The sequence below is a fragment of the Cobetia sp. Dlab-2-AX genome, assembly GCF_024124625.1.
Classification (GTDB): domain Bacteria; phylum Pseudomonadota; class Gammaproteobacteria; order Pseudomonadales; family Halomonadaceae; genus Cobetia.
In genome coordinates this window covers 57,672-173,014 of sequence record NZ_JAMXRV010000008.1, presented here as the reverse complement: position 1 = coordinate 173,014, position 115,343 = coordinate 57,672, and the positions used below count along the sequence as shown (strand labels likewise).

94 protein-coding genes and 3 pseudogenes (2 of these 97 cut by a window edge) are annotated in these 115,343 nt (G+C 59.8%); 43 read left to right on the top strand and 54 right to left on the bottom strand.

Going from position 1 to position 115,343, the window contains the following annotated elements; genetic code table 11:
• Positions 1-121: the 3' portion of a GAK system CofD-like protein gene (locus tag NH396_RS13875; protein ID WP_253064495.1), read on the top strand. It extends 1,085 nt beyond the left edge of the window; the window shows 121 of its 1,206 coding nt (coding positions 1,086-1,206); its start codon lies beyond the left edge, outside the window; the stop codon is at positions 119-121.
• A 149-nt stretch (positions 122-270) separates the two neighbouring features.
• On the opposite strand, the gene chrA is transcribed toward NH396_RS13875, so the two are convergent.
• The 4 genes from chrA to NH396_RS13855 form a co-directional block, all read right to left on the bottom strand.
• Positions 271-1,548 (bottom strand): chromate efflux transporter, encoded by a 1,278-nt coding sequence (gene chrA / locus NH396_RS13870; RefSeq protein WP_253064494.1) that lies wholly within the window; start codon positions 1,546-1,548, stop codon positions 271-273.
• A 274-nt stretch (positions 1,549-1,822) separates the two neighbouring features.
• Positions 1,823-3,142 (bottom strand): organoarsenical effux MFS transporter ArsJ, encoded by a 1,320-nt coding sequence (gene arsJ / locus NH396_RS13865; protein WP_253064493.1) that lies wholly within the window; start codon positions 3,140-3,142, stop codon positions 1,823-1,825.
• A gap of 1 nt (position 3,143) precedes the next feature.
• Complete coding sequence (locus tag NH396_RS13860; RefSeq protein ID WP_253064526.1) at positions 3,144-4,193, bottom strand: ArsJ-associated glyceraldehyde-3-phosphate dehydrogenase; 1,050 nt, start codon at positions 4,191-4,193, stop codon at positions 3,144-3,146.
• Positions 4,194-4,307: 114 nt separating this feature from the next.
• Positions 4,308-4,658, bottom strand: a complete 351-nt coding sequence (locus NH396_RS13855; RefSeq protein ID WP_290441796.1) for a metalloregulator ArsR/SmtB family transcription factor — start codon at positions 4,656-4,658, stop codon at positions 4,308-4,310.
• Positions 4,659-5,199: 541 nt separating this feature from the next.
• Between NH396_RS13855 and trxA the strand changes: the two genes are divergently transcribed.
• Positions 5,200-5,523, top strand: coding sequence for a thioredoxin (gene trxA / locus NH396_RS13850; protein WP_054557199.1), 324 nt, complete (start codon positions 5,200-5,202; stop codon positions 5,521-5,523).
• 106 nt (positions 5,524-5,629) lie between these two features.
• On the opposite strand, the gene NH396_RS13845 is transcribed toward trxA, so the two are convergent.
• From NH396_RS13845 to NH396_RS13835, 3 genes are all read right to left on the bottom strand, one after another.
• Entirely contained in the window at positions 5,630-6,220 is a 591-nt protein-coding gene (locus tag NH396_RS13845; protein ID WP_253064492.1) for a TetR/AcrR family transcriptional regulator, read from the bottom strand.
• A gap of 173 nt (positions 6,221-6,393) precedes the next feature.
• On the bottom strand, positions 6,394-7,341 hold the full coding sequence (trxB, locus tag NH396_RS13840; RefSeq protein WP_253064491.1) for a thioredoxin-disulfide reductase: 948 nt from the start codon (positions 7,339-7,341) through the stop codon (positions 6,394-6,396).
• A gap of 14 nt (positions 7,342-7,355) precedes the next feature.
• A complete protein-coding gene (locus NH396_RS13835; protein WP_253064482.1) occupies positions 7,356-7,682 on the bottom strand; it encodes a thioredoxin family protein in 327 nt (108 codons plus the stop codon).
• 533 nt (positions 7,683-8,215) lie between these two features.
• Between NH396_RS13835 and NH396_RS13830 the strand changes: the two genes are divergently transcribed.
• The gene (locus NH396_RS13830; RefSeq protein WP_253064480.1) at positions 8,216-9,346 is read left to right on the top strand and encodes a major royal jelly family protein; all 1,131 of its coding nucleotides are present in this window, start codon (positions 8,216-8,218) and stop codon (positions 9,344-9,346) included.
• 224 nt (positions 9,347-9,570) lie between these two features.
• A complete protein-coding gene (locus NH396_RS13825; RefSeq protein WP_253064478.1) occupies positions 9,571-10,554 on the top strand; it encodes an alpha/beta fold hydrolase in 984 nt (327 codons plus the stop codon).
• A gap of 122 nt (positions 10,555-10,676) precedes the next feature.
• On the opposite strand, the gene NH396_RS13820 is transcribed toward NH396_RS13825, so the two are convergent.
• From NH396_RS13820 to NH396_RS13805, 4 genes and pseudogenes are all read right to left on the bottom strand, one after another.
• A complete protein-coding gene (locus NH396_RS13820; RefSeq protein WP_253064476.1) occupies positions 10,677-12,083 on the bottom strand; it encodes an NERD domain-containing protein in 1,407 nt (468 codons plus the stop codon).
• A gap of 248 nt (positions 12,084-12,331) precedes the next feature.
• Positions 12,332-13,222 (bottom strand): LysR family transcriptional regulator, encoded by an 891-nt coding sequence (locus NH396_RS13815; RefSeq protein WP_253064474.1) that lies wholly within the window; start codon positions 13,220-13,222, stop codon positions 12,332-12,334.
• A 443-nt stretch (positions 13,223-13,665) separates the two neighbouring features.
• A pseudogene (locus NH396_RS13810) lies at positions 13,666-14,289 on the bottom strand (trimeric intracellular cation channel family protein); the annotation flags it as partial.
• A 205-nt stretch (positions 14,290-14,494) separates the two neighbouring features.
• Positions 14,495-15,610: a helix-turn-helix domain-containing protein gene (locus tag NH396_RS13805; protein WP_253064472.1), complete on the bottom strand. Its 1,116-nt coding sequence runs from the start codon at positions 15,608-15,610 to the stop codon at positions 14,495-14,497.
• Between the two features lie 261 nt (positions 15,611-15,871).
• On the opposite strand from NH396_RS13805, the gene NH396_RS13800 reads away from it, so the two are divergent.
• Positions 15,872-16,024 carry a hypothetical protein gene (locus NH396_RS13800; protein ID WP_253064470.1) on the top strand — a complete coding sequence of 51 codons (153 nt, stop codon included), beginning with the start codon at positions 15,872-15,874 and terminating at the stop codon, positions 16,022-16,024.
• On the top strand, positions 16,008-16,646 hold the full coding sequence (locus NH396_RS13795) for a LysR substrate-binding domain-containing protein (protein WP_253064468.1): 639 nt from the start codon (positions 16,008-16,010) through the stop codon (positions 16,644-16,646). The genes NH396_RS13800 and NH396_RS13795 overlap by 17 nt, the downstream gene beginning before the upstream one ends.
• Positions 16,647-16,716: 70 nt before the next feature.
• Here the strand turns inward: NH396_RS13795 and NH396_RS13790 are convergent, their stop codons facing one another.
• The 3 genes from NH396_RS13790 to NH396_RS13780 all read right to left on the bottom strand — a co-directional run bounded on the left by NH396_RS13790 (position 16,717) and on the right by NH396_RS13780 (position 19,948).
• Entirely contained in the window at positions 16,717-17,946 is a 1,230-nt protein-coding gene (locus tag NH396_RS13790) for a diguanylate cyclase (protein ID WP_253064466.1), read from the bottom strand.
• A 219-nt stretch (positions 17,947-18,165) separates the two neighbouring features.
• Positions 18,166-19,587, bottom strand: a complete 1,422-nt coding sequence (locus NH396_RS13785) for a sodium:solute symporter family protein (protein WP_253064524.1) — start codon at positions 19,585-19,587, stop codon at positions 18,166-18,168.
• A 70-nt stretch (positions 19,588-19,657) separates the two neighbouring features.
• Positions 19,658-19,948, bottom strand: a complete 291-nt coding sequence (locus NH396_RS13780; protein ID WP_253064464.1) for a hypothetical protein — start codon at positions 19,946-19,948, stop codon at positions 19,658-19,660.
• 438 nt (positions 19,949-20,386) lie between these two features.
• Here NH396_RS13780 and NH396_RS13775 point away from each other — a divergent pair, with 438 nt between their 5' ends.
• The 4 genes from NH396_RS13775 to dkgB all read left to right on the top strand — a co-directional run bounded on the left by NH396_RS13775 (position 20,387) and on the right by dkgB (position 24,646).
• Positions 20,387-21,568, top strand: coding sequence for an MFS transporter (locus NH396_RS13775; RefSeq protein ID WP_253064462.1), 1,182 nt, complete (start codon positions 20,387-20,389; stop codon positions 21,566-21,568).
• A gap of 118 nt (positions 21,569-21,686) precedes the next feature.
• Complete coding sequence (locus NH396_RS13770; protein WP_253064460.1) at positions 21,687-22,601, top strand: TIGR03571 family LLM class oxidoreductase; 915 nt, start codon at positions 21,687-21,689, stop codon at positions 22,599-22,601.
• Positions 22,602-22,675: 74 nt separating this feature from the next.
• A complete protein-coding gene (locus tag NH396_RS13765; protein WP_253064458.1) occupies positions 22,676-23,683 on the top strand; it encodes an alcohol dehydrogenase catalytic domain-containing protein in 1,008 nt (335 codons plus the stop codon).
• Positions 23,684-23,839: 156 nt separating this feature from the next.
• Positions 23,840-24,646, top strand: coding sequence for a 2,5-didehydrogluconate reductase DkgB (gene dkgB, locus NH396_RS13760; RefSeq protein ID WP_253064456.1), 807 nt, complete (start codon positions 23,840-23,842; stop codon positions 24,644-24,646).
• Positions 24,647-24,738: 92 nt separating this feature from the next.
• Here dkgB and cydC read toward each other — a convergent pair whose 3' ends face one another.
• The 6 genes from cydC to NH396_RS13730 form a co-directional block, all read right to left on the bottom strand.
• A complete protein-coding gene (cydC, locus tag NH396_RS13755; protein WP_253064455.1) occupies positions 24,739-26,454 on the bottom strand; it encodes a thiol reductant ABC exporter subunit CydC in 1,716 nt (571 codons plus the stop codon).
• Entirely contained in the window at positions 26,435-28,111 is a 1,677-nt protein-coding gene (gene cydD, locus NH396_RS13750; RefSeq protein WP_306424418.1) for a thiol reductant ABC exporter subunit CydD, read from the bottom strand. Before cydD ends, cydC begins: the two co-directional genes overlap by 20 nt.
• 97 nt (positions 28,112-28,208) lie before the next feature.
• Positions 28,209-29,207 (bottom strand): cytochrome d ubiquinol oxidase subunit II, encoded by a 999-nt coding sequence (gene cydB / locus NH396_RS13745; RefSeq protein WP_253064449.1) that lies wholly within the window; start codon positions 29,205-29,207, stop codon positions 28,209-28,211.
• Between the two features lie 4 nt (positions 29,208-29,211).
• On the bottom strand, positions 29,212-30,618 hold the full coding sequence (locus NH396_RS13740) for a cytochrome ubiquinol oxidase subunit I (protein ID WP_253064448.1): 1,407 nt from the start codon (positions 30,616-30,618) through the stop codon (positions 29,212-29,214).
• A 565-nt stretch (positions 30,619-31,183) separates the two neighbouring features.
• Entirely contained in the window at positions 31,184-32,428 is a 1,245-nt protein-coding gene (locus NH396_RS13735; RefSeq protein ID WP_253064447.1) for a GGDEF domain-containing protein, read from the bottom strand.
• Positions 32,425-33,936, bottom strand: a complete 1,512-nt coding sequence (locus tag NH396_RS13730; RefSeq protein WP_253064446.1) for a GGDEF domain-containing protein — start codon at positions 33,934-33,936, stop codon at positions 32,425-32,427. Before NH396_RS13730 ends, NH396_RS13735 begins: the two co-directional genes overlap by 4 nt.
• 543 nt (positions 33,937-34,479) lie before the next feature.
• Here NH396_RS13730 and NH396_RS13725 point away from each other — a divergent pair.
• The 4 genes from NH396_RS13725 (at position 34,480) to NH396_RS13710 (ending at position 37,999) form a co-directional block, all read left to right on the top strand.
• Entirely contained in the window at positions 34,480-35,415 is a 936-nt protein-coding gene (locus NH396_RS13725; RefSeq protein ID WP_253064445.1) for a 3-keto-5-aminohexanoate cleavage protein, read from the top strand.
• Positions 35,412-36,365 (top strand): L-carnitine dehydrogenase, encoded by a 954-nt coding sequence (locus tag NH396_RS13720; protein WP_253064444.1) that lies wholly within the window; start codon positions 35,412-35,414, stop codon positions 36,363-36,365. The genes NH396_RS13725 and NH396_RS13720 overlap by 4 nt, the downstream gene beginning before the upstream one ends.
• Positions 36,365-36,832 (top strand): thioesterase family protein, encoded by a 468-nt coding sequence (locus NH396_RS13715; protein WP_253064442.1) that lies wholly within the window; start codon positions 36,365-36,367, stop codon positions 36,830-36,832. The genes NH396_RS13720 and NH396_RS13715 overlap by 1 nt, the downstream gene beginning before the upstream one ends.
• Before the next feature lie 120 nt (positions 36,833-36,952).
• Positions 36,953-37,999 carry an alpha/beta hydrolase gene (locus tag NH396_RS13710; protein WP_253064439.1) on the top strand — a complete coding sequence of 349 codons (1,047 nt, stop codon included), beginning with the start codon at positions 36,953-36,955 and terminating at the stop codon, positions 37,997-37,999.
• Between the two features lie 142 nt (positions 38,000-38,141).
• On the opposite strand, the gene NH396_RS13705 is transcribed toward NH396_RS13710, so the two are convergent.
• Entirely contained in the window at positions 38,142-39,053 is a 912-nt protein-coding gene (locus tag NH396_RS13705; protein WP_253064437.1) for a hypothetical protein, read from the bottom strand.
• Between the two features lie 138 nt (positions 39,054-39,191).
• Positions 39,192-40,148: a GlxA family transcriptional regulator gene (locus NH396_RS13700; RefSeq protein ID WP_253064435.1), complete on the bottom strand. Its 957-nt coding sequence runs from the start codon at positions 40,146-40,148 to the stop codon at positions 39,192-39,194.
• Positions 40,149-40,686: 538 nt separating this feature from the next.
• Between NH396_RS13700 and NH396_RS13695 the strand changes: the two genes are divergently transcribed.
• The 6 genes from NH396_RS13695 to tdh all read left to right on the top strand — a co-directional run bounded on the left by NH396_RS13695 (position 40,687) and on the right by tdh (position 50,727).
• Positions 40,687-42,474, top strand: coding sequence for a BCCT family transporter (locus NH396_RS13695; protein ID WP_253064433.1), 1,788 nt, complete (start codon positions 40,687-40,689; stop codon positions 42,472-42,474).
• Positions 42,475-42,940: 466 nt separating this feature from the next.
• On the top strand, positions 42,941-44,638 hold the full coding sequence (locus NH396_RS13690) for a BCCT family transporter (RefSeq protein ID WP_253064431.1): 1,698 nt from the start codon (positions 42,941-42,943) through the stop codon (positions 44,636-44,638).
• 280 nt (positions 44,639-44,918) lie between these two features.
• Positions 44,919-46,397, top strand: coding sequence for a BCCT family transporter (locus tag NH396_RS13685; RefSeq protein ID WP_253064427.1), 1,479 nt, complete (start codon positions 44,919-44,921; stop codon positions 46,395-46,397).
• A gap of 433 nt (positions 46,398-46,830) precedes the next feature.
• Positions 46,831-48,342: a Na+/H+ antiporter NhaC family protein gene (locus NH396_RS13680; protein WP_253064425.1), complete on the top strand. Its 1,512-nt coding sequence runs from the start codon at positions 46,831-46,833 to the stop codon at positions 48,340-48,342.
• Positions 48,343-48,466: 124 nt separating this feature from the next.
• Positions 48,467-49,705: a glycine C-acetyltransferase gene (locus NH396_RS13675; RefSeq protein WP_253064423.1), complete on the top strand. Its 1,239-nt coding sequence runs from the start codon at positions 48,467-48,469 to the stop codon at positions 49,703-49,705.
• The gene (gene tdh, locus NH396_RS13670; protein WP_253064421.1) at positions 49,702-50,727 is read left to right on the top strand and encodes an L-threonine 3-dehydrogenase; all 1,026 of its coding nucleotides are present in this window, start codon (positions 49,702-49,704) and stop codon (positions 50,725-50,727) included. Before NH396_RS13675 ends, tdh begins: the two co-directional genes overlap by 4 nt.
• A 15-nt stretch (positions 50,728-50,742) precedes the next feature.
• Here the strand turns inward: tdh and NH396_RS13665 are convergent, their stop codons facing one another.
• Positions 50,743-51,684: a LysR family transcriptional regulator gene (locus NH396_RS13665; protein ID WP_253064418.1), complete on the bottom strand. Its 942-nt coding sequence runs from the start codon at positions 51,682-51,684 to the stop codon at positions 50,743-50,745.
• 131 nt (positions 51,685-51,815) lie between these two features.
• Between NH396_RS13665 and NH396_RS13660 the strand changes: the two genes are divergently transcribed.
• The 6 genes from NH396_RS13660 to NH396_RS13635 all read left to right on the top strand — a co-directional run bounded on the left by NH396_RS13660 (position 51,816) and on the right by NH396_RS13635 (position 57,713).
• A complete protein-coding gene (locus tag NH396_RS13660) occupies positions 51,816-52,268 on the top strand; it encodes a DoxX family protein (RefSeq protein ID WP_253064416.1) in 453 nt (150 codons plus the stop codon).
• A gap of 51 nt (positions 52,269-52,319) precedes the next feature.
• Entirely contained in the window at positions 52,320-53,045 is a 726-nt protein-coding gene (locus NH396_RS13655) for a pirin family protein (RefSeq protein ID WP_253064414.1), read from the top strand.
• A gap of 202 nt (positions 53,046-53,247) precedes the next feature.
• Positions 53,248-53,652 (top strand): YkvA family protein, encoded by a 405-nt coding sequence (locus NH396_RS13650; protein WP_253064411.1) that lies wholly within the window; start codon positions 53,248-53,250, stop codon positions 53,650-53,652.
• Between the two features lie 154 nt (positions 53,653-53,806).
• Positions 53,807-54,511 carry a hypothetical protein gene (locus NH396_RS13645; RefSeq protein ID WP_253064409.1) on the top strand — a complete coding sequence of 235 codons (705 nt, stop codon included), beginning with the start codon at positions 53,807-53,809 and terminating at the stop codon, positions 54,509-54,511.
• Between the two features lie 367 nt (positions 54,512-54,878).
• Positions 54,879-56,573, top strand: a complete 1,695-nt coding sequence (locus NH396_RS13640; RefSeq protein WP_253064407.1) for an L-lactate permease — start codon at positions 54,879-54,881, stop codon at positions 56,571-56,573.
• Positions 56,574-56,771: 198 nt separating this feature from the next.
• The gene (locus NH396_RS13635) at positions 56,772-57,713 is read left to right on the top strand and encodes a 2OG-Fe(II) oxygenase (protein ID WP_253064399.1); all 942 of its coding nucleotides are present in this window, start codon (positions 56,772-56,774) and stop codon (positions 57,711-57,713) included.
• 94 nt (positions 57,714-57,807) lie between these two features.
• Here the strand turns inward: NH396_RS13635 and NH396_RS13630 are convergent, their stop codons facing one another.
• The 4 genes from NH396_RS13630 to NH396_RS13615 form a co-directional block, all read right to left on the bottom strand.
• Complete coding sequence (locus NH396_RS13630; protein ID WP_253064398.1) at positions 57,808-58,446, bottom strand: cold shock and DUF1294 domain-containing protein; 639 nt, start codon at positions 58,444-58,446, stop codon at positions 57,808-57,810.
• A gap of 27 nt (positions 58,447-58,473) precedes the next feature.
• On the bottom strand, positions 58,474-59,013 hold the full coding sequence (locus tag NH396_RS13625) for a DUF2628 domain-containing protein (protein ID WP_253064397.1): 540 nt from the start codon (positions 59,011-59,013) through the stop codon (positions 58,474-58,476).
• Between the two features lie 223 nt (positions 59,014-59,236).
• Complete coding sequence (locus tag NH396_RS13620) at positions 59,237-61,396, bottom strand: pyridoxamine 5'-phosphate oxidase family protein (RefSeq protein WP_253064396.1); 2,160 nt, start codon at positions 61,394-61,396, stop codon at positions 59,237-59,239.
• 28 nt (positions 61,397-61,424) lie between these two features.
• Complete coding sequence (locus tag NH396_RS13615; protein WP_253064395.1) at positions 61,425-62,066, bottom strand: glutathione S-transferase; 642 nt, start codon at positions 62,064-62,066, stop codon at positions 61,425-61,427.
• Between the two features lie 175 nt (positions 62,067-62,241).
• Here NH396_RS13615 and NH396_RS13610 point away from each other — a divergent pair, with 175 nt between their 5' ends.
• Positions 62,242-63,165: a LysR family transcriptional regulator gene (locus NH396_RS13610; RefSeq protein ID WP_253064394.1), complete on the top strand. Its 924-nt coding sequence runs from the start codon at positions 62,242-62,244 to the stop codon at positions 63,163-63,165.
• A 6-nt stretch (positions 63,166-63,171) separates the two neighbouring features.
• Here the strand turns inward: NH396_RS13610 and NH396_RS13605 are convergent, their stop codons facing one another.
• Complete coding sequence (locus tag NH396_RS13605) at positions 63,172-64,092, bottom strand: LysR family transcriptional regulator (RefSeq protein WP_253064392.1); 921 nt, start codon at positions 64,090-64,092, stop codon at positions 63,172-63,174.
• Positions 64,093-64,220: 128 nt separating this feature from the next.
• Here NH396_RS13605 and NH396_RS13600 point away from each other — a divergent pair, with 128 nt between their 5' ends.
• The 4 genes from NH396_RS13600 (at position 64,221) to NH396_RS13585 (ending at position 69,243) form a co-directional block, all read left to right on the top strand.
• A complete protein-coding gene (locus NH396_RS13600) occupies positions 64,221-65,141 on the top strand; it encodes an NAD(P)-dependent oxidoreductase (RefSeq protein ID WP_253064390.1) in 921 nt (306 codons plus the stop codon).
• A 3-nt stretch (positions 65,142-65,144) separates the two neighbouring features.
• Positions 65,145-66,710, top strand: coding sequence for an aldehyde dehydrogenase family protein (locus tag NH396_RS13595; protein WP_253064389.1), 1,566 nt, complete (start codon positions 65,145-65,147; stop codon positions 66,708-66,710).
• A gap of 210 nt (positions 66,711-66,920) precedes the next feature.
• Complete coding sequence (locus NH396_RS13590) at positions 66,921-67,958, top strand: TRAP transporter large permease (protein WP_290441783.1); 1,038 nt, start codon at positions 66,921-66,923, stop codon at positions 67,956-67,958.
• Between the two features lie 415 nt (positions 67,959-68,373).
• The gene (locus tag NH396_RS13585) at positions 68,374-69,243 is read left to right on the top strand and encodes a DUF4437 domain-containing protein (RefSeq protein ID WP_253064385.1); all 870 of its coding nucleotides are present in this window, start codon (positions 68,374-68,376) and stop codon (positions 69,241-69,243) included.
• Between the two features lie 150 nt (positions 69,244-69,393).
• Here NH396_RS13585 and uxuA read toward each other — a convergent pair whose 3' ends face one another.
• Complete coding sequence (gene uxuA, locus NH396_RS13580; protein ID WP_366071733.1) at positions 69,394-70,389, bottom strand: mannonate dehydratase; 996 nt, start codon at positions 70,387-70,389, stop codon at positions 69,394-69,396.
• A 44-nt stretch (positions 70,390-70,433) separates the two neighbouring features.
• Here uxuA and NH396_RS13575 point away from each other — a divergent pair, with 44 nt between their 5' ends.
• Complete coding sequence (locus tag NH396_RS13575) at positions 70,434-70,970, top strand: hypothetical protein (RefSeq protein ID WP_253064384.1); 537 nt, start codon at positions 70,434-70,436, stop codon at positions 70,968-70,970.
• A 163-nt stretch (positions 70,971-71,133) separates the two neighbouring features.
• Here NH396_RS13575 and NH396_RS13570 read toward each other — a convergent pair whose 3' ends face one another.
• Together NH396_RS13570 and NH396_RS13565 are read right to left on the bottom strand one after the other, a co-directional pair.
• Positions 71,134-72,387, bottom strand: coding sequence for an FAD-dependent oxidoreductase (locus tag NH396_RS13570; protein ID WP_253064383.1), 1,254 nt, complete (start codon positions 72,385-72,387; stop codon positions 71,134-71,136).
• Between the two features lie 81 nt (positions 72,388-72,468).
• Positions 72,469-72,903: a MarR family transcriptional regulator gene (locus NH396_RS13565; RefSeq protein WP_253064382.1), complete on the bottom strand. Its 435-nt coding sequence runs from the start codon at positions 72,901-72,903 to the stop codon at positions 72,469-72,471.
• A 307-nt stretch (positions 72,904-73,210) separates the two neighbouring features.
• Between NH396_RS13565 and NH396_RS13560 the strand changes: the two genes are divergently transcribed.
• Positions 73,211-75,166 (top strand): TonB-dependent receptor, encoded by a 1,956-nt coding sequence (locus NH396_RS13560; protein WP_253064381.1) that lies wholly within the window; start codon positions 73,211-73,213, stop codon positions 75,164-75,166.
• A 110-nt stretch (positions 75,167-75,276) separates the two neighbouring features.
• Here the strand turns inward: NH396_RS13560 and NH396_RS13555 are convergent, their stop codons facing one another.
• Positions 75,277-76,551 carry an SLC13 family permease gene (locus NH396_RS13555; protein ID WP_253064380.1) on the bottom strand — a complete coding sequence of 425 codons (1,275 nt, stop codon included), beginning with the start codon at positions 76,549-76,551 and terminating at the stop codon, positions 75,277-75,279.
• 81 nt (positions 76,552-76,632) lie between these two features.
• Positions 76,633-77,715 (bottom strand): tartrate dehydrogenase, encoded by a 1,083-nt coding sequence (locus tag NH396_RS13550; protein WP_253064379.1) that lies wholly within the window; start codon positions 77,713-77,715, stop codon positions 76,633-76,635.
• Positions 77,716-77,833: 118 nt separating this feature from the next.
• Here NH396_RS13550 and NH396_RS13545 point away from each other — a divergent pair, with 118 nt between their 5' ends.
• Positions 77,834-78,733 carry a LysR substrate-binding domain-containing protein gene (locus tag NH396_RS13545; protein WP_192839320.1) on the top strand — a complete coding sequence of 300 codons (900 nt, stop codon included), beginning with the start codon at positions 77,834-77,836 and terminating at the stop codon, positions 78,731-78,733.
• A gap of 155 nt (positions 78,734-78,888) precedes the next feature.
• Here NH396_RS13545 and NH396_RS13540 read toward each other — a convergent pair whose 3' ends face one another.
• Both NH396_RS13540 and NH396_RS13535 read right to left on the bottom strand, forming a co-directional pair.
• Positions 78,889-79,635, bottom strand: coding sequence for a siderophore-interacting protein (locus NH396_RS13540; protein ID WP_253064378.1), 747 nt, complete (start codon positions 79,633-79,635; stop codon positions 78,889-78,891).
• Positions 79,628-80,074, bottom strand: coding sequence for a MarR family transcriptional regulator (locus NH396_RS13535; protein ID WP_253064377.1), 447 nt, complete (start codon positions 80,072-80,074; stop codon positions 79,628-79,630). The genes NH396_RS13540 and NH396_RS13535 overlap by 8 nt, the downstream gene beginning before the upstream one ends.
• A 276-nt stretch (positions 80,075-80,350) precedes the next feature.
• Between NH396_RS13535 and NH396_RS13530 the strand changes: the two genes are divergently transcribed.
• Together NH396_RS13530 and NH396_RS13525 are read left to right on the top strand one after the other, a co-directional pair.
• Positions 80,351-81,025 carry an HAD-IA family hydrolase gene (locus NH396_RS13530; protein WP_253064375.1) on the top strand — a complete coding sequence of 225 codons (675 nt, stop codon included), beginning with the start codon at positions 80,351-80,353 and terminating at the stop codon, positions 81,023-81,025.
• Between the two features lie 383 nt (positions 81,026-81,408).
• Positions 81,409-82,359 carry an SDR family oxidoreductase gene (locus NH396_RS13525; RefSeq protein ID WP_253064373.1) on the top strand — a complete coding sequence of 317 codons (951 nt, stop codon included), beginning with the start codon at positions 81,409-81,411 and terminating at the stop codon, positions 82,357-82,359.
• Positions 82,360-82,464: 105 nt separating this feature from the next.
• Here NH396_RS13525 and NH396_RS13520 read toward each other — a convergent pair.
• Positions 82,465-83,606: pseudogene (locus NH396_RS13520) on the bottom strand (IS3 family transposase).
• A gap of 118 nt (positions 83,607-83,724) precedes the next feature.
• Here NH396_RS13520 and NH396_RS13515 point away from each other — a divergent pair.
• Positions 83,725-84,387, top strand: coding sequence for a fibrobacter succinogenes major paralogous domain-containing protein (locus NH396_RS13515; RefSeq protein ID WP_253064371.1), 663 nt, complete (start codon positions 83,725-83,727; stop codon positions 84,385-84,387).
• A gap of 331 nt (positions 84,388-84,718) precedes the next feature.
• On the opposite strand, the gene NH396_RS13510 is transcribed toward NH396_RS13515, so the two are convergent.
• The 6 genes from NH396_RS13510 to NH396_RS13485 form a co-directional block, all read right to left on the bottom strand.
• Positions 84,719-85,063 (bottom strand): hypothetical protein, encoded by a 345-nt coding sequence (locus NH396_RS13510; protein ID WP_253064370.1) that lies wholly within the window; start codon positions 85,061-85,063, stop codon positions 84,719-84,721.
• A 193-nt stretch (positions 85,064-85,256) separates the two neighbouring features.
• The gene (locus tag NH396_RS13505; RefSeq protein WP_253064362.1) at positions 85,257-85,847 is read right to left on the bottom strand and encodes an ankyrin repeat domain-containing protein; all 591 of its coding nucleotides are present in this window, start codon (positions 85,845-85,847) and stop codon (positions 85,257-85,259) included.
• A gap of 160 nt (positions 85,848-86,007) precedes the next feature.
• Positions 86,008-87,546 (bottom strand): catalase, encoded by a 1,539-nt coding sequence (locus NH396_RS13500; RefSeq protein WP_290441782.1) that lies wholly within the window; start codon positions 87,544-87,546, stop codon positions 86,008-86,010.
• A gap of 652 nt (positions 87,547-88,198) precedes the next feature.
• Positions 88,199-89,806: a BCCT family transporter gene (locus tag NH396_RS13495; RefSeq protein WP_253064361.1), complete on the bottom strand. Its 1,608-nt coding sequence runs from the start codon at positions 89,804-89,806 to the stop codon at positions 88,199-88,201.
• A 593-nt stretch (positions 89,807-90,399) separates the two neighbouring features.
• Positions 90,400-92,211 (bottom strand): GMC family oxidoreductase N-terminal domain-containing protein, encoded by a 1,812-nt coding sequence (locus tag NH396_RS13490; protein ID WP_290441781.1) that lies wholly within the window; start codon positions 92,209-92,211, stop codon positions 90,400-90,402.
• An 88-nt stretch (positions 92,212-92,299) separates the two neighbouring features.
• The gene (locus NH396_RS13485; protein WP_253064360.1) at positions 92,300-93,817 is read right to left on the bottom strand and encodes a CoA-acylating methylmalonate-semialdehyde dehydrogenase; all 1,518 of its coding nucleotides are present in this window, start codon (positions 93,815-93,817) and stop codon (positions 92,300-92,302) included.
• Between the two features lie 472 nt (positions 93,818-94,289).
• Between NH396_RS13485 and NH396_RS13480 the strand changes: the two genes are divergently transcribed.
• The 6 genes and pseudogenes from NH396_RS13480 to NH396_RS13450 all read left to right on the top strand — a co-directional run bounded on the left by NH396_RS13480 (position 94,290) and on the right by NH396_RS13450 (position 97,790).
• Entirely contained in the window at positions 94,290-95,186 is an 897-nt protein-coding gene (locus NH396_RS13480) for a LysR family transcriptional regulator (RefSeq protein ID WP_175090413.1), read from the top strand.
• A gap of 273 nt (positions 95,187-95,459) precedes the next feature.
• Positions 95,460-95,828 (top strand): PH domain-containing protein, encoded by a 369-nt coding sequence (locus tag NH396_RS13475; protein ID WP_054557116.1) that lies wholly within the window; start codon positions 95,460-95,462, stop codon positions 95,826-95,828.
• A gap of 86 nt (positions 95,829-95,914) precedes the next feature.
• The gene (locus NH396_RS13470) at positions 95,915-96,202 is read left to right on the top strand and encodes a hypothetical protein (RefSeq protein ID WP_176677309.1); all 288 of its coding nucleotides are present in this window, start codon (positions 95,915-95,917) and stop codon (positions 96,200-96,202) included.
• A 120-nt stretch (positions 96,203-96,322) separates the two neighbouring features.
• On the top strand, positions 96,323-96,499 hold the full coding sequence (locus NH396_RS13465; protein ID WP_156941181.1) for a hypothetical protein: 177 nt from the start codon (positions 96,323-96,325) through the stop codon (positions 96,497-96,499).
• A gap of 237 nt (positions 96,500-96,736) precedes the next feature.
• Positions 96,737-97,182, top strand: a pseudogene (locus tag NH396_RS13460) (plasmid pRiA4b ORF-3 family protein).
• 230 nt (positions 97,183-97,412) lie between these two features.
• A complete protein-coding gene (locus tag NH396_RS13450) occupies positions 97,413-97,790 on the top strand; it encodes a hypothetical protein (RefSeq protein WP_253064358.1) in 378 nt (125 codons plus the stop codon).
• Positions 97,791-98,195: 405 nt separating this feature from the next.
• Here NH396_RS13450 and NH396_RS13445 read toward each other — a convergent pair whose 3' ends face one another.
• The 12 genes from NH396_RS13445 to NH396_RS13390 form a co-directional block, all read right to left on the bottom strand.
• A complete protein-coding gene (locus tag NH396_RS13445; RefSeq protein ID WP_253064357.1) occupies positions 98,196-98,453 on the bottom strand; it encodes a type B 50S ribosomal protein L31 in 258 nt (85 codons plus the stop codon).
• Between the two features lie 317 nt (positions 98,454-98,770).
• Complete coding sequence (locus NH396_RS13440) at positions 98,771-99,439, bottom strand: DUF938 domain-containing protein (protein ID WP_253064356.1); 669 nt, start codon at positions 99,437-99,439, stop codon at positions 98,771-98,773.
• 169 nt (positions 99,440-99,608) lie between these two features.
• Positions 99,609-100,661, bottom strand: a complete 1,053-nt coding sequence (locus tag NH396_RS13435; protein ID WP_253064355.1) for a glycosyltransferase — start codon at positions 100,659-100,661, stop codon at positions 99,609-99,611.
• A 722-nt stretch (positions 100,662-101,383) separates the two neighbouring features.
• On the bottom strand, positions 101,384-102,457 hold the full coding sequence (gene rfbB / locus NH396_RS13430; RefSeq protein ID WP_253064354.1) for a dTDP-glucose 4,6-dehydratase: 1,074 nt from the start codon (positions 102,455-102,457) through the stop codon (positions 101,384-101,386).
• A gap of 293 nt (positions 102,458-102,750) precedes the next feature.
• Positions 102,751-103,809 (bottom strand): glycosyltransferase, encoded by a 1,059-nt coding sequence (locus tag NH396_RS17200; RefSeq protein WP_253064353.1) that lies wholly within the window; start codon positions 103,807-103,809, stop codon positions 102,751-102,753.
• Entirely contained in the window at positions 103,806-104,858 is a 1,053-nt protein-coding gene (locus NH396_RS13420; RefSeq protein WP_253064351.1) for a phytanoyl-CoA dioxygenase family protein, read from the bottom strand. The genes NH396_RS17200 and NH396_RS13420 overlap by 4 nt, the downstream gene beginning before the upstream one ends.
• Before the next feature lie 61 nt (positions 104,859-104,919).
• Positions 104,920-107,106: a glycosyltransferase family 2 protein gene (locus tag NH396_RS13415; protein ID WP_253064348.1), complete on the bottom strand. Its 2,187-nt coding sequence runs from the start codon at positions 107,104-107,106 to the stop codon at positions 104,920-104,922.
• 289 nt (positions 107,107-107,395) lie between these two features.
• A complete protein-coding gene (gene rfbC / locus NH396_RS13410; protein ID WP_253064346.1) occupies positions 107,396-107,944 on the bottom strand; it encodes a dTDP-4-dehydrorhamnose 3,5-epimerase in 549 nt (182 codons plus the stop codon).
• Between the two features lie 97 nt (positions 107,945-108,041).
• Positions 108,042-108,938, bottom strand: a complete 897-nt coding sequence (rfbA, locus tag NH396_RS13405) for a glucose-1-phosphate thymidylyltransferase RfbA (protein WP_253064344.1) — start codon at positions 108,936-108,938, stop codon at positions 108,042-108,044.
• Positions 108,939-108,995: 57 nt separating this feature from the next.
• Complete coding sequence (gene rfbD / locus NH396_RS13400) at positions 108,996-109,931, bottom strand: dTDP-4-dehydrorhamnose reductase (RefSeq protein WP_253064342.1); 936 nt, start codon at positions 109,929-109,931, stop codon at positions 108,996-108,998.
• 111 nt (positions 109,932-110,042) lie between these two features.
• A complete protein-coding gene (locus NH396_RS17195; RefSeq protein ID WP_253064340.1) occupies positions 110,043-112,334 on the bottom strand; it encodes a glycosyltransferase family 2 protein in 2,292 nt (763 codons plus the stop codon).
• 105 nt (positions 112,335-112,439) lie between these two features.
• Positions 112,440-115,343, bottom strand: the 3' portion of a protein-coding gene (locus tag NH396_RS13390; RefSeq protein ID WP_253064337.1) for a glycosyltransferase. Its footprint extends 372 nt past the window's final position; only the last 2,904 of its 3,276 coding nucleotides appear in the window; its start codon lies off the right edge, out of view; its stop codon occupies positions 112,440-112,442.

Sequence of the window (115,343 nt, the reverse complement as noted above, 5' to 3'; positions counted from 1 at the left end):
CTGCATCGAGGCGCTCGAGCGCATGGGCATCACCGTGATCGACACCCGTCTGATCAGCGAGCAGAGCGCGCCCTACTACGACAACGAGCTGCTGGTCACCGCGCTGCTGTCGCTGGTGTGACGCCAACCACGAGCCGCTCGGCCTAAAGTTGCTCTGAGCGAAGTTGCTCGGCATGAGCTGCTCGGCCTGAAGCTTCTCTGTAGAACAAGAACGCCCCCGCCTGCCAACGGCAGACGGGGGCGTTCTGTTATCAGATACGACGTCGGGACTTAGATCACGCCACGCACCGCGCCGAGGATCACCATCCCCAGCACCAGCTTCCAGGGTGCCAGCGAGAAGCGTGTCAGAGCGATGAAGGCGGCCAGCGCGATTACCATGTCCGTGCGGCTCAGCACGCTGGTGGTCCATAGCGGGTCATAGAGCGCCATGCCCAGCACGCCCACGACGGCCGCGTTGGCGCCGGCGAGCGCAGCGCGCGCCCCGGCACGTGCGCGCAGACGCCCCCACAAAGGCGCCACACCGATCAGCAACAGAATCCCCGGCAGGAAGATGCTCAACAGCGCAATGACGGCACCGAGCAGTGCCGAACCGCCGCCCACCTGCGCCATGCCAGCCCCCAGCCAGGCGGCAAAGGTGAACAGCGGCCCCGGCACTGCCTGAGCGGCGCCATAGCCGGTGAGGAAGGTATCGGCCGCGATATGGCCCGTCTCGACGGTAGAGGCCTCCAGCAGCGGCAGCACCACATGCCCGCCCCCGAACACCAGCGCCCCGGCACGGTAGAAGATATCGGCCAGACTGCCCGAGGCCACCAGCGGCAGGCCGATCAACAACACGAAGAACGCGATCAGGCAGTAGCGCGCCAGGCGCGTCGAGACCGGCAGTGACAGCCCCGCGGCCTGGGGGTGCTGGCGCACGGATGCCGCCTTGTCATCACGACACAGCAGGCTACCGAGCACTGCGCCCATCGCGATCACCCCGACCTGCGCCCAGGCAACCTGCGTCCAGGCGCTCTGTGCCAGCGCCAGGCCCAGCATGGCCAACAGCGCCAGACAGGTACGCCGCAAATCCGGGCACAGCTTGCGTGCCATGCCCCAGATCGCCTGGGCGACGACGGCCACCGCTACCAGCTTCAAGCCGTGGATCACCCCAGTGGCCAGCGGCCCTTCGAGGCTGCCCGCCACCAGCGCCAATACCAGCAACGCCAACGCAGACGGCAAGGTGAAGCCGATCCATGCCAGCAGCCCACCCATCACGCCACCGCCACGCACCATGCCCAGCGCGAAACCGACCTGACTGCTGGCCGGCCCCGGCAGGAACTGACAGAGCGCGACCAGCTCGGCGTAGGCCTTGTCACTCAACCAGCCTCGCCTGCGTACCAATTCATCGTGAAAGTATCCGAGGTGAGCGATCGGGCCGCCGAAGCTGGTCAGTCCCAGCGTGAGGAAGGTGCGCAGCACTTCACTGCGCCGCGTCTTGTCGCTCGCAAGCGGGGCATCAGGCGTCGCAGGGTCGCGCTCACGCCTTGCAGTTTCATCCGGATGTGACATGACGTTTCTCTTGGAACGGAAAGAAAAGGATAACGACCGGAAATCCAGCTAGGAGCTTAGATCAGGGGCTTATGTGAGAGATATACAAAGATTCTTCACTTGCTGACGCTACGATGACATCAGGTGAATGCGCAATGTCCTGATTCTCGCCCCTTGCATCACCCACCACACTATCGCCGCCAGATGACAGGAAGCCCGCCCCATGGTTGGGACGGGCTTCCTGCAGGAGGGCTTCCTGCATAAGGGCTTAGGCGTCAGGTGCCCGGCGAAGGCTTCAGGTGGCCGACGTCTTCTGAGTGGATGCATGCTGCGTGTCCGAGGGCAGTGCGATGGCCATCACGGCGCTCGCCGCCACCAGTGCCGCCGACCACCACAGGCAGGCTTCCAGACCATAGGCCTGATAGAGCCAACCGGACAGCAAGGTGCCCAGCAGGCGCCCCATGGCGTTGGCCATGTAATAGAAGCCGACATCCATCGACACGCCTTCACTGCGCGCGAAGCGCACGATCAGGTAGCTGTGCCAGCTGGAATTGACGGCGAAGACGACGCCGAACACCAACAGGCCAATGATCAGCCACTCGAGAGGTGCCAGCCCCAGCAGGATGGCCGCAGTGCTGTCGACTCCCTGCTGCACATCCAGCGACATGCTCGCCATCAGCGCGGGCAACAAGGCCAGCACACCAGCCAGCAGCACGGTCATCCAGCGCACGCCTGCATCACCGTGCAAGCGACGCGCGACCGGCCCGGTAATGCGCGGGGCCTGGGTCTGCACCCCGCCGTAACCGATCACCCATGCGGCCATCAGGATACCGACCGTCCAGAAGTTCCAGCCATGTACCTCGGCCAGATAGACCGGCAAGGCGACCACGAACCAGACATCGCGTGCAGCGAACAGACACATGCGCGCCGCCGACAGCACATTGACCGCTCGCGAGGTCGAGAACATCTCACGAAACTCCGGCTTGCGGCTGGCCTTGCTCTGCCCCAGTGATGCCGAGAGCTTGCGCAGTGACAGCACCAGCACCACGGCCAGCATGAGCCACATGGTCAATACGGTGCCCTGGAAGCCGATGAGGCTGAGCGCCGCGCCACCGAGGAAGAAGCCCAGGCCCTTGAGGGCATTCTTGGAACCGGTCAACAGCGCGACCCAACGATATAGCGCGCTCTGCGACTGCGCCGCCTGCTGCCCCTTCGGTACCAGCACCTTGATGGCGCTCTTGGCGCTCATCTTGTTGAGGTCCTTGGCGATGCCCGACAGCGCCTGGGCGATCATCACCCACACTACCGTCAGCATGGGCTCCGGCACCAACAGCATGCCGAGCGCCACCAGCTGCATCGCAAGCCCGGCATTCATGGTGCGATTGAGGCCAAGCCTTGCCCCCAGCCAGCCGCCGACCAGATTGGTGACGACACCGAAGGCTTCGTAGAACAGGAACAGCAGCGCGATATCCAGCGCCGAATAGCCCAGCGAATGGAAATGCAGCACCACCAGCATGCGCAGTGCGCCATCCGTCAGCGTGAAGGCCCAGTAATTCCCCGTCACCAGCAGGTACTGGCGCACCTCATGGGGCAGCTCTCGCAGGCGGGCAAGCATTTCAGCGTTCCCGTGTGCTGGCGTCGGCCAGATCACCCAGGCCCACTTTCAGCGCCAGCTCTGCGGTGCGGTTGGCATAGCCCCACTCGTTGTCATACCAGGCGTACAGCTTGAGCTGGGTACCCGCGACGACCATGGTCGAGGGCGCATCGATGATGCTGGAGCGGGAATCGGTACGGAAATCGATCGACACCAGCGGACGTGTCTCGTAGCCCAGCACGCCGGCCAGTTCACCTTCCGCCGCGCTCTGCAGCGCCTGATTGACCTCTTCCACCGTCACTTCGCGATTGAGCTCGAACACCATGTCGGTCAGGGAGGCATTGGCCAGCGGCACGCGGATGGCGTGGCCGTTCAAGCGGCCTTCCAGCTCCGGGAAGATGGCGCTGATCGCCTTGGCGGAACCGGTGGTCGTCGGAATCAGGCTCATGCCGCAGGCCCGCGCGCGGCGCAGGTCCTTGTGCGGCGCATCCAGAATCGTCTGGGTATTGGTGATGTCGTGCACGGTGGTCATGGAGCCATGACGAATGCCGAACTGCTCCTGAATCACCTTGATCACCGGCGCCAGGCAGTTGGTGGTGCAGCTGGCCGCCGTCACGATGCGATGCTGTTCGGCGTTGTAGAGGTGATCGTTGACGCCCATGACGATGTTGAGCACGCCCTCTTCCTTGACCGGCGCGGAGACCACGACCCGCGCGACGCCCTGCTCGAGATAGGCGTTCAGCACCTCGGTGCTCTTCTTCTTGCCGGAGGCCTCGATGACCACATCGCAGCCCGACCAGTCGGTGTCACCGATCTCACGTTGGCTTGAGAATGCCGTGCGCTGACCATCGAGGGTGATGGAGTCCGCGTCACTGGTGATACCAGTGCCCGGCGCCCACTGGCCATGCACGGAATCGAATTCCAGCAGATGGGCGAAGGTCGCGGCATCGCCACCCGGGTCATTGATGCGCACCACGTCCAGCGCGATATCCTCGCGCAGCTTCCACAGCGCGCGCAGGGCGAGACGACCGATGCGCCCAAAGCCGTTGATGCCGACGCGCAGGGCCGGCATACCCTCCGGCACGCTGATGGACGAGGAATAGGACGGAGCGCTATGAGCAGGACACATGGGCATTTCCTTGAGAGTGTTCGAAAAGATTCGGCTAACGTTCTACAGCCTGTGCGCTCAGCAACAGCGCACAGGGCGGTTGGGCATCGTCTCCAGCCACGCCACCCAGCGCGACATCTCGCGGGCGTTGGCCTGACAGAGGGTCGTGAGTATCTGATGGCACCAGGCCGGCAGGTCAGGTGCCAGGCGGTAGTGCACCCACTGGCCACGCCGCTGACTGGTCAGCAGGCCAGCATCTCTCAGCTGGGCGAGATGCCGCGAGACCTTGGGTTGGGAGATGGGCATGGCGCGCTGTTCCAGCAGCCAGATGAGCTCACAGACACACAACTCTTCCATCTGAGCCAACAGCTGCACGACAGTCAGGCGAGTATCCTCGGCAAGGCACTTGAAGACCTGCAACGGTGTCAGGCAGGCCGCCATGTCTCCTACTCCATCAATAACGTCATTGGTTGACGGTTTCATGGCGATGTCCTCGCGTATGCCTGAGCCACCTTGCTCCCACTTTCGATTCCCCCACCCGATTCCCCCACCCGACTCCCTCTCCCGCCCCCTCTCACCGGCACCTGACACATGGCGGGGCAGATTGCCCGTAAGCCGGCTGAAGCGCGGAGACATACGAAATATCATATATGTGTTTTTCCATATATCAAGTGACACATGCATGACAGTTGGATGACAGCCCGTCGCCTGAATCGATGGCAGCGATGGAGATCGAGTGGAAGGGGAATGGAGGACAAATAAAGCACGTTCAGAGTGTCGCTTGGCTCGGTGTACCAGCGGGTAGCCGGTCACACCATCGCCACTGTTGCGCAAACGGCACGCATATGTTGCCTGGCCTCAAAAGCGAATGCGCTTGCGATCAAAAGTCGAGCGGCGTTAGTGTGTGCCCATCAAGCACACCAAGTGCCCTTTTGAATCACGCATCCCTCGTGATGCACAGGAGAGACAAATGGCGGATTTCGCACAAGTCGTCGATAGCAACTACACCCAGGAAGTCATCGAGAGCGAGCAGCCGGTACTGGTCAAGTTCTGGGCGCCGTGGTGCGGCCCGTGCAAGATGCTCGACCCGATCGTCGAATCCATCGCCGAAGAACAGGGTGATGCCCTCAAGGTCGTTGCCATCAATGTCGATGATGCACCGGACCTCGCCGCCCAGAATGGCGTCCGTGGCCTGCCGACCATCGCGCTGTTCAAGTCCGGCGAGAAGCTCGAAGCCCTGACCGGCGTCCAGCCGAAGGAAAACTTCGACGCCATGATCTCGCGTCACGCCTGATCGAATCGGCCGCTGGCCGCAAGGCATTGACGCTGCAATGAAGAACGCCCTCCATGAGGGCGTTTTTTCATTGCTACAACTGATCACGGAGTGGTGTGCAGACGAACTACCAGATTTCCATGAAGAGCTCACAGGCTTCCTTGAGCTTGTCACCAGGCACACCATCTCTCGCCTGGATGGCAATTCCATTGACGAAGGTATCCAGCATCAGAACAAATTGATCCAATGGTTTTTCATAACGCCACTCCCCCCTCTCCTGCCCTCGCGCGATGCACGTCATCAGGGAAGCACGAATATCATTACGCACCGAAAGTGCCATGTATTCGACGTCTTTATTGTCATCACCACAGTTCAATCCTGACAGCACGATCATGCATCCCGAAGGCTGGCTGGAGGACGTTTGCATGGTGACATATTTGATCAACATGTTCTTGATGGCATCTCTGGCAGATACCTTTTCATTCTCGAGCTCTACAAACACTTGTTCACAGGTCCGGGTATACATCTCCAGACATTCGCGATAAAGCGCCTGCTTCGATTCAAATGCCGAATAGAAACTCGCGGAAGACAAATTGCCCAGCTCCTTTCTCAGCTCGGCCAGCGAAGTGCCCTCAAAGCCATTTTTCCAGAATAGCTCCATGGCCTTTCTAACAGCATCTTCGCGATCAAACTGACGTGGACGACCTGTTCTAGCCATAGCATAATCTCGATAGCAACCTGCAAATTGAAAGCAAGTATTACATATGATAACACTCGCCATGACATACCACCGTCATCATACCTGAGAATAGTCATTCCGTCGTTGGATATGCAACATCCTCAGGCATGTTTCATTATCGGCGGCGGATACTATATCACGAGAATGTCAGACTAACCCTCGAGCTCTGCAAGATACTTCTCTGCATCCAGTGCTGCCATGCACCCCGTACCGGCAGACGTGATAGCCTGACGGTAGTGGTTATCGCTGACATCTCCTGCCGCGAAGACGCCTGATTTGCTGGTCAAGGTCTGGCCTCCTCCAATACCGGAATAGACATTGATATACCCGTCCGTCATGGCCAATGCGCCCTTGAAGATCGATGTGTTGGGATCATGACCAATGGCGATGAAAACTCCTGCCACAGGTACCTCCTCCACCTCCCCCGTCAGCGTGGAAGTCAGGGAGATAGCCGTGACACCGGTGTCATCGCCCAGGACTTCCTCTACCTGCCTGTTCCATCGAATCGTGACCTTGCCTTGTGCAACCTTGTCAAAGAGACGCTTCTGCAGCACTTTCTCTGCACTCAGCTGATCACGACGATGCACCAGGGTTACATGAGAAACGATATTGGACAGGAACAATGCTTCTTCCACGGCAGTATTGCCCCCTCCTACGACCGCAACCTCCTTGTTTCTATAAAAGAACCCATCACAGGTAGCGCAGGCTGATACCCCCTTCCCCATGTAGGCGTGCTCACTTTCGAGGCCAAGATATCTCGCGGAAGCACCGGTCGAAATGATCAGCGCATCTGCAGTATAGGTATCTTCTCCCTTCAGAATGAAAGGGCGACTTTCCAGGTCCACTTCGGTGATATGATCGTAAGCGATCTCGGTATCAAAACTTTCCGCATGTTCCTTGAGCTGCAACATCAACTCAGGACCCTGCACCCCCTTGGGATAACCAGGCCAGTTCTCGACGTCGGTCGTCGATGTCAGCTGACCACCCACTTCCATTCCCGTTATCAACATGGGGGAAAGATTCGCACGGGCCGCATAGATGGCTGCTGTGTAACCCGCCGGACCGGACCCGAGTATTATCAATTTTCGATGTGTACTCATGATGAGTCCTTGCCCTATGCGTAACGTGTAATCAGCTTCTGAAGCTCAGGAGTCGGTAGCATGCCAACAGAGCGATTGACCTCCTTGCCATCCTTGAAGATGACGACGGTCGGAATGCTACGCACCCCGAGTCTTTCCGCAATGGCCGGATGCTCATCGATGTTGAGCTCTGCCATTACCAGGTCATCATTCGCGATGGCCTCGGCTACCTGACGATATATCGGTGACATCATGCGACACGGTGCGCACCATTCAGCCCAGAGCCGCACGGCAAAGGTCACGCCTTTATCGCTGAGAGACTGAAATTCCTTTTCGTTGAGATTGACGACGTTGGTTGTCATGAGTCTGACTCCTGATAAATAGGTCTGTGGCGATCCATCAACCCATCATGTGGCCTGCCGCTCGCTCACTTGTCAGTGACCAACAACATGGGACGAACGTGCTCGATCATCTTGTCGACTACCAGCTACACACCAGAAACCGACAGACGCATGGCGATGAATGACATATATTGTGGATCAACTGATCCATAAGATATTGAGCCAACCGGTCGGTGTCAACAACTTTTAGATCAATCGATCCAAAATAAAGCCACACTGCAGCCCCCTACTGTCTAGCCCTTTCGTCAGGCCCAGCTAGCCGATGGCGAGATCATCCCTCCATCAACTCAGGATGCATTACGCAACCGATTGATTTACATTGTTTTATTGTATGAACTTGTGCAAAGTCGCTGGCATGCACAAGGTGGACCATCGCGGGGACATGACAACCTCGCCCCCCGCCCAGGCCTGGGACTCATTCGCTCCCAAGCCGGACATGCCTGGAGGTTTCGTGGCATGCCGCGCGCTATCTTCACAGCAACAAGGAAGCATCGATGTACACAGCAGTCATTGGCGTCAAACGCTCCCCTCGGTTTCTGGGTGCCATCGCCCTGGTCAGTAGTTTGCTCACGGGCTGCGCCAACGGCCATACGACCCTGCCGGCCACCACCTCAGCGCTCAAGGCCGGTCCTGCCTACGGTGAAATGCGCTCTGTCGCCGTCATGCAGATTCGCCCCGGCAATGTGGCGGTGACGCCCAATGGGCAGGTCTTCGCCACCATCCACCCGATGGATGGGGACCACGATGTTCAGCTGGTCGAGATCACCGGCCAGAACAGCTACCGCGCCTGGCCCTCCCCCGCCTTGCAGACGCATGCCGGCCGCTACAGCGATGCGACCATCGATTCCCCGCTGGGCATCTACCAGGATGGCCAGGGCGGGCTTTGGATCACCGACATGGGGCTGCATCTGGGCAAGACTCGCCTATGGGGCTTCGATATTGCCTCGGGCAAGCTGATCACCAAGCTGACCTTGCCTGAGAATATCGCCCCCGAGGGCAGCTTTGTGCAGGACCTGGCAGTGGACCGCAGCAGTGGCGTGGCCTATCTGGCAGACATCGCCAATCCGGGCTTGATCACCGTCGACCTGGAGAGTGGCGAGGCCACCCGCTTCGGCGAACATCCGGCGCTTGAGGCAGAACCAGATGCCACGCTCAAGATCGATGGCAAGAACGTCCAGTTCAATGGCAAGCCTGCCAAGGTCGGCGTCGACCCGATCACGCTGTCCGGTGATGGCGAGACAATCTTCTTCGGCGCCATGACCGGCCACAGCTGGTACAGCGTACCGGCCAGACTGCTGCGCGAAGGTGCCGATCACGCCACTGTTGCCGCTGCCATCACCCGCGTCGGCGACAAGCCCGTTTCCGATGGCGCGGACACCTCCGGCGGCACTCACTACTTCACCAACCTCAATCAGCATGGGCTGGATGTGCTGAGCGCCGATGGCAAACTGACACCGCTGGTGCGTGATGAGCGTCTCGACTGGCCGGATGGCGTTCGCATGGCGCCCGACGGCTGGCTCTATGTCACCGTCAATCAGCTGGACAGCACGCCGTCCTTCAATGACGGCAAGGACAGCGGCCAGGCGCCGTATCGTATCTTCAAGGTCTGGCCGGTCGATAATTGAATCGACAATTGAGTCGGTAATAGAGAGATCCATCGAGTCGACCCTCTGAACGACAACGCCCGCATTCCTTGATCAGGAATGCGGGCGTTGTCGTTTCTCATCCTGTTGAACCCCTCTGGACACTTTCAGGATGACTGAACAATACTGACGACAAACAAACGTTTGAATTTGCACCGACCAGCAGCGTGTCAAGTCAGCCCAAAATAAAAAGAGACCAGATCGCTATGACCGAACGCTTGCCGGATACCTGCCCCGCTACTGCCAGGGCGCTTTCAACAGCGCCACAGAATCACGACACAGCACAACACCCCGCCCGCTCAAGTGGTGAACACGAGTGCGAGATTGCGGCGGCAGATGGCTATCGCCTCGCGGCGAGCGTGCATGAGCCTGAGCTGCATCCCGCCAGCGTAAAGGGCGTCGTCCTTCTCCACCCCGCCACTGGCGTGCCGCAGTCCATCTATCGCGCCTTCGCGCAGGCGCTGGCCAGCCACGGCTTCCATGTGGTCCGCTACGACTATCGCGGCATCGGCCGCTCGGCGCCTCCCACACTGCGTGGCTTCGCCGCCAGCATGTCCACCTGGATCGATCAGGATGTCGAGGGCGTGACCCGCTGGGCCGCACAGCGCTGGCCAGAGTTGCCGCTTCTGGCAGTGGGCCACAGCATCGGTGGTCACGCCGTGGGCCTGAGTGACTCGAGCCGCCTGCTGAGTGCCGCGGCGCTGGTGGCCTCCCACGCAGGCTGCCTGCATTTCATCAAGCCGCTTGGCGAGCGCCTTCGGGTCACGGCCCTGCTCAAGGTGATCGGTCCACTGACGTCGCACACCCTGGGCTATGTGCCGGGGCGGCGGCTCGGCATCGGCGAGAATCTGCCCCGTGGCGTCGCCCTTGAGTGGAGCCGCTGGACCAGCCTGCCACGCTACTTCTTCGATGATCCCTCCATGCAGGCCGAGCGCCGTTTCGCCAGAGTCACCCAGCCGTTGCTGGTATTGGGCTTTGACGATGACCCTTGGGCGACGACCCCAGGCATTGATCTGCTGATCGGCTATTTCACGCAAGCCACATTGGAGCGCCATCAGATCGACCCACGCCAACACGCTACGGGGCCCATCGGGCATATGGGGTTCTTCCGCCGCCAACATCGAGACAGCCACTGGCCGCTGGTGATCGACTGGCTGGAACGCCAGGCAGCAGCCGCTCGGGGGAAATGAAGCCGCCAATGCGAGTTTCATGACCGCAATACGCAAGACGGCAGCCCGAGGGCTGCCGCTTCATGCTGTCGTCGACATTCTGCCGTTGTCGTACTGTCGCTGTCTGTCTGCAAGGCACCACATCAATCGGGCTGTCGGAATATCACGAACTCGTGCTCACATTGCGGGCAATGCCCCGAGTAGACCGCCCCGGACTTGCTCAGGCGTACGCTGTGATGCTCGCAGGCCGGACAGCCCTGCTTGAGTGATGTATTGGCATTGCAGACCTGACATTTGACGTAATAGCCGTAGGGGCCGTAGCGCCCCAGCAGTGCATCCTTTTCCTGACATTTCTGGCACTGGACACGCAATTCCGGTGACGCTTGCGTGGCAGCGGAAGCCTTCAGGCGTGCGGTGATTCTGTCGAGATGCTCGCTCAACTGTGGCGAGCCCAGGCACGCTTCAGACACTGGCGACCCGACAAGTGCCTCGGCTGGCGGGGCTGGTGTTTTGGCTCTGGTTTCAGCTTTTGGCTTAGCGACGCTCTCGACGCTTGCCTTCGCCTCATTGATTGCCGTGGCTCCGAGGGCGGCAACTGGCACTGCACTTGAATCGCCTCCCTGACTGGCCATGGCGCGCGGCTTCTTATTACAGCGCTCCTGGCCGTCAAGCTCATGACTGCCAGGCGCATTGTCGCCATGAGCACTGTAGCCCGCGCCATTGTTACCGAGATCTTTGTTACCGAGGGTCTTGCTGGCGAGGGCTTTGCTGTCAGATTCGCGGAGACTACCCTCATTGACCGCCCATCGACTCGCGGTACTGTCAGCGGCGTCTGTCGTCTTCGCTGCCGGCTGCGGGCGACGACTCACCTCGCGGCGGACGGTCTCGACGGCATGCGCGCGACGCGAACGAGCGTCCTGCTTGAGCAGGAACTCGCTGACACGCTCAAGCTCATCCTTGGTGAACTCCGGACGCGTATCGAACAGCAAGGCACGCTTGACCATCGAACGCGCCCCAATCAGACCACTGACCTGCTCGTGGAGAAACTCCGGCTTCACCACTTGAGCCGAGACCCCCTTGGCCATATCGTCACGGTGCACGATAGCATTGCTCGAGACAGCGCACAGTACTTTCCATTGTCGACCGGCAAAGCCGCCTTGCAACCCCAGGGTCTTGTTCATCAAACGAGCGCGATGCTCGATCAACAGGCGCTTGAGAATATCCTGCTGCAATTCCGCCTGACGCAGTGGTGACCTGAGCCCAGACCAATTTCCCCGATAGCTGCGCTGCCATTCACCTGCCGCATTGACCCTGACTTCACCAGTGATGCTTTTCGACTCGATGATGATGAAGCCGAAGGGATGCATGACCAGATGATCGATCTGGGCATTCTCCTCACCGTATTTCAGCCGCAGATCATTGAAGATCACGACCTCGGGGTCGTCCCCGAAGGCACGCCGTAGATGGAAGGCCACATCCTCTTCCTGGCGGTGACCGTACCTGGCGCGCTCATCGTCGCCACTGTAGGCCTCTTTTTCCTTGGCTATCATCTGCTCGTCCCTGAAGCGCTGATTACATCCTTGTCAGCCCAATATATCGCTATTGCCCGTGAAATACGCCATGCAACATGCGTCAATAAACAGATTTCATCAAGAGATTATAAACTTTATTTAAATCAGCCCAACTCCACTGCCATGCTTCAGGTGCGGGATAATCGTTAAAACTCTGTGCCAGGACAAATCAGCGCCCCTTTATCCGCTATTGTCAGGGCAAGTCTGGGGCGCCAGACATCAGCCACTCACAGCGTCAGGCGGGGGGCGAGAAACTCGACGAAGGCGCTGATACGCGGCGACAGCGTACTGTTGCGGTAATAGACCGCCTGGATCTGCTCGCGGGGATTGGGACTCTGGATCTGGCCGGGCAACACTTCCACCAGAGCGCCGGTCTTGAGGTCATTGCCGAGCATGAAGCGCGAGATCAGCGCGATACCATGCCCCGCCAGGCACAGCTGACGCATGACTTCGCCACTGGTGGTCGGCAGATGAGGTGTCGTGTCGAAACCCTGTGCGTAACCCTTGAGCGGCCAGCGATTGAGACGACTGGGCGGCAGGAAACCCAGCAGCTGATGGGTCTGCAGCGCCGCGACACTGGACGGCACGCCATGCTCTTCCAGATAGGCGGGGCTTGCGACCAGATGCAACGTGGAGCGGCCCAGCACCTTGGCGTGCAGTGTGGAGTCATCAAGCTCGCCGATACGGATGGCCACATCGGTACGCTGTTCCAGCAGATTGATGATGTCATCAGCCGCTGACAGCTCCAGTGCGATGCCGGGATAGCAACGGGAGAACTCCGCGACCAATGGCACCAGCTGATGCAGCACGAAGGGACTCGCGGCATCGACGCGCAGCCGCCCACTGGGCTGATCGCGCTGCTGCAACAGAGCCTCTTCGGCACTGCCGAGCAGTAGCAGCCCCTCGCGCACGCGCTCGACGAAGCCGCGTCCTTCATCCGTCAGTGCCACGCTGCGTGTGGTGCGATTCAACAGCGGCGTTTCCAGCTCACCTTCCAGGCGCTGGATGGCCCGCGATACCTTGGCCACCGGAATGTTCAACCGATTGGCGGCGGCGCTGAAGCCCCCGCTATCCACCACGGCCAGTAGCAACTCGAGGTCATCCGAACGGCTGCGCATGCTGTGATCTCCTTGAAAGTGCAAGATGCATGGTCCCATGCATCTTTGCAGAAATCACAATAATCATCCGCATCAGGATCGCTTTTGCAATATTGCTTGCCGATAAAATCACCCAGCAAAAGGATCGCCTAGAACCCGCCACGCCGACGCTCTCCGGGGCGCAGCATCCTGACGCGTGCCTTGGGCGTGCGCCGCGGCAATGAAGGTGGCGCAGGAGGCGTCTCCAACTGATCCGAAGGGGAAACATCGCTGGTGCCGATCGAGCCGCCCAGCGTCGTCGCGAATTCCGAGCGCCGAGAAGGCTTGTCCTCGATTGGTGCGTGCGAATTCCCACCTTTCTCAGCCGCCGTACCATCGACCCTATCCTCAGATGCCGTGCCATTGCCCTCTCCTCCCGATAAGGATGGACCATGCCCATGTCCTGCGGGCTGCGAAGCCAGCGGAGGAGGCGAAATGATCACCCAGGCAAAGGTCGGCAAGGTCAGATGCCAATAGATCGCCGGCAGGCGAATCGCCAGTATCAGCAAGATGGCAGCGCCAGTGGCCCACGCCAGGCCAACGCCCGCCTCGAGAAGCGCGATATAGAGAATGCCACCCGCCAGCGACGCGGAGGCGTAGATTTCCTGACGCAGCACCATCGGCACACGGCGCGCGAGCACATCGCGGATCATGCCACCCGCCACGCCGCTCATGGTGCCCATCAAGACAGCCACTATGCCATCCACACCCAGCATGCGCGCCTTGTGTGCGCCCAACACCGTAAACAGCGCCAACCCGAAGGCATCGGTGACCGGCAGGAAAACCCGCGTCAGGCGATGGATATAATGAAAGCCGAGCGTCGCCACCAGCACCGTCAACAGGATGACCCACAGATAGATCGGCTGCTCGACCCAGAACACCGGGCCGATCCCCAGCACGAGATCACGCAGCGTACCACCGCCGATACCGGTCACGGCGCCCAGCACCAGCATGCCGATCGGGTCCATGCGTGAACGGCACGCCACGACGACACCGGTCAGGGCAAAGATCATCACACCGGCCAGATCGAGCCAGGTTATCCAGTTCATTCTCGTGAAACCTCCTGCAGTGCGCTGGCGTGCGCATGAAACAATGGCGTATATGCTTGTCGCGAATCGTGATGGCACCCTCTGCCAAGTCGTCTACTGCGATGGCGTTTCGGCGCAGCGGCGCGATCATACTCCCTTTTGCGGCTCTTTTTGCGCTCTCAACATCATCCGTGCCGCCTTGAGGGGCGCAGGATGATGACCCGCCTCAGGACGTGGCCTGACCACGGCGGGCAGTCGCGCTGGGCGGCTCACCGAATCGTTGGCGATAGGCACGCGAGAAGTGCGCCAGATGCGTGAACCCGACGCCGAGAGCCGCCTGGGAAACGCTGCGACTGCTGTCGGCCAATACGCACCGTGCATTATCCAGGCGCATGCCGAGATAGCGCTGCTTGGGCGTTTCCTCAAAATGCGTCATGAACAGACGCGTCAACTGGCGCTGGGATTGACCGACCAGACGGCAGATGTCGGGGATCGTCAGCACCTGGGCAAGGTTGGCCTCCATCACGGCCAGCGCCTTGACCACACTGCGTGGCAGCGAATCGTCTCGAGTACTGACAGCTGCAGGCGTGGCCAGATGCCCGCGCTGATGCACCAGCTGCCGCCCGACGGCGTCCGCCAGCGACGGCCCGTACAGAAACTCGATCCACGCCAGCATCATGTCGATACTGGCCGCGCCGCCAGACCCCGTCAGCCGCTCGCCCTGCCATTCATAGTCGGCCTGACTGATCTCGAGTTGAGGGAATTCCTCGCGAAAGGCCGGCACGCTCTCCCAGTGCAGGGCAACCCGATGACCGGCGAGCACCCCGGCGCGCGCCAGAATGAAGGGGGCGGTATCCAACCCTCCCAACCAGGCGCCGTGGGCTGCCAGATGACGAATCACGCCACGCGCCTGGCTGCCGACGCTGACTTCCGGCCCGTAGGATGACACCACCATCAAGCGCCTCTGCGCCCCACTCTGGCCACCCGACGGCATCTCATTGACCAGAGACGACAAGGCACCATCGACGTCGATGCGCACGCCATTGCTGGCCACGACAGCCTCGCCATCACTGGACAGCAGACGCCAGGCGAACAGCGGCCGTCCGAAGCGATTGGCTACCCGTAGCGGTTCCAGCAGACAAAACAACGTCAACATCGAGAAGCGCGGCACCAACCAGACATTCAGCGTGTGCTCGGCGGCCCCCGGCGCCAGCAGCGGCGGTGAATCCGGGCGCGGATACGGTGCAGAGAGAGGCTCCGACGCTAGAGGAGGCTTGCGGTATGGCGCGGGCTGTTCTGAAAGCCCAGAGGATTCAGAGGGGTCGGGCTGCGGTTCAGACATGAGGCAAATTTCATCAACCTGTGGCCATTTGCCTCAACCTTACCCGTGTCAGGCACTTGAGGTAAGTGGCACAGGGGTGAGACAGGCCACACCGGCTGAAACACGATGCTGCACCCCGCTCACAGGCAGGGTGCAGCATCAGGCGTTGGATCATTCCCCATCACTATCGCGAGATGCAGTTGTGAGATGCAGTTGCGATGCTCAGTCGTGCTTCTCTGCTGCGGCCTCAGTCGTGATCCCGGGTGTTGATCATCGCGCCGAGTGATTCGAGCTCTCGAGGCCGACTACCAGCCCGGTCAAAGCAACGCCATCGTTGCTCAGCGCCAGGATACCCTCAAGATCGATGACATCGAGCAGCAGCAGAGTGGCAATCCCCAACTGATAAAGGCCGTGAGCGATGCCAGCCAGCCATGACCCCGCTGACACCACCCTGTCATTGAGCGTACCGCCCTCCTTTGCCGCCAAGTGGCTGATGCCCCGTCTGGCAAGCTTTCGCCACGCACACCCCGAATGGCAACTGCGGGTACACGCAAGCGAGGGGCTTTCGAATCTGCATCAGGACGGGGTCGATCTCGCCATCCGCCAGGGCCATGGCCATGGCCAGCATAACGCCGGACTCAAGGCGATATGGTTGACGGGGCTTGAGCGTATCGCCGTCTGCAGTCCCGGCTATCGGGAACAGCTGGGCGAGCGACTGGATAGGCTCGATATGCGCGGGTGCGTATTGATCGAGGACAGTCATCAGGGGTGGCATACCTTTGCGGCACACTTCTCGGGCCTGGAAAAGGCCGATCGCCTCTGGGTCAATCACACCAGTCTCGCGATCGATGCCGCTCTGGCGGATCAAGGTATCGCGCTGACACCGCGACTGATGGCGGCGGAAGGCATCGCGAAGGGGCAACTGGTCACCCTATGTGGCCTGCCGGATCAGGGCCAGGGATTCCATCTGGTCTACCCCGGAGCACGGGCGCATCAGGCAGAGCAGATCATGCTGCCGTGGCTTCGCCAGCAGCTGGGGCTGTCACACAAGACGTGAGCGCACACCCCCTTGGGCGCTCGACCCAGACTCCACAACGACACCACGACATCACGACATCACCACGACGCTAGCCGGCGAAGGCTCGGCCCAGCGCTTGCTGATTCTGCTGAGCAAACAGCTCGCAGCGATCTCGCCCCGAGGCCTTGGCACGATAAAGCGCCTCATCCGCCTGCTTCAGGAGGGTCTCGAAGCTGCAGTTCTGGCCGGTGCCTGTGGCAGAAACCCCGATACTGACGGTGGCAATATCGTGGCGTGAATTCCCCGCGTGCGAAAGCTCCAGGTCGCGAACATGGCGGCAAATCTCTTCTGCGCGAGCCAGTGCCTGCTGCGATGTACAAAATGGAAGTAGCACCACGAACTCCTCACCCCCGAAACGCGCCACGATATCGACATCGGGGTGCACACTTTCAGAGATGGCCGTCGCGATACGCTTGAGGCACTGGTCCCCTTTCACGTGGCCGTAGTGGTCGTTGTAGGCCTTGAAATGGTCGACATCGATCATGGCCACAGCGCACTGGAGTCGACTGCCGGCCTGCTTACCGAGCAGGGAGTTCACGAGACTGTCGAAGTGACGCCGGTTATAGACTTCGGTCAAGGGGTCGATCGATGCCAGACGCCGAAACTCTTCACTCTTTTCAGTGAACTCCTCGACCCTGAGCTGCTCGCGCAGCAGCAACAGGTAGGCAAGACGCTCGGCCTTTTCGCTGCGTAGATTGGTAATGATCGACAACAGAGTAATGGAAAAGAACACCATGAAGGCCATCAAGCCCGCCGAATCGGAAGGCGTGGGATGCGTGGTAACCAGATACAGCATCACGCTGGAATGAAAGATCGAGGAGCAAAGGGCATACCAGAAGCGCAGCTGAAACAGGACATTGCCCACCAGCACGATAAGACCGAGTGCGAACAGGTCGAGGAAGGAATGCGCAGAGGCTGACACCTGAAGCAACAAGGCAGTCAAAATCATCGCGAGGCAGATGAACCCAGTCATCAACATCTCACGCATAATCGGTGAAACGCCACGCTTGAGCACGTAGAGGCCGACCAAGGTGATGGGTGTCATGACCCCGACGCGAATGACGATGGCTTCCCGCATGTGGTCCGGCCGCAAATACCAGTCATTGAACAGAAACAACACATAGATAACTATCGCCACCAACCCCATCAAGGCGAGCTTATGACTACGAGCCTGATGAATATCCTGCTCGAAGCGGGCCTCAATCTCGACCGGGAAACGCACTCCTAGACCGCCCTTATGCTGTATCTGTCGTTCCACCTGCACCATCAGGTCATTCATTAACATCCCCTCCAAGAGGAGTGACAATCAATGAGCTCATTCTAGGTGTGGCGATTCAGATCGTTAAGCAATCAGATACAAACGTGACAATCGTTCACAACCTCGCCATACGCAAAGTCTGTCAACATATTTCAGACAACTGTTCTTGAGCCAAACGCTCGGTTATCAGCGGAGTGATGCCCCCCGACATCACTCCGCCATGACCTACCAGGCTGCTTATCAGCGCTTGAGACTCCAAGGGGCGGCGATGCGGAAGAAGCGCAACGTCACCGCCTCATCCACCGGCCGGGTCAGCAATGACACCAGCACTAAGACCGGCAGGTTGAGCATCAGCCCCCAGAAACCGGCATGCAGGCCCAGCGGATGCGGCCATACGACGGTAAACAGCACCGTGACCACGAAGCCGGCACTGATGCCGCTGATGACACCTGACGCCGAAGCACGCGGCCAGAAGAACATGCCTAGAAATGCCGGCAATACCTGAGAGGCAAAGCCCAGCCCGATCAAGAGGATCATCACCAGATTGCCCGGCTCCCAGATCGCCAAGGGTGCCACGATAAGGAACATCACCGGGAAGATCAGCCAGCGCGCCAGCTTGCCAGCGCGTTGGTCATCAAGCTTCAGACCCGGCTGCAGCACATCGCGACTCAAGCTCAGGGCCACCGAGTGGATGAAGGGTTCGCTGGAGGACATCGAGGCCGCCAGCGTGCCCGCACCCAGCAGACCCACCAGCCAGACCGGCATGTTGGCCATCGCGTATTCGAGCACCACGGTGTCGGCGCGCGCAAGTTCCGGCAGGCTGTAGATACCGATGAAGCCGACCACCACCAGCGGCAGGATCACCACATAGTAGGTCGGCAGCCAGCTGGCACTGCGGCGGATGGTGCCGGCGGAGGCGGCGCTCATCCATTGGGTCCATACCGGCGGCATGAAGGACAGCATCGAGACGATGATCGAGGTGGTCCAGAAGCTGAAGCTCATGTCACCGCCGGCGCCGGGCAGACGCAGATACTCCGGATCGCTGGCCTCAAGACGCGTGAACACGCCACTGAAGCCCCATTCGCCGGTAGAGAGATAGGCCGCCCAAAGGCCGATTGCCCAGGCAACGACCAGCATCAACACGCCCTGGAACGCATTGGTGCGCCCGATGGCACGCTGGCCGCTGACGAACAGATAGACGGCGATCGCGCTGAGCACCAGCAACACGCCAGCCCAGAGCGGAATGCGCCCGCCGCTCATCACCAGAAGGATGTAGGCCGAGCCGATGGTCTGCAGGACCGCATAGGCGATAGAGGCAATCGACATCACCAGCGCCGACAGCGCCCCCAGCAGAGGGCTCTGATAACGGTCCGCGATCGCGCTTGCCTGGGTGACATGCCCGAACTGCTCACCGAACTTCCACACCTTGGGGCCGAAGTACCAGGCCACCAGCGCCAGATAGGCCAGATAGATGGCGACATAGAACACCGGCACGCCCTTGCTGTAGGCCCAGCCCGGCGCGCCCATGAAGGTGTAGGCACTGACGCTGCCGGCGGCGATCAACAGATAGAGCGTCACGGGCCCCATCGAGCGCCCGGCAACTCCCCACTGCTCCAGCGTGTCCATGCGCCGGCCGCCCCGCCCCCCGAGACCGATGGCCATGGCGAGGACGACATACCCCAGGGTGACCAGCAAGGGCACGCTGTCATGCACGGGCGAAAAGGCATGCGGATCAATCACGCGGCGCCTCCGTCTCATTCGCCAGCGGGTCCTTGGTCATCAGGCCTTTGGCCCACGGGCCTTTCGTCAGCGCGTCGTCACCGTGGCGACGGCGCAACAGGCAGTTGCCCAGCAGCATCGCGCCGCTGCAGGCGAAGATGATCAGGTAACTCCAGATGACCAATGACGGCATGCCCCACAACAGGGTCTGCTGATTGATCCAGCCGATCACCGGCCAGATACCCATCACGACCAGCAGCAGGAAGATCACCAGCAGGCTCCAGCCCCGCCAGGTCGAGGGCATGACGAGGCGCGGCAAGGAACAGGGAGTCTCTGCAGTCCGGGCATCAGACTGAGAGGAAGACGGGGTGTCAGGCGCGGCCAAGACGATCTCCGATGTGAACAGGGAGTGAATGAAATTCTCGGCACGCAGTGTAGCCGCTGTGCCCTGCCCTGTGGAGTCACCCTGGTGAATCCCGCTGTTGACTCGCCCTGTTGAATCCCGCTGTTGACTCGCCCTGTTGAATCAGCCAGTGGCGCCACGTGACACGAAATCGCGCTCGATATGGGGACACAAGCTGACAGGGACAGCCGCTGCAAGGATGGGAGGAAAAGAAGCCCTCAAGAGTCGTCTTTACGAAAACTGCAAAAGTCTTTCATTATTTCGCGCGTTTATCACAAAGGTATCTCACGGCAGACTGCACAGCATCCAAGACCCACCCATTGCTGATGGAGAACTGCCATGCCCCTTGCCCTGCTGGCGCTGACATTGAGCGCCTTTGCCATCGGGACCACCGAGTTCGTGATCGTCGGACTGGTACCCACCATCGCTCAGGATCTGAGCGTCTCTCTGCCTTCCGCTGGCCTGCTGGTCAGCCTGTATGCCGTCGGTGTCGCCATCGGCGCCCCCGTGCTGACCGCCATGACCGGCCGCTTCAATCGAAAGCTGGTACTGCTGGGGCTGATGGCACTGTTCATCGCCGGCAACCTGCTGGCCTGGCAGGCACCCAGCTATAGCTCGCTGATCACGGCGCGCATCCTGACTGGCCTGGCCCACGGGGTCTTCTTCTCCATCGGCTCCACCATCGCGACAAGCCTGGTGAGCAAGGACAAGGAAGCCAGTGCGATCGCCATCATGTTCACCGGCCTGACCGTGGCGCTGGTCACTGGCGTGCCGCTGGGCACCTGGATCGGTCAGCACTTCGGCTGGCGCGCCACCTTCCTCGTGGTCTCGCTCCTAGGCTTGCTGGCATTGATCGGCAGCGCCATCCTGGTGCCCAACAATCTCAAGAAGAACGTACCGGCCACCTTCGCCCAACAGCTCAAGGTGCTGACCCATCCGCGCCTGCTGCTGGTCTACCTGATCACCATTCTCGGCTACGGCGGCACCTTCACGGCCTTCACCTATCTGGCCCCGCTGCTGCAGGACGTCAGTGGCTTCAATGAAGGCGCCATCAGTCTGATCATGCTGGTCTACGGTGTCTCGGTCGCCATCGGCAACATCCAGGGCGGCAAGCTGGCCGACCGCATGGGCCCGATCCGCGCCCTGACCCTGATCTTTGGTGGCCTGATCGTCATCCTCGGCGTGCTGACCTTCACTGCCGCCAACCCGATCACCGCCGTGATCACCATCCTGATCTGGGGTGCCTTCGCCTTCGGCAACGTGCCGGGCCTGCAGGTCTACGTCGTGCAGCAGGCCGAACGCTTCGTGCCGCAGGCCGTTGATGTGGCCTCCGGCCTCAACATCGCCGCCTTCAACATCGGCATCGCGCTGGGCTCCATCGTCGGTGGCCAGGTGGTCTCCTCGATGGCACTGACCGACACCGCCTGGATCGGCGCGCTGATCGTCACCGCTGCCCTGCTGCTGACCCTGCTGGCCGGTCGCCTCGACAAGCGTCACGCGTCTTCCATCGCGACCGCCTGACTCGTCACCTGCCCGCCCGCAGCCTAATGCCATCACGACGTGCCCCCGATTCCGACAGCTCAGCCTGCTGGCTCGGGGGCACCGTCGTCTACATACCCACTTGCTGAAGGAGTCCATCATGATCTCCCCGACCCGCCCGCTGGATCGCCTCACCCAAGGCCCCCTGACCCTGGGCGTCGAACTGCCTCTCGACAATGACTGGGTCCGCACTGACAGAGCCCCCTTCACGCCCTTCGGCGTGCCTGACATGCGCGCCCATGCCGAGCTGATCAAACAGGTCGACAGGCTCGGCTTCCGCGCCGCCTGGCTGCGTGACGTGCCGCTGTTCGACCCCGCCTTCGGCGATGCCGGTCAGGTCTTCGAGCTGTTCACCTACCTGGGCTATCTGGCCAGTCACACCGACAACCTGCTACTGGGCACTGCCGCCGCGGTACTGCCGCTGCGCCAGCCGTGGCTGGTGAGAAAGGCCGCCGCCAGCGTGCAGGCCCTGAGCGAAGACCGCCTGCTGCTGGGCGTCGCCAGTGGCGACCGACCGGCGGAATATCCACTGTTCGGCGAGGAGTTCGCGACCCGTGGCGCCGCCTTCCGTCACGCGGTGGATGTCATCAAGGGCCAGGCGGATGATGCCCTGCGTGAAGGTCAGGCCATCCTGCCTGCCGCAACGCGCCCGCCGCTGTTGAGTGCCGGGCTCTCGCAGCAGACGCCGGAGTGGATCGGCCGCGAGATGGACGGCTGGCTGGCCTACCCGGGCACGCCGGAGGACCACATCCGCCGCGTGGCGCTCTGGCGTCAGGTCGCCGGTGACAAACCCTACGTCAGTTTCATCCACCTCAATCTGGAAGAAGATCCGCACGCCCCGGTGCGTCGTCATCGCTTCGGGTTGTCGAGTGGCCGTCTTGCCCTCATGGAAGAACTGTCGGCCATGCAGGACGCTGGGGTGAATCACATCGGCTTCCACCTGCGTCGCAATCGCCGCCCGCTCACGGAAACCCTCGAGGAACTGGGGCGTGAGGTGCTGCCGCACTTTTCATGAGGGCTGATGGTTCACACAGATCTGCCCCCGCCATGGCGGAAAGGATTCACCGTTCACGCTTGCAAGGAGATCCCATGTCAGATTCCACACAGACCACCCCGCAAAACATCAGTCACAGCGCCACCCGGGTGCCCGCCTGGATATGGCAAGGCCCGGGAAAGCCTGAGTCGCTCGAGCAGTCAGAAGTGGACATCGGCGCCCCGGGTGACGACGAGGTACTAATCGCCACGCGTGCCATCGGCCTCAATCCCGTCGACTGGAAGTTCATGGCGATGGACAGCGAGCTGTGGCAAGCCGGCCAGATACCCGGCGTCGATGCCTCCGGCGAGGTGATTGCCTGCGGTGCCAATGTCCGCCACGTATCGCCGGGCGATCGCATCGCGGTCCACACCACCCTGGCGGGGCCGGGCACCTTCAGCAAACGCCTGCGTGTCCCGGCGCGCGCCGTGATGCGCCTGCCCATCTCCCTGGGCTTCAATGACGCCGCCGCCTTCCCGTGCCCGGCGCTGACCGCCTGGCTTGCCATCGAGAAGCTGCCCATCAAGGCCGGCCGACGCCTGCTGATCACCGGCGCCTCCGGCAGTGTAGGCCGCTGGTTGATCCAGCTGGCCAGACAGCGCAACTTCCACGTCATTGGCGTTGCCTCCGAGAAGCGCCACGCGGACCTCAAGGCGCTGGGCGCCGACGAGACGCTTGCGGACGCCGAGCAATTGGACGCGCCGGTCTTCGCCGTGATCGACACTGTCAATGGCGATCACGCCCAGAAGATGACCCGCCATCTGGGGGCCAATGGCCACATCGTCTGCATCCAGGACCGTCTAGAGCAGGCGGCCGCACCGGCCTTCGATCGCGCCATCTCGCAGCACGAAGTCGCGCTGGGTGCGCTGCACTGGGCGGGTGACGATGAGGACTGGGCACGCCTGGTCGAGGCGGGGGAAGGTCTGCTCGAAGCGATCGCCGATGGCTCCATGAATCAGCCGGCGCCCTGCATCGAGCCGTTCACCGCGCTGCCGGCCTGCCTCGCCGAACTGAAGAGTGGTGAGCGTCGCGCCCTGAAATTCGTGATCACGGCCAACGAATGACGCGCATGGCGGGCGGCGCGGGATTGTTGCGCAACCGGCACATGACTGATGCGTAGGCACGCCATTGTCGCGCCAGTTTCACAGCCCCAGTAAACACGACACAACACATGGAAACGTCCCCGCCGCACTCGGCGGAACGTCAACAGGAGTTACCGCATGTCGACTACCCTACCGAATCCCGGCTTTGGCACCTTCCGTCTGGAAGGCGACACCCTGCGTGAAAGCATGAAGGCGGCGCTGGACGCCGGTTATCGTCATTTCGATACCGCCCAGTTCTACGGTAACGAAGCCGAAGTGGGGCAGGTGCTCGCCGACAGCGGCATCCCCCGCAGCGAGCTGTTCGTCACCACCAAGATCTGGTACGACCGCCTCCAGCCCGGTGATCTTGAGAAGAGCGTCGAGGAAAGCCTTGAAAAGCTCAAGATGGACTACGTCGATCTGCTGCTGATCCACTGGCCGTCGCCAAATGACGAAGTCGCGATGGAGGATTACCTGCCGGCACTCGCCAAGCTCAAGGCTCAAGGCAAGACCCGTCACATCGGCGTCTCCAACTTTACCTGTGCCCAACTGGAACGCGCCGTGGGCATTCTGGGGCGTGACGAGCTGATGACCAATCAGGTCGAGGTGCATCCCTTCCTGCAGAACCGCAAGGTACTCGACAAGTGCCACGAGCTGGGTATTCAGGTCACCGCCTTCATGCCACTGGCTGTCGGCAAGGTGATGGATGACGACACCCTCAAGGCCATCGCCGAACGCCACGATGTAAGCCCCGCGCAGATCGCGCTGGCATGGATCAATATGCAGGACATCGTCACCTTCCCGTCCTCTACCAAGGCGAAGAACATCAAGAGCAACTTCGAGGCCTTCTCGCTGACACTGACCGGCGAGGACATGGCCAAGATTGCCGAGCTGGACCGCGGCGAACGTATCGCCAACCCGGACTTCGCGCCCGACTGGGACTGATGACTGCAGGCCAGTACTTGATACCATGCCTGAGCAAAGAAAAGGCCTCCCTTTGGGAGGCCTTTTACCTTACATGGCGTCTTCCGCCGCCCTCAATACTCCAGGTGCCAGACCCGAGTGATATGCTGAGTACCGGGGCGCGGTGAAGCCAAGTCATGCTCGTGCAGCAGATAGATCACCGTCCGCGCCTTGAACCAGCTCTCCAGACGCTGCGCCATGCGTTGTGTGGTGCGCGCATCAAGGCCGGAAAAGGGTTCATCCAGAATCAGCAATCCCGGGTCCGTCAGTACGAGACGCGCCAACCCCAGGCGCCGCGCCTGCCCCCCCGAGACCTGCCGGCCGCCCTCACCCACTCGGGTGGCGAGCCCCTGCGGCAACTGGCGTGCCCACTCGGCAAGGTCCACCGCTTCCAGAGCCTGCCAGACCTGCGCGTCGCTGGCCTGACGCGCGCCCAGTCGCAAGTTGTCGGCAAGGCTGGCATCCAGCAGCTCCACCTGCTGGGTCAGACAGCCCACCGCACGGGAAAGCGCCTCGGGCGAACAGGCCTCGATGGGCTGATCATTGAGCAGGATGCTGCCGCTTTGCAGGCGAGTCTGGCCGGTCAGCAAGGCCGCCAGCGTCGACTTGCCAGCACCGGAAGCCCCACAGATGGCCATCTGGACACCGGGTGCGATATCGAGGCTGACCTCGTGCAGCGCCTCGAACCAGGCACCGGGATAACGCCACGACACCTGCTGTATCTGCACCCGGATGGCACCGCTGGCCAGAGCCTGCTGCCCCTCCAACGCGCGAGTGGCGAAGGACAGCTCATTGAGACGTTCGGCAGCCCCCAGACTGGCGCCAGCCTGGGTGAAGGCAGCAGGCAAACCCGCCAGTCCTTCACTTAAGGCCATGGCCGCGAGCGGCAGCATGACCATCACCGCCGGTGCCAGTCGCGCATCTGCCATCCCCTTCATGGCGGCCGCCAGCAACAGCAGCCACGCAAGGCCGATCACCAGACTGGCCAGCCCGTTGCCGATGGTCGTGATCACCGCCAAACGCCACTGATCCTTCAACAGCCGCGATTCGATCTCGTCCAGCCGCTGGCGGGCACTGCCCAGCGCCGCATAAGCTTCAAGCTCCGCCTGACCGCGTAGCGTTTCCATCAGTGCCGAGCGCAACGCCTCCAGGGTCGTGACGCGTCGTCGACTGGCAACCAGCCCCCAACGCGCCTGGCCCAGCGTCAACCAGGCCCAGCCCAGCACGAGGAGTCCCGCCAGCCACGCCGCCGTTACCGGCAGCCAGACAGCAACCAGCCCCACCAAGACCGCGATCAGCCCCAGCGCCATCAGTGGCGGAGCCGCCAGACGCAGGTAGAGCGCATCCAGAGTGTCGATATCCGCGGTGAGGCGATTGAGCCAATCACTGGAACGCCGCGCCGCCACCCGCGCGGGGTCCATTGTCACCAATGCGGCAAACGCCGTGCCGCGTAGACTGGCCAGCAGACGCAGGATGGTGTCGTGGTTGTAGAGCCGCTCCAGATAGCGCGACACGGTGCGCGCGACGGCGAACAGTCGAATGCCGCTGCCCGGGGTGTAGACATCGAGTGTCATGGCCGCGCCAGCGGCCAACGCCGCCCCCGTCAGGGCGGACGCGGTAATGAACCAGCCAGACACCGCCAACAGGCCGATTGCCGAAGAGGCAGTCAGCAACATAAGCACCACGCCGAGAATCAAACGACGGCGATAGCGATCATGCAGACGCCACCAGGGAGCCAGGCGCGTAAGCGCCTCGCGCAAGGTCACACTGTCAGTCTGGGGATGTGTCACGCTCGTCCTCCTGTTGGCTCGTCGCTCCGGCTGTCACTGGCAGGATTCGCCCCTCCTCCAGCACCAGATGTCGCGTCGCCATGGCGATCAGCGCCGGATGGTGGGTCGCGATCACCAGAGTTCGCCCTTGCGCGCTCAATCCCTCGAAGCCCGCGATCAGATGACGTTCCGTCTCGGCATCAAGACTGGCGGTGGGCTCGTCAAGCAACACCAGCAGCGCATCGCTCAAGAAGACCCGCGCCAACGCCAGACGCTGGGCCTGGCCGCCGGACAGCCCACGTCCGCCCTCGCCAAGCGGCGTGTCGATGCCCTGCGGCAAGGCGGCCAGCTCAGCCTTCAGCCCAGCACGCTCAAGCGCGAGGGTAATCTCGGCGTCACTGGCCTCGGGGGCTGTGATCCGCAGATTGTCGGCCAGACTGCCCTGCATCAGCAGCGGGCGTTGATCCATCCAGGCAAGCCGCGTGGAGGGGGCTATCTGACGCTGACCGCTGTCCGGAGCCACGAACCCGGCGATCACCTGAAGCAGCGTCGACTTGCCTGCCCCGGACATCCCGCTGATGACCAGCACCTCGCCCTTCATCAGTGCCAGATCCAGCGGCCCGAGCACCTGACCGCGCTCGGGGTGGCTCAGACAGACCTCCGCCAGGCGCAACAGCTCATCTGTCGCTGAGTCGGGCGTGTCACCAGCCGCAGGCTTCGCCACAGGGTCGGCATGGCGCCGCGGCGCGGCATCGGCCGCCGCGAGAATCTCCATCAGCGTCTCGGAGGCCGCCAGCGCCGCAGCGCGATCATGATAGAACTGCGACAGGGTGCGTAACGGCTGGAAGAACTCGGGCGCCAGCAGCAGGATCACCAGCGCACTGAAAAGCGTCAGCTCATCGGCGGGCCCGATGGGGATGTCGCCGAGCAGGCCGAAGCCGATGTAGATAGCAACCACGGCGATGGACACCGAGGCAAAGAACTCCAACACCGCCGATGACAGGAAGGCCAACCGCAGGGTGCGCAGGCTGCGTTTGCGGTAATCATCGGCCACCAGCGTCACCTCACGAGTCGCCAGATCCCCTAGCCCGAACAGCCGCAGGGTGGTGATGGCACGCACCCGATCGACGAAGTGACGCGACAGCCGAGAGACCGCCTGAAACTGGTCACGATTGAGCGACTCGGCCCCCATGCCGACCAATGCCATGAACAGCGGAATCAGCGGTGCGGTCAGCGCCAGCAGGATGGCCGCCAGCCAGTCCTGACTGAGCACGATGGCCAATATCAGCAACGGCGTGATCACTACCAGACGCATCTGCACATGAAAGCGCGCGAAGTAGCCTTCCAGCGCTTCGACCTGCTCCACCCAGCGCTGGGCGAGCTCGGCGCTGTGATAACGGGCAGCGCGGACCGGCCCCAATATCTCGAGTGCCGTCAACACCTCACCACGAATGGCCTGACGCAGTCGCTGGCTTGCGCGCTGGGCCAACAACTCCTGTCCACCCGTTGCCAGTACCCGCGCGCCCAGGAGCGCCAGCAGACCGACGAAGGGCCATATGAGCTCTCCCAGCGCGGCGGGAGACGCGATGGCTTCGCTGATCACCCAGGCGGCAAGCACCAGCTGGGCGACCGTAAGGCCGCCGGCCAGGATGCCAAAGCACGCCGCAAACCCAAGCAGGCGACGCTCTCGCGTCGCCTGCTGTCTCAGCCATCTGCCGGCCTGGCTGCATTTTCGGGTGCCCCGATCAGCGTTACCGACCGGGGACTTGACTGATTCAGTGATAGCCACCTTCCTTGACCTTGCCGCGGAAGACCCAATAGCTCCAGGCGGTATAGCCCAGCACCATCGGAATGACGAACAGCACGCCCAACAGCAGGAACAACTGCGATTCCGGCGCGGAGGCAGCGTCCCACAAGGTGATGTCCGGCGGCACCAGGTACGGCCACTTGCTGAAGATCAGCCCCAGGTAGGTGAACAGGAACAGGCCCAGGGTCGCGACGAAGGGCTGTCCTTCCAGGCGCTTGCTGGTGGCCCGCCAGATCAATGCCGCGCAGCACAGCGCCAGTACCGGGAAGACCCAGAACACGCCCAGATGATCGAACCAGCGCTCCCGCACGTACTCATCCACGAACGGGGTGTAGAGACTGATGACCCCGAAGCCGACCAGCACGGCGATCAGCAGTTTCGGCGTGATGCGATAGGCCCACTCCTGCACCTCGCCCTCACTTTTCATGATGGTCCAGGTGGCCCCCAACAGAGCATAACCTGCCACCAGCGCAAGCCCGGTGATCACGGTGAACGGGGACAACCAGTCAAAGGCGCCGCCGACGTAGACATGCCCTTCGGTGGCGAAGCCCTGAATATAGGCACCGACCACCACGCCCTGACAGAAGGTCGCCAGGAAGGAGCCACCGCTGAAGGCGATGTTCCACCAGTGGCGATTGCGCGAGGACTTGAAGCGGAACTCGAAGGCGATGCCACGGAAGATCAGCCCCGCCAGCATCAGAAACACCCCCAGATACAGCGCCGGCAGCAGGATGGTGTAGACCGCCGGGAAGGCGGCCAGCAACCCGGCCCCGCCCAGCACCAGCCAGGTCTCGTTGCCGTCCCAGATGGGCGCGACCGAGTTCATCATCACGTCGCGGGCGTGCTCGTCAGGAGCGAAGGGATACAAGATGCCCACCCCGAGATCGAAGCCATCCATCAGGATGTACATCATGACGCCGAAACCGATGATCAGCGCCCAGATCATTGTCAGATTGATCATTTCCATCAGCTCAACTCCTCACCGTACGGCTGGCATCGTCATCCAGGCTCTCATGGGCGGCAGACAGCGGACGCATCGCGGTCTCGACTTCGTCATGCGGCAGTTCCGGTTGCATGCCACCGCGGATGACGCGGGTCAGGTAGTAGCTGCCAGTCACGAAGACCACCAGATAGACCAGGAAGTAGCCGATCAGGGTGGTCAGCACCATTCCGCCGGTGAGTGACGGCGTAACGGCCTCCTGCTGAGTCATCATCTCGTAGACCAGCCATGGCGAACGTCCGGCCTCGGTCACGAACCATCCCGCCAGTACCGCGAAGAACGGCGCGATGGACATCAGGCGCAGCGTCTGCAGGAAAGGACGTGAGTGATAGAGCCTGCCCCCGCGGCGCAGATAGAAACCGATGAAAGCCACGGCGATCATCAAGAGCCCCATCGCCACCATCACGCGGAACGACCAGAACACGAACCACACCGGCGGCTGCTTGTCAGGCGCGACCTCCTTGAGCCCCGGCACCACACCGTCAGGATCATGAGTCAGAATCAGACTGGCAAGCTTGGGAATCGCGATCTCGAAATGGTTGATCTGGGCTTCCTTGTCCGGCCAGGCGAACAGCAGCAGCGGCGCTCCCGACTGAGTCTCCCAGTTGCCTTCCATCGCGGCGACCTTAGTCGGCTGATGTTCCAGGGTATTGATACCGTGCATGTCACCCACCACCGCCTGGGCCGGAGCCAGTACCAGCAGCAACCACATGCACATGGACAAGGCCCGCTTGTTGGCTTCCACATCGCGTTTGATCAGCAGATACCAGGCACTTACCCCCGCCACGACAAAGCCACCAGTCAGAAAGGAGGCGATCGCCATATGGGCGAAGCGATACGGCAGGGAGGCATTGAAGATGGCAGCGGCCCAGTCCTTGACGAAGAAGTGGCCATCTACCAGCTCCACGCCTGCCGGGGTCTGCATCCAGCTATTGGTGGAGAGAATCCAGAACGAAGAGATGAAGGTCCCCAGTGCCACCATCAGTGCTGAGAACAGATGAACCCCTTCCGGCACCTTGCCTCGCCCAAACAACAGCACGCCGAGGAAGCCCGCCTCGAGGAAGAAGGCCGTGACAACTTCATAACTGAGCATCGGGCCGATGAAGTTGGAGGTGGCATAACTGAAGTTGCTCCAGTTGGTGCCAAACTGGAAGGCCATCACGATTCCCGAGACCACTCCCATGGCGAATACCACGGCAAATACCTTCACCCAGAAGGCGGCAAGCCGGTCCCAGGCAGCATTGCCCGTCTTGTAATAAAGCCCGTGCAACAAGGCGACATAGGATGCCAGACCGATGGTGAATACCGGAAAGACGGCGTGGAATGACACGACAAATCCGAACTGTATTCGCGACAGCATCACGGGATCCAGTTCCATGGGCGACTCCTCACGACTTCAAGCTTCAGGATTGCACAGCGCGCGCCTCATCCAGAGACAGAGCGCACTGTGACAGCGATATCACGGTCAGGCCGTGATCACACGATAGACAGGCTCAATGCTTTTTACTGACATACAGAGCATAGAAAACAACGTTCTAACATGCACGATGACGTATTGCCGCAGGCCTGGCCGTATCCATCATCATCAAATGCTGCGTGACAGGGCCCGCCATATTGCATGGCAGCATCTCCGTATTTTTCACTCAGATCACTTCCACTTGCCACCTTTCTTTCTCTGCATAACCGTATTTATTGACGCATATCAAGATACCCAAATACCGAGCTTCAGGTACGGCCAATGATAATCAAAATCAGTGACGAGCCAGCTTGGCTGCCATCGGCCGCTCCCCACTGATTCGAGCACTTACATTAAATAGTCTTATGTAAAGACGTACCCTTTCGAAAATACATGTTATTTGCTTACATGCCTCGATTGCTTTTTTGCCAAACCTCTTACTTGGCCCTCTTCTTCTTGTTCTGTTCTACCACTCTGGGGCAGTCACTCACCCCACGACACACCGATCACGGCCCTGATGCTTGGCATCATACAATGCTGCATCGGCGGCACGTACAAGGTCGGTGAAGTTGGTGTGCTGCTCAGCCTTGTAGCACACCGCCCCGACACTGACGGTCAGTACTTTCGCCACGGAGCTTTCGGGGTGGATCAGCTTGAGCGCACGCACCTTGCGACGGATGCGTTCGGCGCAGGCCCGCAATTGCCGCTCGGTCACTGACTCCAGCAGAACCAGGAATTCCTCGCCGCCATAGCGCACCACCATGCCCGGCTGCGGGCCGATGGCGGCCTGGAGGGCCTCGGCGACCTGCCGCAGGCAGTGATCCCCTTCCACATGGCCATGATGGTCGTTGTAAGTCTTGAAGTAATCGACATCCACCATCAGGATCGCCAGCCCATTCTCACGGGTCAGGTCCGCCCAGCGCTGGGCCAGATCCCGTTCCAGGTGACGCCGGTTGTAGACGCCCGTCAGTGCATCACAGTTGGCTTCTCGGGTAAGGCGCTGACCGGCAGCGCGCTTCTCCTCCAGCAACAGTCGTTCACGCTGGCGCAGCAACCACACCTGCCGCTGATTGTGCTCGAGCTGGTAATTGGCCAATAGCGAAAGTCCCGTGGTGCTGACGAATATCACCATCGCCAGCAGTTCCAGCCCCTCCTGACCGGCAGGTTCCAACACGATCACCCCGGCCATGATGAGCGTGCAGGTCAGCGACGCCGTCAGTGCCTGAGGGAAGCGCAGCCGAAAGAGAATGTTGCCGACCATCGGAAAGAAGCCGAACAACAGCGTATCGACATGCGAAAGCTCGGTGCGCGAGAGCTGCAACAGGATGGCGCTGACCAGCATGGTGTTGATCACCAGCGCAGTCATCAGCCATTCCTTGAGCCGCATGGAAGACGCGCGCTGCACCAGCGGCAGCACCAGCATGGCCACCACGCAGACACAGCCCAGCCGCAGCATGGCGGCCAGTGCCAGGTCCTCACTGCGATGAATGGTGTCACTGATCAGGAAGGTGGCATACATCACGAAGGCGAAGATGCCGGAATACAGCAAGCCACGCGTGCGCGAGACGCGTGTCTCTTCCACATACCGGGTCTCGAGGGCGTCAGGGAACATGAGCCGCCAGCGTGACGCGCCGCGACCGTCGATCAGCCCCTCGACGACCCCGCGCTCGGCGGCCACCGCCGCGGGCATCATCGCATCACGGCCGCCGGGGAGTCGCTTTTGACTTCTCATGACAGACCCGCCCCACCCATCGGCGGCCTGTAATCAGGCAACTCAGCCTTCTGTTCATTGTGCTGCGCATTCTGCCGCTCACCCTGCGGCGCAGCCTGGCGCTCGAAATGAAGGCCATTGCGAAGACCATCACGCAGGTCATCACTGGCTTGAGCGCGCTCCTTGCCATGGCCGTTGCCACGTTGCACACAGGTACGGTTGCGGCCATGGCGCTTGGCACGATAGAGCCCCTTGTCGGCTTGATCGACCCAGCAGCTGAGCAGCGTCTCAACCGCCATATCGCGCGTGCTTTCATCCTCCATTCCCTCGCCCTCGAGCAGGTGCGACAAGGGGATGACGCAAAGCCCCACACTCAGGGTGACGACGCCGAGCTCCGACTCGCGGTGGGGCAGCTTAAGCGACTTGACGGCATAGCGCATTGCCTCGGCCAGACTGCGCGCATGCTCGAGATCCCGCACGGCCACCAGGGCGGTAAATTCCTCGCCACCGAAGCGGACGACGCTGGCCAACGCAGGCTCTTTCCCCTCGAGAGCACCGGCGTTGCCAGCGCCTCTTTCTCTTTCCAGTGTTTCCTGCAAGGCCTGGGCGATCTGATACAGGCAGTTGTCGCCCGCAACATGTCCGTAGTGATCATTGAAGGCCTTGAAGTGGTCGACATCCATCATCATCAGCGCCAGACATGGTAACGGTGGTACCGGATGGGACGCTGACACGCCGTTCTTTGCCTGCTGAGCATCGCCATGGTGCTGCTTGAGCACCTCAGTCAGATGACGGCGATTGTAGAGCTGGGTCAAGGGATCGAGGCTGGCCATTTCCTGCAGCTCGGCATTGCGCGACTCGACATCCTGCAGACGCAGTTGATCGATGGAGGTCATCAGGTAGGCATGACGGGCCGAGAACTCGATGCGAAAGCTGGCAACCAGCGAAAACAGGCAGAACGCCATGAAGACGAAGGTAATCGCGAAGTCCATATGGGCATAGGGCATCGTTACGCCTAGCGCCACGCTGATCACGATGACCATCCCCCCTGCCGACAGCACCAGAGCCGAGACAAAACGCAGCTGCATCAAGACGATACCGACCAGTGGCACCACGCCCAGCGCATAGAGTTCGAGGAAGCAGCGCAGGTGGTTCTCGCGCACCGCCAGCCACGCCGCCAGGCCGATCACGCCCCACAGGGTCGCGACCAGCAGCGCCTCGCGCCCGACGGGACGACAGACCTCGCTCTTGAGGACCAGCACGAGGATCGCGAGTGCGATGCAGACATACAGGCGCAGCATCACGGCGAGATTCTCTGTCACCGGCATCGCGATCGGCGCATAGACGGTGTCATAGAGCACGAACATCAGCTGAAAGATGATCAGGCTCCAGCAACCCATTACGGCACGGCTTACCCGCCGACGATGCTCGAACTGCTCAAAGTCTCTCTCGAGTTCAGGGGCAAAGCTCAGCTTCGCAGGGGGCGTGGCACTCAGGTGTTGCTCCAATATTGCCATTCGTGAAGGCATGTCTGATTTCCCTTCAATCGTCCTGCTTTCTTTATCACATGCGCAGATGTTGAAAGCACGCTGACGGAAATGACAAACGCCTCAGGTCCGTGTTGATACCCCGCTGATGGACGAAAATCCAACGAAAACACCGGGCCTCGATGAGGCCCGGTGTTCTAGATACAGCTGACTGCGCTAACTGGCTCAACCGATGATGGCGTTGAGCAGCAACAGGGTAATGATGGAAATGGCCCAGGCGAGTGTCGTCGGCTTAGATGAGCCCCCTAGCTGTGCCTCCTCAAGGAGCAGCCCGATAGGCTCAGGCGCGAGGCGTCTAACCGATGCATTCGTGTCCATCAGGGCGGGTTGGCGCCCGGCCTGAGCAAAGTTGACGTAAAACGCAAAGTATCTGGCGTCTTCTGATCATCTCGCAGCTCTCAACTTCACGACACTGTGTTCAACAAAGGTGCAGAGGCGATGCGACCGGGACGTGCAGGTCGACGTCTGGTGACATGGCCGCTGCGACTTACCGCAGACAAGTGTTCTGACACGTGAGGCCCAACGATGAATCGCAAGACTATCCTGACATGCGCCATCACTGGCGCGGGTGATACCGCCAGCAAGAACCCGAATGTCCCGGTGACGCCGAAGCAGATCGCCGATGACTGCATCGCGGCCGCCAAGGCCGGTGCCAGCGTGGCTCACATTCACGTGCGTGATCCGGAGACCGGCGGCATCAGCCACTCCACCGAGCACTTCCGTGAAGTCATGGACCGTGTGCGTTCCGCCGACACCGACATCGTCATGAACATCACTGCAGGTGGTGGCGGCGACTGGATTCCGGACGTCAACGACCCGACTCGTGGTGGCCCGGGCACCGACATCCAGACCCCGGCCGAGCGTCACGCGCCGATCCAGGAACTGCTGCCGGAACTGTGCACCCTGGACTGCGGCAGCCTGAACTTCGGCGACATGGTCTACATCAACACCGCTGACTGGCTGCGCGAGCACGCTCGTCTGGTGCAGGCCGCTGGCGTCAAGCCGGAGCTCGAGTGCTTCGATCTGGGCCACGTCTGGTTCGCCCGTCAGCTGCAGCAGGAAGGTCTGCTCGACGACGACCTGCTGTTCCAGCTGTGCCTGGGCATTCCGTGGGGCGCCGAAGCCGACACCGAGACCATGGTGGCGATGAAGAACAAGCTGCCGACAAACTCCAACTGGGCTGCCTTCGGTATCGGCCGCATGCAGATGCCGATGGTCGCACAGGCCGTGCTGCTGGGCGGTCACGCTCGCGTCGGTCTCGAAGACAACCTCTATCTGTCCAAGGGTGTGATGGCGACCAACGCGCAGCTGGTCGAGAAGTCCTCCGGCATCATCGAGAACCTGGGTTCCAGCGTGATGACCCCGGCCGAGACGCGTGAATTCCTCAAGCTGCGTGATCCGTCCACCGGCAAGACCGCTGGCGATATCGCCGCACTCGAAACCGCTGGAGGTGTCGCATGAGCCAGTTGTCTGTCGTAGGAACCGGTGTCATCGGTAATGGCTGGATCTCTCGTGCGCTGGCCAATGGCTGGGATGTGGTCGCCTTTGACCCGGCGCCGGACGCCGAAGCCCGTACTCGCGCCTTCGTCGCGAATGCCTGGCATGCACTGGAAAAGGATGGCCTGGCAGAGGGTGCCTCCGTCGAGCGTCTGCGCTTCGCCGCGACCCTCGAGGAAGCCGTGGTCGGTGCTGACCTGATCCAGGAGAACGTGCCGGAGCGTCTGCCGCTCAAGCAGGAAATCCTCAGCGCTATTGATGCCGCTGCCGAAGAGCACGTCGTGATCGGCTCTTCCACCTCCGGCTTCAAGCCGACCGATCTGCAGCAGGACTGCAAGAAGGCACCGGGCCGCGTCATCGTCGCTCACCCCTTCAACCCGGTCTATCTGCTGCCGCTGGTCGAGCTGGTCGGTGGCGAGCACACCTCACCGGCACTGCTGGAAGGCGCTCGCGATGACTACCAGCAGCTGGCGATGCGTCCGCTGATCGTGCGTCGCGAGATCGAAGGTCACATCGCTGACCGCCTGATGGAAGCGCTGTGGCGGGAAGCCCTGCACCTGGTCAACGACGGCGTCGCCACCACCGAAGAGATCGACGCGGCTGTCGTCTATGGCTGTGGTCTGCGCTGGTCGCTGATGGGCACCTTCCTGACCTTCCACCTGGCAGGCGGCGAGCCGGGCATGCGTCACATGCTCGAGCAGTTCGGCCCGGCCCTGAAACTGCCGTGGACCAAACTCGAAGCGCCGGAGTTGACCGACGAGCTGATCGACAAGGTCGTGGAAGGCTGCGAATACCAGGCAGCAGGCCGCCCGGTCGCCGAGCTGGACCGTCGTCGCGATGACTTCCTGGTCGAGCTCTTGAGCCTGACGCGCAAGTACTGGCCGGAAGCCGAAGGCCTCGAGGGGCGTATCTGATGGACCTGCTCGAGATCACGGTACCGCATGAGTGGGTCGACTATAACGGCCACATGAACGATGCCGAGTACGCGCGCGCCTTCTCGATGGCGGTCGAGGCGCTGATGGAGCACGTGGGCCTGGGGGAGGAAGGTCGCAAGGAGCACGATCTGACCATCTACACCCTGGAGACGCATCTGTGCTATCTGGCGGAAGCGCACGAGGGCCAGACGCTCAAGGTCAAGGTACTGCTGCTGGACCATGACGCCAAGCGCCAGCACGTGCTATTCACCCTGACGGATGCCGACGGCGGCGAGATCGCCACCAGCGAGCAGATGTTGATGGCGATGAGCATCAGTGGCGGTCGTCCCACCCCCTGCCCGGAAGCGGTCGCGGAGCGCATTGCCGCCCTGCCCCAGCCGGCAGGCAACGATGACTGGCCCAAGGCGGCCGGTCGTCGTATCGCCATCCGCCACAAGACAGCCTGAGACGTGTGACAATCGGTGTCCGATTCGGATAACAAGTCGCTGATTCAGCGTCGAAACCCGCACCCTGCCAGTCTTCTGGCGGGGTGTTATTGTCTTGGGACACCCGCAGAGAGCCGATTCATGACCATGACGCCTTCCCCCATCACCTGTCGTACCTTCATCGATGACTTCGCACGTGGCATGGATGAAATGGTAGAGATGCCACTGGCAGACGCCCGCAAGCGCTATGAACAACTGTGCCAGCAACTTGGTGCGCCACTCGCGGAGGGCGTCACGACCCACGAGAATCACGTCGAGGTCGCCGGCCGCGCGACGCCGCTGCGCCTGCGCCACTTCATCCCGGAGGTGGCACGCAAGGCGGATGGCAACCTGCCGGCACCGGTGGTGTTTCTGCACGGCGGGGCCTGGCAGATAGGCTCGCCGGAGAGCCATCAGGGCATCGCCTCCAGTCTGGCCGCCCAGCTGAGTCGTGAGGTGGTCAGTGTCGATTATCGCCTGCTGCCAGAAGCCAGCTATCGTGACGCACTGGCGGATTGTCTGGCGACCATCGAGCACCTCTCCGCCACTGTCGAACCGGTGGCCATCGTCGGTGACAGCGCCGGCGCTCGACTGGCGATGGATGTGGCGCGCCGACTCGATACCGAGATGCCCAACATCGGCCTGCAGGGCACGCGCATGCAAAGCCTCGGCACCCACGGCGCGGAAATGGAGACGGCCCACCATCAGGAACACCCGGCCCCCGAGCAGCCCACACGCTATGTGCTGGGGCTGATCTACCCGCCGATGGACCCGGTCTTCGTACTGGCAAAGGAGAACGAGTTCGCGCTGGGTTCGGATGCGCCGCTGCTTGGCCGCGATGAAGTGGTCAGCATGTGGCTGACCGTCGCCGAGGGCGACCGCTCTGCCAGCTACTCGCCCTCGCCGGCCCATTCCCAGCAGCCGCCGGCACGCCAGATCGAAGTACTGGCCGCCGAGCATGATCCGCTGACCCAACCGCTGGAGGCAGCGGTGGATGTCTGGCGCTGGCGCGGTGCCGATGTCGGTTATCGCAGTGCACGCGGCATGGTGCATGCGGCGCTGCATGCGCATCATGCGCTCCCCGAGATGCAGCAAGCCTGGCAGGCCTTCTGTGAAGCCCTCGATCGGCGCTTGTGCGCCCTGGACTAGCGAAAGCCCCTCACGCACACAAACGCCCAGCCACGAGAGTCGTGACTGGGCGTTTGTGTATCTGGTGACCGACATAACTGACGGCAGATATAGCTGATTACTGAAAGGCTCGGTGACCACCGCTCGAGCGCCTAGCCGTCGGTCAAGTCTTCAGGATGGCCGGTGACATGAAGCGCAGCTCGATGGCGACCGGGCACTGACGGATGCGTTGATGCCACTCTTGCTCCAGCCGCTCCCGCGTCATGCCCTGAGACGAATCGTCCGTCAGCACGACCACGACGATCAGTCTGAAATTGGCCTCCAGGGTGCGGTCCGCCAGCAGCGCTTCGTAGAGCAGACTTTGCAGCACCGTCTGCGCTCTGACGTAGTGCTTGAGCACCTTCACTTCGATGAACGTGAAGGGGGCGCTTTCCCCCTCGAGCAGCGCATCAAAGCAGGCATCGGTCTCGCCGACACGCACATGCCGCGTCATCGCGCCGCTCGCACTACCGCCACCACCCGCCGTGGAGGACTCCTGCATCTGACGCAGCATCGCATCCTTCAGCCGGGTCACCTGCTGGCGATGATGATCCAGATGCTCGGCACGCGATAACGGCACCTTCTCGTCGGTGCCGCCCTGAGGGCTCAACAGCTGCGCAACATCGGCATCGTCGACGGCCTGCCCGCTATCCTCATCTGCGGCTGATACCTGAGCCTCGGCGTCTACTCCGCCCTGCTGCCAATCACTCTCCCCCAGCGACGCCTGCACCTCGCGAGTCAGACGCTGCTCCTGCTCGGCTGGCGATAGCGTGCGCATGAAGGAGCGGTCCTTGTCGTAATCCCCCGGCGCATACAACTTGCCGTGATGATGGGTCACAAGTCGATAGAACACCGCCAGCACCAGCAACGGAAACACCACGATGAAACCGATCAGCGACCAACGCTCCGCCACCGTCAGTGTCTCGGCCGCCGAATTCAGCAACAGACTCGCGAAGCCATAGATCGACGAGATGAACAACGCGATGATCCCCAACGGGTTCCGCGCCAACTGCCAGGCATATTTCACGAACTGCATACGCGCCCCATTCCTTGGGGCTTACTAAGGGCATCTTCATGTAATGGAGGCGAACAGCCTGATAATGCAAGAGGCCCGCCTCACCACTGCATCACGATTAACGTCAGCGTCATCACGCCGATGGCGACCAACCAGGCCTCAGCGCGTCTGGCGAGGAGAGTGCCCGAAGTGGTTGCGGTAGGCTCGCGAGAAGCTGGAGCTGGAGGTAAAGCCGCTCGACAGTCCGACCGAGAGAATATCGAGGTCGGTTTCCTTGAGCAGATGCCGCGCCCGCTCCAGGCGCAGCCGCAGGTACCAGGCCCGCGGCGAGGTCGACAGCTCCTGCTCGAACAGGCGCTGCAACTGGCGCAGCGAGACGCGACAGCGTCTCGCCAGTTCCTCCAGCGACAAGGGGGTGTCCAGGTTCTGCTCCATCAGGGCGACCGCATCCACCAGCTGGCGCTTGTGGGTGCCAAGGCGGCGCGCCAGCGTCATGCGCTGCTGGTCAGTCCGCGTGCGCATGCGGTCATGTACCAGCTGCTCAGAGACATCCACTGCCAGCGCGGTGCCGTGGCGACGGGCAATCACATCCAGCACCATATCCATCGCGGCTGCCCCACCGGCACAGGAGAAGCGGCGCGCGCCCAGCTCGAACAGCTCATCCGAGGTGCTGATGGTCGGGAAGCGCTCACGAAACGCCGGCAGGCTTTCCCAGTGCAGCGTGACCCGCTCACCATCGAGCAGTCCGGCCGCCGCCAGCAGAAAACAGCCGGTATCCAGGCCACCCAGCACACAGCCTCCACCATCGAGACGATGCAGCCAACCCGTCAAGGCGCGATTGAGGTGTGCCTCGGGCTCGAAACCACTGCATACCGCCAGCGAAGGCAGGGAGCGAATATCGAGAATGCTGTGGTCGGCGACCAGCGTCATGCCACTGGAAGACGTGACCGGCTGGCCATCCTCACTGATGAGCAACCAGCGAAACAGCGGCTTGCCACTGATGCGATTGGCGATGCGCAGAGGCTCCACAGCCGCGAAGAACGCCATCATCGAGAAGCGTGGCAGCAAGAGAAACCCGATGGTTTCCGGTAGCGGGCCGATGTAATCGAGTCGCATCGTGCAGTGCTCCAGAGAATGAAAAGATAAAACCGCCCTGCCAGTCGGCTGCGCGCAAGCAGAGTCAATGGCGTCGTAAGGGCAAGCGTCCGAGGTGCAGGTGGCGCTTACGACCCTGCACCGCCCGAATGGTATCCCGAAAGCGCCCATCAGGCGATCAAAGCTGTCGCCTTCAGGCAAGCAAAGGTCGTATCACGTCAAGAATATCATTACCTGATTCATGCCTCTCATGCAACCGCGACGCCCCTGCGCGATCGCCCTTGCCAATGAGTCTGCGTGACCGAATGGGACCGATGGCGAACGCGATCTTGCGACACAGCCAATTTTCCAGAAGCTGTAGCCATCAAAATCAATTCCATACATAATATATTGTAATGCTTTGAGGGAGTTAGCGTCTTCCCGCACGTCTCGACAAGCATTCACGTCTTCATCTCGTTGCCTTATCGACAACAATTTTTCGCGACAGATGAACGGTCATTCCGCCGTGACCGCGACAGGGAACGCTGGCCCTACGACCAGCTCGAACAGGAGATATTGCGTGACCCCACCTCAGCCTGACCCCGCCTCACCTGACAATGCCAGTACTCATAACACCAGCACGGAAAACACCACCTCTGATTACAGCGCCACGGCAGTCGTCGGTTCTCAGCGCTACCATTCGCCGGACCTGAGCCTACGCGTCGAGACTTCCGGCCCGCTCAAGGGCATGCACAAGGGCATGACCCTGACCTCCGCCGGCCTGCTGCTGCTTTTCGTTCTCGCCACCGGCCTGGCTCCCGAACTGTCCTCCAGCCTGTTCGGCGCCGCGCGCGCCTGGATCGAATCCACCTTCGGCACCTATTACCTGGTGACCATCGTCGGTCTGATCGGCCTGTGCATTGCCCTCGTCTTCTCCCCCTGGGGCAAGCTGCGCCTGGGCGCGCCGGATAGCCGCCCCGAATTCTCGCGCTTCACCTGGGTCTCGATGCTGCTCTCGGCAGGCGTCGGGATCGGCATCCTGTTCTTCGGCGTCGCCGAACCGATGTTCTACTTCGACAACTCCGGCGGCTTCGGCTATCCCAACAATCCGCACGCTGACCTCGCCGGCCATATGGCGATGGATCACGCCCGCGCCGTCGATGCTCTCAAGCAAGCCTTCTTCCACTGGGGTCTGCACGGCTGGGCAGTCTATGTCATCGTCGGCATGACGCTGGCCTACTTCGCCTATCGCCGCAATCTGCCGCTGGCACTGCGCTCCGCGCTCTATCCGCTGATCGGTGACCGCATCTACGGACCCATCGGCCATGCCGTCGACATCATGGGCGTGCTGGGCTGCGTGTTCGGTATCGCCACCTCGCTGGGGCTGGGCGTCAGTCAGATCGCCGTCGGCCTCAACCGCCTGACCGGTATCGACTCGGGTATCGGCACCCAGGTCGTATTGATCGCGATCATCAGCGTCATCTCCATCGTCTCGGCGGTCTCCGGTGTCAAGCGGGGTATCCGCATCATTTCCGAGCTGAATGTCGGCGTGTCCGTCATCGTGGTCGGCAGCTTCCTGATCGGTGGCCCGACCCTGTGGCTGATCAGCATGTTCGGCGAGACGGTCGTCTCCTACGTGCGTGACGTCATCCCCATGGGCCTGTGGGTCGCGAGCACACCGGTCGAGCGCGACTGGCAGGATGCCTGGACCATCTTCTACTGGGCCTGGTGGCTGGCATGGGCACCGTTCATCGGTCTGTTCATCGCGCGTATCTCCAAGGGCCGCACCCTGCGTGAATTCATCCTCGGCGTGCTGATTGCCCCGCCGCTGATCATCTTCATCTGGCAGACCCTGTTCGGCGGCACCGCCCTGCATCAGGAACTGAACGCGGCCATGGGCCCTGGCACCGGCCAGCTGATGGGCATGATTCGCGACTGGAATCTGCCAGAGGCACTGTTCGCCACCGCCGATGCGCTGGTGAGCAATGACATCCTCAGCACCGTGCTGACGTCACTGCTGATCTTCCTGCTGATCAGCTGGTTCGTGACCAGCTCCGACTCCAGCACCCTGGTCATCACCACCATCCTGTCGATGGGCGATGAAGACCCGCTGCCGCGTCACCGCATCTTCTGGGGTGTCTGCATCGGCTCCGTCGCGGCGGTGCTGCTGATGGCAGGCGGGCTCAAGGCGCTTCAGACGGTCCTGATGGCTGCCGCCCTGCCGGTCAGTTTCGTGATCCTCGCCATGACGCTTGGCCTGCTGGTCGCGCTGGTGGATGAATCGCGCAGCGTGATCAAATCGCGTCATCAGCCGAAGACCGGCCCGCAAGCCACGCCGCGAACGGCCAGCCAGACCAACGCGGGCTAAGGACTGCAGAAGAGTCACACTCTTTGGTAGTGATTTGTCATCATCAAGTCACCAATGCCCGCTCAGGCCAACACCTGAGCGGGCATTGTCATTTCTGGCATCTTTTGCATGCCCTTGACGTCGTGTTGTGGCAAGTAGGCGTCGCTTTTCTTCAACGCCCACACACCGCACCTGACTAGTCTGGAAGTCGCAACCCTCGGCCTAACAGCCGGTTGCGTTGCTGACAGGACACCGACGGCAAAGGTGCCCAACCAGGCACGCATGACACTCTTGGCACTCTCGAAATTGGCCACCCCCGGCATTGGCCTGATCGTGAACACCATCCCCCAACTTCAGCCACTGGCCTTATCCGTATCGCTCCCGCTCTCAAGGCCTCAAGGCATTCGGGCCGCAGCAGGAGCGACAGCTCAAACAGCAATTGGAACGACAGCTCACACAACAACTACAACAATTCAGGAGTCTTCTCATGGCAGCGACAGACCATGATCCGCTCGGTGATCACGCACCACCCCCTTCGCAGAACAATGCCCTCACGGCACATCTCCAAGTGGAAACCAGCGGCCCGTTCAAAGGCATGCACAAGGGCATGACCCTGACCTCGGCCGGCCTGTTGCTGGCATTCGTCGTCGGGGCCGGCCTCTCTCCCGATGGGGCGGCCGCCATCTTCGGTGCCGCACGCAGCTGGATCGAACATACCTTCGGTACCTACTACCTGGTGCTGGTGGTCGCGATGATCGCCCTGTCGTTGGCACTGGTATGCTCGCCCTGGGGCAACCTGCGCCTCGGCCCCAAGGATAGTGCCCCGGAATTCTCGCGCTTCACCTGGATCTCGATGTTGCTGTCGGCAGGAGTCGGCATCGGCGTGCTGTTCTTCGGTGTCGCGGAGCCGATGTTCTATTTCGACAACTCCGGTGGCTTCGGCTACCCCAACAACCCACATGCGGATCTGGCCGGTGCCACCGCCATGGATCACGCCCGCGCCGTCGAGGCACTCAAGGCGGCTTTCTTCCACTGGGGGCTGCATGGCTGGGCGGTCTACGGCATCGTCGGTATGACGCTGGCCTACTTCGCCTATCGCAAGCAGCTGCCGCTGGCACTGCGCTCCGCCCTCTATCCGCTGATCGGCGAGCGCATCTACGGCCCCATCGGACACGCCGTCGATATCATGGGCGTACTGGGCTGCGTGTTCGGCATCGCCACCTCGCTGGGCCTGGGCGTCAGCCAGATCGCGGTGGGCCTCAATCGCCTCACCGGCCTGGATGCCGGCATCGGCACGCAGCTGGCGTTGATCGTCGCCATCAGCGCGATCTCCATCGCCTCGGCAGTGTCCGGGGTCAAGCGCGGCATCCGCTATATCTCGGAACTCAATATCGGCGTGTCGATCATCGTGGTCGGCAGCTTCCTGGTCGGCGGCCCGACACTTTGGCTGATCTTGCTGTTCGGCGAGACGTTGCTGGCCTATCTGCGCGATGTGGTGCCGATGGGATTGTGGGTCGCCGAGACCCCGGGCGAGAGCAGCTGGCAGGAAGGCTGGACCATCTTCTACTGGGCCTGGTGGCTGGCGTGGGCGCCATTCATCGGACTGTTCATCGCCCGCATCTCCAAGGGCCGTACCCTGCGGGAATTCATCCTGGGCGTGCTCATTGCCCCGCCGCTGATCATCTTCATCTGGCAGGCGCTGTTCGGCGGTACCGGCCTGTATCAGGAGCTTACGGCCAGCATGGGTGCCGGCAGCGGCGAGCTGATGACGCTGGTGCGCAACTGGAACCTGCCCGAAGCACTGTTCGCCACCGCCGATGCCCTGGCGGGCAACAGCGTGCTGAGCGTCATCCTGTCGTCTCTGCTGATCTTCCTGTTGATCAGCTGGTTCGTGACCAGCTCGGATTCCAGCACTCTGGTGGTCACGACCATCCTGTCGCTGGGCGATGAAGAACCGCTGGCGCACCACCGTATCTTCTGGGGCATCTGCATCGGGCTGGTGGCCGGTACACTGCTGATGGCAGGCGGACTCAAGGCGCTGCAGACCATCCTGATGGCTGCCGCCCTGCCGATGAGCTTCGTGATCGTGGCAATGACGCTGGGCCTTGTGGTGGCGCTCTATCAGGAATCCGGCAACGCACTGAAAAGGTTCAGGAAACCTGCCAGGAATCACACAGGCCCCTGAGCCCACTCAAAGCCCCTCACTCGACCCGAGCCCGTCGTGCCAGCAGGCAACGGCGGGTCTTGAGGCATGTCTTTCACGTCAGGCATTGCACGAAACACATAATGTCGCGTTATGGAAAATACTGGTCGTCAATAAACAAAAATTCACCAGAGGGCAGGATAGGCTTATGAGGTCCTTGCCACCCACAGGAGTCAGCCATCGTTATCTGCCCTCGCTTGACGACTTATTGCGGCCGCCAGCTTGCCAGTTCGATAACAACAACTTCAGGAATCGCGCTCTCATGACGACCGACACTTCCTCCTCCCGCCAGCCCGAGGCCACCACGGATTCCGTCTGCGGCCTGGGGGACACAGACTCCGCCAAGGGCAAGTACCTGACCTCGATCGCCACCGTCGCGGTCATCACGCTGCTGATCGGCGCCGCCGCCCTCTTCCCGACGGGATTTCTCGCAGCCCTGGACGCCGTCAAGACCTCGGTGATCGGCAACTTCGGCTTCATCTTCACCTGGCCGGCCTTTGCCGTGTCGCTGCTGCTGGTCGCGGTCTGCTTTACCCCATTGGGCAAACTGCGCTTCGGCGAAGGCGATCCTGAATTCCATATCCTGAGCTGGATGGGCATGCTGTTCGCCACCGGCATGGGTATCGGCCTGCTCACCTGGGGCGTGCTGGAGCCCAAGTACCATACCGATGCCGGACAGAGCACCGACATGGCGCTGCTCAATGCCTTCAATCACTGGGGCCTGCTCGCCTGGGCGGGTTACCTGGCCATCGGCGCGCTCTTCGCCCACGCCATGTACAACATGAAGATGGCCAAGCCCGCCGAAGAACTGCTGGGCAACGGTCTGTGGAGCAAGCTCAACCTTGTCAGCCTCGTCGTTTCCACCGTCATCGGCCTGTCGCTGTCCTTCACCTACGCGACCACCCCGATCCAGCAGGGGCTGGTCAAGCTGGTCGGCATCGAGTTCAGCCCGACCCTGATCATCTGTGTGCTGGCCATGTGTGCCATCATCTCCTCCGCCTCGGGCCTCAAGCGCGGCATCAAGTGGCTGAGCAACTACAACACCCTGTTCGCGATCATCCTGATGCTCGGCGCACTGGTGCTGACCGTCCCCGGCGACATCCTCTCCACCTTCGTGCGTCTGGTGCCGGAATACTTGCTCAAGTACCCCGCAATGGCCACCGATATCGGCCTGGGCGATCCGGAGCGCAAGACATGGCTGGCTGACTGGCTGTATGCCTTCGAGGCGGCCTGGTATGGCTGGTTCATCTTCACCGGCGTCTTCATCGCCCGCATTTCCAAGGGCCGCACCCTGCGTGGCATGGTACTGGGCGTGATGCTGGTGCCGACCCTGTTCTCATGCCTGTGGTTCGTGGTGTTCGGTCTCGGCAGTCTGAGCCTGGGCGTCGATGACGTGTTCAAGCTGATCGATACCATCGATACCACCGGCATCTTCTCGGTGATACTGACGCTCAACATCCTGCTGTTCTTCATCACCAGCGCCGACTCCGCGGGCCTGGTGTGCGAGATGCTGACCGTCAAACGCTCACGCGCCTTTTGGATCATCGCCATGGCCGCCCTGGCCGTCGTGGTCAGCTGGCTGGGCGGCGATGTCTACAAGACCCTCCTGAGCCTGATCTCGGTCGCCGCCATCCCCGTCGCCTTCGGCATCTTCGCCCTGGTGATCGCCTTCGTGATCCGTGTACGCCGTGATCGCGCCTCCCAGGCAATCCCGGCATCTGCGACACTCGCTCAGCGCTGAGCCGCCATGGCGTGAGGTGATCCGCAGCGCACACTAGTGCGATGCAGTCTGCCAACACAACGGCCCTGCCCCCGAATGAGGTGCAGGGCCGTGTCACGTCTGATGGACACCTTTTTTCGCTACCCGCCACGAACGACACGTCTTGCGCCTTCGCCGCATTGACAGTCCATCAGCACACACTGATAGGCTGAAATGACTGGCAGAACGCTGGATTTTCAGCGCTTCATGCTGGAAAGACATCAAACATCCACAAGCCTTGCTGGCGTTTGTATTGCTGACAAGGCCATGCGGACATCGCCATTGCGCTCTGGCATATGCCGAGTGCAATCCGATGCAAGGTGAAGCAAGTGCCTTGCCATTCGGAAGATCGTCTTGCCCAGCGCCTGCCTCAAGTCGTCACCCAACAATCACAATGACGTAGACAGGTAATGACATGTCCCCGACTTCACAGCAGAGTCCTGGGCAGCAGAACGCTGCTCACCCGCCCAATGACGCATCACACGTAGCGCCTGACTCCCCTTCGCTGACATTCCGCTTCGGTGCCTGGGGCGCCGCCATCCCGTTGATCTTCTTTGTCGTCTGGGCAATCACGACCAGCGTGCTGGGGCTGTCCTCTGAAATCGGCCTAGTCATGGGGGCACTGTTCGGGCTGACCCTCGGTCTGTTCTTCTGCACCAGTCGCTGGGAGGATTATGCCAACGGCCTGTTCGATGGGCTGACGCAGCCCATCGGGGTGGTCGCCATCGTCGCCTGGTTCTATGCCGGGATGTTCGCTCAGGTTCTGCAAGTCGGGGGACTGGTCGAAGGGCTTGTCTGGCTGGGCGGCATCTCGGACATGACCGGCGGCTGGTTCGTCGGGCTCACCTTCCTGCTCGCAGCCGTGTTCTCGACCGCTGTTGGTACTGGTTACGGCACCACGGTCGCCTTCTGCACGCTGATGTATCCGGCCGGCATCGCGGTGGGCGGTGATCCCACCCTGCTGTTTGCCGCAATTCTGTCCGGTGCCATCTTCGGCGATAACCTGGCCCCGGTGTCGGACACCACCATCGTCTCCGCCACGACCCAAGGCGCGGATGTCCCCGGCGTGGTGAAAAGCCGTTTCAAGTACTCGATTGCAGCAGCCTTGCCGGCGCTGGCGTTGTTCGTGATCTTCGGCGGCAGCGAGCAAGGCGGAGTCACCGACCCCGCGGCGGTTCAATCGATGCAGGAGGCCGCCGATCCAGCGGGACTGATCATGCTGGCGCCCTTTGCACTGGTACTGATACTGGCACTGCGTGGACAGCACCTGCTGACCTCTCTGACCTGGGGCATCCTGCTCGCCATTCCTGTCATGCTGATCGCCGGCACCGGCAGCCTGCCACAGATCATCGCCTTCGATTCCGAGGCCGATGGCGTCATGACTGGCGCATTGGTTCGCGGCGTCGAAGGTTACGTCAACATGGGCATCCTGATCCTGCTGATCGTCGGTGCGGCCCACCTGATGACCCTCGGCGGCACCATGGAGCATGTCACGCGCCTGCTGATGCGCTGGATCAAGCAATCCATGCGCCGCGCCGAGCTGGCCATCTGGGGGATCGTGGCGCTGCTCAACAGCGCCATCACCATCAATACCGCCGCCGAAATCGCGGCCGCGCCCTTCGTGCGTGCGCTGGGCACCCGGTACCGCATCCATCGCTATCGCCGCGCCAACATGCTGGACGCCGTGACCTCCGCACTGGGCTACATCTTCCCTTGGGGGGCACCGGTGCTGTTGGGCTGGTCGACAATCCAGTCCATGCAGGGCACCTACGATTGGCTGCCCACCGTCTCGCCGACCGCCGTCTTCCCGTTTGTCTTCCAGGGCTGGTTCCTCGTGGCCATCATGCTGCTGGCTGCCATTACCAGCTGGGGGCTGACCTTTGAGGACGAGGATGGCAACGAACTCAAGAAGCACCCGGCCAGGTGAGCGCCCGATCCGCACCACGCCGCTGACAGACCCCGACTACGCTGAAAGCCTGTGCCATCACGTTTCCCGCAGGCGTTCAGCGTCCATCGGAAACGAACAGGACAACGACAGACAGGAGTGACGCATGCCAGTCAGTTTCCACGACCACCTCAGCCGTCAGATCAATGAACTGCAAGAAGAAGGTCTCTACAAGCAGGAGCGCGAGATCACCTCGCCCCAGGGTGCCAGCCTACGGGTCGCGGGCGGTGATGAGCGCGAGGGGCAAGGCTCGGAGGTCATCAACTTCTGCGCGAACAACTATCTGGGCCTGGCCGATAGCCCCGAGCTGATCGCGGCCGCGCAACAGGCGCTGGAGCGTGATGGCTTCGGCATGGCCTCCGTGCGTTTCATCTGCGGTACTCACCATCAACATCGCGTGCTGGAAAAGCGCCTCGCAGCCTTTCTCGGCATGGACGATGCCATCCTCTATTCCTCATGTTTCGACGCCAATGGCGGCCTGTTCGAGACACTCTTCGGCCCTGAAGACGCCATCATTTCCGATGCGCTCAATCACGCCTCCATCATCGATGGCGTGCGTCTGTGCAAGGCAAGCCGCTATCGCTATGCCAACAATGACATGCGCGAACTCGAGGCCCGCCTCCAGGAAGCCGACGCCGCCGGTGCACGCTTCAAGCTGATCGCCACCGACGGTGTCTTCTCGATGGATGGCGTGATCGCCAATCTCAAGGGCATCTGCGAGCTCGCCAGACGCTACGACGCGTTGGTGATGGTGGATGACTCCCACGCCACCGGCTTCGTGGGGGCCAATGGGCGTGGCAGCCACGAATACCATGACGTGATGGATCAGATCGACATCATCACCACTACCTTCGGCAAGGCGCTGGGTGGCGCCTCGGGCGGCGTGACGGCCGCACGCGGGCCCATCGTCGAGTGGCTGCGCCAGCGCTCGCGCCCTTATCTATTCTCAAACTCGCTGGCGCCGCCCATCGTGGCGGCGACCCTCAAGGCGCTGGACAAGGTCGAGGACAGCGCCGAGGCACGCCGGAAGCTGTGGGAGAACGTCGAACGCTTCCGGCGCGGCATGCAGGAGGCCGGCTTCACCCTGACGGGTGCCGGTCACGCCATCATTCCGGTGATGATCGGCGATGCACGGCTGGCGGGCGACTTCGCCAGTCGTCTGCTGGAGGCCGGCATCTACGTGATCGGGTTTTCCTATCCGGTGGTGCCCAAGGGACAGGCGCGCATTCGCACCCAGATCTCGGCGGCGCATACCCCGGAGCAGATCGAGACGGCCATTGGCGCCTTCACGCGCATCGGCCGCGAGATGGGCGTGATCGACTCCACGACGGGAGGTGATGCATGAAGGCGCTGGCCAAGCTCAAGGCCGAACCCGGCATTTGGATGACCGAGACGGCCGTGCCGGAAATCGGCCACAACGATGTGCTGATCAAGATTCGCAAGACCGCGATCTGCGGCACGGACATGCACATCCATCAGTGGGATGAGTGGTCGCAGGCGACCGTGCCGGTGCCGATGGTCACCGGTCATGAGTATGCGGGGGAGATCGTCGCACTGGGCAGCGAGGTGCGTGGCTATGAGATCGGCGACCGTGTCTCGGGCGAAGGGCACATCACCTGCGGCCATTGCCGCAACTGCCGCGCGGGGCGTCGCCATCTGTGTCGCAATACCGAGGGCGTGGGTGTCAACCGCCCAGGCGCCTTCGCCGAATACCTCGCCCTGCCCGCCTACAACCTCTTCAAGCTGCCGGATGAGATCAGCGATGACCTGGCAGCCATCTTCGATCCCTTCGGCAATGCCGTGCATACTGCACTGGCCTTCGATGTGGTCGGCGAGGACGTCTTGATCACCGGTGCCGGGCCCATCGGCATCATGGCGGCGGCGGTCATCCGCCATATCGGGGCTCGCCACGTGGTGATCACCGACGTGAATGACTATCGACTGGCACTCGCCGAGCGGATGGGCGCAACCCGCACCGTCAATGTCAGCCGCGAATCCCTGAAGGAGGTGATGGCGGAGCTCGACATGCATGAGGGCTTCGATGTGGTGCTGGAAATGTCCGGCGTGCCTTCCGCCGTCGAGCAGATGCTCGATGTCATCAATCATGGTGGCAAGATCGCCATGCTGGGCATTCCGCCCGGCGAGATGGCCATCGACTGGACCAAGGTCATCTTCAAGGGGCTGACCATCAAGGGCATCTATGGCCGCGAGATGTTCGAGACCTGGTACAAGATGGCCAGCCTGATCCAGTCAGGGCTGGATCTTTCGCCCATCATCACCCATCGCCTGAGCGTCGCAGACTTCCAGCAGGGCTTCGAGATCATGGGCTCCGGTCAGTCGGGCAAGGTAGTGCTCGACTGGGACTGAGGGCGTCTGTTCGTTTCAGTCTCCACGCAAGTCAGTCGTCGCCTCGCGCGGCAACAGTCCGAAGGTCTCGCCCATGCCGGGGGCGGCAAGGCGCTCAAGGAACCATTTGAGCGCCTTGCCCTGACGACCACTGCGCCAGGCGAGCGAGAGATCGACCGGCGCGCGCTGAGTCTCCAGCGAAAGTATGACCAGACTGCCCTCCTCCAACTGGCGATGGATTCGATGCCGCGGCAGATAGCCGACCCCCAGCCCCTTGCGCTGAACCTCGATCTTCTGCGCCGTGGTCTTGACAATGATCTGACTGCGGCCATCCAGCAAACCGGAAGAATGGCCGGGCAGGCTGCGCGAACTGTCCGCCACGATGACGGTGGGAAAGTCACGCAAGGCGTCGGCGGACAGCGGCTGTGGCAGATGCGTCAGCGGATGGCCGGCCGCCACGGCGAAGACCGGCTCGATCGCCCCGAACACTCGGCTCGACAACCCCGATACCGGTGCCTCGCCGGGCGCTCCGATCACCAGATCACAGCGGTTGTCATGCAACGCTTCCCAAGTGCCCCCCATCACCTCCTCACCCAGTACCACACGGGTACGCGGCTGAATGGCCTGAAATTCCTCCAACAGCGGATAGAGCGCGTCCGGATCGAGAATGGTGTCGACGCAGATACTCAGCTCAACCTCCCATCCCGCCCCCGCCTGACGCGCCAGCGCCGTCATCTCATCGGTGGCCAGCAGAATGCGTCGCCCATGCTCCAGCACCAGGCGTCCGGCATCGGTCAGTTCGGCCTTGCGACGCGAGCGATCGAACAGCGGCACGCCCAGCTCTTCCTCCAGCTTCTGCACCGAATAGGAAATCGCCGAGGGCACGCGATGCAGTGTCTCGGCGGCCGAGGCGAAACTGCCGCGTCGTTCGATGGCATCCAGCACGCGCAGGGCGTCGAGTGTGATGGGTGAGACCATGATTCAAAAATTCTGATCATTGAGACCAGAATCCTCCGTTATTTTTTTGATACGCCGCATTCTATAGTAGCTCCATCGATCAAACACACTGATCTTAAAATCCTCATATCCCCTGATCAATGGAGCCACACATGTTCAAGTCTGCCCTCTCTCGCCTGATGACCACCGATTCCAGCCTCGCAAGCCTGGTGCTGCGTGTCCCGACCGGCATCATCTTCATGGCCCACGGTTCACAGAAACTGTTCGGCGCCTTCGGCGGCTACGGTCTGGAAGGCACCGGTCAGTGGATGGCCTCCATGGGCATCGAGCCCGGCTATCTGATGGCGCTGCTGTCCGGCAGCGGCGAGTTCTTCGGCGGACTGGCGATCCTGATCGGCCTGCTGACACGTCCGGCGGCTGCCGTGCTGGCCTTCACCATGCTGGTCGCCATCCTGACCGTGCATATCGGCAATGGCCTGTTCATGAGCAACAACGGCTATGAATACGGGCTGGCACTGCTGACCATCGCGGCGAGCCTGGCGATCACCGGCGGCGGCAAGCTGTCACTCGACCGCCTACTGAGTCCGGCCAGGCACGTTGCATAAGCCCACTGATGCCTGCCCATTCACAAGTCTGCACAGTTTCAGGAGGTTGCCATGCTTACGTTACGCCCAAGCAATGAACGCGGCCATGCCAGGTTCGCCTGGCTGGAGAGCCGCCACAGTTTCTCCTTCGCCAACTACTACGACCCTGCTCACATGGGCGTCTCCGTATTGCGCGTAATCAACGATGACCACGTGGCGCCGGGCGCGGGCTTCGATCCGCACTCGCACAGTGACATGGAAATCATCAGCTATGTGCTGTCGGGCAACATCGAGCATCGCGACAGCATGGGCTCACGGCACACCTTGGGGGCGGGCGAAGTCCAGCTGATGAGTGCCGGGACGGGCATTGAACACAGTGAGTACAACGCCTCGTCCCTCGAGCCGCTGCGCTTTCTGCAGATCTGGATCACGCCACAGGCCAAGGGGCTGCCGCCGCGCTATCAACAGCAGCCCTTCGTCGCCCGCGACGGTCTCACCCTGCTGATCGCACCACCGGCGCAAGCCGCGCCTGGGGTGCTGACCATCAATCAGGATGCCCGGATGTATCGCATCGGCCTGCAAGGGGATGACGAGCAGCGCGCAGCACTGGAACTGCCGCTGGACAGCGAGCGCCGCTACTATCTGCACGTCATCGACGGGTCGGCGACACTGAAGGGCAAGGGTCAGCAGAGCCTGCCACTGTCCGCGGGGGATGCCGTCACGCTGGATCATGAACCCGAGGCCACTCTCGATGAGGCGCGAGGTCTACATGCGCTGCTGTTCGACCTGCCCGCTTGAGCTGGCCTCCGATGGCCTCTAGACCCACGACGCCTCCCCGCCCATATGACTGCCGGCGGGGAGGCGTCGTTATGGCACGTCCGCATGGGAGAACACCTGGCAGGGAACGTGGCTGGGCGACATCTGTCATAGGGAGTCATGATACGATCAAGCGCGAGGCTGGCCGTCATCGCCATCCTCGTGAGCTGACGGAGGAAACCCAATGAGCAAGGACACGACCATTACGTCCACTCCACCCGAGACACCCGGATTGCCGGCACCGGATGCACACCCCCTCACGGCCCACGTCTCCGAGTACAGCGAGGAAGGTTTCTGGCACAAGGTCTCGTCGGTCGCCCGCAAGGCCGGCCAGACAGCACTCAATCCCGCCCTGCGCATGTATTTCGCGGCGCAGGATTCCGATACCCCTGTCTGGGCCAGAACCACTATCTACGGCGCGCTGGGCTACTTCATTTCCCCCATCGATGCCCTGCCGGACTTCACACCCTTGCTGGGTTACACCGATGACATCACCTTGATGGCGGGCGCGGTAGCCATCGTGGCGGCCCATATCAAGCCGGAACATCGCGCACGCGCGGACAAGGTGCTCAAGCGCTGGTTCGACTGAGCTGACGCCTCTTACGAGCCTTCACATAGACAAATGCAACAATATTCAACAAATGTTAACAAAGGTTGAAAGGCGTTGTCTGGCCCGTGTTTAGCCTCATGACATGCGCATGTTACGGTTAGCGACAACTTCGCCACGCCCGAGAATTCGTCATATGTCCGTCACTCGAATGCCCAAGCCATTGATGAAACTCGCTGTCGCGGGCACCGCCCTCATGATGCTGGCCGGCTGCGCATCGCGCGCGCAGATCGATGTCCCGAAGGTCGCGCCAGTGGAAGCGCAGGCCTACCAGCACAAGGTGTTCTATTCCGACGTCTATTACAGCCAACCACAGGCCAACCTGTTTTCTGGCGCAGCCCAGCAGGCCATGCAACCACTGGGTAACATCAAGCTGTCGCGCATCTGTTCACCGGCGATGACCCACTTCGATCAATTGCTGCGTGAGCAATTGCCCGCGTCTTCGCGCATCACCCATGATGCGCGTGCCAGCGACTACCGCCTGCGGGTGGAAATCCAGGCCCATGAGAATCGTGGCCCTGTCTATCTTGATTACCTGATCGCCCAGAACCTGACCAAGAATCTGCTGACCTTCGGTGTCGCCAACGAGGATTTCGATATCATTGCCGATTTCGATGTCCAGTATCGTCTCTACGACAAGAACGAGCAGTTGCTTTACAGCAAGGATTACGCCGTTCAGGACTCCGTGCCTCACCAGGCAGGCAACTTCGACTTCGGCGATCGCATCTTCCTGCCGGCCCAGAACATGATGAAGAAGTACCTGCTGTTGACGATGAATGACTTCTTCGTCAACGCCAGCCGCCCGAGCCCAGAACTTGCCGCCGTGCTCAGCGATAGCTGACATCGATAGCTGATAGCGAGCCAGATCAAGCACGCACTGGCAACACTCGACTTCCTATATGTCACATCACGACAACGCCTCGCCAGCCATGCTGACGAGGCGTTGTCGTAAGTGCCTATTAGTCTAACTTCGATAGCTTTTCTACATAGGTCTTCACTGATAAAACCAAAAACTCATCAACATATTCAATGATTTGATGACCAGGAAATTTTGTTGAGCCACTGGTAATACCAGATGACCTCAAGTAGCAGAAACAAATGGACTCTCTTACCTTGAGCTAGCGTCAGGTGCGACATGACAACGCACCTATCCAACAACAAAGACTTCCAAACGATGTTCGCCACGCAACATAGGGAGAGTGCTGCACATGAATCAGTCGCTATTGGCACTATTGGCCTTTGTGCCATTGCTGCTAGCCGGGGTGCTGTTGATCGGCTTTCGCATGGCCGCCCGCCTCGCCATGCCCATCGTCTTCTTGGTCACAGCAGTGATCGCACTGCTGGCCTGGGACATGACCTTCACTCGTGTGCTGGCCTCGTCCCTGCAGGGGCTGATACTGACGGTCGCGATCCTGTGGATCATCTTCGGCGCCCTGCTGCTGCTCAATACCCTCAAGCATTCCGGCGGTATCGCCGCGATACGCAACGGCTTCTCCGGCATCAGCCCGGACCGCCGCGTACAGGCCATCATCGTGGCCTGGCTGTTCGGTTGCTTCATCGAGGGGGCCTCCGGCTTCGGTACACCCGCTGCCGTCGCCGCTCCCTTGATGGTGGCGTTGGGCTTCCCGGCACTGGCAGCGGTCGTGGTGGGCATGATGGTGCAATCGACGCCAGTCTCCTTCGGTGCGGTCGGCACGCCCATTGTGGTCGGGGTCTCCGGTGGCCTCAACAAGGCCGGTGTCAGCGAGACACTGGCCGCGAATGACTCGAGTTGGGACGCCTACTTCCAACTGGTGACGTCTGAAGTCGCCATCACCCACGGCATCATCGGGATCTGCATGCCGTTGATCATGGTTGCGGTGATGGTGCGGTTCTTCGGTGCCAATCGCTCCTGGCGTGAAGGATTGGAAGTCGCCCCCTTCGCGCTGTTTGCCGGCGTCTGCTTCGTGGTGCCTTATGTATTGGCAGGCCTGTTACTGGGGCCGGAGTTCCCGTCGATGATCGGCGCCATGGTGGGGCTCGCCATCGTGGTACCGGCGGCGCGCAAGGGCTTCCTGCTGCCCAGCCGGACCTGGGACTTCCCGCAAGCTGACAGCTGGCCCGCGGAGTGGATCGGCAAGCTGGACATGACACTTGAGCCCGTCGAGGGTCGCAAGCCGCTTTCGGTCGGCATGGGGTGGCTGCCGTATGTACTGCTCGCGGTGCTGCTGGTGATGTCGCGCGTCATCGCACCGATAAAGGAAGCACTGACCTCGTGGAGCTTCGGCTGGAGCGGCATTCTCGGGGAGGGTGACATCTCCGGCAGTCTGCAGCCCCTGTACCTGCCCGGCGGTATTCTAGTGGTCGTGGTACTACTGACCATCGTGCTGCACCGCATGCGCATGCGCGATGTCAGTGCTGCCGTCAGCGAATCCAGCCGTACGATTCTAGGTGCCGGATTCGTGCTGCTGTTCACGATTCCGATGGTGCGCATCCTGATCAATTCCGGCGTCAACGAGGCGGATCTGGTGTCGATGCCGGTGGCGATGGCGCAGTTCATCGCCGATGGCGTGGGCGATATCTACCCGCTGTTCGCACCGAGTGTCGGTGCCCTCGGGGCCTTCATCGCCGGTTCCAACACCGTCTCCAACCTGATGCTGGCCGATTTCCAGTTCAACGTCGCCCAGGCCCTGGGCATCTCCAGCGCCATGATGGTCGCCCTCCAGGCGGTCGGCGCGGCGGCCGGCAACATGATCGCCATCCACAACGTGGTCGCCGCCTCGGCAACCGTCGGCCTCCTGGGTCGCGAAGGCGTCACGCTGCGCAAGACGATCCTGCCGACGCTCTACTACGTGATCTTCGCTGGCCTCATCGGCATGATTGCCTTCCACGGCCTGGGGGTGATCGACGGCTTGATGGGCTGACAGCACACCTCGTATCACTCTGGCAGACGACAGCAGGCCCGCATTGTGTGCGGGCCTGCTGTTACATGGAGATAATCAACGGAATATTGAATGTGTTTACTCCAGAGGGATGTTTATCAACAGGGTTCGGCGTAATAAATTGCCCAACATCACCGAAACGCCAGCCCTCATGCCGCAAGTTTCTGGAGCAGACACCCCATGACCCACTCTGTATTGCACCCTACCCGACTACAGCAAACCCGGTTGCAACAGGCCCGCGAGCTCGAACTGCCCTCACGCGAAGCCATGCTGCGGCGCGCGCCCTCCGTGCAGCAATTCTGGGACAATCACCGTCAGCTGCTGAGTGACGCCTGGCGTGAATGGGAAGCCGTCGAGCAAGACGACCTCGCCATCCTCGACAGTACCTTGATCGACGAGGCGCTGCGCACTGCCGTCAAGCAGGCGTGGGAGAATCCCGAGCGCGAGACGGACGTCAAGGCGCTGATGACCGAAGTCGCCACTGACGTCTATCAGTTCCAGCTCTTCGATCGCGAACGCATCGCTGACCTGCGCAACCTGCTGGAGCAGGCATGGGACGCCGGCATTCCACTACGCCCGCCGTATGGCATCGTGCTCAATCGTCGCGGCGCGATGCTCGACCAACGCTCACAGGGCTACCTGGCGGCACCGAATTTCCAGGCGTTCTACCAGCAGCTGCTCGACACCTACATGCGCCCGATCTCCCGCATGCTATTCCCGGAGATCATGGGCTACGATGGCCAGACCTTCGGCTTCTCGATCCACTATCAGCCCACCACGGATGCCTCGATTCGACCGCATACCGATGCCTCATCCGTGACGCTCAACATCAACATGAACCTGCCGGACGAGCCCTTCGAGGGCTCTGAACTGGACGTTCTCGATGCCGCCAGCGGTGATGCGGTGCGCTTCTCGTTCACGCCCGGCTCGGCCATGCTGCATCGCGGTAACGTGCCGCATGCCGCGCAGCCGATCACCAGCGGACAGCGCTCCAACCTCGTGTTGTGGCTGTATGGTGAACGAGGCCAGATACCGCCGCAGGGCGCCCAGCGTCGGGCGATACCTGCCGAGGATCGCTGGGTCGCCTCCAGTGCTGAACAGGATGATTACGCTCCGTTCTGATGCCTATCGCTATCGAGCAAAAACGACAAAGGGGGCCTTTGATAGGCCCCCTTTGTCGTTGTCATATGATCGAAAACGCCACTCAATCACCCGCTCACGACCATCGGATCATGGCCTCGCCTGGCATAACGGGAAAGCCGAGCAGGTCCCGGACTCCCGCCGCATCCGGCGAGAGCACCAGCCAGCTCACGGCCGCGATATTGAGCGATACCACACACCAGAACACGAACTGGTAGCTTGTCTTGCGCGTCTTGTGGCGCAGACTCTGCTGGGCGATCAACGCGCCCGGCCATCCACACGCAAGCTCCATGAAGTGCAAGGTATCCTCGCGGACTCTCTGTTCACTCTCAGCAGCGGCCAATTTATCTACCCGATACGCCATGTACGCCACCAGGCTCATGCCCAGATACGCTGCAGGCAATATCCATGGCAGACGCTCCTGCCACCATCCTGCACCGAGCACCACCGCAACGGCCAACGCCACCAACCATGCAAGCCCCACCCCGGTTGAAGTGCTGGAAGCTCCGGCCCCATGGGTGCGAAAGCAAATGGCACGTGGACGATTGTTGTCATCCATGCCCAACTGATAATGCACCTGCGCGCTGGCCTTGGGTCGCCCACGCCCCTTATATGCACTGATGTGGGCAAAGACATCCTTGCCACCCGACGCCGGGGTAATGAAGCCAAAGCCCTTGGCATCGTTCCAGCGCGTCAATCGTCCTTGAAGGTTCATCGTCTCTTCTCTTCCTGGTCTGGCCCCTTAGCCGATGAAGGTACCGGAGGTGTTGCCGCCGCCCTTGCCACCGGAGCCACCATCGCCGTTGTCGTCGTCATCTCTTTCATCTCTGTCACCCCTGCCATCCTTGCGCTCACGCTGATCGCCCCAGGGATCCTGATCCTGTGAGTGAGCGCCGCCTTGCTCATGGTGGCGGATATCGTCAGCAGAGGCCTTATGCGAATTGGCATGCACCGCCAGCGCATCATCGGGATTGCGCGCCGAGACCTGTGCCTGCTCTCGATAGCCCTGCGTTTCCAGCAGGCTCGCGTACCACTGGTTGCCCTTAAGGCTGATGGTCAGATTCAGGCCCAGAAACAGCACATTGGAGATGAGCTGCCCTTCCATGGTCGCCGGAATGAAGACCGAGCTGAGCACGATGAAGCCGAACAGGCTGCCCGCCAGCAACCACATGCGCTTGTAGAGCGCCCAGAACATGCCGAAGAAGAACGCCGGCCAGGACCAGCCGATCTTGACGGCGAGCGTGCCGTGCTGGGGATGCGTCAGAATGCGAAATGAAGCCATCGAGGAGATCCTAGTCTATGGCGCCGGGCCAGCCGTGAGCCGCCAGGGGCGCGGAACAAATGACATACATCGTCCACTATACCGCTGCCCACTTGTCAGGACCATGAACCTCGCTGGCGCTATCTCACTGATTCTCCTCAATCTTGTCAGCCGCGCGAGTCATCGAACCCAGTCATTCAAGCTCAGTCATTCACAGCGGGCCATTCGCGCCTGACGACACAGCTCACAGCGTCTGGATGACCAGAGGCGCCTCTCCCGCCGGGTAGGCACAGCACATCAGCACCTGCCCCGAAGCCACGGCGGCCTGGGGCGGCTCGGGATACTGCACCTGCCCCTCGACGAGTCGCAAAGCGCAGCTACCACAGCGCCCGGAACGACAACTGGACATGGCATTCACGCCTGACTGCTCGGCCAGCTCCAGCAGGCTGCCCTGTTCGGGCGTCCACTGGCGTATGATGTCCGCATCGCTGGCCGGCGGCTGGCCGGGTGCCCCGCGCGGCGTGAAGGTGACTTGGGCATGTTCCGGCAAGCTCGCCTGAAAGTCTGCCGATAGTGCAACCGCAGTTGCCTCGCCCTCCTCCAGTGAGCCGAGGCCGAAGAATTCGTGATGCAATTGCTCTCGCGGCAATCCCAGTGTCATCAGGGCGGCGTATTGCGCACGCATGAAGCCTTCCGAGCCACACAGGTAGACATGGCTCACGGCAAGCTCTGGCAGGCTTGCCGCCAGACTCGCCAGCTCCAGCCTGCCGACCGTTTGATGGTGTCCGGCCGCGAGGTCCGCCTCGGTCGGGCGTGACAGGGCGATATGTAACCGCAACCACGCATGCACACGCGACCAGCGCTTGAGCGTGTCGAGAAATGCCAGCTCTTGCCCATCCCGCGCAGCATGCAGGAAGAGCACCTCGCCGAGCGGAGGGTCGCCCGCCTCTGCCTTGTGTATCAGCTCTTCCAGCATGGCGATCATCGGCGTGATGCCGACACCGGATGACAACAGCACGATAGGCGCGGTCGCGTCCTGCAGGATGAAATCCCCTGTTGGAGATAGCGTTTCCAGTTCATCTCCCACCGCGATTTCATCATGCAGCAGTCGTGAGGCGAGCCCCTTGGGATCGCGGCGTACCGAGATGCGGTAGGCACTCTGCCCCACCTGCCAGGCCCGGGAGAGACTGTAACTGCGCATCACCGCTATCTCGCCGATGGACAAGGGCTTGCGTGGCGTGGAGGCCAGACGCAGCGTCAGAAACTGGCCGGCCTGATAGGCCGGGGTCGGTGTCGGTGTCGCGGCGGACTCCTGCCCCGCCTGCGACAACGGTGCCAGATAGAAGGAGGTGATCGACTCGCTTTCGCGCACCTTTTCGATGACGCGCAGTCGGCGCAGGCGGGCGGGTGCCTCGTCAGCGGCCGGCCAGTCACCGGTCTGCTCAAGCGACGGTGAGAGTTCGATCAGACGTCCCTGGGCGGGCAAGACATGCTCGACGTGCAATATCTGCTCCGGCACCACATCCACGATGCGCTCGGCCCCTTCGACCAGTGCTGCTCGCTGGGGATTCCAGTCGACCCGGGCATGTCCCTTGAGCAACAACACCTCGCCCGTGATGAAGTCAGGAATCAACAGGCTGACCCGCGCATCCAGCTCGATATTGCCCAAGGTGTTGAAGAAGCGATTGCCAGCAAAGTCCGGAAACGACAGGCTGCCATCGGCATTCAAATGCACAAAGCCGGGTCTGCCGCCACGATGCGAGACATCCACGCCGTTGGGCGCAGAATCGTCAAGCTCACCTGCGCGAGTGGCGATGAAGAAGGTGTCCGCCCGGGCCAGCAAGGCCCGCGCCGCTGCATCGTGGCATGTCGTCTCATCATTGAGTGACACCTCGCGACTGGCCAGCGATTTCGTCTGTCCACCCGCCCAGTCGATCTCACGTTGCTGGATATATTGCGGACAGTTGCCAAAACTCTGGTCGACCCCGATCCGCAGCCCATCCGGCACCCTGCCCGCCACCGCTTGCGGGGCAAGCAGGGTGCCATTCATTCGATTGCGTCGACGACTGGCAAGGTCCAGCCCGAGTACGCCGATTCTGGTGCCGGGGGTGAAGTCCAGTCCCAGCAAGTTCTCCAATGCGGGACGCACCTTTACCTGCAGCTCAGCGGACGTGGCGTCACACAGCTGCCCGGGCGGCGCGTAGCTCACCACGGCCCATGGCCAGCCATCGCCGTCAGGCACCCCCATGAACAGCACCGGCAGGCTTTCGAAGAAGGCGACGTGCTGCTCGGGCATCCGCTCGCGGACGTAGGGCGCGACCTGCTCGAGATAGCGCTCTGGTACCCCTGCACGTGCCTGCACACGCTGCTCACCTGCATGAAAGACCTGCCGATGCTCACTCATGGTCAATCCCTCGCGAAGATGTGGAGACTCAGGCCAGTACAGGACTCGTGGCCATGCCGACGAAACCCGGCTCGGCTTCGATACGCGCAAGCCAGCCACGGATATTGGGATAACCTCCCAGGCCGACACCTCCCTCAGGGGCATGGGCTATATAGCTGTAACCCGCGATATCGGCCAGGCTGAGGCGCTCTCCCACCAGGTAATGACGCTGATCCAGATGGGACTCCATCACGGCGAACAGGGCATGTGCACGATCGATGGCCTGTTCATGGTCGAAGGGAGCACCGAACACGGTCACCAGACGTGCGGTGCAGGGGCCGGCGGCGATCTCACCCGCCGCCACCGAGAGCCAGCGTTGCACTTCAGCCACGGCCAGTGCCTCAGTGGGCATGAAGCGCTGCTCGCCGTCATAGCGCCGGGTCAGATAGACGAGGATGGCATTCGAATCGCTGAGGAAGACCCCATTGTCCTCGATGGCCGGCACCTGCCCGAACGGGCTGATCTTGAGAAACTCGGGGGCCTTGTGCGCGCCGTTGGCCATGTCGAGATCCACCGTCTCATAGGGAATCTCCAGCAGTGCCAGCAGCAGCTCGACGCGGTGGCAGTGGCCGGACTTGGGATTGCGGAACAGGCGAATGGGAGATGCTTCAGCGGGAAATAGCGAGTTCATGGGTCACCTTCGTGGGGAGTGGAAAGACACGGTCTGAATCGTCTCATGCAGTCGAAACACCACGACCTATCAGACCTCCCCACGGTAATCCAATCACTACAAGGCTAGAATCCTCGGGTAATACAATTCATCATTCCATCAAATGATAGTAATCGATGCCAACGAGGCGCGAAGAATGGATAGATTGCAGACACTGGAGGTCTTCGTGGCCGTGGCCGATGCGGGAGGCTTCGCGGCCGGCAGCCGCGCACTGGGGATGAGTGCCCCCTCGGTGACCCGCGGCATCAATGCCTTGGAAGCTCGTCTGGGGACGCGACTGTTCACGCGTAGCACGCGACGCGTGCGTCTGACCGAGATCGGGCAGCGCTATCTGGAGGATGCACGCAGAATCCTGGCGGAACTCCAGGCGGCCGAGGACAGCGTCAGCGGCGCCGCGACTCGCCCGACTGGCGTATTGCGTATCACCTGTCCCACCGAATTCGGTCGCCTGCACGTGATGCCGTTGCTGATGGAGTATCTCGAGCGCTATCCCGAGATGCGCGCCGAGGTGGTGATGGTGGACCGCGTGGTCAACATGATCGAGGAGGGTTTCGATATCGCCGTGCGGATCGGCTCACTGCCCTCCTCGGGACTTTCAGCGCTGAGAGTCGGCAGCGTACGGCGCGTGGTGTGTGGCTCACCGGCCTATTTCGCCCGCGAAGGCACGCCTGTCTCACTGGAAGCGCTGGCCACACAGCGCGTCATCGCTTCAAGCACGCTTAACAACGGCAAGGAGTGGCGTTTCGGTCGTGAGGGAGAGCATGCGATACGCATCAGCCCGAGGCTGACGATGAGCAGTATGGCCGCCTGCATCGAGGCGGCCCGTAGTGGCTGGGGCATTACCCGCGTGCTGTCCTATCAGGTCGGCGAGGATCTCGTCGCCGGTCGTCTGCAGGCGGTACTGGAGGAACTCGAACCGCCTGCCCTGCCGATTCATCTGCTGCATAGCGAGGGACGCGGCGCAGTGGCCAAGGTACGTACCTTTCTGGATTTCGCCGCCGAGCGTCTGCGCGCCAATCCCGTACTGAATCCCTCACCGTCAGCGCGATTGACCGACTGATCCTGCCTATGGCGGGTTGAAGGCCGCCATGTCCTGTTGCAGCAGGCCCAACAGGCGGTTGGCGCCCCCGCTCAATTGTCTTCCCAGTCGGCTGATCAACTGCACATGGGGTGTGACGAACTGGGCTTCCTGCAACGGAATGCGGCACAGCCGTCCAGCATCGACCTCCTCAGCCACCACGAAATCCGGCAGCAGGGTCACGCCGCCCTGCAGCGCGAACTGCTTGAGCATCGCCAGCGCGTTGCAGGTGAGCGTCGGGCTCAGCATCACCCCGGCCTGATGCTCCGCCTGGGCGACAATCTGACGGATGCCGAACGATACCTCCGGCAGCGCCAGGGCATGACCTTCGAGCGCCGCCAGCGTCAGTGGCTCGCGTGGATCCTGGGTCTGACGTGCCAGAGGGTGATCGGGATTGACCACCGCACACACCGGCTGCGGCCGCGAGACATGCGTGCGGATCTTGGGATCGCGAGTCGGGTGAAACACAAGCCCGAGATGCGCCTCGTCCTCGACGACCTGACGGATCACTTCATTGGTTCCGCACAGATTCACCTTGAGTTCGATGCCCGGATGGCGCGCGGAAAAACGACTCAATGGCCCCGCCAGCCCCTCGATGAAGCCCTCACCGATCGCCAACACCAGCGAGCCGCTCTGCAGTCCCTTCAATGACTGCAATGACTCCAGCAATACCTCCTGCTGCGCCAGGCGCTGTCGATAGTATTCGAGCACCCGCTCCCCAGCCTCCGTCGGCTTCACTCCACGCCGGTGACGCTCCAGCAGCGGCATGCCCAGCTCATGTTCCAGCTGGGTGATCTGTCGGCTGACCGCAGACGGCGCCACATTCAGAAAATCCGCCGCCGCACGCACGCTACCCAGTCTGGCCGCCTCGTGGAAATGACGGATACGTCGTTCCTGCACCAGGCTCATCACGCCCCCAGCATTGCTTTGAAAGCAACATTAAAGTGAATTCGGGATTATTGCTGGAACACAGAAGCGCTGTCCATACTCGGGTCATTGGGTGCTACTCCCCCTTTCACCACGACAGGAATCACACAATGACAACAACCGTCGGTGTCCTCGGCCTGGGCAACATGGGCGGCGGCATGGCCGCCACACTTGCTCGCCATGACTTCCCCGTCATCGGGTTCGATCTCTCTCGGGCTGCGCGTGACAAGGCCGCTGCGGCAGGCGTCACGCCGGTCGATTCCCTCACCGAGCTGCTCGCGAAGGTTGAGGTGTTGATTCTCTCGCTGCCCAAGGCAGAGCAGGTAGAGCAGCTATGTATTGGCAAGAAAGGCGCACAGGAAACCGAACAGGAAGCCATCAGTCTGCTGGCCCTGGGCAAGCCCGGTCTGATCGTGATCGACACCACTACCTCGACTCCCGAGACCAGCCGCAAGGTGGCAGCGGCGCTGGCGAGTCGCGACATCGACTTCATCGATGCCCCGGTGTCCGGCGGCCCCAAGGGCGCAGCGAGCGGCAGCATGTCGATGGTGATCGGTGCCGAGGAGGAAGTGCTGGCCCGCGCCATGCCGGTACTGGAAGCCATGAGCGGCAGCCGCGTACACGTTGGCAGCTGTGGTGCGGGCAACGTCGCCAAGATCGCCAACAACATGCTCGCGGCCTGTCATCTGATCAGCACGGCGGAGGCCGTCTCCATGGCCGCCAAGGCAGGCGTATCGCCGGAGAAATTGCTGGAAGGCGTGAATGCGGGTTCCGGGCGCAGCGGCGCCAGTCAGGTGATGTTCCCTAGCTGGGTGATCAACAAGGCCTACGATTCCGGTTTCACCATGGGCCTGATGCGCAAGGATGTCGGGCTGGCCAGTGATCTGGCAGCAGAGCTAGGCCTGGAACTCCCCCTTGCCAATACCGTGGCGCAGCTCTGGGATGACAGCCGCGCGACGCTGGATGACAGCGAAGACTTCTGCGCCATTGTGCAACGCACTGACCCGACCCTCTTTGGCCACGGAGAATAAGCCATGCTGACCCAGAACATGACCCCGACCTCCCCGATCGCTAAGCGCATCGCCGAGCTGATGCAGAATTTTCAGAACGGCAGCCAACCTCATGACGACAACTTTGTCATCAGCAGCCTGATCGGCGGCGAGTTCATCACCGGCACGGGTGAGCCCATCGAGGTACGCAACGCGCATGATGACAGCCTGATGCTGTCCTTCCCGGATGCCGATGCGTCTCAGGTCACGCTCGCCAACGCCGCCACGCGCCAGGCACAACCGCAGTGGGCCGCCATGACCGCCCAGGCACGTGGGCGCGTCATCTATCAGGTGGGGGCCTTGATTCGCGAACAGGCCGAGGCGCTGGCCGAACTCGAGGCGCTGAGCGCCAACAAGCCGATTCGCGATGCGCGTGTCGAGGTGGCCAAGGTCGCCGAGATGTTCGAGTACTACGCGGGCTGGGCAGACAAGCTGCACGGCGAGGTAATTCCGGTCCCGACCTCACACCTCAACTACGTGACCTATGAGCCGCTGGGTACCGTGCTGCAGATCACGCCGTGGAATGCGCCCATCTTCACCGCGGGCTGGCAGATTGCCCCGGCCATCACCGCCGGCAATGCGGTGATCCTCAAGCCTTCGGAGTTGACGGCGCTGTCCTCGCTAGCCCTCGGTGTGTTGATCGAGCGCGCCGGCGTGCCACGCGGACTGGTCAACATCATCGCAGGCTACGGCCATACCATTGGCCAGGCCTTCATCGCCGAGGGCGACATCCGCAAGGTGGTGTTCGTCGGCTCGCCCGCGACCGGCCGCCACATCGCCACCGCCGCGGCACAGCGCTGCATCCCCAGCGTGCTGGAGCTGGGCGGCAAGTCGGCCAACATCGTCTTCGAGGATGCCGATCTCGAGGTGGCCCTGCGTGGCGCCCAGGCGGCCATCTTCTCCGGCGCTGGTCAAAGCTGCGTGTCGGGTTCGCGCCTGCTGGTACAGGCCTCTATCTACGAGAAGTTCACCACTGCACTGGCCGAGGCCGCCACGCAATTCACCCTCGGTGACCCGCAGGACCCGGCGACCCAGATCGGCCCGATCAACAACGCCAAGCAATACCAACATGTGACGTCGATGCTTGCCGGGGCCATCGAAGACGGCGCGCGCCTGGCGGATGGCTCAGCAGACCCCATCCCGGACACCGGCGGCTATCATGTCGCGCCGACGGTACTGCTGGGCGACAACGCCATGGCCTGCGCACAGGAAGAGATCTTCGGCCCGGTCGTGGTCGCCATACCGTTCGAGGAGGAAGCCGACGCCATCCGCATCGCCAACGACAGTCGCTTCGGGCTGGCCGGCGCCGTCTGGACGCGCGACGTCGGCCGCGCCCATCGCGTGGCACGCCAAGTGCGTGCCGGCACCTTCTGGGTCAATGGCTACAAGACCATTCACGTCAGCTCGCCCTTCGGCGGCTACGGCGAGAGTGGCTATGGCCGCTCTTCAGGACTGGATGCGCTGCGCGAATACAGCGAAGTGAAGAGCGTGTGGGTCGAGACGGCCGCCGAGCCCGCCGCCAGCTTCGGCTATGGGGCCAGCTTGGAATGAAGATTGGGCAGTAAGCAGTCGTTACCTCACAGTCCTGATTTGCTACCACCGAGCGCTGCCATCGACATGGGGTAGCGCTCGAAGGGTGATTTCGGCCATATAACGTCACGCCCACTGCCTGACCGAGGTTTCTTTCCCCTTCCGCAACTGGAAGGTACTTGGCGTTTGATAGCTTCATCCCACCATGACTGATCTTTTTGCCCTGACTGTATGCGCTTGGTAGGTCACGTCAAAGGAGCACTGGCACACGTCAACGTTTTGGTCAGCATGCTGTTTGCCGGGGTGTCCGGCTCCTCCACCGCCGACAGTGCCGGCGTAGGCACGGTGCTGATTCCGGCCATGAAACGCGAAGTCTATCCAGTCAGCTTCGCCGTCGCGGTCACCGCGGCCTCCTCCGTGATGGGCACCATCATCCCGCCGTCGATCAACATGATCGTATGGGGCGCGCTGACCAATACCTCGATCGCCGGCCTGTTTCTGGGCGGTATCCTGCCCAGCGTGATGATCGGCGTGGCCCAGCTGCTGCTCAATACCCGTTACGTGCGCCGCTATCACGTGCCGGTGCGCAAGCGCGCCACCCTCAAGGAGCTGGCCAGCTCCGGCAAGGATGGCCTGTTGGCCGCCGGGATTCCGATCGTCATCATCGGTGGCATCACCCTGGGCATCGTGACCCCCACCGAGGCCGCGGTGATCGCGGTGGTCTATGCGCTGGCGCTGGGCTTCGTGGTCTATCGCGAGCTGGATCTCACCAAGTTGCTCAATGCTTCCACCGACACCGTCAGGCTGTGCTCGCTGTCGCTGTTCAGCCTGGTGGGCGCGGCCATCTTCGGCTATCTGATCAGCTTCTATCAGATTCCGCCCAAGCTGATGGCGGGCGTCAGCATCACCGACCCGACGGTGCTGTTGATCGTGATGACCATCGTGCTGCTGGTGATCGCCACCTTCATGGATGCCCTGCCCGCGATGGCGATCATGGCGCCCATCTTCTATCCGTTGGCGATGTCGGCAGGCGTGCACCCCGTGCAGTTCGGTGTCATCGGCGTGATGGCGCTGGGGCTGGGCCTGATCACGCCGCCCTACGGCCTGTGCCTGATGATTTCCGCCAAGATAGGCGGCATTCCTCTGCTCAAGGCCATGGCGACCACCATGCTGTATCTGGACGTGATGCTGGCCGTGATCCTGATGATGATCCTGTTCCCGGAGTTCGTGCTGACCATTCCGCGCCTGATCGCCCCTGATTTCGTCTGATCCACTGCATTATCCGGACATTCTGAAAACTGTTTGAGGAATGTCCGGAGTTCCCCTTTTCTTGCCCATACGCAACGCCCGTCTTCTCCTCGCGGCTCATCCCTGCCCACTTCACCTCGCCGGCCTCAATGTAGTGCCTGCATGAAACCGCCCTGAAAGTACGCCAACGTCGTGGTCCGTCCGGAAAATTCCTCGCTTCATGGCAAGAGTTGCTACGTGTATCGTGACATCCCTTGGAAAATGTCGCCGGTAACATGCCAGAGATGAACTCTCGATTATCGTGCTTTTATTGAAAGTGTTTCTTCAATTGACCGATATATTTCAACGTCAGACATCTCCAAATTGGATTGGGCCGGTTGCCGATGCGTCGGCAATTTCCCCACGCTTTCCATGTTCTGACAGGCAGGTAGCCATCATGAAACGTCCCTTCTCCCTTGCTCTTCTCGGCCTATCGGCCGCCTTCGCCAGCATGACCGCCCACGCCGACGACCACTCCACGCTCACACCAACCAGTGAAGTCGTCCAGCAGTCCGACGTCGACTGGGGCTACCTGAACCCGCTGCGCGGTGACAAAAGTCCCGCCGCCGGCGATCTATGGGGTGACCGTACTCAGGATGGTGCCTCAGGATTTCTGGTGAAGTTCGATGAAGGCTTCTCTTCGCCACCCCACATCCACAACATCACCTACCGTGGTGTGGTCATCCAGGGCGAAGTGCATAATGATGACAAGAACGCCGATGAGCAGTGGCTGCCCCCGGGTTCGTTCTGGATCCAACCGGCCGGTGAATCCCACATCACTGCCGCCAGAGACAAGGTCAACATGGCCTACATCGAGATCGATGAAGGCCCCTACCTGGTTCAGCCGGAATCCGAGGCTTTCCACAATGACGAAGAGCCACTGAATGTTGCTGAAAACAACATGGTGTGGCTGGATGCCAGCGACATCCGCTGGATCAATCTGCCGGGCAGCGATGACGCCGTAAAAGGTCCAAAAACCGCCTTCCTTTGGGGCAACCCGGACATCGGCCAGCTGAGTGGCCGCCTGGTAAAACTGCCGGCCGACTTCTCCGGCGAGATCACAAGCCACGCCGACGAATTCCGCGCCGTGGTCATCAAGGGCGACCTGACCCACGAGACCGAAGGCAAGGACGATAGCCAGAGTCTGGCGACCGGCAGCTACTTCGGCTCTCAGGGCGAGATCACCCATGACATCACTACCGGCGCTGACGGCGAGACCCTGCTCTACGTACGCACTAATGGTGATTTCGACATCGTCGAAGACTGAAACCTGCGTTCGTCTGAGCTCTTGGCTCTGAGATCTAAGTTCTGAATCAGCAGGCATTCCGACCTGCAGCAAACACGAACGGCCACCCCGGTCTCAAGACCGCGGGTGGCCGTTCGTGTTTGCATTTGTATTTGGATTGCGCACTCGCCGTCAGACCAGTCTTTGGACCGCCATCTCGAGGCCACGGATTTCCGCCAGCCCCTTCATGCGCCCATACAGCGGGTACCCCGGGCGGGTCTCGCGCCGGGCATCATCCAGAATGTGGTGGCCGTGATCCGGTCGCATCGGCAAGGGCGCGCCGCCCGATACCAGGCGACGGCGCTCCTCCGCGACCAGCACGCTGATGATGTCTATCATGTCCAGGTCGCCCTCGAGATGCTCAGCCTCATGGAAGGAGCGCTTGTCTTCACTGTCACGCCCGGTGGCCCGCAGATGGGCAAAGTGGATGTGAGGGGCGAAGCGCCGCGCCATGATGCTCAGGTCGATCTCCGGACTGGCCCCGTAGGAGCCGGTGCAGAACGTCAGGCCATTGGCGGGACTAGGCACGACGCCCAGCAGCCAGTCAGCATCGACCATGCTCGAGACCACGCGCGGCAACCCGAACATCGGCCGCGGCGGATCATCAGGGTGAATGGCCAGACGAATGCCGACCTCTTCCGCCACCGGCACGATGGCCTTGAGGAAGGTGGCCAGATGCTGGCGCAGGCGCGCGGCATCGATACCGTCATAGGCCGCCAGCGCCGCTCGGAACTGGGCCAGCGTGTAGCCTTCTTCCGCCCCCGGCAGCCCCGCGATGATGGTGCGGATCAACGTCTCGCGCCCGGCATCATCGAGCGACGCCAGATGCCTGAGCGCGGCCTGCTGCTCTGCGCCGCTGTACTTGTGCTCGGCGCCGGGGCGCTCCAGAAGATAGAGATCAAAGGCCGCGAAGGCATCCTGATCAAAACGCAACGCCGTGCCGCCCTCCGGCAGCTGCCAGGCGAGGTCGGTGCGCGTCCAGTCCACCACTGGCATGAAGTTGTAGCACACGGTGCCGATCCCGCATTCCGCCAGGTGGCGCAGCGACTGCTGATAGTTGGCGATATGGCGATCACTGCCGGGCGCGGCCTGCTTGATGCTCTCATGCACCGGAATGCTCTCGACCACCGACTAGCCTCGCCGTCCTCTTCCTGCTCTCTGGTTGTGCAGCCTTGCAGTCCACACCTCCCAGTTATGACAAATCACAGCACGCTTTTCTTTCACCGGGTTACCCCATCGAGCGGGTCAATCAACCCGAGGGCTTCAAGCTGGTAGGACAGGACAGTTCTGATTCTCGTGAAGGGTTCGCCAGTGCATCAACGGAGGGTAATGCACATGTCAGAAGAGAAGCTGTCGCCTGGAATACCGATGATGACAATACTGCTCTGATGATGGTGATTGCAGGGTCACTCGGGCACTCAGCGCGTTATCTCGAATGGACAGACACGGATGGCTACCAGTTCGTGGGTAACCAGAGAGTGCAATACAAGTTTGCTCAGGGGCGATTCGAAGACATGGTAAGTGAGTCCAGTCTTATCCCACGACTGGCGCCAGATTGCGCACAACGCATCACGCTCTCTGCAAACAACCATAACAAGAAGGTGACGGGCGTCTATATTGAAGGCGTGACCTGCTACGACCTCCCGTTGATCAACGATTATCACCGCGAACAACTTCGCCAGAAAGCTTTCCGCCTATTCGGGCTGTAACAAACCCCACGATAATCGCTTACAAATCTTGAAATACGAAACGCCCCACCCACTACCGCATCAGTGGGCGGGGCGTTTCAGGTATCGCGGTATCAGCAGCCGATCACCATTACTGCCAACACATCACGCTCACACATCACACTCCCAGGCCTGCGCGCGACGATCAGGCGGGTGCAGAGCAGGCGTTGCGGGTAGCTGGGGCATTGCAGACAGGCGCCGGGCGAATGGAGGCGGGGTCAGCCAGCGCGGCCACCACAGATCTAACCTGCTGATAGCCGGTGCGCATCAGGAAGGTCGGCGCTCTGCCGTAACTCTTGATGCCGAGGATGAACAAGCCTGGCTCGGCATGCAGCAGCTCGGCCGCGCCGTGTTGCGGCACCGACCCACAGCTGTGCTGGTTGGGATCGATCAGCGGCGCAAGCTTGATAGGGCTCTGCGTCGCGGGGTCCAGCGAAACACGCAACTCAGACAACAGTCCCAGAGACGGGCGGAAGCCGGTGGCCGCGATGATGCGATCCACCGCTGGCAGCTGGTGTTCGCCACTCTTTACGACCCAGCGCCCTGCCTGGTGTTCGATCGCCTCGACGGCAAGCCCGGTCACTACTTCGATCCGGCCTTCCTCGAGCAGCGCCTTGATGCGCAGTTCGAGCGCCTTGCGCTCCTCCAGCTCATCATTGGGCGCTGGACGGATGACCTCCTCGATCTTGGCGCAGCGAACACCCCAGACGATTCGCATCCCCTCTTCATGGTCTTCCAGCGCGATCAGGTCCTGGAGCGCATTCAGCGCCGAGTGGCCGCTACCGATCACGAGTACCGATTTGCCGGCATACTCAGTCGCTTGTGTGCCGCGGATGTCCGGCACGCCATAGGCGATGACTTCGGCCGCCGCTTGCTCACCAATGGCGGGAATGCCGTGCGCGCCGATCCAGTTGGGGGTCTGGTAAGTGCCGGAAGCATCGATCACCGCACGGGCCAGTACGTCCCGCGGGCCGTCAGGGCCCTCGACGCGCAGCACGAAGGGCGCCTCATCGCGACCGCCATTGCGCAGTACATCATGCTGTTGACGACTGACATGGGTGACGCGGTTATCGACATGCAGCCGCGAGCTGATCGACGGGTGCGCGGCGAGCGGCGCAACATAGCGGTCGAGAAACTCGGCCCCGGTGGGATAGGCAGCGACGTCCGGTGCACGCCACCCCTGTTCCTGCAACAATTCAGCAGCTAAAGCGTCGATATTCCATGACCAGGGCGAGAACATGCGCACATGACTCCAGCTTGCCAGGTTGGCTCCTGCGTATGCGCCTGACTCGAAGAGAATCGGCTCCAACCCTGCCTCCAGCAGATTGACGGCAGCGCTCAGCCCTATCGGCCCGGCGCCGATGATGACCACCGGCAGGCTTGTGATATCACGACTCATGGCAGTCACTCGCAGCAATATGTTGTCAGTGACAACAAACCTAGTATCCCTCCACGCTAATGTCTACTGTCAGGTGCTCAATCAGTCACCCAAGCGCTGCCGCGCGGCAAGGGTCAGCTTATTGAGCAGTGTCACTGCGCCCTCCACGACCTCCGGCGACAGGCCTTCGATCATGGAGGCCTCTTCCGCGACCAGCTCGGCGTGAATCTGCTGGTACAGCGCCCTGCCCTCGGGGGTCAGCGAGAGCTCAACGGCACGCCGGTCGCTGGGGTCTTCGATCTTGCGCACATAATGCTTGCGGATCAGCGAGTCGGCGACCCGGCTGGTCGTGCTCTTGTCGAGGTACATCTCGTCCGCCAGCGCCTGCAGCCTCAGCGAACCACGCTTGACCAGCGTCTCCAGCGCATAGCATTGAGCGACGGAGACGTTGTGGGGACAGATGCTTTCCCTGTCACGAAACTGATGGACACGAATGAGCTGATTGACGGCTTCGTACAGCGCTTCTGCTTGATCCACTCTGATGCCTCACGTGACGGTGGTCCAAAAGGGAGGAAGATGCTGGCCAAGATAACCGAGCACGACCAAGAGTGCACCGAGTCCAACCACCCTTATCCTTCCCCCTTATCCAGCTTCCCTTGACCCACCACCCTATCGGCCTGCACGTGGCAGTGCTTTTCGCGAGCAACTCAATCGCGCCCCTTCCCCCAGAGACGGCTCCAGCAAACCTTTCAGGCAAAAACTGTGCAATAATCTTGCAATTCAATATTGAGAACGATTAGCATTGCCAGCCGCAATATATAACTATTCATGCAAGGGAATCCACGTGCATCTCCGCCTCCATCCGCTTACCGCAGCCGTCCTCTCCGCCAGCGCATTGACCCTGAGCCTCTCGGGCCACGCCTCGGCCGACGACATGTCCACCCTCGTCATCAGCGAAGACCGTCTCGAACAGGATGTCGTAATCAGCGCTGAAGAGATCGATCAGCGCCAGGCACGCGATCTGGAAGACCTGTTCCGCGCCGAACCGGGCGTCAGTGTCGGCGGCGGCATCGCCATTGGTCAGAAGGTCTATGTACGCGGTCTGGAAGACACCAACCTGAACGTCACCATCGATGGCGCGCGTCAGGGCGGCTACCTCTTCCACCATACCGGCCGATTGACCATCGACCCGGCGCTGCTCAAGCAGGCGGAAGTCGATAAAGGCCCCGCGACCGCCGATGACGGCCCCGGCGCGCTTGGCGGCAGCCTCCGCTTCGAGACCAAGGACGCGCAGGACCTTCTCAAGCCCGGCCAAGACCTTGGCGCACGCGTCTCCGTCGGCACCGAAAGTGCGGCGGATGCCACCTCCGGCACCACGGCGTTCTATGGTCGTCTGGGGGAGAATCTCGGCCTGATGGGATACGTCAGCGGCCGCAACAGCGATGACTATGAAGTTGGCGGTGGCGGTGAGCAGGAACAGACCGCAGGCCAGCAGCGTGGCTACCTGCTCAAGATGTCATTGCTGGACGTCAATGATCAGGACCTGCGCATCAGTGCCGAGCGCACCACCGATCACGGCACCTATTTCACGCGTCCGCACATGCCGAGCTTCAGCAGTCAGCAGCCGACCTATCAGGAAATGGAGCGTGAGACCTTCACCATCAATCATGCCTGGCACCCGGGCAATGATCTGATCGACACCAAGACCACCCTCTACCACACCACTCAGGAACTGGATCGTGTCGAGGCGGGCAGCACCAGCCGCTCCAGCGAATTCGGCGCGGATGTGCGTAACACCTTCCGTCTCAAGACGGGTGATGTGGCGCATGCTCTGACCACTGGTGTGGACTTCTACGATCAGGACACCCGTCGTTCCGATGATGCCGGCAGCTCCGGCCCCAACAACGAAGACACGTCACGCAACCTGGGGGTCTACGCCCAGAACCATATGACACTGGGTCCGTGGGCCCTGTCCGTCGGTGCACGCTTGGATGATTACGACAGTGATTACGGCGAGGCCGGCAGCGTCAGTGGCAGCGAGGTCTCTCCCAACGCGATTCTGAGTGTCGATGCGACTGACAACCTCACCCTGCATGCGGGCTACGGCGAGGCCATTCGTGGCGCCAAGGCGCGGGAAGTGATCCTGATCGGCGATGAAGTCGCCATCGCACAGGGGCTTGAGCCGGAGAAGGCGCGGCAGCGCGAAATCGGTCTGGATTGGCATCAGAAAGATGCCTTGATGGAGGGAGATCGTCTCGGCTTCGCGCTGACCGGCTTCCATACCGATATCGAGAACTATCAGGCCTATGATCGCCGCAGTGATCCGGCGCTGCTCTACAACCTGGATGGCGAAGTCGAGAGCCGTGGCTATGAAGCCAGCCTGAACTGGGGCGTGGGCGGCTACGACACTCGCCTGGGCTACGCCAAGGTCGTGATGAAGAACAATGAAGGCAACCCGCTGGGCGACGAGATGAACATCGGTGCTTCCACCGGCGACAAGTGGACCTGGGATCACCAGTATCGCCTGCCGAACCACAACGTCACCCTGGGCTATACCCTGAACGCGGTAGAACGTCTGGAGCGTGTGGCTGAAGGCGACGAGGAGAAACCGGGCTACGTGACGCACGACATCCGCGCCCAGTGGACACCCGCCTCCTATCAGGACCTGACGCTGACACTGGCGGTCAACAACGTATTCGACAAGCGCTACAGCGATCACAGCAGCTTCCTGCTCAGCAGCGGTGACAGCATGCTGGAGCCGGGCCGCGACATCCGCCTCGGTGCCAGCTACAGCTTCTGATCCAGTCACTGATGCTCGCACGGCGTTGACTGACGACTTGCCCCACAGGCCAGGCCTGTGGGGCATTTTTCATGGCATTGTATGGCAGGCAAGCCAGTGTTGCGCACAGGTCAAGCAGGATAGAAAGGCCAGATGATGGGCAGCAACACGACGCTGACCAGATACCCCACGATCACCAGGGGCAGACCCGCCTTGACGTAGTCATTGAAGCGATACCCCCCGATCCCCAACACCATGGTGTTGGCCGGCATACCCAGCGGCGTTGCAAAAGCGCAGGAGCCGCCGATGCAGATCGCCATCAATACCGCACTGGGGTCAGCGCCCAATCCGACCGAGATCGCACCGCCGATAGGGGCTAGCAGGGCTGTCGTGGCCGTATTGGACATGAACTGCGAGAGCCCCGCGGATATCACGAACAGCACACTGAGCAACACGCGCGGTGATGGGGCTTCGCCCAGATAGGCGACCACGTGCTCTGCCATCATCGTGCCCAACCCCGTCTTCTGCATGGCGATGGCCATGGGCAGCATGCCTGCGAAGAGGAAGATGACGCGGGAGTCGATGGCATCCAGCGCACGTCGCTCCTTCATGACCCCCGTCAAGACCAGCAGCAGCGCCCCCGTGACACCGATGACATGCATGGGGAAACCGATCACGTCATCAAAGACCATTGCCAGGATGGTGAGCACCAGCACACCCAACGCCAGGTACTGCTTCCAGAGCGGGGCCATGGTCGGTTGCTCGTCATACATCTCGACCCCATCGCCGCCGGGACGATCCGGCAGGAGCTTGTAGCCGATGGTCAGGAAGTACAGCAGGCCGAAGATCATCATCGGAATGCCGATCATCGCAAAGGAGAAGAAACCGAAGGACTGAGCACCATCGGTCATCTTGCTCAAGGTGCTGTCGACGATCAGGTTGCCCGGTGCCCCGATCAAGGACAGATTGCCGCCCATTGCGGAAGCGAAGGCGAGCGGCATCAGAAGCTTGGAGCGGCGAATCCCGGAGCGACTGGCGATGCCGACCACCGCAGGAATCAAGACGGCAGCCGTGCCGGTATTGGACAGAAAGCCGGACAGAATCGCTGTCACCAGCATGATGGCCAGCAGCAGCTGTCGCTCTGTCTTGGCGAAATGCGTCACGATGCCACCGATACGATTGGCCATGCCGGTTTCGAACAAGGCACCGCCGACGACGAACATCGCGCAGAAGAGAATCACGTTCTTGTTGATGAACCCGGAAAAGGCTTCCTCTGGCGTGAGGATGTCGCCCAGCACGAGACTGATCAGTACCAGCATGGCAGTCAGGGCAAGTGGAATCTTTTCCGAGACGAACAGTACGATCGCGACCATGAGAATGGCCAGCGTCAGAAGTTGCGCGTCCATTTTATTATCCTTGTGGTTGGAACCTTCACGCGCAGGGGGCAGGCATGGCGTTCCTGCCCCCTGGATGCTGCAAGGACTGCGTCAGGCGATGGCGGCGCTCTGACGAGTCGCGCGAACCCGTTCACAGACGGCATCGGTGATCTCGCGCGTGGTGGCGCTGCCGCCCAGATCTGGCGCATGCAGACCCGAAGCGACCACTTCTTCAATGGCGGTCATGAGGCGCTTGGCCAGAGCCGTCTCACCCAGATGCTCCAGCATCATGACGGCCGTCCAGAAGGCGCCCACCGGATTGGCGATGCCCTTTCCGGTGATATCGAAGGCAGAGCCGTGGATAGGCTCGAACATGGAGGGGAAGGTGCCTTCCGGATTGAGGTTGGCGGTCGGGGCAATCCCCAGGCTGCCGCTCAGAGCCGCAGCGAGATCGGAAATGATATCGGCATGCAGGTTGGTCGCGACGATGACGTCCAGCATGTGGGGCTTGAGAACCATGCGTGTCGTGATGGCGTCGACCAGTTCACGCGTGATCGTGACGTCCGGGTAGTCCTTGGCGACTTCGAAGAAGATCTCGTCCCACAACACCATACCGTGGCGCTGGGCATTGGACTTGGTCACCAGCGTGAGATGCTTGCGCGGACGGGACTGCGCCATTTCAAAGGCGAAGCGGTGAATGCGCTCGATGCCCTTGCGAGTGAAGATCGAGACTTCAGTCCCCACCTCCTCCGGAAGCCCCTGGTGGACACGGCCGCCATTCCCGGAGTATTCCCCTTCACTGTTTTCGCGAATGATGACCCAATCGATATCCTCCGCCTGCTGAAGACGGCTGGTGATCCCCGGGAAAACACGGGCGGGGCGCACATTGGCGTACTGATCGAACCCCTGACAGATCTTGAGGCGCAGGTCCCACAGCGAGATGTGATCCGGCACCTTTTCACTGCCTACGGCGCCGAAATAGATGGCATCAAAGGTCTTGAGCTCCTCGATGCCACCATCCGGAATGTACTGGCCAGTCGTGAGGTACCGCTCGGAGCTCCAGTCGAAGTCGACGAAGTCGAAGGTGACGTCGGTATTGTCTTCCGCCAGTACTTCCAGCACACGCTTGCCGGCTTCGATGACTTCAAGACCGATACCATCGCCCGGGATGACTGCAATACGGTGGCTATTCATGATGTAGGCTCTCTTGTCATTGGGGTGGGTGAATCAAGGCGTGATCACACACTAGCCAGCGAGCAACCGAGCCGACAATGCACTAGCATTCACAACACCTTCAACCAGGAAGTTGAAAATGCAATCGCTCACAGAACTCGATTTCTTCCTGACGCTCTGTCGGGAAGGCAGCATGTCCAACGCCGCCCGCGTGCTGGACATCAGTCCGGCAGCCGTCAGCAAGCGACTGGCAAACATTGAAAAAAGACTCAAGATTCAATTATTTAACCGCAGCACGCGCTCCATGAGCCTTACGCCCGAAGGCCAGATATATCAGCGCCATGCGGAGCAGACCTTGAGCCAGGTGCTGGAGATGGAAGAGCAGCTTTCCCGCCATGAGGGGCAGGTAAGAGGAAGACTAAAGGTGAACGCCCCGCTGGGCTTCGGGCGCAAGTACATGGCGCCCATCATCTCGGGCTTCGTTCAGGCGTATCCGCAGGTCGAGGTGACATTGCATCTTTCCGACATCCCGCACGCCATGGTCGATGGTGCCTTTGACGTCGCCATTCGATTCGGCGAGCTGCCCGATTCCAATCTGCATGCGCGCAAGATCGCCTCACATCGCCGCATCGTCTGTGCCTCTCCGCACTACCTTGCCCGCCACGGGTGCCCACAGCATCCCGATGAACTGGCCAACCACGAATGCATCACCCTGCATCAGAATCGGGACTCATGGAGCATCTGGAAATTTCAGGGCAGTGAGGAAACCTGTAGCGTCAAGGTGGGCGGCAGCCTGTCCACCAATGATGGGGAAAGCGCCCTTCGCTGGGCCCTGGATGGCCGCGGAATCGTGCTGCGAGCGGAATGGGATGTGGCGCCTTATGTCGAGGCGGGAGAACTCAAGATACTCTTCGAGGAGTATCAATTGCCCAATGCCGACATCCATCTGGTCTATCAACATCATGCCGTGCTGCCGCTTCGGATCCGCCATTTCATTGAGCACACTCAGGATTATCTGGCCCGCCACCCTTTCAAGTGACACGGCAATCCCTTTAAATGACGCACGGCTTTCTGCAGGGTCAGGGCTTCATTGCGACAACGAAATGCCCTGATGCAGACGTGCATCAGGGCACTGGGGAAAAGCAGCTCATGCACTTGCTCAGAGACCTGAAGGCGATGACAGAGGTGGCTTGATCACGCCCCTTCCGCCTCGGCATCCTGCTGTTTGGCCAGCTTGTGGCCATCTTCTGACTGCCCGATCTTCCAGTAGCTGGAGACATAGAAGTGGGACTTGGGAATCTCGTAGGCCTGCTTGAGGTGAGCACGCAGCGCTCGCATGCTGCCGAATTCACAGGCCGCCCAGACGGAGATCTGACCTTCCTGTCGGGGCAGTGCGGCAACTTTCTCCAGCAGCGGCCGCCCTTCCGGGTCAGGCTGCGGATTGACCAGCCAATGCAACTCGATCCCCGGCGGGTGCTCCAGCGCCTGGATATCGACCTCGCTAATCACCTCGATGACGGCGTGACCGCGTGCATCAGCCGGTAGCTCGGCCAGATTGACACTGATCGCCGGCAAGGCCGTCATGTCACCCGCCAGCAGGAATCCGTCGGCCTCCATGTTGATCAGCTTTTTCGGGCCGGGGCCGCCGATGGTGATGCGGTCCCCCGGCTGTGCATTGGCGGCCCAGGAAGATGCCGGACCGGCATGATCGTGCAGTGCGAAATCGACATCGATCTCGGTCGCACGCTGATGACGAATGGTATAGGTGCGCATCATCGGGCGCTCGCCTTCCCCACGCGGAAACACCAGTTTGATATAGGCGCTCTCCTGCCCCTCGGGGATTGAACCGATATTCTCACCGCCCAGGGTGACGCGCAGCATATGCTCCGTCACCGGGGTGGAACGAATCACTTCAAGCTCTCGCATTGCGGGCTTACCCATCTTGCGCACTCCTCAGGCAAACGCCTTCAAGTTGTTCGGCAGCGCGAGTTTCAGACTCACCTGCATTGTGAATCATGGCAGATACCGTCTTCACGAATTCGGCGACCTCCTCATCGCTGAGGTCTCCCGCCATCCGCTGAGCGGTCTCATCTTCCAGGGCTTCAATCTCTTTGAGCATGTCGTGGCCCGTCTCGGTAAGGGAGAGAAACAGGCTGCGACGGTCCTGCGGATTTTCCGTCTTGATGATCAATCCCGCCGTCATCAATTCATTGAGCACCCGCGTCACGCGCGCCTTGTCCTGCCCCAGATGCTGCACGATCTTGTGCGCCGTACACTCGGAGGTACGACCAATGCCCTTCAGCACCCGAATGTGCGTGACAGGCAGATCAAGCTGGTAGCGCTGGATGCCCAAGCGAAGCTGCCTGCGATAGACATGCATCAGCTGATGCAGCACATCATTGAGTGATGTCTGACTCATGTGTCACTCACCATATGGTTGGTATAGGTCAACTATATTGGCAAATGGTTGATACTGTCAACAAAAACGTGATCGAGAAGCATTCTCAATTTAATGTCGAAAATCTCATATGCCTATCACTGTTCCTTCCACTACCAGACGCCTATCAGCCAACTCTTGCCGCGTGTGATGGTGACAGCGAGCAAGAACCTGCTAAGGTCGAAGGCCCCACATTCCTGACGCCCACGAGAGGCATCGATGGCTGAACTCTGCCTGCTGTTTGATTCCGATGGCACCCTGGTCGATAGCGAAATCCTCCTCGCCGAGGCCATGTCCAGCACCCTGCCCCGCTATGGTCTGCCGTTTACCAGCGCCCACTACATGGATGAGTTTCGCGGCATGCGTTTCATGAGCATCGTGCGCACGCTGGAGGCAGTTCATGGCGTTCTGGAAGAAGAGCCTACACGACGCATGGAAGGCGAGATGCGAGCGCTGCTGGAAGAGTTGATGAAGGCGCGCCTGACAGCGATGCCCGGCATGTCAGCCGCCTTGATGGAACTTGAAGGCTATCCCTGTGGCGTGGTGTCCAATGGGCCCGAACGCAAGGTACGTCTGGCGTTGGACACTACGCGGCTGGCGCGTTTCTTCGACGGGCATATCTTCAGTGCCTATACCCTGGGCGTGTGGAAACCGGACCCGCGCATCTATCGGCTCGCCGCTGAGCAGATGGGCTTTGCGCCTTCACATTGCGTGGTGATCGATGATGCCATCGTCGGTGTACAGGCAGGATTGGATGCCGGCATGCAGGTCATCCACTTCGCCCACCACGACGACGGCCATGAAACGCCGCATGGTGCATTGCGCATGCACCATGCGCGCGAGCTGCCGAGGCTGGTGGCGCAGATTTCCCAGAGACTCGCTGCGCAGTACTAGACGTCGTCGATTCTTCTCTCTCAATTCCCGCTCGCTGAAATTCTGCACCGAGAAATCCTGCCCCTCGAGGCGGGGTTTTTCATGCCCGGCGTACAATACGGCTGCTCGTGGTGTGACTCGCTTTGCGTGTCGCGGCAACCAGTACTCCCATTCAAAAATACCGCATGCCGCCCCTCACCCTTTGATACAAATAGGCAATTTTTAGCGACTAAAGCGCCTATATATCCCCCTCCCTGATATCTATAGTGCTTCTACAGCAAACCCGCGCAAGACACGCAAGGCTCGCAGGACACGACCACACGGACAGCCAGATGCAGCTGTCTTGCGCGCCCTTGACGTGATCAGAGCGCAACCGCCGCACACCTGATATCAGGATCATGACCATGACTCGCAATACCCCCTTTGGCCCCAAGGGCTGGACCCCGGACAGAATCGGCTCGCTCGTCGGCAAGACCTATCTCATCACCGGCGCCAATAGCGGCGCGGGATTTCAGGCGACGCGCATATTGCTCAGCAAGGGGGCCGAGGTCGTGATGCTGAATCGCAACCCGACCAGATCAGAGGCCGCCATCGCGGCGCTGCAAGAGGAGTTTGGCCCCGCGGCGAATGTCAGGCATATACGCATGGATCTGGCGGAGCTGGCCTGCGTGCGCAGCACGGCCGCGGAAGTGCTGGAGAAGGTCCCGCAGATCGATGCCCTCATCTGCAATGGCGCCATCGCTCAGGTTTCCCGACAACAACTCACCGTCGACGGTTTCGAAAGTCAGTTGGGCGTGAATCACTACGGGCATTTCCTGCTGTGCGGGCTGCTGTTCGAGCGCATCGCTGCCTCCCACGGGCGGATCGTGGTGGTCTCCAGTGAAGGCCACAAGATGGGCCTCAAAACCATCCAGTTCGGCGACATGAACTGGGAACACAACTATCACCCGAACAAGGTCTATAGCCACAGCAAGCTGGCACAGATGATGTTCGCCTATGAATTGCAGGACAGGATTGAGGCGGCCGACCGCCAGGTAAACGTCCTTGTCTGCCATCCAGGCGCGTCCAACACCTCACTGATTCGTGACAACGCCAATCTGGCGACTCGACTCAGCTGGGCATTGATGGTGAAGACAGGGATGGCGCAGACGGCGGAGAAAGGCGCTTATCCCGAAGTCATGTGCGCCACCGAAAAGACCCTCAGGCAGCGAGCCTACTACGGCCCGACGGGGCTGATGAATTTTGGCGGTCCGGTGGGCGAGTGTGAATTGGGGGAATTCGTTCTCGAGAAGAGCGTCATGACCCGGCTATGGCAAGTCTCTGAGCAGGCAACGCGGTTTAGCTGGTCAATCTGATCTGGTGCCGACCACCTCCCTTCCCGCCCATCTTCAGGGACGCGTAGTCATAAGCTGTGTACCAATGGGAAGTGATGTTCTGGTCAAGTGAGAGCGGACACATTTTTAAGCCGCAGCAGCCAGTTCAATATCCCTCGGCGTTCGGTAGCCCAAGGTCGAGTGGAGTCGGCAGCTGTTGTACTCCATCTCGATATATTCGATCACATCTCGCCGTGCTGCTTGGCGGGTTCCATATCGCTGGTCAGCCAGCCACTCGCTTTTCAGTGAGCCGAAGAACCGCTCCATAACAGCATTGTCCCAGCAGTTTCCCTTGCGGCTCATGGAGGTCTGGAACCCGTGCCGATCCAGCGTGGATCGGTAGTCATGTGACGCGTACTGGCTGCCGCGGTCGCTGTGGTGGACCAATCCGCTCTTGGGTTGCCGGCGCCCTACGGCCATCTCCAAGGCGTCCAGAACCAACTGTGTGCGCATGTGGTCTGCCATCGCCCAACCCACAAGTTGCCGGTCGTGGAGATCGAGCACTGCCGCCAAGTAGAGCCACCCTTCCAACGTCCAGATCGCCGTGATATCGGCCACCCAGGCCCGGTTCGGTGCCGACACCAAAAATTGACGGTTGAGCAGGTTGGGCGCCACCGGAAGGCTGTGCTCACTGTCGGTCGTATGACGCCAGCGGCGCCGCTGCTTTGCTTCTACGCCGGCTTCCCGCATCAGACTCCGGGCCTGGTAACGGCCAACCTCGTAGCCACGACGTTGCAGCTCTTTGGCGATGCGGCGGCTGCCGTAGCTGCCTCGCTTCCGGCGGTGGATCTCTCTGACCTCACGGTGAAGGGCCTGGCGATGATCATCTGGGCCACGCCGTCGCCAGTCATAGAAACCACTCCGGCTGACCTGCATGACCCGACACAGCAAGGCCACTGGATAGGCGGCCTTCTCCGATTCGATGAACTGATATCTCAGCTCGATTCTTTGGCGAAGAAGGCCGCCGCCTTTTTTAAAATATCCTTTTCAATCTGAAGCTTACGAACCTCTTCGCGGAGCATCTTGATCTCGTTGTCGCGATCATCCGCATGTTGGCTTGAGGCGCCTGAAGTCTGTTGACGTTGCTTGCGGCACCAACGGTCCAACAAGCTACGGTCAACCCCCAGGCGCCGAGCTGCCTCGGATACGGTATATCCCTGATCGCTCACCAGGCTCACCGCATCTGCCTTGAATTCATCGGAATACCGACGTCGAGTCTTCTTGGTCATGAACACCTCCATCGCCTCTATTATGAGGCTTATCGGGGTGTCCGCTCCAATTGGACCACTTCATGACACCCTAGGAGTCGAAACGATGACCGCGGCAATATTCTTGGCAGGAGCCCTCATGTTGCACACGAACCTCTCGCTTGCCGACAGCCTTTACGAGCAAATACATGCCCCGGAGACATCCATTCAGGACAGTGAAGGCAATCTCTATCGTACCGTGAAGATCGGCGATCAGACCTGGCTTGCCGACAACCTCAGAACGACTCGCTACCAGGATGGCTCTGCCATCAGGACGGCCTTCATCCCCGAGGATGATCCCGACAATCTGCTGCCATATGGCCGTCTATATGACTGGCACGATGTCAGTGATGAACGCAATCTGTGCCCGGTGGGCTGGAGAGTCGCCTCGGATAAAGACTGGAAGACACTGGAACGCACCCTTGGCATTGCAGAAAAGGAGATCGACTCGACAGGCTGGCGTGGCGATGACGATATCGCCATCACGCTCAAGGCGGCTCAACCCGCTTCCCTGTTGACGTCCTTCGATCAGGCGCGCGTCAATCTCACCGGCTTTTCAGCCAGGCCGGCGGGCGTCAAGTGGAAGGGCTGGTATATCACCCAGGGGGCGTACACGGAATTCTGGACCCGCACGGAGGCCACACCGGCGAAAGCGTTTGCCAGAACATTGGCCTACTCTTGGTGGAATACCCACAAGGGCGAGATCCGCCGAGCGGCACTGGGCAAGGATGGCATGTTCTCGGTGAGATGCGTAAAGGAGTGATCGGGTCACAGCACTGGGGGGTAGGTGGAAGGACACAGTCGGTAGCGAGATAGGCGCAAGGAGCGCTTGAGCAAGGACTCTGGGCCGCTGAGTCACGCTGATTGAAGACTTTCGGGCATCAGCGATTGCAAGTGTGATTCAATAAAAGTCCTTGCTGAAGGGTTCCTGCAGGTTTCAGGAGCAAGATGACATCGTCGTGGTCAAGCGTCTTTCCGCAAATGGCGGGCTTCACGTTATTGTGTCGTGCTGATCATTGCTGGCTGGCAGCTAGCGCTCAGAAATACTCGACCATGATGTCACGCACGCTCCATCCCGGAGGTGATATCGGCTGTCAGGCGCTCTCGCTCAAGGCATGCTCGATGCGGGTGGCGGGGACACTCTTGCCGGCATCATTCACGAAATCCGTCGCGTGATTCTTGTCTTCACTGGCCCATTTGCGAGCATATCCGCGGCTGCCTTCTTCACTCAAGGCATGCTGCACTCTGCCTGCCGCCACGCTCATGCCGCTTTCCACATAGACTTGCGTGCTGCGCTCGGCCGGCTGCGCCTGCCCCATGATGCGGCTCTCGCTCAGTGCCTCACGGAGACGGGTGTCGCTTTCGCCATTGTCGGCAAATGCCGCATTGCTCACAGCACACAGCACAGCTGTCGCACACAGTACTTTCATGGCTTTCATGATGTCACTTCTCGTTTTTTGCGTTGGGTTGGTCAGATCTGCAAGATTAGCGATTTGCTGAACGTCAGATTGATGGAACGTAAAATGGAAAGAACGTCAGGTTGGTGGCGCCAAGGGCCTGTGAGCCAAGCGCGTTGTCAGCCGGTAGACTCCCCGAACAGGCTTCACTGGCCACCCTTGGTCACGCCGGACCTCACATATTGAACTTCACCAATGTCACGATACGTGACAGGCCCTGGGCCGACGCCAATGACTGCGCAGTATTGCCACGCACATCCTGGATCGAGGGATCCGCACCTGCCTGCAGTAACAGTTTGATGATGTCTTCATTGCCGAACAGAGACGCCATCATCAGCGCCGTCTGGCCACTGTAATTGCGATGATTCACATCACAGTCGGTATTGGCGATCAGCCATTTGGCTGTTTCGTCAAAGCCGCGAAACGCCACGCCCATGAAGGCATTGCTGCCCTTCTCATCGAGTGCACAGGCGTCAGCACCGGCAGACTTCAGTAGCGCCAGGGTGTCGGTATGCCCGTAGTAGGCCGCGAGAATGAAAGGGGTATAGCTGCGGGAATTGGTGACCGAGAGATCACCGCCCTGCTGAACATATTCACGGATCGCGGCATTGTCGCCATCGCGTGCGGCGTCAAAGATATCGATATCGCCAGCCGCGACAGCCTGCCCCGCCATCACCATCATCAGCAGACTGGCCAACACCGCCAGCCATCTTCTGCCCAGGCCGTGTGGCTGCCCGATGGGGACTGTGGCTCGTATCGTTTGCATCTTGCGCTTCTCTCTCGTCTTTCGCTCGTGTGCCGGCCGGCAGAGGAGCGCAAGCTCCCCTGCCGGGTGAAACAGGCCCGGGACTTCCGGGCAGCGGGTGATCGCGATCGCATCACGCTTTTCTTCATACGCTTTGCTTTCAGCCGCTGACTCAGATGTCTCAGTCCTCGATCAGCTCTTCCACGTCGTCCATGTCGACGTCTGCCACCTTGGCCAGACGCTCACCGTATTCGTGGTCGGCCTGGTAGAAGTGGCTGACCATGATCTCGCGGATCTCCTCGTTCTTGACCTTGCCCAGGTCAGTCCCCAGCGCCTGGATCAGAGCGTCCTGATCCTGCTCGGAGAAGGAGCGATACAGCTCACCGGCCTGAGCGAAGTTCTGCTGCTTGCCGATCGGCTGCTGCTGTGTGGTGCCGTTCAGGGTGTAGCGCTTGTACTCGTACTGGCTGTCATCCACCAGCGAGTCGGCGTTGCGGCTCGGCTGATAGTTGATGGAGCCGGAACGCGGCTTGGAGTAACCCGCGCCGTCCTGGTGGTTGTTGTGCACCTCATTCTTGGGCGCATTCACCGGCAGCTGCATGAAGTTGGCCCCCAGGCGATAACGCTGGGCATCGGCGTAGGCGAACAGACGCCCCTGCAGCATGCGGTCTTCGGACGGCTCGACACCCGGCACCAGGTTGGCCGGCGACATGGCCGCCTGCTCGGTTTCCTGGAAGAAGTTGTCCGGCGTACGATTCAGCGTCAGCTCACCGACCTTGCGCGCCGGGATCAGGCCTTCCGGCCACATCTTGGTGGTATCGAGCGGATTGAAATCGAAGCTGTTCAGCTTGCTCGGGTCGAGGGTCTGGATGTAGAGATCCCAGACAGGATCATCGCCGGCATCCAGATGGGTGTAGAGATCATCGGTCAGGTGGTTGAAGTCCGTGGACTGCACCTTGGAGGCTTCTTGCGGCGTCATGCCGTGGTTGCCCTGACGCGACTTCCAGGTGAACTTCACGTACTTCCAGTCGCCTTCGGCATTGACGAATTTGAAGGCATGCACGCCAGAACCATCCATCTCACGCAGGCTGGTCGGAATCCCCAGCGGCGAGTAGAGGTAGGTCAGCATGTTGGTGCTTTCGGGGATATGGCTGAAGAAATCGAAGTAGCGATTCGGGTCCTGCAGGTTGGTACGCGGGTCCGGCTTCAGCGCATGGATCATGTCCGGGAACTTCATCGCATCGCGGATGAAGAACACCGGGAAGTTGATGCCCACGATGTCCCAGTTGCCCTGCTCGGTGTAGAACTTGACGGCGAAGCCACGCGGGTCGCGCAGGGTTTCCGGCGAGCCCTTGCTGTTGATCACACTGGAGAAGCGCACGAAGACCGGCGTCACCTGGCCCTTGTCCTGGAAAGGTGCCGCGACGGTCAGATCGGTCAGGTCCGCGGTGGCACGGAACTCACCGTAGGCACCGGTACCACGAGCGTGGACGACACGCTCCGGAATGCGCTCGCGCTCGAAGTGTGCCAGCTTCTCCAGCAGGTGGTGGTCCTGCAGGAGTGTCGGGCCATTCGGGCCGGCGGTCAGGGAGTTCTGGTTGTTGCCAACTGGCGCACCATTGGAGCGAGTCATCACTTCCTGCTGCGCCAGACTGCTGGCAGAGAGGCCCAGCGCCATCACGGCCGTCAGGGTCTTCATGGGGAAACGTACGTTCAGCATCTCGCAAAATCCTCGTTAAATCAGGGAGTAACGGGGCGAGGAGTATTGGCGAGAAGCTCCCATAGCAAAAATAAATAATAACTAACCGTGAAATAGCCAAACCTAATGTGTTGCAATATAAGCACCAGTTGATTCATCCCGCCAGCGAGGAACCTGAGATGTCGTCCGGCACGGCTGCCGGGACTTGCTGCATGTTCATACATACAGGTGTCGCGCTGATGCGGTTTTCAGGTCAGATGCAATCTCCTCCCTCATCAACCGCCGAGCGGGAGACGCGTATCCAAGGCCTGAGGACCAGACGTTCAGGCCAGGATTGTTGCGTCCTGTCATCCAATCCGGGCGTCTCAAGATACTCGATGCTGCCTGTCGCCTACCACGAATACGAACGGATGGTGGCCCACCATTCGCCCACTCCCCCTCTTTCTGCCTTGTCGTCCTCTGCAGACCGTCTGCTTGAGAGCCTACTCTTGAGCGCCTCTCGCCAAGCGCTATAGGACTTGATCATCCCGGCCAGAAATGACCGAGCGAAAAGCCGAGCATGGGCAAACTGCGCCTTGTCAGGCGACTCCATATACCAGAAACGACAAGGGCCCCTCATCCGAGGGGCCCTTGTCGTTAGGACTTGCGCCGTCTCTTTCAGCACATGGCGCGGTTACGCCTGGCGATTCGTCTTCTTCGGCTTGCGCTGGAAGGCCGGCATGTCATCGATGACCAGTACCGGGTTCAGCTCTTCCTTGGGGAAGTCATTCTTGAGCCAGCGCAGCATGGACAGCCCCAGAATCAGCATCACCGGAATCATCGGCAGCGCCACCACGATGGTGGAGGTCTGGACGGTCTTCAATCCCCCCAGCTGGATCAGAGCCACCCCGACAGCGGCGATCAGGAAGGCCCAGATCAGGCGGAACGAGCGCTTGGGCTCCTGATACCCGGAGAGCTTGCGCGACGTGACCGAAGCCAGCACGTAGGCCGAGCTGTCCAGGGTGGTTGCCAGGAAGATGAAGCACAGCAGAATGAAGGCCACCGTGACCAGCTTGGCAAACGGCAGGGTCTGCAGGATACCTTCCACCGCCAGCGGGATACCGCCGCTGTCCAGCAGCGCCTTGATGTCAAGTGCGCCACTGATCTGCAGGTCCAGCGCGTAACCACCCCACACCGCGAAGAACACCCAGGTGCCCAGCGAGCCGAATACCAGCTCGGCGATGATCAGCTCACGGATGGTACGGCCGCGCGAGATGCGCGCCACGAACAGGCCAACCATCGGCGCGTAGGCGATCCACCAGGCCCAGTAGAAGACGGTCCAGTCCTTCCAGAAGGTGGAATCCCCCGCCGGGTCGGTCCACAGACTCATCGGGATGAAGTTGCCCAGGGTCTTGCCGAGGCTGTTGACGAAGCCTTCGACCATGAATTGCGAGTCACCGACGATGAAGGTGAAGGCCAGCAGGAAGATCGCCAGGATCACGTTGACGTCGGAGAGAATCTTGATGCCCTTGGCCAGGCCGAACCAGACACTGGCGGAGAACATCGCCGTCCAGATGCACAGCACCGCGACTTCCAGCCCGAAGTTGGCTTCCATGCCGAGGATGCCACTGACCAGCTGTGATACCAGCGGTACCGCCAGCCCCAGCGAGGTGCCGACGCCGCCGACGATCCCGAACACGACGATGGAATCCAGCAACACGCCCCAGGCACCATCCGCATGACGGCCCAGTACACCGCGCGAGGCGACGGACAGACGCACGCCATCACGCTTCTTGATGTACATGGAGTAGGCGATCGGCAGGCCCGGCAGGCAATAGAAGGCCCACGGCGTCAGCCCCCAGTGGAACTGACCGAAGGCCAGCGCCCACTCCGCGGCCTCACGGCTCTTGGCCGCCACGTGGTAGGCCGGGGAGGTGTAGTAGTAGATCGGCTCGACCCATGCCCAGTTGACGATCGCGATCCCCATCCCGCATGTGAAGATCATCGCCACCCAGCTGAAGTAGGAAAAGTCAGGTGTATCCTCAGCCCCGCCCAGGCGGACGTTGCCGTAGCGGCTGAACGCCAGCCAGATGAGGAACCCGACGACACTGAGACCGGCCACCAGGTACAGCCAGCCGAACTTGCCGGTGGCGAACGCGAACGCCGCATTGATCAGCGCGGTACTGGCCTCCGGGAACAGGATGACCGGAGCGATGAAGGCCACGATGACCAACACGGCAGGGATGAAGACACGCGGGTCCAGATGATCGCCATCACTGGCGGGGGGAACGGCTTCTTGCACGACTACCACCTTAGTGAGAAAGCCCGAGCAAGAGGGGCGAGACGTCGCTCTTGCTCGGGCAGTTCGCTGTATTCAATAATTTTTCGTAATGAAAAGAGCGCGGTATTATACATATTTTTATTCCACGCGCATTATACTTTCCCGGCAACCGCGGGGAGCATGAATCGCGACACGGTATTTTCTCATGAAAACATGAATTTCATTCATCAAACTTGCACTGCGCACTTCACATCCTCGCGCCCTCCTCATGCCTTCTTCGCGCCCTCCTCGACCCAAGGTTCCACCAGACGCGAACAGGCCGCCGACACGTCGATGTCGGCGGCCTGTGGGTCTCAAGCGCTCATGAGCGGCGACTGTCACGCAGAAGCCAGCACCTGACGCGGCAGTCTTTCCGCCCCTTGCTTCGCGAGGGTCACCCCAGCCGATGCGCCAACGTCACACGCAGAAGCCTCGACGTTCACCTCGTGCCACAAGACGCTCAGCGCTTGAGCACTTCTCATGCGCCGGAAGCTGACCCCTGCCAGCTCAGGGTCAGACGAGCCGGCCTTGAGCGATCAACACTGGCTGAAGTACTGAGGCAAGCAGGGTCTCTATCAGTTGCCGCCGACGGCTGACTGCAGAATCCATCTGGCCGCCTTCTCAGCGATCATCAGGGTCGGCGAGTTGGTATTGCCGCTGACGATGGTCGGCATGATGCCGGCATCGGCCACCCGCAATCCCTGGATACCACGCACACGCAGACGGCTGTCGACCACCGCCATCGGGTCATCCGCACGCCCCATGCGCGTGGTGCCCACCGGATGGAAGATGGTGGTGCCGATATCGCCGGCGAGCCTGGCGAGCTCTTCATCGGTCTGGTACTCGACCCCCGGCTTGATCTCCTCGGGCTTGTAGCGCGCAAAGGCAGGCTGGGAGGCGATACGCCGCGTGACCCGCAAGGAATCGGCCGCGACCTTGCGGTCTTCTTCCGTGCTCAGGTAGTTGGGCGCGATCGCCGGGGCCTGATGCGGATCGGCGCTCTGCAGACGCACCGTGCCACGGCTGGTGGGGTTGAGATTGCAGACACTCGCGGTGATCGCCGGGAACGGATGCAACGGCTGCCCGAAAGCCTCGAGGCTCAGCGGCTGGACGTGGTACTGGATATTGGGATGGGCGTAAGTCTCGCTGCTGCGCGTGAAGGCCCCCAGCTGCGACGGCGCCATGCTCATCGGCCCGGAACGCTTGAACAGGTACTGCATGCCGATGCCCATCTTGCCCAGCAAGGTGCTGGCCATGGCGTTCAGGGTCTTGGCATTGGTGACCTTGTAGACCGAGCGGATCTGCAGGTGGTCCTGCAGGTTCTCGCCGACGCCGGGCAGGTCCTTCACCACCTCGACCGCATGTTCCTCCAGCAATGCCCTAGGCCCGACACCCGAGACCTGCAGCAGATGTGGCGAACCGATGGCGCCGGCACACAGCACGACCTCACGCTTCGCCGAGAGGTTGATGACCTTGCCGTCACTCACGACCTGCAGCCCAGTGCAGCGCAGATCGGAGGCTTCCTTCGCCTCCTTCGCTAAGTCCGCCGCGCCTGTGCCAGCCCGTGTTTCAGCCCCCATGCCCTGCTCGCCGCCCGAGAACAGCAAACGATTGACCTGGGTGGAATGCCACAGGGTCAGGTTGCTGCGCTTGAGCGCCGGCCGCAGGAAGGCCTTGGCCGTGTTCCAGCGCCAACCCGCCCGCTGGTTGACCTCGAAATAGGCCACCCCTTCATTGCTGCCGCGGTTGAAGTCCTTGGTGCGCGGAATGCCGGCCTGCTCGGCCGCACTGGCGAAGTCATCCAGTACTTCCCAATTGAGTCGTTGACGCTCGACGCGCCATTCCCCGCCGTGACCGTGGAAATCACGCTGCTCAGGATCACTGCTGGCGCCGTCATCCAGCAGCGCGTGATCCTCGTGACGCATGAAGTCAGCCAGGCACTGCTCCCAACGCCACTCGTCGTCTCCGGACACCTCGGCCCAGTGATCGTAATCCCGCGCCTGGCCGCGCATGTAGATCATGCCGTTGATGCTGGAACAGCCGCCCAGCGTCTTGCCGCGCGGATAGATCAGCGAACGGCCGTTGAGGCCCTTGTCCGGCTCGGTGCGGAACATCCAGTCGGTGCGCGGATTGTTGATGCAGTACAGATAGCCCACCGGAATGTGAATCCAGTGGTAGTTGTCACGTCCGCCCGCCTCGACCAGCAGTACGCGGTTCTCAGGACTGGCGCTGAGGCGATTGGCCATCAGGCAGCCGGCGGAACCGGCGCCCACGATGATGTAATCGAATTCAGAGAGATGGTCGCCCCTACTGGCGGTAGAGGGGGCGGGGCGAGCCCCCTGCTCGCCCTCCGGGGATCGATGCGGGTTGTTCTTGTTGTCTGACATGGCGCGTCCCTCTCCAGACAGCTGGCGTATGCTGGTAGATAACCTGAATACAGATGGCGACAGTGCAGATAGCCCAGTCGCGAGCGACTCACTTGACCGTCGGCATGGCGAATTCGGCACCGGCATCGATGGAATCCGACCAGCGCTGCATGATGGACTTCTGCTTGGTGTAGAAACGCACACCCTCTTCTCCGTAGGCGTGGGTATCCCCGAACAGGGAGCTCTTCCAGCCACCGAAACCGTGCCAGGCCATCGGGACCGGAATCGGCACGTTGATGCCGACCATGCCGACCTGGATGCGGCGCCCGAATTCCCGCGCGACACTGCCGCTTTCGGTGAAGCAGCTCACGCCGTTGCCGAATTCGTGGTCGTTGATCAGCTGGATGGCGGTCGCGACGTCCGGCACACGGACACAGGCCAGAACCGGGCCGAAGATCTCTTCCTTGTAGATGGTCATGTCCGGCGTGACGTGATCGAACAGCGTGCCGCCCATCCAGAAGCCTTCAGTGCTGTCGCCGCCAATGTCGTTGCCGGTGAACTCACGCCCGTCGACGAACATCTCGGCGCCTTCCGCGACGCCCTTTTCGATGTAACCGCAGATACGCTCATGCGCCTGGCGGGTGACGATCGGGCCCATCTCGGCATCCAGGTTCATGCCGTCCTTGATCTTGAGCTCGCGGGCACGCTCGGCCAGACGCGGCACCAGGGTGTCCGCCACATCGCCCACCATCACCGCGACGCTGATGGCCATGCAGCGCTCGCCGGCGGAGCCGTAGGCCGCGCCGATCAGGGCATCCACCGCCTTGTCGAGATTGGCGTCCGGCATCACCACCATGTGGTTCTTGGCGCCACCCAGTGCCTGGATGCGCTTGCCGTGACGTGCGCCGCGCTCATAGATCAGGTTGGCGATCGGGGTCGAGCCCACAAAGGACAGGGCGCGCACCTTGGGGTGATCGATCAGCGCCTCGACGGAATCCTTGTCGCCCTGCACCACGTTGAAGACGCCATCCGGCAGGCCCGCCTGCTTGAGCAGGTCCGCCATCATCAGCGAGGCGCTTGGATCCAGCGGGCTCGGCTTGAGTACGAAGCTGTTGCCTGCCGCGATGGCGACCGGGAACATCCACATCGGCACCATCGCAGGGAAGTTGAACGGCGTGATACCGGCAACGACGCCCAGCGGCTGACGCATCGTCCAGTTGTCGATGCCGGTGCTGACCTGGTCGGTGAAGTCCCCCTTGAGTAGCTGCGGGATGCCGCAGGCGAATTCGACGATATCGATGCCGCGTGCCACTTCGCCCTGGGCGTCAGTGAACACCTTGCCGTGCTCGCGGGTGATCGCTTCCGCCAGTTCATCCTTGTGCTCGTTGAGCAGTGCGAGGAACTTGAACATTACTCGGGCACGGCGAATCGGCGGCGTATCGGCCCACGCCGGGAAAGCGGCGTCGGCAGCAGCCACGGCGGCATCGACATCACTGTTGCGTGCCAGCGCGACCTGGCCGGTCACCTTGCCGGTGGCCGGATTGAAGACATCCTGAGTGGCGCAGGAATCGCCTCGGGTCACCTGGCCGTTGATGAAATGCTGGATGGCGTTGGCTGCTGTCGTCATGGTGCTGATCTCCGCTGGCGGTGTTTTATCGGAATAAGCCTGTGTCATGCACATGTCTGGCGCTGAAGACTCTTCGCCTGCTCAATGACGTTCGCCTGGTCAATGACGAACGAGGACATGCCATCAGCAGGTGTTCATGAAATTACGCCGCCATGCGCAGGGTGCAATTGAGTAATTCTTGGGTGAGATATAACGATTACTGATATCCGATTTCGCTCAGAAACGCCTCCCCTTTCCTCGAGAACCAGAGAAATATTCAAGCTTTTATAATCAACAAGTTACAACGAAAATAAGAAAGGAGTGCCGACAGCGACAGGCGCTTCGCTCACGAGGCCTGTCCCGGGTGAACACGACTTGCCGCGACCAATGGCCAATAGGTGGCAGAGAACGCATTCAGGCCACAATGCGAGATGCTGGACCAGCAGCACGCGTCTCGCCGGCCAGAAAAATGCCAAACACATGGATGTCACTGATGCAGGATCTGTCCCGACTCAATGCCTTTGTCACCGTGGCGCGCACCGGCAGCGTGTCGCGAGCGGCCGAGGCATTGCACCTTACCCAGCCCGCGATCAGCCTCAAGCTCAAACAATTGCAGGAAGGCCTGGGATTGAGCCTGTTCGAGCGTCACCCCCATGGCCTGTTGTTGACGGCCGATGGCCAGGCCTTGCTGCCGAGTGCAGAGAAGGCCCTGGCTAGCGCGCGTGGCTTCGAGCAGGCCGCCGCGGCACTGCACAGTACCGTGCGCGGCAAGCTACGCATCGGCACCATCGTCGACCCGGAATTCATTCGCTTGGGCAGCTTGCTGCGCCACCTGCTTGAGCGTGCGCCCAATCTGGAAACGGAACTTCACCATGGCATGAGCGGCTGCGTCCTCAAGGCGCTGTGCCAGAATGCGCTGGAAATCGGCTTCTACCTGGCACCACCCGGAGAGGGACCACGCGATGACTCCCTCTGTTATCGCGAGCTGGCATTCTTCGACTACTTCATTCTCGCCCCCACCGGCTGGTCAGCACGCCTGACGGAGACTGACTGGCCCTCCCTGGCCGCCCTGCCGTGGATCGTGACGCCGGAAAACTCCGTTCACTCACGCCTGCTGGCGCATGCCATGCGCGACAGTCAGTGCACCCCTCACCGTGTCGCGCAGGTGGATCAGGAAGTCTGCATGCTGGACCTGGTGCGCGCCGGCGTCGGGCTGACACTGGCCCGCGATGTCCTGGCGCTGGCCGAGCGTCAGGAACGCGGCCTCAATATCGTGCCGGACACCCGCCTGCCCTGCGCCTTGAGTGTGGTATGGCGCCACGACAAGCAGCACGAACCCTGTGTCGAAGCCGCCCTACAAAGTCTCGAAGAAGTCTGGCCATCCAAGTAAATGATGCTTTCAGGACAAGTGAGTGAGGCCTGATATTTCACGCGGCAAGCCCAGTCCTGCTGTGCCTTATCTTTCTTGACTTACCCTCACTCTGCGGTATGCCGACGGCATCGGGCTGCCCGTTCATGCGGGGCTACTCGATTGGTGCAGGATGGATTATTCTATTCGTGTTTCGGATGAAATCGTGTGCCCCGTCACGAGCGCGTGATGCCTCCTCACGTTCGGTGTCGAGGCCTCATCGGATGACAGTCCTGTCGAATCACAAGGTAAGCAATGATAGATTTCAACAATAAAGGCTTTTTCAAACTCAAACAGAATGATGAATATGCCGAGCGCGTCAATGACCTGCTGATTGATGGCGAAGAGATCATCTCGGCCTACAAATCGATGCGTGACGGCGTCGTCTTTACCAACAAGCGAATCATCGCCGTCAATGTTCAAGGCTTGACCGGCAGCAAGAAAGATTTCACCTCTCTGCCGTACAAGAAGATTGAAACCTACTCCATCGAAACTTCCGGCACCTTTGATCTTGATTCAGAGCTCACAATCTATTTCTCGGCACTCGGTACGGTGAGGTTTGAATTCACCGGCAAGACACGCCTTACCGAAATCTCGCAAGTCATCACCACCTATGTGTGCTGATGCCCTACTGCTTCCATTGTGAATTCCTTTGATCAAACGGGGTTACCCAGATGAGTGATATGTCAGTCGAGCAATTCGAAGAAAACATGAAACGTGAACTCGACAAGTTCGTGCGCAGTACCACGGCACCTGCCAAGCCAGTTGCCAAGCCACGTGCCACGCAAAGCACCACGCCTCTCAAGGGGCTCAGGGTGACGCTGGGCGTCAAGAACAAGCGACTGGCATTGGAAGAACCCTTCACGGTGCAGACCGATAGCATCTCCAAGGTTCAAGCCAAAATTCAGGCAGAGAAAGCGGCGCGCAAGGCCGGCTGGAAAATCATCAGCCATGTGATCGACTGGAACGACACCGAACGAGCCCCCGACGCTCGCTGACGACGCGCCAGCCACGGACATCAAATATTCCGCTAATCCATATCGATATAACCGAAAGGCAATCCTTAAGCGCGTGACATAGTCTCTGTAGACACACTCGTTGTCTAGAAGGGGATATCGATGAAATACTTTGATGCATTATTCTCGTTGATCGCCGCGGTACTGGTCTCTGCACTACTCCCTTTTGAAGTGGAACAAGGCAATCGTTCTACTCCACAAGCACCGCATGAACGCTCTATTCTGGTGATAGAGGGATTGCTGAAGGAGAGTGAAGACAACGCGTCGGTTGATACGTGAGTCACCATCACTGGATCATCGCGATAGGGAGCCGGCTTGCGGCGTAAACGGACAATCCCGTCAATTGCCAGGATATTCCCACAGTACGCTCATGCGCAGCGACGTCACTTGAGGAGGCCGAATGGCGGACATTCAACTACGTATTGAATTGATGGACACGGATCCCCTGGTCTGGCGTCAAGTCGTCGTGCCAGAAACGATCATCTGCACCGACTCCACGAGCTCATCCAGGACGTGATGGGGTGGGAGGAGCAACACCTGTACGAGTTTGAGTGTGACGGCCGCTACTACGCTGAACCCGACGACTTCAGCGAACGCCCCATTACCATGTCGCGAAATGCCAAGCTGAAGACCTTGGTGAAACGGGCCAAGGGAAATGCCTTCCAGTATCTCTATGATTTTGGCGATGACTGGGAACATCGCATCAGCATCGAAGCAACAGGGATGGAAGCTATATCCCCCTGTCCAAGATGGCTGGATGGCGCCATGGCATGCCCCCGGAGGATATCGGCGGTGTGCAGGGGTATGCTGCCCTGAAAGCCGCCAGCGCCGGCGAGCAGAATCCTCATGGTCACGTGCTACTTCAGATGCTGGGGGAAAACTTCTCGCCGGAAGCACTGGATGAGGAGGCCATTGAAGAGAACCTCATCCCCTTCCAGGCAGGCTTCAATCGCATGGCATGACCCGGACGCCCCCCCTGACTCGAGTGATCATCAAGCCTGATGGGCAGCGACCATGCAGCATTGCTATCGGGTGGGCCCGCGAATTGCTCCCTTCCTGCATCGCTCATTCCACCTCTATCACTATTGAGCGCTCGGGAGCCATTCGGCGGCAATCATGTCATGGAAGATAGCGTGATCACTCGAGATCAATAAACTGGGCGGAGCTGTCAGCGCAGGACCTCAATGGCGCCATGATCATCACAGTGGTCACCATGGGGGTGGTGCAAGTGGCCATCGACCAGGTAGTCGATGTGATCGCCGTGAGGAACCGCTTCGTGACCGCAACCCGGACCATGTACGTGATCCGGCGCATGTCCATTGCAGCTATGCTGCGGTGTGCAGGTATCGGGATTTATCGCAGTTACCTCGACGACATGCTTATCCACGTGGTCTTCATGGGGATGATGCAGGTGACCGTCATGGAGGTAGTCAATGTGGTCGCCATGCTTGATGCGGGTATGGCCACAATCCGGGCCATGCTGATGGGAATGATCTCGGTGCGTCTGGCAGCTCATGATAATCTCCCGGCGGTCAGCCCCTTCAAGAACAATCGTTGTACTGCGTCATAAGGCGTCTTTGCATTACGCCAATCCCCCAAGTATTGCTCTCAGGTTAGTGTCTTTCGCGGAGTTATCCAGCGAAAGAACTGGATGTCTTACACTCGACCGGAAACTGGCACGGCGATGGCACCAAAAGCACAGCGATACGCCCAGGCGCTCTTGGTCCACGCTCAAGAGCCGCCGGTGCCCGAGGGCGACCTCGAAATCTGAAACTTTGAGGAGGCCTGACAGCATGGCCAGCTGAGGCCATGGCGGGAGATCCACGCCAACGCAAACGGGCATGGCAACCTTCGTCGCCATGCCCGTTTTCTCATCGCCGCTGACGACCAGCGCCCGGCGCTCCCTTTCTGCAGGATAAGACAGCGGGACAGCATGATCCGTTAGACAGCCAGGGCTTGCTCTGGGCGAGAACGATCACGAAGACTTTCTTGCCCCACGCCCGAAGCGCTTGTTGAACTTGGCAATACGTCCGTCGGTCTGTGCGACCCGCTGCTTGCCGGTATAGACCGGATGCGAGGCACTGGAGACATCAATCGCCACATAGGGGTACGTCTTGCCCTCGTAGTCTGCCGTCTGGGACGTCAGCGCCGTGCTGCCAATCACGAAGTACTCATTGGACGTGGTGTCGTGGAACAGGACGTCGCGATAGTTCGGGTGAATGCCTTTTTTCATTGCTCTCTCCTGCGGATACGTGTGCTACACACCCAATGTTATAACATAACATATCCAGTAGATGGCAATACTTCTCATTCCCTAGCAGGATCCCAACCTCCTCACGGCCTGGGGAAGACGGCTCCCATGACCGGCTGCATAGCGGCCATTATTGAAGGTGGGTCGGCAAATCAAGCGCTTGCGCACTGCCTAGGTGACGCGTTTCCCACCCCCAGACACGACAATGCCCCGACCTGGCAACAGGACGGGGCATTGTCGTAGTGAAGGGATCATATGCGGTGTAGTCACCCTCTCTGAAGGCCCACTGACCGCCAGCGCTAACGCCGAAACACCACACTCAGATTGTTCGCCGGCATCTCGACGACCTTGTCGAGGTTCAGGCCGTTGAGCTCCGCTTCCTCGATGACCGCTTCCAGATCACGCACGCCCCACAGCGGATTGCGGCTTCTGAGCTGCACATCAAAGCCTTCGTTGCTCGGCGCCGTGTGCTGCCCTCTCCGCTTGTAGGGGCCGTAGAGATACAGCACACCGTCCTTCGGGAGGCGCCGACCGGCCTGCAACATCAGCTCGGACGTGACCCGCCATGGTGAGATATGGATCAGATTGATTGCCACCAGCGCATCGCAGGCCACGTCAGACCACTCGGACAGCACATCCAGCGTGATCGGCGCCTTGAGGTTGGGCAAGGCGGCTTCGGCGCGCCAGTCAGCGATGGACTGCAAGGCACGCGGGCTGGCATCGCTGGGTTGCCATTCAAGGTGGGGGAGCCCGTGGGCGAAATGCACTGCATGTTCGCCGCTGCCACTGGCCAGTTCCAGCACCTCACGCCGCTGTGCCAGCACGTCACGCAGGACATCGAGAATCACGTCACGATTGCGGGCGACCGCCGGACTGGCGAGACGCTGACTGTGCGCCAACTCGACATCCTTCTGCGAGGATTGCGACGCGGCGCTTGGCAAGTCATCGGGTAACTCGGGGATGGCCATGCAGCACTCCTTTCAACAGGGCAAATGACTCAGAACGAAAAGATGGCGAGATCATAACAAAGCGCCGCACCCCTGAGGGGCGCGGCGCTTGAGCTAACCGTGACTGGATCGGGCGATGTCGGTCAGGCTATCTCGTTCGGGCTATCTGAAGAAGGCCACATGAACGACTCTAGCGGGCACGCGCCACTGTCGAGCGCGCGCGCCAGAAGTCCAGCACTCGCAGCGGGTCACCCACCTCATGGGCCTTGTGTTGCGCGTTGTGCGCCATGGCACGCGTCGCATCACGGTCACCCAGCAGACGCTCGAGGGCGGCTGTCCATTCTGCCGGCTCATCCCCGACCAGCAGGCCATCAACGCCGTCCTCGATCAAATCCACATAGGGCGCCCGACGACTGTAGATGCCCACCCCGCCCATACGGGTGATATCGAGAAACCGCAGCCAGGAGGCATCGCGATTGTCGGAGTTTTCCATCAAGGGGGCCAGGCCGATGGCGATCCGACGCCGCGAGCAATAATCCTGGAAGCCCTCCCAGCTGACGGCCTCCATCGTCTTGAGGCGGGGAATGTCGCTGAGTGCCAGCGGTAGATGGCGCCCCATCATCAGCTCCACCTCGCTGTCCGAATGCCGCGCCTGGATATCGCGCAACACGGGTGCCAGCGCCACGATATCGTCACGATGTGACAGAGTGCCGTGAAAGCCGATGCACCAATCGCTCTGCTCGAGATGGTGAAGATCCGGCAGCTTGCCAGTCAGTGGCGGCGTCAGCAGGCTGACTTTGGGGTGCAGGCTCGCCAGAGCGGCCTCCAGCTGCTCGCTGACCACGACGATTTCATCCGCCAGCGTGAACAGTCGCTGCTGCAATTGGGCAGCCTCGGCCTCAGAGCCTGCTTCAGGGGTGGCATTGCCCTGCTCCGCTGCCGACGGCTCAGGGGAATGCAGATGATCGACGAGGTAGCAGATACGACCGTGCTGCTCACGATGTGCTTCCAGCATCTCGATCCACTCTCGCCCCAGGCTACGCGCGATCAGCAGGCAGGCGCCGGAGAGGCGCGCCTGAGCAAGCTTGGGAGAGAACTTCCAACGGCGGGTTTCAAAACGCTCGACACGTGTGCCTTCCTTGCGCAACGCGGCCATGGCAGGCAGGAAGAAGTAGATATCTTCCAGCGCCCGGGCTTCATCACTGAGTACGATCCAACGAGGAGTGGTCGGGAAGGCGGTCATGACAGTCTCCTTTACTCGAGGCATTCATGGTCCCGGCACGTTCGGCGTCACCGCCAAACAAGCGCGAGCGAGAGCACACACTGACTCTGGGACGCTTACTTTGAGCTTAATGATTTCTGGGCATCACACCACTCAAATTTTGCTGGTGTGTAGCGGATGTAATCAACGTGTTACCTGCGTTGGGTGCCAATTCGCCACTGGCAGTGGCAGGTTCGAAGACTTCAGGCCCGGAAACGACAAGGCCCGCAGGGTTGGCTGCGGGCCTTGTGGGTTGATGAACCCGATGTCAAATCGAGTCATGTGCCTTGCGTGAAGCTGACTCTCATCACGCCACGCGTATCAGTTCGTGGCGGTCTTCACCGAGTGCCGTAGCACGGCGCACATCCCGTGCCATGTTACGCTCCCTGTCCCTGCTGAATTTCCGCTGTCATTGCGGATCAGTCAGTGCCTACGCTCCCTGACCCAATGAACTGACAAGCTCACCGGGCTCCCTGACGCAGCATCTGATTCAGCTCATAGCGTAAACAGCAAGAAAACAGCCTGCAGCATGGTTTTCGCCGCAAGATTGCGCATTTTATTGCTATTTATACTGCTTAACAAAATATCGCTAAATCAATATATAGCTCGGAGCTGGGCAAGGCAGGAGTATGATGAGACTCATGCCAAGTCACCCCAGGCAGTTGAGGCAGTTGAGTCACTTCAGCTCCTGCATGGTGCCCGGATCAGATCTCAGCTCCCAGACGCTCTCCCTGATAGCGGCCATCACGAATCCGCTGCCACCACTCAGGATTATCCAGATACCACTGAACCGTCTTGCGCAGGCCCGACTCGAAGGTCTCCCGCGGCCGCCACCCCAGATCACGCGCTATCTTGTCGGCATCAATGGCATAACGCAGATCGTGCCCGGGCCTGTCGGTCACGAAGGTGATCAGATCACGGTAGTGCGCAAGGCCTTGAGGCTTTTGCGGCACCAAGGCTTCCAACGTCTCACAGATCAGGCGAACCACGTCGATATTGCGCTGCTCGTTATGCCCGCCGATGTTGTAGCTCTCCCCCAGCGGCGCCTCGCATGCCACCTTGATCAAGGCACGCGCGTGATCCTCGACATACAGCCAATCGCGCACCTGGTGGCCATTGCCATACACCGGCAGTGGCTTGCCCGCCAGGGCATTGAGGATGGTCAGGGGAATCAACTTCTCGGGGAAGTGATAGGGGCCATAATTGTTCGAGCAGTTGGTCATCACTGTCGGTAGACCGAAGGTTCGCCGCCAGGCGCTTACTAGATGGTCCGACCCCGCCTTGCTGGCCGAATAGGGAGAACTCGGCGCATAGGGTGTCTGCTCCGTGAAGCCATGGTCATCCTCTGCGAGGTCACCAAACACTTCATCGGTCGAGATGTGATGGAAGCGGAACATCTCAGCCTTGGCAGGGTTCGTCAACACCAATTGCTTCCAGTAACGTCGTGAAGCCTCCAGCAATCGGCAGGTGCCCATGACATTGGTTTCGATGAAGGCCTCCGGCCCATCGATGGAGCGATCGACATGACTCTCGGCGGCAAGGTGCATGACGATATCCGGCTGGTGCACACTGAAGATTCGTGCTAGTGCCTCAACATCACAGATATCCGCATGCTCGAAGACATAGCGCGGATGATCACTGACGGTCTCCAGCGAATCCAGATTGCCCGCATAGGTCAGCTTATCCAGGTTGACCACTTCATGGGACGTCGAATCGATCAGCTCGCGCACCACGGCAGAGCCGATGAACCCGGCACCGCCGGTAATCAGGAACTTCATGCTTCACCTCAGCCACGCACTCGGCGCAGAAAGAAAATGTAAGAGTGTTGACAGCAGTGGCAACATCTCGGTCAAGTTTCAATATAGCGCTGACCGCTGCTATATATTCTCGATATAATACTGGTTTCTGGGCTATCCCTAGCCCGAATAGCCTGAGTCCACCACACTGAAATTACTCCATCAAAGATTGCAACTACAATATGAGCCATCTTTTATGTATTAGGGATAAAAGTCCTACGCATATATGACATGCTTGGCAGGAATGAAAGCAGGGCCTCGATAAGCGCCTTGAGTTATGTTGCCCTCCTCTCGTAATAACTCATATCCGACCAGAACAAGGCACATCTCTCCTTCCCTGCAAGGCGTGATGCTTTTTGCCGTGCCCGCTTTGCCATGGCCTGCGTGGCGGCTGGGTCTGCCAGTAATTGCTCCAGCGCTGACTGCCATTCCTCGGGATCATCCCCAACCAGCAAGCCATCGACGCCGTGTTCGACAATCTCGGTATAAGGCGCTCTGCGGCTGTAGATGCCGACGCCGCCCATCGCCGCGATATCGAGAAACTTGATCCATGACTTACCGCGATTGAATGGCGTCTCCAAGAGCGGTGCCAGGCCGATCTGAATACGCCGTGTTGCTTGGTACTGCTGGAAGGCCTTCCACGGCAGAGCCTCTGGCGCTTCCAGCCGGTCAATGCCGGCAAGAGCATCCGGCACATGGCGTCCCATCATGACCTCGAGGCGTACCTGCGGATGCGCCTCCATCACCAACGTGAGTGCGGGTGCCAGGTGTGCGATATCATCACGATGCGCACGCGTACCGTGATACCCGATAGTCCAGTCAGGCCGAGCGAAGTTCGCCAGCTCAATGGGTGACGCCAATAGCGGCGGCGTCAGCAGCGAGACATTGGCGTGCTCACGGCCCAGCTGCGAGACCAGCGAGTCACAGCAGGCCACCACCTCATCCACAAGCGCGAGCAATGCCGGTTGGCGTTCCGCCAGCCCCCCAAGTCGTTTCACGTATGTCTCAGGCAAGCCCGGCGTGTCTCTCACCGCCCCGAGATCGTCATCGATCAGATAGACGATACGCCCGAAACGTTCACGATGCCGTTCGAGCAAACGCACCCAGCGCTCGCCCAGAGAGCGCACGATCAGCAGGTTGGCACCCGCCAACCGCCGCAGCGCCAGCCACGCCGGCAAGCGATATCGACGGGTCTCGAAGCGCTCAATGACGGCCCCCTGCTCTTTCAGCGCTGGCGCGGCCGACTCAAGAAAGTAGATATCCTCGGTCGGGCGAGCGCCATCACTGAGAACCACCCAACGTACCCCACGCAGAGAAGCGGCAGATGACGTCACGACATGTCCTGCGCACGCGAGGAGTCACGGGACACGACATGCCAGGACGACTCGACGCCACGCGCTGCGGCACGCTTGTCATCCCTCGCACGCTCTGCCTTGAGCACACGGTACTGCAACAGATTGAGCCATTCGCCACCTAGCCCCGGCATCGGCAGGAAAGGCGTGGTGCGACTCATCCCCCACAGCGCCAGACGCGAACTGCCCGCCTCGGCAGGGCCACGGCCGTGCATGCCGAAGGTATCGGCGATCAACAGCGTGTTGGCAGGCACCTTGAACAAGGTGGGAGGATTGAGCCCGAAGCGCTCCAGCGCCCCCTCTTCAACCCGGAACGAACCCCGCTGGGTGTAGCGATTGGCATGCTCACGCGCCGTCAGGCTCATGTGATATTCCCAATCCAGTCGGCCCTTGTTCAACTGCGTGGACTGAGGCACGAACATGAAAGGCCCGTTGCGCTCGCTCACCTCCTCCAGATAGAGCCAGAACTTCATGGTGGGCTGGAAGGTATCCACGTGCAGGGACTTCTGCGGGTCTGCCTCTTCACTCTCGCGGGCGCCATTGAACACTTTCTCGAGATGCACGATGGGTAGGCGGCGATGGCCAGCACAGAAACGCAGCAGACGCTTGAGCTGAGGGTCAGCCAGCACTTGCCTAGCCACCGGCAGCTCGCTAAGGGTCTCCGGGTCCAGCAATACGCGATGCGTGCGGGTATCACCCTGGCAGCATTCCCGCACCTCACCGGGGCCGTGATCGTGCACGGATTCAAGCTCCGCCTTGAGCCGCGCGAACAGCTCTGGCGACAGGAAGTTCTGCTTGAGTAGATAGCCATCACGCAGATAGGCCTCACGCTCCGCTGTTGGCACACCGCGACTGAGCATAGCCATGCGCCAGCGCATGATTCGAGACGCTGTCTTCACCCGCCAGACGTGCAGTCCTCGCCGATTCAGACGCTCGCTCCCGATCAGCGGATTGGCGATGAAGGACTTGGCACCGGTGAATAGCGCAAGGCCCCAGAGGGGAGCCTTGAGCAGAAATCGTGAACGGGACATGGCGTTCCTTGCAAGACGATGTTCAATAAGCAGCTACAGGCATGACGAGACGGCACCTTGCTTAGCGTAACGAAAAGTCTTCGTGGACGAGAGTCAGGTTGGGGTTGTAGGCCGGATCATTATCCAGCTGCTCTGCCCAGGTAGAGCGCATGTACTCACATTCAGAGAGCCAGCGTGCTCGCTTCTTCGGCGTATCATCAGCCCCCCTCGAGATGGATTCGTGATGATACAGCTCTGCGTATGGTGTCCAGAGATTACGGTAGCCTGCCTCACGGACTTTCAGGCACAGGTCAACGTCATTGTAAGCAACCGCCAGATGCTCCTCATTAAGTCCGTTGACTTCCTCAAAGACAGAGCGACGCAATAGCAGGCATGCAGCTGTCACCGCAGAGAGATTCTGAGTCGCTTTCAAACGACCTTGGAACCCATCCTCATGACGTTGGAAGAAACGGTGTGCATGCCCGGCAATACTACCGAGGCCGAGTATCACGCCAGCATGCTGAATGGTCTCGTTCGGGTAATAGAGCTTGGCACCAACGCAGCCAATATCATCACGGCAGACTTGGGATACCATCTCGCTCAACCACTCGCCATTGACAGGTTCGATATCGTTATTGACCAAACCAATTATGTCACCGCGGGATTCACGGGCACCATAATTATTGATTCCCGAGTAATTGAAGGGATGGTTCCATGGCAGTACACGTACACGTGAGTCCCGATCGGATACCTCACGCATATATTCGAGTGTCAATGGGCAGCTGCTCTGGTTATCGAGAATCAGCAACTCGAAATTCCGATACGTGGTATGTGCCAAGATAGCATTCACACACGGCTTGAGAATTTCGACACCATCACGGGTAGGGACAAGCAAGGAGACAAGCGGCGCAGGATCGGGAAGCTCCCAGCGTACCCTGACTGTCCTGTTCGCTTCTTTAAGGGACACGGCATCATCAAGGGCCGCACCCTTGACTGCGGTGGCAGCCAAGGAGTGCCGCTCCAGGTAACGCTGCACTCGATTCAGATGAGCATACTCACCATTTTGCGACTCCGCCCCGCGTAGTTGATGATTATCGTCACGAACATGCAGCAGGATGCGCGGTACACGAATTATAGATGACAGCTGATCAGGGTCAGCCAAGTACATCAATTCTAGGCTGATTGTATGAATTATCTCGACTGCATCATGTGAAAACTCAACAAGACTCGGCAATGAGTTGCAAGCTTCCTCCCAGCAAGTGGATGACCAAAGGGCAAGGTGTCCAAGATAAGGTGTCGATAGCAATAAATCCGGATTCCATCCCGGTTTGAAATTGGGCGAGTGGCGGCCTCCCTGCTCATCCAGACAATCCTCATCACAATAAATCATACTTGCCTTTGATTCAGAGTGCACTATTTCTGCAAATACAGACAAGGCGTCAGGTGAAAGCACGCCTCCAACCGCAATGAGGCCTTTCCATTGGTTATGCGCTACAGTATTCCTCATTGCTACAGACCAACCTTCGAAGGTTGATGCATGGTCTTTCTGACCACAATGGATCAAGCGTATGCGGTCATCCTGTTCGCAAAATGAGGCAAGCCACTGAAGTTGCCCTGGGGGTAACCCGACAGCCAACACGTACAACCGCCATTGAGTGTACGTTTGCGCAACAAAACTGTTAAGGGTGCTGGCAATAGCGTCTTGTATATGAAAACTCGTCACTGGCAGTACAAGAGAAAAAACCTCATCTTTTGCCCTGCCATCATTACGGGGAGTTGTTATCGAAGGATACACTGAACTATTCGACATCATGGATTCAATAGTATCGATCCACTGACGATAATTATGCTTCGAGCTCAGACTGACAAAAGTGCTGTCATAATGACGAAGTGCCAAGCACCGCCAAGGTTCGCCTCCGCGACGCGCTTCTTGTTTGAGTATTTTGCTGACGTCTGAGTGCTTCTGCCCACGAAAGTGACGATGAGCAGTCACCAACCGCTGAATCAGGCGATCCTTGGCAAATCTCGGAGTTAACCACACAAGGCGGAAATGCTTTAGACGAAAATTACCCACAGTATTGATGGGACACAGGGATATACTGCGTACACCGCTAGGCACCCAGCACATACGACGTGTTACCTTGCCTGCTCGTAACGGCAGCTCGACCTCATGCGAACCATACTTCGTCACTATCGTAAGGATCGCAACCGCTCCTGTCACTGAACGGTCCATGTCGATTTCGATCATGTTCCAACCAGGAAGTGGCATGGGCCCTTCCCAAAGAAAAGACGCTGCGCTGGAAGTAGTACGCCACTCGTCCCCATTCAAGGACTCGATACTAGAATGCACCCGTAGATAACGAGGCACGCGAATATGCAATGGGAAAGATAACAGAGTAGGCACTTTGTTAGTAGGAGACTGAAACTGTGAACTTTCCAGATACAAGGGTGTAGACAAAGCACTCACCTGACTATCGATTCATGGGTCAGCAAAGCTGATAATTGTAAGGTACAATGTTGTGACAATCTACAAGATTACCCCGAATCCCTTATGAGTGCTATGCAAAGACTGCAACCGAGCCCAAGGGCAATCCTGCGCGGTCTTTCTCAGACAGAATCGGTACTTGGTTGGCGGAAAGTGGCCATGAAATACCAACGCTTGTATCATCCCATTTCAATGTGTGCTCATCATGGGGAGCATAGTAATCTGTGCACTTGTAATGAAACTCGGCCGTTTCACTAATCACATAAAAACCATGTGCAAAGCCGGGTGGCACCCATAACATCTGGTGATTTTTATCACTCAGTACAACACCTACCCACTCACCAAAAGTATCGCTGTGCTGGCGCAAATCAACCGCCACATCAAAAACCTCACCCTGGGTGACCTGAATCAGTTTCCCTTGGGGGTTTTGAAGCTGAAAATGTAATCCTCGAAGAACACCATGACGAGAACGACTATGATTATCCTGTAGAAATATATGCTCACCACAGTGCTTCATGAATTCAGTTTGGCGAAATGTCTCCATAAAGAATCCCCGTTCATCACCATGAACCTTGGGAGTAATCAATACAACATCAGGTATACTCAAGGATTCGAATTCCATACCAGCCTCAAAAAAGATTTAATCACATTGCTCAGAGCAAACAAGACATCAACTCAATCAATAAAAATAACACTATCCAATAGTATATACAGTTAGCCTACAGGGAGTGATTGTCACGATGACAGTCAGCTAACCTTTTCAGTAAATACTGTCCGTAGCCGGTCTTTCTCAAAGCGGTAGCTTGAGCCTCCAACTGCGAATCAGTAATCCATCCATTGTTCCAAGCGATTTCCTCGAGGCAAGCAATTTTTAATCCTTGGCGATGTTCAATGGTTTGCACATACTGGCTAGCATCTAGCAAGCTGTCATGGGTGCCTGTATCTAGCCATGCAAAACCTCTCCCCAGACGCTCAACAGAGAGATCGCCGCGCTGTAGATAAGCATTATTTATACATGTGATTTCAAGCTCACCCCGTGATGAGGGCACAACGGACCGAGCAATCTCCACTACGTCGCTATCATAGAAGTAAAGTCCAGTTACAGCATAAGGTGATTTGGCCTGAGCCGGTTTTTCCTCTATCGAAATTGCCTTGCCATGATCGTCAAACTCGACCACACCAAATCGCTCAGGATCATGTACCAAATACCCGAACACAGTCGCACCCGACTTTTTCTGAGAAGCGCGCTTCAACTGGTCTGAAAAATGCTGACCATGGAAGATGTTATCTCCCAGCACGAGACAGACAGGGTCGCTACCGATAAAATCAGCCCCGATGATGAATGCCTGGGCCAATCCATCGGGAGATGACTGCACCTTATATTCGAAACGCACCCCGTACTGTGAACCATTCCCCAGCAATGCCTGATACTGGGGCAAATCCTCTGGTGTCGAAATGATAAGAATCTCTCTGATCCCTGCCAGCATCAATACAGAAATCGGATAAAAGATCATAGGCTTGTCATAAATGGGCAACAGTTGCTTGGATATGCCCAGAGTAATAGGGTGCAACCGAGTACCAGTTCCACCAGCAAGAACAATCCCCTTACGTATCATGAAAACCTCACATCAGTTCTTTGAAGAATTATCCAAGCCAGGTAAATAATGTCCAGACTAAGCATCGGATAAAATATCACTATCACTACCATCATTTAGATAATTTTCTTCAAAAAATTCGTTCAGTGTCAATATCAACTGAGAATCCCAAGCCGGTAGTGAAAGCCCAAGTTCAGTTTCGAGTTTTTTCGATGATAACCGAGAGTTCAATGGGCGACGAGCAGGAGTCGGATAATCTTGGGTTGAAATGCCTTCCACATTATCAGGATGTATCTTGAATGCAATGCCCCTAGAAATTGCATGACGAAATATGGCTTGTGCAAAACCATGCCAGCTGGTGCTACCACCTGCAGTAAGATGATAAAGCCCAGTTGGGATCTGCTGCCGAATGGCTTCAGATGTTACCTGTGCAATCAACTTGGCAGGGGTTGGCGCCCCTATCTGATCATGCACCACCCTTAGACTATCGTGCTTCACTCCCAAACGAAGCATGGTACGCATGAAATTATTTCCATGCGCAGCATATATCCAGCTGGTACGAAATATCCAATGTCGACAATGGCTGCTCAAGACAGACTCATCACCTGCTAGCTTGGACCTTCCATAGACTGAAAGTGGACTTACATCACTCTCTTCTGTCCAAGGATTATTCCCCGTTCCCGGATACACATAGTCTGAGGAATAATGTATGAGAGTTGCACCCAGCTCACTTGATTTTTTAGCCAGTAAAGATGGTAGTGATGCATTAATTAACATCGCATTATCCACTTCCACTTCTGCCTTATCCACTGCAGTATAGGCAGCTGCATTCAAGATAATATCTGGCTGATAGAGATCGATACATTTAGATACCTCAAAAAAGCTCCCAACATCCAAATCTTCACGGGTGGGAGCGTATACTTGACCGATATCGGCAAGGGCAGATTGTAACTCTATCCCTAACTGCCCTGTCCCACCCAGTAGGAGAATTTTTCTTGTAGCATCCGATTTCATGAGATTCCTAGATTTCTGGTAAAGCTAAGGCATTATGTATGTGTCACAAGCTAAGAAAACACAAAAAAAAGACACAAAAAAGAAACTCTCGAACCTTAATATAACCCAATATCAAGACGATGTTATACTTCGAATCAGTTGTTGGTGCCATTTCAAGACCCCAATATCATTTAATGAGGCCTCCTCTGAAACTAGCATTTTATCGCTAATTTTTTCAATCTCAGTACTATCCAGTCGAGATATTTTTTTATCAATCATGTCAGTCAGAGAATACTCGACTTCAGGTACCTGTAACAGAAACCTGGCATTTGATTGGGTAATGAGATAATCTGGCGAAATAGAATCGACAACGTCTTGATCGATACTTCCAGCAGTGTGAACAAACACTACTCTCTTAAAAACACGACTAATATAATGAAACATGGAGTTAGTCGATGAGGAGCCAAAAATCAGGCAAGTACCCGCAAATAGTGCTTCAGGATAATTAATCACTAACATTCTACCGAAATTTGGCAAGCCATTATCGTATAGTCGATGTTTCATATAACTGAATGACTTCAACATATCGACATGACACACTCGGCGAGGAGTAAGCTTGTTCCCAAGATCCCCCCCCATGCTTTTTGAAGTATAACGATCTTTTGAAAAGAGGTTTTCAACCTTGTCTCGAGGAAGACCGAGCTCCACAGCAAGCTCAATAGTAGCCTTCATCGCGCCCCGCTGTGTCCAGTGAGTGTCAGTTCGGATATAGGCATCATCACCCAATGCAAGCAATGCAGCTTCAGGATGAACAACGTGTGTTGCTTCGGAGAGCGCTAGTAACTGACTGATCGGTCGCTTATCATCCTGCACTGCTGTATGGTAACGGGGCCCCATTATCGTTTCCTTGGCAGGGGCGATTAACATTGACCATCGGCAACCATAATCATTTGCTATTTTGGCAACTCCTTTAAAATAGCCCCTCCAACGCTCTATACCATACTTGGTCAAGTGCATACGCCCACGATACTGATCGACGCTTCCATTAGTATCATTATCCAGAAATAACCAGCCCTCACTTCCTTCGATCACTTTGAGTGCGTCAGTATCACATTGGTCTGCTTCGCACTTAACGATCTGCAAAGGCCAACGGTAGTCATCAATCAACAACTCTAGATAAAAACGAGTCACTCTCGTTGGTATGGTAAAGCGAAAACCACATTGTCTCTGTGGGTGTGAATCATCGACATCATGCAAGATCTTATTTATTACGTCGGGTCGTTTAATTTCAAGAGGATGACAGACCTCAAACTGATCTTCCCAGCGAGCAATTATTCTTACCTTTGGTGCTGTGGCGGCTATATCCGGATGCAATAGCACCCAACCCTGGACGACACGTCCGCCTGGCAAGAACAAGGAGCCATGTTCACTTGAAGGATAATCCAATGTCCAACGATAAGGTGTGGGATCGTCACCGAATCCCATCTTTTGAACAATACGACGCCCAAAATCACGCATAAGGTTCACTACGTCAGTTTTGCTCGAATTAGATGAATCTAATTTTTTAACAGAAGCTTTCTCTACACTATCATTACTCATTTTCAGGTGAGGTGCGATCTGTGCTGCTATTGTACAAGTTTCGTCATTACGATCATGCCGCTCAAAATAGTCGCGTCCTTTGTTATAATTTTTTTGAGCTGCGCTACCACGCTTGGACTTACCGGAAAGGAACTCTTCAACCGATTTCACAATATAATGATTTATTCTAGCACCTTGCCAAATAATATCTTCACTGAGTCCGACTCGACGAGTTCCATCTTGAGCAATACGTGATTTTAAAGGGTCGCCTAACGCATTGACATATCGACCGTGCTTCAGACGAACATGATGTGGGTTATCAAATCCTAATACATCAGTAGGCCTTACGATACTTTTATAATGATGATTAGGCCCAAAGTTAATATAACTTCTAGAGGTGAACCGCTCGATCACCAAGCCTGGCTCCCGAAAGATTTCTCCAGAAGATCCGAAACAAGCCCAATTTAATGCTACCGCACCAACGCTTTCGTCAAAAAAACAACTTTCAAGCCATGGTAGTATCGATGGTGGCTTCTCCTGTCGTTCATCATCACTCTGTACAGGAAGTATAAATTCATCTGCATCAATAAATGCCAATACATCAATTTCAGCCGGGCAAGACTTCAAAAGATATTCATACGCGGCCAGTTGTGGTGGCTCACCATGTTTTGTTACCACATCCTTCAATATTACATCGTTGCTTGCAGCTAACAACTCTCTTGTACCATCATTACTACTGTTGTCAGCTATTAAAAACTGAGAAACCCCTACTAACCGATGATATGCCAACCACTCAGGCAGACAATCCACCTCATTCTTTACAATTGCGGCCACAGCTAGCTTCACAGAAAATTTCCTTATATATTGAGGCCAACAACGAACGATCTAGAAGAAAACCAACGAATGGGAGCAAATGCCGTTAGTTTAAGTAAGAATTCTACCTATCCAAAATCACAAATCGGCACACATTTCATAAGCTCTATATAGCGCAGTCTCCATTGCTGGCTGGTCAAAATACTGTTTGGCGCGCTGGCGCCCAGCCATCCCCAGATCGAGGCGCAACATGGGGTCTTGTGCAAGCTCAAAGATCCGGTGCGCCACACTCAGAGTATCACTCAAGGTTTCGAGATACCCTGTGGTGCCATCGACGACCAGCTCAGGCAAAGCCCCCCATTCGTACCCCACTACTGGGCGAGCTGCAGCCATGGCTTCCAACACGGTCCTACCAAACGATTCCTGAAAATGTGATAGATTGACCACAATATCCAGCTGGGCCAACGCTTCCTGAGGCGCATCCACATAGCCTGCGTATAGGATATTGGAAGGCACTAGTCCCGCTACCTGCCGGGCCATCAAGGTGTCAAGAGCTGAGGTACGGGGCCCAAAAACCTTGATCTGTAATTCGGGTATCAGTCGCTGGAGATGCGCTGCGACTGATACCAGGTCTTCAAGGCCTTTCTTGGGTAAATTGCTGCTCAGCATACCTAGTGTCACTGGCATCTCATTACGCAAGGCAAGCGCCAGCAAAGGGGCCATCTCGATAGTATTGGGCACAACAGTGATTGGTGGCAGCACTTGCGATGGTGGTACCCCTGACGGATCATCCCTTATCTCTTGCTGATTGTGTATGGCCATGCGGCAAGCTTCTGCCGTAATTTCAGAGTTGGCAATAATGAGATTGGCGGCTCCGCACACACGCGCCATCACAGTAGAAGCCTCAGCATTGAGCGTCTGACAAAGACTGGGATCATGCTCGGGCAGCTCACGGACATGAACGATTACCGGAACCCCACTTTCACGTGCTGCTATCATCGGCTCATGAAGAACGATGGTGTTGACATGCACGGCATCAATCTTGAAACGTTTTATCAGCCCCCGAAAATGGCGAAGTGTAGCCGGCTCCGGCGACCGCCCTCGCTGCCACCAGCCATAAGGCAGTATCGCGACCGCCATGGCATGCGCCCTAAGGGCCTCGATATAAGGTCCATTGACAGCCGAGGGCAAGCACACCACTACATTCCATCCAAGCGTATTCATCGCCTTGAGAACGTCCAACAGGCTACGCTCGGCGCCAAACAGCTTGCTGCCCGCTTGATGGCCACATAGAAGAATACAGGGTGCCTGTTCGTTGCGTGTCAGATCCCCCGAAAGTACCGGCCATGGAGATCTCCCCTCCCTTCGCCCCTGTGTCACATAGTGCCATAACGGATTTTGGTCACCGATATCAGGATAACAATAGCGATAACCGGAAGTACTGAAATGCGGCCCTGGATCACGCCCCTCTTGGCTCCCTGCTTGCCAGTAATGCGCCAATGGCTCGATGATGACATCCTGCAGATCCAGGTGTGTGCGCAGATACCAGCCCGGTGCAAAGAGCCCAGAGGCTTGCAAAACATCCAGAGGGTGCTGAAAACGCACGGGTAGCGCTTGTCGACAGATCGCAGCCGGTGCAGCAAAGGGTCGCCAAGGCGCTTCGGGAATGAGCGTTAGTTCGCCAGATTCCTTGCCTTGGCTATGCCAGCGACGGGCGGCCTCAATATAGGCTTGTCGAACCCCGACAAACCGCGTCACGAGATGGGTTGCCCCAGCCTGACTGAGGGATGCCTCATCCGCTCGACCGAATGCCAGCGGCACACCAGGCAGTACCTCGATGACGGCGTCATGACCAAATCGTGCAATCAACCGCTCATGAAACTCGGTATCGGCATCAACACGGACGTTATCCCAGCCCCCCAATGCCTCTATCGCAGTGCGGCGCACCATCAATGACGAGATATTGGGATATACCCACCCCTCCTCAATACGCCAGCGATGGAAGTGAAGTGCCGGTGTGGTTCTCACCCATGACGATAAACTCGCGACCGCACCGGCCTGGGCTTGAAGAGCCGCCACCTGGCGCACCAGCTTTTGTGGATGCGACCAGTCATCGCTGTCATGTACCGTAATCAAGTCACCGGTCGCATGTCTCAAGCCGGTATTGCGCGCAGCATAAGCCCCGCTGTTTTCCCTATGTCGCAAGAGATGCAATGCCACATGCCCCGGGCACTGGGCAGCAAGCGCCTCCACGACTTGGCAGGTGTTGTCCTCACTTGCATCGTCAACGACCAACAGCTCAAGGCGAACGTCGAACTGAGCAAACAGGCCATGGATCGCCGTTGCGATGGTGCCAGCCACGTTGTAGGCAGGCAGAATGACACTGACAAGAGGCTCACCTTCAGAAGAAGATGCTGCTGTATGTCGAGCTATAGAGCCCAATGCAGGCTTCTCAGAATCCGTAGACCCCAGGTTATCCAGACGCAACGGCAGCTTAGGGTTACGGTAGCCTACCGGCTCCAGCCCCGCGCTTTGCCATACAGCATTTATCCAGCTCAGACGTTGTGAAGGATCACATGTGGCGTTGGCATGCGCCAGTGCAGTATCGGCACGCGAGCCGAAATACTGATCAAGATGAGTCAGCACATCAGGCAGTAATGCCGTGTGCGAGGCATGGTCTGTTGAGTCCGGGCCAAGGGAATCAGAACCAAAGTTAGAGGCAGAGTCATTTGAAGCGTCAGTCCCGCCAGAAGCTACTCTCTCGTGAGACACGCATTTTCCCGCCACATCATGCTGGGTAGTCGCCAATAGCGCCTCGACTGCCAACAAGGCTGGGCCGCTATGTGTCGGGGAATCGATCAACTGCCCGTCAGGCAGCAAATACTGCCTGACGAGTGCCCAATCCTTCCGCCAGGCCCACCACCGAGCCAGTGCCCAACGAGCATAGTGAGATTCCTCGCGACTGGCCAGAGGGTCATGAGACAAGTACTCAAGGAGCGGCAACATAACACTGTCGGCCCCCCTCCAAAGATGATGCTCCCA

What these genes read in the sequence shown, in the direction of transcription:
- chrA (WP_253064494.1), bottom strand. Translation starts at nt 1,548, where the DNA reads ATGTCACATCCGGATGAAACTGCAAGGCGTGAGCGCGACCCTGCGACG.
- arsJ (WP_253064493.1), bottom strand. Translation starts at nt 3,142, where the DNA reads ATGCTTGCCCGCCTGCGAGAGCTGCCCCATGAGGTGCGCCAGTACCTG.
- NH396_RS13860 (WP_253064526.1), bottom strand. Translation starts at nt 4,193, where the DNA reads ATGCCGGCCCTGCGCGTCGGCATCAACGGCTTTGGGCGCATCGGTCGT.
- trxA (WP_054557199.1), top strand. Translation starts at nt 5,200, where the DNA reads ATGGCGGATTTCGCACAAGTCGTCGATAGCAACTACACCCAGGAAGTC.
- NH396_RS13845 (WP_253064492.1), bottom strand. Translation starts at nt 6,220, where the DNA reads ATGGCTAGAACAGGTCGTCCACGTCAGTTTGATCGCGAAGATGCTGTT.
- trxB (WP_253064491.1), bottom strand. Translation starts at nt 7,341, where the DNA reads ATGAGTACACATCGAAAATTGATAATACTCGGGTCCGGTCCGGCGGGT.
- NH396_RS13835 (WP_253064482.1), bottom strand. Translation starts at nt 7,682, where the DNA reads ATGACAACCAACGTCGTCAATCTCAACGAAAAGGAATTTCAGTCTCTC.
- NH396_RS13830 (WP_253064480.1), top strand. Translation starts at nt 8,216, where the DNA reads ATGTACACAGCAGTCATTGGCGTCAAACGCTCCCCTCGGTTTCTGGGT.
- NH396_RS13825 (WP_253064478.1), top strand. Translation starts at nt 9,571, where the DNA reads ATGACCGAACGCTTGCCGGATACCTGCCCCGCTACTGCCAGGGCGCTT.
- NH396_RS13820 (WP_253064476.1), bottom strand. Translation starts at nt 12,083, where the DNA reads ATGATAGCCAAGGAAAAAGAGGCCTACAGTGGCGACGATGAGCGCGCC.
- NH396_RS13815 (WP_253064474.1), bottom strand. Translation starts at nt 13,222, where the DNA reads ATGCGCAGCCGTTCGGATGACCTCGAGTTGCTACTGGCCGTGGTGGAT.
- NH396_RS13805 (WP_253064472.1), bottom strand. Translation starts at nt 15,610, where the DNA reads ATGTCTGAACCGCAGCCCGACCCCTCTGAATCCTCTGGGCTTTCAGAA.
- NH396_RS13795 (WP_253064468.1), top strand. Translation starts at nt 16,008, where the DNA reads ATGCCAGCCAGCCATGACCCCGCTGACACCACCCTGTCATTGAGCGTA.
- NH396_RS13790 (WP_253064466.1), bottom strand. Translation starts at nt 17,946, where the DNA reads ATGAATGACCTGATGGTGCAGGTGGAACGACAGATACAGCATAAGGGC.
- NH396_RS13785 (WP_253064524.1), bottom strand. Translation starts at nt 19,587, where the DNA reads ATGGCCATCGGTCTCGGGGGGCGGGGCGGCCGGCGCATGGACACGCTG.
- NH396_RS13780 (WP_253064464.1), bottom strand. Translation starts at nt 19,948, where the DNA reads ATGCCCTCGACCTGGCGGGGCTGGAGCCTGCTGGTGATCTTCCTGCTG.
- NH396_RS13775 (WP_253064462.1), top strand. Translation starts at nt 20,387, where the DNA reads ATGCCCCTTGCCCTGCTGGCGCTGACATTGAGCGCCTTTGCCATCGGG.
- NH396_RS13770 (WP_253064460.1), top strand. Translation starts at nt 21,687, where the DNA reads ATGATCTCCCCGACCCGCCCGCTGGATCGCCTCACCCAAGGCCCCCTG.
- NH396_RS13765 (WP_253064458.1), top strand. Translation starts at nt 22,676, where the DNA reads ATGTCAGATTCCACACAGACCACCCCGCAAAACATCAGTCACAGCGCC.
- dkgB (WP_253064456.1), top strand. Translation starts at nt 23,840, where the DNA reads ATGTCGACTACCCTACCGAATCCCGGCTTTGGCACCTTCCGTCTGGAA.
- cydB (WP_253064449.1), bottom strand. Translation starts at nt 29,207, where the DNA reads ATGGAAATGATCAATCTGACAATGATCTGGGCGCTGATCATCGGTTTC.
- NH396_RS13740 (WP_253064448.1), bottom strand. Translation starts at nt 30,618, where the DNA reads ATGGAACTGGATCCCGTGATGCTGTCGCGAATACAGTTCGGATTTGTC.
- NH396_RS13735 (WP_253064447.1), bottom strand. Translation starts at nt 32,428, where the DNA reads ATGAGAAGTCAAAAGCGACTCCCCGGCGGCCGTGATGCGATGATGCCC.
- NH396_RS13730 (WP_253064446.1), bottom strand. Translation starts at nt 33,936, where the DNA reads ATGCCTTCACGAATGGCAATATTGGAGCAACACCTGAGTGCCACGCCC.
- NH396_RS13725 (WP_253064445.1), top strand. Translation starts at nt 34,480, where the DNA reads ATGAATCGCAAGACTATCCTGACATGCGCCATCACTGGCGCGGGTGAT.
- NH396_RS13720 (WP_253064444.1), top strand. Translation starts at nt 35,412, where the DNA reads ATGAGCCAGTTGTCTGTCGTAGGAACCGGTGTCATCGGTAATGGCTGG.
- NH396_RS13715 (WP_253064442.1), top strand. Translation starts at nt 36,365, where the DNA reads ATGGACCTGCTCGAGATCACGGTACCGCATGAGTGGGTCGACTATAAC.
- NH396_RS13710 (WP_253064439.1), top strand. Translation starts at nt 36,953, where the DNA reads ATGACCATGACGCCTTCCCCCATCACCTGTCGTACCTTCATCGATGAC.
- NH396_RS13705 (WP_253064437.1), bottom strand. Translation starts at nt 39,053, where the DNA reads ATGCAGTTCGTGAAATATGCCTGGCAGTTGGCGCGGAACCCGTTGGGG.
- NH396_RS13700 (WP_253064435.1), bottom strand. Translation starts at nt 40,148, where the DNA reads ATGCGACTCGATTACATCGGCCCGCTACCGGAAACCATCGGGTTTCTC.
- NH396_RS13690 (WP_253064431.1), top strand. Translation starts at nt 42,941, where the DNA reads ATGGCAGCGACAGACCATGATCCGCTCGGTGATCACGCACCACCCCCT.
- NH396_RS13685 (WP_253064427.1), top strand. Translation starts at nt 44,919, where the DNA reads ATGACGACCGACACTTCCTCCTCCCGCCAGCCCGAGGCCACCACGGAT.
- NH396_RS13680 (WP_253064425.1), top strand. Translation starts at nt 46,831, where the DNA reads ATGTCCCCGACTTCACAGCAGAGTCCTGGGCAGCAGAACGCTGCTCAC.
- NH396_RS13675 (WP_253064423.1), top strand. Translation starts at nt 48,467, where the DNA reads ATGCCAGTCAGTTTCCACGACCACCTCAGCCGTCAGATCAATGAACTG.
- tdh (WP_253064421.1), top strand. Translation starts at nt 49,702, where the DNA reads ATGAAGGCGCTGGCCAAGCTCAAGGCCGAACCCGGCATTTGGATGACC.
- NH396_RS13665 (WP_253064418.1), bottom strand. Translation starts at nt 51,684, where the DNA reads ATGGTCTCACCCATCACACTCGACGCCCTGCGCGTGCTGGATGCCATC.
- NH396_RS13660 (WP_253064416.1), top strand. Translation starts at nt 51,816, where the DNA reads ATGTTCAAGTCTGCCCTCTCTCGCCTGATGACCACCGATTCCAGCCTC.
- NH396_RS13655 (WP_253064414.1), top strand. Translation starts at nt 52,320, where the DNA reads ATGCTTACGTTACGCCCAAGCAATGAACGCGGCCATGCCAGGTTCGCC.
- NH396_RS13650 (WP_253064411.1), top strand. Translation starts at nt 53,248, where the DNA reads ATGAGCAAGGACACGACCATTACGTCCACTCCACCCGAGACACCCGGA.
- NH396_RS13645 (WP_253064409.1), top strand. Translation starts at nt 53,807, where the DNA reads ATGTCCGTCACTCGAATGCCCAAGCCATTGATGAAACTCGCTGTCGCG.
- NH396_RS13640 (WP_253064407.1), top strand. Translation starts at nt 54,879, where the DNA reads ATGAATCAGTCGCTATTGGCACTATTGGCCTTTGTGCCATTGCTGCTA.
- NH396_RS13635 (WP_253064399.1), top strand. Translation starts at nt 56,772, where the DNA reads ATGACCCACTCTGTATTGCACCCTACCCGACTACAGCAAACCCGGTTG.
- NH396_RS13630 (WP_253064398.1), bottom strand. Translation starts at nt 58,446, where the DNA reads ATGAACCTTCAAGGACGATTGACGCGCTGGAACGATGCCAAGGGCTTT.
- NH396_RS13625 (WP_253064397.1), bottom strand. Translation starts at nt 59,013, where the DNA reads ATGGCTTCATTTCGCATTCTGACGCATCCCCAGCACGGCACGCTCGCC.
- NH396_RS13620 (WP_253064396.1), bottom strand. Translation starts at nt 61,396, where the DNA reads ATGAGTGAGCATCGGCAGGTCTTTCATGCAGGTGAGCAGCGTGTGCAG.
- NH396_RS13615 (WP_253064395.1), bottom strand. Translation starts at nt 62,066, where the DNA reads ATGAACTCGCTATTTCCCGCTGAAGCATCTCCCATTCGCCTGTTCCGC.
- NH396_RS13610 (WP_253064394.1), top strand. Translation starts at nt 62,242, where the DNA reads ATGGATAGATTGCAGACACTGGAGGTCTTCGTGGCCGTGGCCGATGCG.
- NH396_RS13605 (WP_253064392.1), bottom strand. Translation starts at nt 64,092, where the DNA reads ATGAGCCTGGTGCAGGAACGACGTATCCGTCATTTCCACGAGGCGGCC.
- NH396_RS13600 (WP_253064390.1), top strand. Translation starts at nt 64,221, where the DNA reads ATGACAACAACCGTCGGTGTCCTCGGCCTGGGCAACATGGGCGGCGGC.
- NH396_RS13595 (WP_253064389.1), top strand. Translation starts at nt 65,145, where the DNA reads ATGCTGACCCAGAACATGACCCCGACCTCCCCGATCGCTAAGCGCATC.
- NH396_RS13590 (WP_290441783.1), top strand. Translation starts at nt 66,921, where the DNA reads ATGCGCTTGGTAGGTCACGTCAAAGGAGCACTGGCACACGTCAACGTT.
- NH396_RS13585 (WP_253064385.1), top strand. Translation starts at nt 68,374, where the DNA reads ATGAAACGTCCCTTCTCCCTTGCTCTTCTCGGCCTATCGGCCGCCTTC.
- NH396_RS13570 (WP_253064383.1), bottom strand. Translation starts at nt 72,387, where the DNA reads ATGAGTCGTGATATCACAAGCCTGCCGGTGGTCATCATCGGCGCCGGG.
- NH396_RS13555 (WP_253064380.1), bottom strand. Translation starts at nt 76,551, where the DNA reads ATGGACGCGCAACTTCTGACGCTGGCCATTCTCATGGTCGCGATCGTA.
- NH396_RS13550 (WP_253064379.1), bottom strand. Translation starts at nt 77,715, where the DNA reads ATGAATAGCCACCGTATTGCAGTCATCCCGGGCGATGGTATCGGTCTT.
- NH396_RS13545 (WP_192839320.1), top strand. Translation starts at nt 77,834, where the DNA reads ATGCAATCGCTCACAGAACTCGATTTCTTCCTGACGCTCTGTCGGGAA.
- NH396_RS13540 (WP_253064378.1), bottom strand. Translation starts at nt 79,635, where the DNA reads ATGGGTAAGCCCGCAATGCGAGAGCTTGAAGTGATTCGTTCCACCCCG.
- NH396_RS13535 (WP_253064377.1), bottom strand. Translation starts at nt 80,074, where the DNA reads ATGCATGTCTATCGCAGGCAGCTTCGCTTGGGCATCCAGCGCTACCAG.
- NH396_RS13530 (WP_253064375.1), top strand. Translation starts at nt 80,351, where the DNA reads ATGGCTGAACTCTGCCTGCTGTTTGATTCCGATGGCACCCTGGTCGAT.
- NH396_RS13525 (WP_253064373.1), top strand. Translation starts at nt 81,409, where the DNA reads ATGACTCGCAATACCCCCTTTGGCCCCAAGGGCTGGACCCCGGACAGA.
- NH396_RS13515 (WP_253064371.1), top strand. Translation starts at nt 83,725, where the DNA reads ATGTTGCACACGAACCTCTCGCTTGCCGACAGCCTTTACGAGCAAATA.
- NH396_RS13510 (WP_253064370.1), bottom strand. Translation starts at nt 85,063, where the DNA reads ATGAAAGCCATGAAAGTACTGTGTGCGACAGCTGTGCTGTGTGCTGTG.
- NH396_RS13505 (WP_253064362.1), bottom strand. Translation starts at nt 85,847, where the DNA reads ATGCAAACGATACGAGCCACAGTCCCCATCGGGCAGCCACACGGCCTG.
- NH396_RS13500 (WP_290441782.1), bottom strand. Translation starts at nt 87,546, where the DNA reads ATGCTGAACGTACGTTTCCCCATGAAGACCCTGACGGCCGTGATGGCG.
- NH396_RS13490 (WP_290441781.1), bottom strand. Translation starts at nt 92,211, where the DNA reads ATGTCAGACAACAAGAACAACCCGCATCGATCCCCGGAGGGCGAGCAG.
- NH396_RS13485 (WP_253064360.1), bottom strand. Translation starts at nt 93,817, where the DNA reads ATGACGACAGCAGCCAACGCCATCCAGCATTTCATCAACGGCCAGGTG.
- NH396_RS13480 (WP_175090413.1), top strand. Translation starts at nt 94,290, where the DNA reads ATGCAGGATCTGTCCCGACTCAATGCCTTTGTCACCGTGGCGCGCACC.
- NH396_RS13475 (WP_054557116.1), top strand. Translation starts at nt 95,460, where the DNA reads ATGATAGATTTCAACAATAAAGGCTTTTTCAAACTCAAACAGAATGAT.
- NH396_RS13470 (WP_176677309.1), top strand. Translation starts at nt 95,915, where the DNA reads ATGAAACGTGAACTCGACAAGTTCGTGCGCAGTACCACGGCACCTGCC.
- NH396_RS13465 (WP_156941181.1), top strand. Translation starts at nt 96,323, where the DNA reads ATGAAATACTTTGATGCATTATTCTCGTTGATCGCCGCGGTACTGGTC.
- NH396_RS13450 (WP_253064358.1), top strand. Translation starts at nt 97,413, where the DNA reads ATGATCATCACAGTGGTCACCATGGGGGTGGTGCAAGTGGCCATCGAC.
- NH396_RS13445 (WP_253064357.1), bottom strand. Translation starts at nt 98,453, where the DNA reads ATGAAAAAAGGCATTCACCCGAACTATCGCGACGTCCTGTTCCACGAC.
- NH396_RS13440 (WP_253064356.1), bottom strand. Translation starts at nt 99,439, where the DNA reads ATGGCCATCCCCGAGTTACCCGATGACTTGCCAAGCGCCGCGTCGCAA.
- NH396_RS13435 (WP_253064355.1), bottom strand. Translation starts at nt 100,661, where the DNA reads ATGACCGCCTTCCCGACCACTCCTCGTTGGATCGTACTCAGTGATGAA.
- rfbB (WP_253064354.1), bottom strand. Translation starts at nt 102,457, where the DNA reads ATGAAGTTCCTGATTACCGGCGGTGCCGGGTTCATCGGCTCTGCCGTG.
- NH396_RS13420 (WP_253064351.1), bottom strand. Translation starts at nt 104,858, where the DNA reads ATGTCCCGTTCACGATTTCTGCTCAAGGCTCCCCTCTGGGGCCTTGCG.
- NH396_RS13415 (WP_253064348.1), bottom strand. Translation starts at nt 107,106, where the DNA reads ATGCCACTTCCTGGTTGGAACATGATCGAAATCGACATGGACCGTTCA.
- rfbC (WP_253064346.1), bottom strand. Translation starts at nt 107,944, where the DNA reads ATGGAATTCGAATCCTTGAGTATACCTGATGTTGTATTGATTACTCCC.
- rfbA (WP_253064344.1), bottom strand. Translation starts at nt 108,938, where the DNA reads ATGATACGTAAGGGGATTGTTCTTGCTGGTGGAACTGGTACTCGGTTG.
- rfbD (WP_253064342.1), bottom strand. Translation starts at nt 109,931, where the DNA reads ATGAAATCGGATGCTACAAGAAAAATTCTCCTACTGGGTGGGACAGGG.